The 113,215-nt window shown below is 69.4% G+C and carries 94 protein-coding genes (1 of these 94 cut by a window edge); 55 read left to right on the top strand and 39 right to left on the bottom strand.

What is annotated here, in order from left to right; genetic code table 11:
• Positions 1 to 213 precede the first annotated feature (213 nt).
• Positions 214 to 1,488, bottom strand: a complete 1,275-nt coding sequence (eno, locus tag QHF84_RS33675; RefSeq protein ID WP_281317602.1) for a phosphopyruvate hydratase — start codon at positions 1,486 to 1,488, stop codon at positions 214 to 216.
• A 129-nt stretch (positions 1,489 to 1,617) separates the two neighbouring features.
• Between eno and QHF84_RS33670 the strand changes: the two genes are divergently transcribed.
• Both QHF84_RS33670 and QHF84_RS33665 read left to right on the top strand, forming a co-directional pair.
• Entirely contained in the window at positions 1,618 to 2,253 is a 636-nt protein-coding gene (locus QHF84_RS33670; RefSeq protein WP_281317601.1) for a DotU family type IV/VI secretion system protein, read from the top strand.
• Positions 2,253 to 3,341 carry a type VI secretion system protein gene (locus tag QHF84_RS33665; protein WP_281317600.1) on the top strand — a complete coding sequence of 363 codons (1,089 nt, stop codon included), beginning with the start codon at positions 2,253 to 2,255 and terminating at the stop codon, positions 3,339 to 3,341. The genes QHF84_RS33670 and QHF84_RS33665 overlap by 1 nt, the downstream gene beginning before the upstream one ends.
• Here the strand turns inward: QHF84_RS33665 and QHF84_RS33660 are convergent.
• Entirely contained in the window at positions 3,338 to 4,210 is an 873-nt protein-coding gene (locus tag QHF84_RS33660; protein WP_281317599.1) for a thioredoxin domain-containing protein, read from the bottom strand. The two genes, QHF84_RS33665 and QHF84_RS33660, sit on opposite strands and share 4 nt — an antisense overlap.
• Before the next feature lie 137 nt (positions 4,211 to 4,347).
• Here QHF84_RS33660 and QHF84_RS33655 point away from each other — a divergent pair, with 137 nt between their 5' ends.
• Together QHF84_RS33655 and QHF84_RS33650 are read left to right on the top strand one after the other, a co-directional pair.
• Complete coding sequence (locus tag QHF84_RS33655) at positions 4,348 to 5,823, top strand: hypothetical protein (RefSeq protein WP_281317598.1); 1,476 nt, start codon at positions 4,348 to 4,350, stop codon at positions 5,821 to 5,823.
• A complete protein-coding gene (locus QHF84_RS33650; RefSeq protein ID WP_281317597.1) occupies positions 5,820 to 7,199 on the top strand; it encodes a hypothetical protein in 1,380 nt (459 codons plus the stop codon). The genes QHF84_RS33655 and QHF84_RS33650 overlap by 4 nt, the downstream gene beginning before the upstream one ends.
• Before the next feature lie 22 nt (positions 7,200 to 7,221).
• Here the strand turns inward: QHF84_RS33650 and QHF84_RS33645 are convergent, their stop codons facing one another.
• Together QHF84_RS33645 and QHF84_RS33640 are read right to left on the bottom strand one after the other, a co-directional pair.
• Positions 7,222 to 7,617, bottom strand: a complete 396-nt coding sequence (locus tag QHF84_RS33645) for a RidA family protein (RefSeq protein ID WP_281317596.1) — start codon at positions 7,615 to 7,617, stop codon at positions 7,222 to 7,224.
• A 55-nt stretch (positions 7,618 to 7,672) separates the two neighbouring features.
• A complete protein-coding gene (locus tag QHF84_RS33640; RefSeq protein ID WP_281317595.1) occupies positions 7,673 to 8,623 on the bottom strand; it encodes a hypothetical protein in 951 nt (316 codons plus the stop codon).
• A gap of 182 nt (positions 8,624 to 8,805) precedes the next feature.
• Between QHF84_RS33640 and QHF84_RS33635 the strand changes: the two genes are divergently transcribed.
• From QHF84_RS33635 to QHF84_RS33620, 4 genes are all read left to right on the top strand, one after another.
• Positions 8,806 to 11,514: a M1 family metallopeptidase gene (locus QHF84_RS33635; protein WP_281317594.1), complete on the top strand. Its 2,709-nt coding sequence runs from the start codon at positions 8,806 to 8,808 to the stop codon at positions 11,512 to 11,514.
• 111 nt (positions 11,515 to 11,625) lie between these two features.
• On the top strand, positions 11,626 to 12,447 hold the full coding sequence (locus QHF84_RS33630) for a DUF6748 domain-containing protein (RefSeq protein ID WP_281317593.1): 822 nt from the start codon (positions 11,626 to 11,628) through the stop codon (positions 12,445 to 12,447).
• Between the two features lie 48 nt (positions 12,448 to 12,495).
• Positions 12,496 to 12,711: a hypothetical protein gene (locus QHF84_RS33625; protein WP_281317592.1), complete on the top strand. Its 216-nt coding sequence runs from the start codon at positions 12,496 to 12,498 to the stop codon at positions 12,709 to 12,711.
• A gap of 9 nt (positions 12,712 to 12,720) precedes the next feature.
• On the top strand, positions 12,721 to 12,885 hold the full coding sequence (locus QHF84_RS33620) for a hypothetical protein (RefSeq protein WP_281317591.1): 165 nt from the start codon (positions 12,721 to 12,723) through the stop codon (positions 12,883 to 12,885).
• On the opposite strand, the gene QHF84_RS33615 is transcribed toward QHF84_RS33620, so the two are convergent.
• Positions 12,866 to 16,630, bottom strand: coding sequence for a serine/threonine-protein kinase (locus QHF84_RS33615; RefSeq protein ID WP_281317590.1), 3,765 nt, complete (start codon positions 16,628 to 16,630; stop codon positions 12,866 to 12,868). The two genes, QHF84_RS33620 and QHF84_RS33615, sit on opposite strands and share 20 nt — an antisense overlap.
• A 79-nt stretch (positions 16,631 to 16,709) precedes the next feature.
• On the opposite strand from QHF84_RS33615, the gene QHF84_RS33610 reads away from it, so the two are divergent.
• The 4 genes from QHF84_RS33610 (at position 16,710) to QHF84_RS33595 (ending at position 21,639) form a co-directional block, all read left to right on the top strand.
• Positions 16,710 to 17,285, top strand: a complete 576-nt coding sequence (locus tag QHF84_RS33610) for a GNAT family N-acetyltransferase (protein ID WP_281317589.1) — start codon at positions 16,710 to 16,712, stop codon at positions 17,283 to 17,285.
• A 63-nt stretch (positions 17,286 to 17,348) separates the two neighbouring features.
• Positions 17,349 to 18,944 carry a hypothetical protein gene (locus QHF84_RS33605; RefSeq protein WP_281317588.1) on the top strand — a complete coding sequence of 532 codons (1,596 nt, stop codon included), beginning with the start codon at positions 17,349 to 17,351 and terminating at the stop codon, positions 18,942 to 18,944.
• A 183-nt stretch (positions 18,945 to 19,127) separates the two neighbouring features.
• Complete coding sequence (locus QHF84_RS33600; RefSeq protein ID WP_281317587.1) at positions 19,128 to 20,261, top strand: hypothetical protein; 1,134 nt, start codon at positions 19,128 to 19,130, stop codon at positions 20,259 to 20,261.
• Between the two features lie 94 nt (positions 20,262 to 20,355).
• Entirely contained in the window at positions 20,356 to 21,639 is a 1,284-nt protein-coding gene (locus QHF84_RS33595; protein ID WP_281317586.1) for a hypothetical protein, read from the top strand.
• Between the two features lie 12 nt (positions 21,640 to 21,651).
• Here the strand turns inward: QHF84_RS33595 and QHF84_RS33590 are convergent, their stop codons facing one another.
• Positions 21,652 to 22,068, bottom strand: a complete 417-nt coding sequence (locus QHF84_RS33590) for a hypothetical protein (RefSeq protein ID WP_281317585.1) — start codon at positions 22,066 to 22,068, stop codon at positions 21,652 to 21,654.
• A gap of 149 nt (positions 22,069 to 22,217) precedes the next feature.
• Entirely contained in the window at positions 22,218 to 23,684 is a 1,467-nt protein-coding gene (locus QHF84_RS33585; RefSeq protein WP_281317584.1) for a hypothetical protein, read from the bottom strand.
• A 110-nt stretch (positions 23,685 to 23,794) separates the two neighbouring features.
• Here QHF84_RS33585 and QHF84_RS33580 point away from each other — a divergent pair, with 110 nt between their 5' ends.
• Positions 23,795 to 24,706 (top strand): dienelactone hydrolase family protein, encoded by a 912-nt coding sequence (locus QHF84_RS33580; RefSeq protein ID WP_281317583.1) that lies wholly within the window; start codon positions 23,795 to 23,797, stop codon positions 24,704 to 24,706.
• A 10-nt stretch (positions 24,707 to 24,716) separates the two neighbouring features.
• On the opposite strand, the gene QHF84_RS33575 is transcribed toward QHF84_RS33580, so the two are convergent.
• Positions 24,717 to 26,777, bottom strand: coding sequence for a hypothetical protein (locus tag QHF84_RS33575; RefSeq protein WP_281317582.1), 2,061 nt, complete (start codon positions 26,775 to 26,777; stop codon positions 24,717 to 24,719).
• A gap of 77 nt (positions 26,778 to 26,854) precedes the next feature.
• Here QHF84_RS33575 and QHF84_RS33570 point away from each other — a divergent pair, with 77 nt between their 5' ends.
• Positions 26,855 to 27,436 carry a hypothetical protein gene (locus tag QHF84_RS33570; protein WP_281317581.1) on the top strand — a complete coding sequence of 194 codons (582 nt, stop codon included), beginning with the start codon at positions 26,855 to 26,857 and terminating at the stop codon, positions 27,434 to 27,436.
• Positions 27,437 to 27,456: 20 nt separating this feature from the next.
• On the opposite strand, the gene QHF84_RS33565 is transcribed toward QHF84_RS33570, so the two are convergent.
• Positions 27,457 to 27,831, bottom strand: coding sequence for an FHA domain-containing protein (locus QHF84_RS33565; RefSeq protein ID WP_281317580.1), 375 nt, complete (start codon positions 27,829 to 27,831; stop codon positions 27,457 to 27,459).
• A 102-nt stretch (positions 27,832 to 27,933) separates the two neighbouring features.
• Between QHF84_RS33565 and QHF84_RS33560 the strand changes: the two genes are divergently transcribed.
• Together QHF84_RS33560 and QHF84_RS33555 are read left to right on the top strand one after the other, a co-directional pair.
• A complete protein-coding gene (locus QHF84_RS33560) occupies positions 27,934 to 28,614 on the top strand; it encodes a TetR/AcrR family transcriptional regulator (protein WP_281317579.1) in 681 nt (226 codons plus the stop codon).
• Positions 28,615 to 28,858: 244 nt separating this feature from the next.
• Positions 28,859 to 30,949, top strand: a complete 2,091-nt coding sequence (locus QHF84_RS33555; RefSeq protein WP_281317578.1) for an ATP-binding protein — start codon at positions 28,859 to 28,861, stop codon at positions 30,947 to 30,949.
• A 4-nt stretch (positions 30,950 to 30,953) separates the two neighbouring features.
• Here QHF84_RS33555 and QHF84_RS33550 read toward each other — a convergent pair whose 3' ends face one another.
• Both QHF84_RS33550 and QHF84_RS33545 read right to left on the bottom strand, forming a co-directional pair.
• Positions 30,954 to 31,706 (bottom strand): alpha/beta fold hydrolase, encoded by a 753-nt coding sequence (locus tag QHF84_RS33550; protein WP_281317577.1) that lies wholly within the window; start codon positions 31,704 to 31,706, stop codon positions 30,954 to 30,956.
• Between the two features lie 248 nt (positions 31,707 to 31,954).
• Positions 31,955 to 32,374, bottom strand: coding sequence for a hypothetical protein (locus QHF84_RS33545; RefSeq protein ID WP_281317576.1), 420 nt, complete (start codon positions 32,372 to 32,374; stop codon positions 31,955 to 31,957).
• 157 nt (positions 32,375 to 32,531) lie between these two features.
• Between QHF84_RS33545 and QHF84_RS33540 the strand changes: the two genes are divergently transcribed.
• The 4 genes from QHF84_RS33540 (at position 32,532) to QHF84_RS33525 (ending at position 35,567) form a co-directional block, all read left to right on the top strand.
• The gene (locus tag QHF84_RS33540) at positions 32,532 to 33,167 is read left to right on the top strand and encodes a TetR/AcrR family transcriptional regulator (protein ID WP_281317575.1); all 636 of its coding nucleotides are present in this window, start codon (positions 32,532 to 32,534) and stop codon (positions 33,165 to 33,167) included.
• On the top strand, positions 33,164 to 34,408 hold the full coding sequence (locus QHF84_RS33535; RefSeq protein ID WP_281317574.1) for a cytochrome P450: 1,245 nt from the start codon (positions 33,164 to 33,166) through the stop codon (positions 34,406 to 34,408). The genes QHF84_RS33540 and QHF84_RS33535 overlap by 4 nt, the downstream gene beginning before the upstream one ends.
• A gap of 172 nt (positions 34,409 to 34,580) precedes the next feature.
• Positions 34,581 to 35,141 carry a hypothetical protein gene (locus QHF84_RS33530; RefSeq protein WP_281317573.1) on the top strand — a complete coding sequence of 187 codons (561 nt, stop codon included), beginning with the start codon at positions 34,581 to 34,583 and terminating at the stop codon, positions 35,139 to 35,141.
• A 57-nt stretch (positions 35,142 to 35,198) separates the two neighbouring features.
• Positions 35,199 to 35,567, top strand: a complete 369-nt coding sequence (locus QHF84_RS33525; protein ID WP_281317572.1) for a DUF4180 domain-containing protein — start codon at positions 35,199 to 35,201, stop codon at positions 35,565 to 35,567.
• Between the two features lie 6 nt (positions 35,568 to 35,573).
• On the opposite strand, the gene QHF84_RS33520 is transcribed toward QHF84_RS33525, so the two are convergent.
• The 3 genes from QHF84_RS33520 to QHF84_RS33510 form a co-directional block, all read right to left on the bottom strand.
• Positions 35,574 to 41,135: an Ig-like domain-containing alpha-2-macroglobulin family protein gene (locus QHF84_RS33520; RefSeq protein ID WP_281317571.1), complete on the bottom strand. Its 5,562-nt coding sequence runs from the start codon at positions 41,133 to 41,135 to the stop codon at positions 35,574 to 35,576.
• A 45-nt stretch (positions 41,136 to 41,180) separates the two neighbouring features.
• A complete protein-coding gene (locus tag QHF84_RS33515; protein WP_281317570.1) occupies positions 41,181 to 42,548 on the bottom strand; it encodes a hypothetical protein in 1,368 nt (455 codons plus the stop codon).
• Positions 42,549 to 42,714: 166 nt separating this feature from the next.
• Positions 42,715 to 43,215, bottom strand: coding sequence for a hypothetical protein (locus QHF84_RS33510; RefSeq protein ID WP_281317569.1), 501 nt, complete (start codon positions 43,213 to 43,215; stop codon positions 42,715 to 42,717).
• A 191-nt stretch (positions 43,216 to 43,406) separates the two neighbouring features.
• On the opposite strand from QHF84_RS33510, the gene QHF84_RS33505 reads away from it, so the two are divergent.
• On the top strand, positions 43,407 to 44,789 hold the full coding sequence (locus QHF84_RS33505) for an ATP-binding protein (protein WP_281317568.1): 1,383 nt from the start codon (positions 43,407 to 43,409) through the stop codon (positions 44,787 to 44,789).
• 34 nt (positions 44,790 to 44,823) lie between these two features.
• Here QHF84_RS33505 and QHF84_RS33500 read toward each other — a convergent pair whose 3' ends face one another.
• From QHF84_RS33500 to QHF84_RS33485, 4 genes are all read right to left on the bottom strand, one after another.
• A complete protein-coding gene (locus QHF84_RS33500) occupies positions 44,824 to 46,788 on the bottom strand; it encodes an HYR domain-containing protein (protein ID WP_281317567.1) in 1,965 nt (654 codons plus the stop codon).
• Between the two features lie 480 nt (positions 46,789 to 47,268).
• Positions 47,269 to 49,152 (bottom strand): cytochrome c peroxidase, encoded by a 1,884-nt coding sequence (locus tag QHF84_RS33495; protein WP_281317566.1) that lies wholly within the window; start codon positions 49,150 to 49,152, stop codon positions 47,269 to 47,271.
• On the bottom strand, positions 49,124 to 50,554 hold the full coding sequence (locus QHF84_RS33490) for an alkaline phosphatase family protein (protein ID WP_281317565.1): 1,431 nt from the start codon (positions 50,552 to 50,554) through the stop codon (positions 49,124 to 49,126). The genes QHF84_RS33495 and QHF84_RS33490 overlap by 29 nt, the downstream gene beginning before the upstream one ends.
• Positions 50,555 to 50,600: 46 nt before the next feature.
• Positions 50,601 to 52,952: a transglycosylase SLT domain-containing protein gene (locus QHF84_RS33485; protein WP_281317564.1), complete on the bottom strand. Its 2,352-nt coding sequence runs from the start codon at positions 52,950 to 52,952 to the stop codon at positions 50,601 to 50,603.
• A gap of 98 nt (positions 52,953 to 53,050) precedes the next feature.
• On the opposite strand from QHF84_RS33485, the gene QHF84_RS33480 reads away from it, so the two are divergent.
• A complete protein-coding gene (locus QHF84_RS33480; protein ID WP_348652905.1) occupies positions 53,051 to 53,728 on the top strand; it encodes a Uma2 family endonuclease in 678 nt (225 codons plus the stop codon).
• On the opposite strand, the gene cheB is transcribed toward QHF84_RS33480, so the two are convergent.
• Genes cheB through QHF84_RS33445 form a run of 7 tightly spaced genes read right to left on the bottom strand, consistent with a single transcriptional unit; the run spans position 53,729 to position 61,919 of the window.
• Positions 53,729 to 54,838: a chemotaxis-specific protein-glutamate methyltransferase CheB gene (gene cheB / locus QHF84_RS33475; RefSeq protein ID WP_281317563.1), complete on the bottom strand. Its 1,110-nt coding sequence runs from the start codon at positions 54,836 to 54,838 to the stop codon at positions 53,729 to 53,731.
• A gap of 37 nt (positions 54,839 to 54,875) precedes the next feature.
• Complete coding sequence (locus QHF84_RS33470; RefSeq protein ID WP_281317562.1) at positions 54,876 to 55,775, bottom strand: protein-glutamate O-methyltransferase CheR; 900 nt, start codon at positions 55,773 to 55,775, stop codon at positions 54,876 to 54,878.
• The gene (locus tag QHF84_RS33465; protein WP_281317561.1) at positions 55,775 to 57,979 is read right to left on the bottom strand and encodes a HEAT repeat domain-containing protein; all 2,205 of its coding nucleotides are present in this window, start codon (positions 57,977 to 57,979) and stop codon (positions 55,775 to 55,777) included. The genes QHF84_RS33470 and QHF84_RS33465 overlap by 1 nt, the downstream gene beginning before the upstream one ends.
• Before the next feature lie 10 nt (positions 57,980 to 57,989).
• Positions 57,990 to 58,484 carry a chemotaxis protein CheW gene (locus QHF84_RS33460; RefSeq protein ID WP_281317560.1) on the bottom strand — a complete coding sequence of 165 codons (495 nt, stop codon included), beginning with the start codon at positions 58,482 to 58,484 and terminating at the stop codon, positions 57,990 to 57,992.
• A 30-nt stretch (positions 58,485 to 58,514) separates the two neighbouring features.
• Positions 58,515 to 59,096 (bottom strand): chemotaxis protein CheW, encoded by a 582-nt coding sequence (locus tag QHF84_RS33455; RefSeq protein ID WP_281317559.1) that lies wholly within the window; start codon positions 59,094 to 59,096, stop codon positions 58,515 to 58,517.
• Positions 59,086 to 61,479: a chemotaxis protein CheA gene (locus tag QHF84_RS33450; protein ID WP_281317558.1), complete on the bottom strand. Its 2,394-nt coding sequence runs from the start codon at positions 61,477 to 61,479 to the stop codon at positions 59,086 to 59,088. The genes QHF84_RS33455 and QHF84_RS33450 overlap by 11 nt, the downstream gene beginning before the upstream one ends.
• Positions 61,476 to 61,919 carry a response regulator gene (locus QHF84_RS33445; protein WP_281317557.1) on the bottom strand — a complete coding sequence of 148 codons (444 nt, stop codon included), beginning with the start codon at positions 61,917 to 61,919 and terminating at the stop codon, positions 61,476 to 61,478. Before QHF84_RS33445 ends, QHF84_RS33450 begins: the two co-directional genes overlap by 4 nt.
• Positions 61,920 to 62,172: 253 nt before the next feature.
• On the opposite strand from QHF84_RS33445, the gene QHF84_RS33440 reads away from it, so the two are divergent.
• The 4 genes from QHF84_RS33440 to QHF84_RS33425 all read left to right on the top strand — a co-directional run bounded on the left by QHF84_RS33440 (position 62,173) and on the right by QHF84_RS33425 (position 65,475).
• A complete protein-coding gene (locus QHF84_RS33440; RefSeq protein WP_281317556.1) occupies positions 62,173 to 63,249 on the top strand; it encodes a VWA domain-containing protein in 1,077 nt (358 codons plus the stop codon).
• An 85-nt stretch (positions 63,250 to 63,334) separates the two neighbouring features.
• Entirely contained in the window at positions 63,335 to 63,727 is a 393-nt protein-coding gene (locus QHF84_RS33435) for a response regulator (RefSeq protein ID WP_281317555.1), read from the top strand.
• Positions 63,728 to 63,767: 40 nt separating this feature from the next.
• A complete protein-coding gene (locus QHF84_RS33430) occupies positions 63,768 to 65,063 on the top strand; it encodes a GAF domain-containing sensor histidine kinase (protein WP_281317554.1) in 1,296 nt (431 codons plus the stop codon).
• Positions 65,064 to 65,121: 58 nt separating this feature from the next.
• Positions 65,122 to 65,475 carry an Hpt domain-containing protein gene (locus QHF84_RS33425; protein WP_281317553.1) on the top strand — a complete coding sequence of 118 codons (354 nt, stop codon included), beginning with the start codon at positions 65,122 to 65,124 and terminating at the stop codon, positions 65,473 to 65,475.
• Here QHF84_RS33425 and QHF84_RS33420 read toward each other — a convergent pair.
• Complete coding sequence (locus QHF84_RS33420) at positions 65,465 to 66,880, bottom strand: protein kinase (RefSeq protein ID WP_281317552.1); 1,416 nt, start codon at positions 66,878 to 66,880, stop codon at positions 65,465 to 65,467. The genes QHF84_RS33425 and QHF84_RS33420 overlap by 11 nt on opposite strands.
• A gap of 115 nt (positions 66,881 to 66,995) precedes the next feature.
• The gene (gene rlmN, locus QHF84_RS33415) at positions 66,996 to 68,147 is read right to left on the bottom strand and encodes a 23S rRNA (adenine(2503)-C(2))-methyltransferase RlmN (RefSeq protein ID WP_281317551.1); all 1,152 of its coding nucleotides are present in this window, start codon (positions 68,145 to 68,147) and stop codon (positions 66,996 to 66,998) included.
• Between the two features lie 174 nt (positions 68,148 to 68,321).
• On the opposite strand from rlmN, the gene QHF84_RS33410 reads away from it, so the two are divergent.
• The 11 genes from QHF84_RS33410 (at position 68,322) to QHF84_RS33360 (ending at position 80,033) form a co-directional block, all read left to right on the top strand.
• Positions 68,322 to 69,974 (top strand): hypothetical protein, encoded by a 1,653-nt coding sequence (locus QHF84_RS33410; protein ID WP_281317550.1) that lies wholly within the window; start codon positions 68,322 to 68,324, stop codon positions 69,972 to 69,974.
• Positions 69,975 to 69,976: 2 nt separating this feature from the next.
• A complete protein-coding gene (locus tag QHF84_RS33405; RefSeq protein ID WP_281317549.1) occupies positions 69,977 to 70,813 on the top strand; it encodes a hypothetical protein in 837 nt (278 codons plus the stop codon).
• Between the two features lie 66 nt (positions 70,814 to 70,879).
• Positions 70,880 to 71,728: an SDR family oxidoreductase gene (locus QHF84_RS33400; RefSeq protein ID WP_281317548.1), complete on the top strand. Its 849-nt coding sequence runs from the start codon at positions 70,880 to 70,882 to the stop codon at positions 71,726 to 71,728.
• A gap of 4 nt (positions 71,729 to 71,732) precedes the next feature.
• Positions 71,733 to 72,053, top strand: coding sequence for a hypothetical protein (locus QHF84_RS33395; protein ID WP_281317547.1), 321 nt, complete (start codon positions 71,733 to 71,735; stop codon positions 72,051 to 72,053).
• Positions 72,054 to 72,142: 89 nt separating this feature from the next.
• On the top strand, positions 72,143 to 73,150 hold the full coding sequence (gene mtnA, locus QHF84_RS33390) for an S-methyl-5-thioribose-1-phosphate isomerase (protein ID WP_348652907.1): 1,008 nt from the start codon (positions 72,143 to 72,145) through the stop codon (positions 73,148 to 73,150).
• Positions 73,151 to 73,228: 78 nt separating this feature from the next.
• Positions 73,229 to 74,338: an Rpn family recombination-promoting nuclease/putative transposase gene (locus tag QHF84_RS33385; protein ID WP_281317545.1), complete on the top strand. Its 1,110-nt coding sequence runs from the start codon at positions 73,229 to 73,231 to the stop codon at positions 74,336 to 74,338.
• Between the two features lie 64 nt (positions 74,339 to 74,402).
• Positions 74,403 to 75,491 (top strand): lipoyl synthase, encoded by a 1,089-nt coding sequence (gene lipA, locus QHF84_RS33380; protein WP_281317544.1) that lies wholly within the window; start codon positions 74,403 to 74,405, stop codon positions 75,489 to 75,491.
• 69 nt (positions 75,492 to 75,560) lie between these two features.
• Entirely contained in the window at positions 75,561 to 76,133 is a 573-nt protein-coding gene (locus QHF84_RS33375; RefSeq protein WP_281317543.1) for a hypothetical protein, read from the top strand.
• A 203-nt stretch (positions 76,134 to 76,336) separates the two neighbouring features.
• Entirely contained in the window at positions 76,337 to 77,530 is a 1,194-nt protein-coding gene (locus QHF84_RS33370; protein WP_281317542.1) for a thiamine pyrophosphate-dependent dehydrogenase E1 component subunit alpha, read from the top strand.
• A 51-nt stretch (positions 77,531 to 77,581) separates the two neighbouring features.
• Positions 77,582 to 78,556: an alpha-ketoacid dehydrogenase subunit beta gene (locus tag QHF84_RS33365; RefSeq protein WP_281317541.1), complete on the top strand. Its 975-nt coding sequence runs from the start codon at positions 77,582 to 77,584 to the stop codon at positions 78,554 to 78,556.
• A gap of 1 nt (position 78,557) precedes the next feature.
• Entirely contained in the window at positions 78,558 to 80,033 is a 1,476-nt protein-coding gene (locus QHF84_RS33360) for a dihydrolipoamide acetyltransferase family protein (RefSeq protein WP_281317540.1), read from the top strand.
• A 36-nt stretch (positions 80,034 to 80,069) separates the two neighbouring features.
• Here QHF84_RS33360 and QHF84_RS33355 read toward each other — a convergent pair whose 3' ends face one another.
• Entirely contained in the window at positions 80,070 to 82,163 is a 2,094-nt protein-coding gene (locus QHF84_RS33355; RefSeq protein ID WP_281317604.1) for a M48 family metalloprotease, read from the bottom strand.
• 257 nt (positions 82,164 to 82,420) lie between these two features.
• On the opposite strand from QHF84_RS33355, the gene QHF84_RS33350 reads away from it, so the two are divergent.
• The 5 genes from QHF84_RS33350 (at position 82,421) to QHF84_RS33330 (ending at position 88,869) form a co-directional block, all read left to right on the top strand.
• A complete protein-coding gene (locus tag QHF84_RS33350; RefSeq protein WP_281317539.1) occupies positions 82,421 to 83,551 on the top strand; it encodes a cytochrome-c peroxidase in 1,131 nt (376 codons plus the stop codon).
• A gap of 62 nt (positions 83,552 to 83,613) precedes the next feature.
• A protein-coding gene (prfB, locus tag QHF84_RS33345) for a peptide chain release factor 2 (RefSeq protein ID WP_281317538.1) occupies positions 83,614 to 84,760 on the top strand; the annotation gives its coding sequence in 2 pieces (ribosomal slippage) (positions 83,614 to 83,682 and positions 83,684 to 84,760; 1,146 coding nt in all).
• Positions 84,757 to 86,424, top strand: a complete 1,668-nt coding sequence (gene lysS, locus QHF84_RS33340; protein ID WP_281317537.1) for a lysine--tRNA ligase — start codon at positions 84,757 to 84,759, stop codon at positions 86,422 to 86,424. The genes prfB and lysS overlap by 4 nt, the downstream gene beginning before the upstream one ends.
• 8 nt (positions 86,425 to 86,432) lie before the next feature.
• Positions 86,433 to 88,115, top strand: a complete 1,683-nt coding sequence (locus QHF84_RS33335; RefSeq protein WP_281317536.1) for an ABC transporter permease — start codon at positions 86,433 to 86,435, stop codon at positions 88,113 to 88,115.
• A 4-nt stretch (positions 88,116 to 88,119) separates the two neighbouring features.
• Positions 88,120 to 88,869: an ABC transporter ATP-binding protein gene (locus tag QHF84_RS33330; protein WP_281317535.1), complete on the top strand. Its 750-nt coding sequence runs from the start codon at positions 88,120 to 88,122 to the stop codon at positions 88,867 to 88,869.
• A gap of 28 nt (positions 88,870 to 88,897) precedes the next feature.
• On the opposite strand, the gene QHF84_RS33325 is transcribed toward QHF84_RS33330, so the two are convergent.
• The 6 genes from QHF84_RS33325 to QHF84_RS33300 form a co-directional block, all read right to left on the bottom strand.
• Positions 88,898 to 89,800, bottom strand: coding sequence for a hypothetical protein (locus QHF84_RS33325; protein WP_281317534.1), 903 nt, complete (start codon positions 89,798 to 89,800; stop codon positions 88,898 to 88,900).
• Positions 89,801 to 89,890: 90 nt separating this feature from the next.
• Positions 89,891 to 92,236 carry an MXAN_6577-like cysteine-rich protein gene (locus QHF84_RS33320; RefSeq protein WP_281317533.1) on the bottom strand — a complete coding sequence of 782 codons (2,346 nt, stop codon included), beginning with the start codon at positions 92,234 to 92,236 and terminating at the stop codon, positions 89,891 to 89,893.
• Between the two features lie 429 nt (positions 92,237 to 92,665).
• Positions 92,666 to 94,690 (bottom strand): GMC family oxidoreductase, encoded by a 2,025-nt coding sequence (locus QHF84_RS33315; RefSeq protein ID WP_281317532.1) that lies wholly within the window; start codon positions 94,688 to 94,690, stop codon positions 92,666 to 92,668.
• A gap of 254 nt (positions 94,691 to 94,944) precedes the next feature.
• Positions 94,945 to 95,973 carry an arginine N-succinyltransferase gene (locus QHF84_RS33310; RefSeq protein WP_281317531.1) on the bottom strand — a complete coding sequence of 343 codons (1,029 nt, stop codon included), beginning with the start codon at positions 95,971 to 95,973 and terminating at the stop codon, positions 94,945 to 94,947.
• 159 nt (positions 95,974 to 96,132) lie between these two features.
• On the bottom strand, positions 96,133 to 97,374 hold the full coding sequence (locus QHF84_RS33305) for an SUMF1/EgtB/PvdO family nonheme iron enzyme (RefSeq protein WP_281317530.1): 1,242 nt from the start codon (positions 97,372 to 97,374) through the stop codon (positions 96,133 to 96,135).
• Between the two features lie 65 nt (positions 97,375 to 97,439).
• Positions 97,440 to 98,273 (bottom strand): shikimate dehydrogenase, encoded by an 834-nt coding sequence (locus tag QHF84_RS33300; protein WP_281317529.1) that lies wholly within the window; start codon positions 98,271 to 98,273, stop codon positions 97,440 to 97,442.
• Here QHF84_RS33300 and lepB point away from each other — a divergent pair.
• Positions 98,272 to 99,003 (top strand): signal peptidase I, encoded by a 732-nt coding sequence (gene lepB, locus QHF84_RS33295; RefSeq protein WP_281317528.1) that lies wholly within the window; start codon positions 98,272 to 98,274, stop codon positions 99,001 to 99,003. The two genes, QHF84_RS33300 and lepB, sit on opposite strands and share 2 nt — an antisense overlap.
• 49 nt (positions 99,004 to 99,052) lie before the next feature.
• Here the strand turns inward: lepB and ftsH are convergent, their stop codons facing one another.
• Positions 99,053 to 100,939 (bottom strand): ATP-dependent zinc metalloprotease FtsH, encoded by a 1,887-nt coding sequence (gene ftsH, locus QHF84_RS33290; RefSeq protein WP_281317527.1) that lies wholly within the window; start codon positions 100,937 to 100,939, stop codon positions 99,053 to 99,055.
• A 134-nt stretch (positions 100,940 to 101,073) separates the two neighbouring features.
• Between ftsH and QHF84_RS33285 the strand changes: the two genes are divergently transcribed.
• The 3 genes from QHF84_RS33285 (at position 101,074) to QHF84_RS33275 (ending at position 102,701) form a co-directional block, all read left to right on the top strand.
• On the top strand, positions 101,074 to 101,616 hold the full coding sequence (locus QHF84_RS33285) for a hypothetical protein (protein ID WP_281317526.1): 543 nt from the start codon (positions 101,074 to 101,076) through the stop codon (positions 101,614 to 101,616).
• A 132-nt stretch (positions 101,617 to 101,748) separates the two neighbouring features.
• Positions 101,749 to 102,039, top strand: a complete 291-nt coding sequence (locus QHF84_RS33280; protein WP_281317525.1) for a hypothetical protein — start codon at positions 101,749 to 101,751, stop codon at positions 102,037 to 102,039.
• Between the two features lie 2 nt (positions 102,040 to 102,041).
• Positions 102,042 to 102,701 (top strand): sigma-70 family RNA polymerase sigma factor, encoded by a 660-nt coding sequence (locus QHF84_RS33275; RefSeq protein WP_281317524.1) that lies wholly within the window; start codon positions 102,042 to 102,044, stop codon positions 102,699 to 102,701.
• On the opposite strand, the gene QHF84_RS33270 is transcribed toward QHF84_RS33275, so the two are convergent.
• On the bottom strand, positions 102,702 to 103,112 hold the full coding sequence (locus QHF84_RS33270; RefSeq protein ID WP_281317523.1) for a hypothetical protein: 411 nt from the start codon (positions 103,110 to 103,112) through the stop codon (positions 102,702 to 102,704). It lies immediately after the preceding gene.
• Between the two features lie 116 nt (positions 103,113 to 103,228).
• Here QHF84_RS33270 and QHF84_RS33265 point away from each other — a divergent pair, with 116 nt between their 5' ends.
• The 7 genes from QHF84_RS33265 (at position 103,229) to tgt (ending at position 109,424) form a co-directional block, all read left to right on the top strand.
• A complete protein-coding gene (locus QHF84_RS33265; RefSeq protein ID WP_281317522.1) occupies positions 103,229 to 103,993 on the top strand; it encodes an SDR family NAD(P)-dependent oxidoreductase in 765 nt (254 codons plus the stop codon).
• Between the two features lie 108 nt (positions 103,994 to 104,101).
• On the top strand, positions 104,102 to 104,347 hold the full coding sequence (locus QHF84_RS33260) for a (2Fe-2S)-binding protein (RefSeq protein ID WP_281317521.1): 246 nt from the start codon (positions 104,102 to 104,104) through the stop codon (positions 104,345 to 104,347).
• A gap of 204 nt (positions 104,348 to 104,551) precedes the next feature.
• Positions 104,552 to 105,031 carry a bacterioferritin gene (bfr, locus tag QHF84_RS33255; protein ID WP_281317520.1) on the top strand — a complete coding sequence of 160 codons (480 nt, stop codon included), beginning with the start codon at positions 104,552 to 104,554 and terminating at the stop codon, positions 105,029 to 105,031.
• A gap of 109 nt (positions 105,032 to 105,140) precedes the next feature.
• A complete protein-coding gene (locus QHF84_RS33250) occupies positions 105,141 to 106,499 on the top strand; it encodes a sigma-54 dependent transcriptional regulator (protein WP_281317519.1) in 1,359 nt (452 codons plus the stop codon).
• Positions 106,500 to 106,740: 241 nt separating this feature from the next.
• On the top strand, positions 106,741 to 107,118 hold the full coding sequence (locus QHF84_RS33245; protein ID WP_272424968.1) for a response regulator: 378 nt from the start codon (positions 106,741 to 106,743) through the stop codon (positions 107,116 to 107,118).
• 9 nt (positions 107,119 to 107,127) lie between these two features.
• A complete protein-coding gene (gene queA / locus QHF84_RS33240; RefSeq protein WP_281317518.1) occupies positions 107,128 to 108,270 on the top strand; it encodes a tRNA preQ1(34) S-adenosylmethionine ribosyltransferase-isomerase QueA in 1,143 nt (380 codons plus the stop codon).
• Positions 108,267 to 109,424, top strand: coding sequence for a tRNA guanosine(34) transglycosylase Tgt (tgt, locus tag QHF84_RS33235; protein WP_281317517.1), 1,158 nt, complete (start codon positions 108,267 to 108,269; stop codon positions 109,422 to 109,424). Before queA ends, tgt begins: the two co-directional genes overlap by 4 nt.
• Here tgt and gspC read toward each other — a convergent pair.
• Positions 109,417 to 110,403, bottom strand: coding sequence for a type II secretion system protein GspC (gene gspC, locus QHF84_RS33230; protein ID WP_281317516.1), 987 nt, complete (start codon positions 110,401 to 110,403; stop codon positions 109,417 to 109,419). The two genes, tgt and gspC, sit on opposite strands and share 8 nt — an antisense overlap.
• Before the next feature lie 170 nt (positions 110,404 to 110,573).
• Between gspC and QHF84_RS33225 the strand changes: the two genes are divergently transcribed.
• Positions 110,574 to 112,124, top strand: coding sequence for a response regulator (locus QHF84_RS33225; RefSeq protein WP_281317515.1), 1,551 nt, complete (start codon positions 110,574 to 110,576; stop codon positions 112,122 to 112,124).
• Here QHF84_RS33225 and QHF84_RS33220 read toward each other — a convergent pair.
• Both QHF84_RS33220 and QHF84_RS33215 read right to left on the bottom strand, forming a co-directional pair.
• Positions 112,121 to 112,540, bottom strand: a complete 420-nt coding sequence (locus QHF84_RS33220) for a hypothetical protein (protein WP_281317514.1) — start codon at positions 112,538 to 112,540, stop codon at positions 112,121 to 112,123. The genes QHF84_RS33225 and QHF84_RS33220 overlap by 4 nt on opposite strands.
• Positions 112,541 to 112,549: 9 nt before the next feature.
• A complete protein-coding gene (locus tag QHF84_RS33215) occupies positions 112,550 to 112,969 on the bottom strand; it encodes an STAS/SEC14 domain-containing protein (RefSeq protein ID WP_281317513.1) in 420 nt (139 codons plus the stop codon).
• A gap of 140 nt (positions 112,970 to 113,109) precedes the next feature.
• Between QHF84_RS33215 and QHF84_RS33210 the strand changes: the two genes are divergently transcribed.
• Positions 113,110 to 113,215, top strand: the start of a protein-coding gene (locus QHF84_RS33210; RefSeq protein WP_281317512.1) for an AgmX/PglI C-terminal domain-containing protein. It continues 1,343 nt past the right edge of the window; the window shows 106 of its 1,449 coding nt (coding positions 1-106); the start codon lies at positions 113,110 to 113,112; its stop codon lies off the right edge, out of view.

Below are 113,215 nucleotides of genomic sequence, written 5' to 3'. Positions count from 1 at the left end.
CGGCGGCGGTGGTGGCGGCGGCGGTCGCGGCGGTGGCGGCGGCGGTCGTGGCGGCGACCGGCGCGGCGGTCGCGGCGGCGGCGGCGGCCGGGATCGCGGCGGTCGTGGGGATCGCGGCGATCGCTGGTAAGACGTGAGGGCCCGGCGAGAGCCGGCCCGAAAGAAAGCGCCCCGGAGCCGAGGCTTCGGGGCGCTTCGTTTTTGTGCGCGCCTTCAGCGCTTGAAGGGCTTCCGGCCCGCGAAGATCTGCCCCTCGCCGAGCTCGAAGCCGATGCGCAGGAGCTGGTTGTACTTGGCCACGCGATCCGAGCGGGAGGACGAGCCCGTCTTGATCTGCCCCGCGTTCGTGGCGACCGCGAGATCGGCGATGAACGTGTCCTCCGTCTCGCCGGAGCGGTGCGAGATGATCGACCGATAGCCGCCCTCGCCGGCGGTGCGGATGCAGTCGAGCGTCTCGGTGACCGTGCCGATCTGGTTCAGCTTGATCAGGATGGCGTTCGCGATCCCTTCGGACATGCCGCGCGCGAGGCGCTCGGGGTTCGTGACGAAGAGGTCGTCGCCGACGAGCTGCACCTTCTTGCCGAGCCGCTCCGAGATGAGCTTCCAGCCCTTGTCGTCGTTCTCCGCGCAGCCGTCCTCGATCGAGACGATCGGGTAGCGCTTCGAGAGATCCTCGTAGATCGCGACGAGCTCCTCGGGCGTCTTCGGCCCCTTGTCGAAGGTGTAGACGCCCTTGTCCGCGTCGAAGAACTCGCTCATCGCCGCGTCGAGCGCGAGGCCGATGTCCTCGCCGGGCTTGTAGCCGGCGGCCTCGATCGCGCGCATGACCTCCTGCAGCGCCGACTCGTTCGTGGCGAGCCGCGGCGCGAAGCCTCCCTCGTCACCCACGGCCGTCACGTGGCCGGCCTTCTTCAGGATGCCTTTCAGCGTGTGGAAGACCTCGACGCCCATGCGCAGCGCTTCGTCGAACGACGGCGCGCCGAACGGAACGATCATGAACTCCTGCACTTCGAGGCCGTTGTCGGCGTGTACGCCGCCGTTCAGGATGTTCATGAGCGGCGTCGGCAGGACACGCGCGGCGGCGCCGCCGAGGTATCGCCAGAGCGGCAGATCCACGGAGTCGGCCGCGGCGCGCGCCACGGCCATCGAGACGCCGAGGATCGCGTTCGCGCCGAGCTTGCCCTTGTTCGGCGAGCCGTCGGCGTCGATGAGGACCGTGTCGACGGCGGACTGATCGAGGGCGTCCATGCCCACGACGGCGGGGCCGAGGACGGTCTCCACGTTGCGGACCGCCTTCGAGACACCCTTGCCCAGGTACCGCTTCTTGTCGCCGTCGCGCAGCTCGACGGCCTCGTAGGCGCCGGTGGAGGCTCCGCTCGGGACCGCGGCGCGCCCCACGCCGCTGGTCGTCCTGACCTCGACCTCCACGGTGGGGTTGCCACGGGAATCGAGGATCTCACGGGCCATCACGCTCTGAATCTCGGACATGCGAACGCTCCTTCGGCAGAGGGCTGGCAGCATACCGTGATGCGCGCCGCCGCACAGGGTCCGATCGCGGAAGCACGTGACAGAAGTCTTCCTCCCCGGGGCACGACTCGCGTTATGCTCCGCGGCCGCGTGGAACGTTCGATCGGCGTGTATGGCGAGGAGCTGCTCCTCTGGATCTGCGCGGTGCGCCAGTCCCCGAGGCGCCCGCCCGCGGAACACTTGCTCCAGCAAGCAAACTCCTTGATGAACGAGCTCAAGAGCTCGAAGGCGAGCGACGAGCTGCCCGTCGTCTCCGCCGACGATGGTCAGTTCGCCATCGCCGCGATCATCGACGAGATCGCGATGAGCCTCCCGGACCTGCGTCCGTTGTGGTCGCAATACTCTCTGCAGGCCACACGCTGGTACACGACGAACGCGGGCGTCGAGTTCTACCAGCGCCTCGAGCGCGTGAAGGAAGGTCCGAAGAGCGTGCTCGCCACGTACTACGTGGTGCTCGGCCTCGGCTTCCTCGGCAGGTTCGGTTTGCCCGGGCAGGTGCAGTACGGCGCGACGCAGACGCGGATCGACGTGGCGCGGATCCTCGGCGTGGATCCGGATCGCGACTGGCACGCGGGCGCGCTCCGGCCCGTGCGCGAGGAGACGGTGCGCCCGATCGACCACCAGACGCCCTGGTGGAAATCGCTTTGGATGGGCCGCGGGATCGGGATCTTCTTCGTGGTCGTGGGCCTCGTCCTGATCCTCGTCTCTGCCTTCGGGGGCAAGTGATGGCGAACGAGATCGGCCCGTTCACGCAAGAGATCGACGCGCTGCTCGCCGCGATCGCGCAGAAGCACCCGGGGAAGAAGCCGCCGTACCAGGTGCCGATCTACCTCGTCGTCGGGGATCCCGGGACGGGGCGATCGACGGCGATCCGCTCGCAGTTCCTCACGTGGTCCGGCGGCGACGGCCCCTTGCCGCCCGCGTCGTCGACGCCGTTCTGCACGTACTGGATGGCCGACGAGTGCGCGTTCATCGAGCCCGAGGGCCACGTGATGGGCCCGCGCCGCGATCCGGCGCTGCTGCAGGCGCTCTGCGAGGAGCTCTTGCGCAAGCGCCCGCGCGAGCCGCTCGACGCGTGTATCCTCGTGCTCAACGTCGCGGCCTTCGCCGACCTCGACGAGGCCGGCGTGCAGGCGTACGCGAAGAACTACCGCGACGTGCTCGTCGAGATCGGCCGGCACCTCGGCGGCGACGTGCCCACGTACGTGATCCTCACGCGCTTCGACACGGTCTGGGGCTTCGCCGACGTGTTCCAGTGGACGCCCGAGCGCAAGCGCGAGGATCCGTGGGGCTTCACGCTGCACCAGGAGGTCGCGCCGCAGGACGCGCTTCCGAAGATCCGCGAGGAGATCGACGGGCTCGCCGCGCGCTTCGAGATGTTCTGCTTCGCCAAGCTCTCGGGCGAGGAGCACGTCGACACGCGCATCCGCGCCTATCAGCACCTCGTGGAGGTGCGCGAGCTGCTCGACCGGCTGCGCGTCATGTTCGGCGTGCTCGCGATGCCGAACGCGTACGAGCGTGTGCCGTGGTTCCGCGCGATGGCGATCGGCAGCGCGGTGCCCGGCGTCGGTGATCGGCAACGCGCGGGTGTTGCGCGGTTCCAGAGCATGGGCCTCTACCCGGCCTCGATGCCTCAGGGCATGCGGCCGGGCGGGCTGCCGATCCACGCGCTCGTCAAGACGGTCACGTTGCCCGAGAAGGACCTCGTGCCGCTGCGCGTGCGCTGGCGCGACGACCTCGCGACCTTGATCCTCGCCGGCTCCGCGCTCCTCGTGTGGATCGCCGCGATCATCGTCGCGGGCATGAACCGCTAGCGCCCGCGGGCGAGCTCGATCTCCATCGAGACCCACGCGTCGAGGTCGGGCTCGGGCTTGAAGAGGCCGAGGTCGAACTCGCGCCCGTTGATCAGGATGAAGGGCGTGCCCATGAGGCCCGCGCGATCCGCGTCGGCCTTGTCGCGCTCGATCGTCTTCGCCGCCGCTTCGGATTGCATGTCCGCGCGCAGCTTGCCCATGTCGAGCCCGAGCTCCTCGGCGATCTCGCCGATCGTGGCGTCGCTGAGTTTGTCCTGGTTCTCGAAGAGCTCGTGCTCCATCTCCCAGTAGCGCCCCTGCTTCTGCGCGGCGTACGCGGCGCGGGCCGCGACCTCCGCGTGGGTGTGCCGCGGCAGCGGGTAGAACTTGTGCACGAGGCGCACGTCGTTCTCGTGTGTCGCGGCGATGCGCTCGACGATCGGCACGATCCTCCGGCACGCCGGGCACTCGAAGTCCGACCAGACCATGATCGTGACCGGCGCGTTCGCGGCGCCCCTCGTCGGCGAGTCGGCGACGTCGACCGTGGTCACCTTGCTCCCGAAGCGGATCTCGTAGGCGTGCGCGGCGTCGGCGCGGCCGAGGCCGGCTTTCACGCGCTCCGTGAGGAAACGCGCGGCGGGCTCGCAGGCCTTGCAAGAGCGCTTCTCGTCGAGGCAGGTGGAGAGCGGCACGGCCTGGTCGGGACAGGGCGCGATCTGCTCGTCGAGCAGCCGTTCGACGATCTCGCGCTCACGCGGCACGAGATCCTCCATTTCCTTCGGCCGCCGGATCTCGTGGGCGCCGCCGTTGTCCGCGTGCTGGCTCCCGCCACACGCGCTCGCGAAGAGCGCCGAGACGAGCAGGAGCGGGGAGAGGGGTCGCAGGTTCACGACGGGCATCTTACGTCCACGATGGGGCTTCGGCTCGCCTCACGGTGGCCTTCGCCCCAAACCTCGGCACCGCCACGGGCGGATCGGCTTGGCCCCCCTCGACGCCGGACCGCGGTCGGGGTATTCACCGGCCGAACGTGCACGACGCCGTACCGCCTCCCCCGACCCCCGCCAAGACCAGCGCGCCGGTCTCCGTCCGCGACGCCGGCAAGAAGCGGCTGCGGTGCCCGACGTGCCTGGAGTCCGTGGCTCCCGGCCTCGAGCTCTGCCCGGAGTGCGACGAGCCCCTCGCGGGCAGCAAGAGCCTCAAGGCCGGCGCGACCACGGTCAAGGCGCCGAGCTGGCTGTCGCTGCACTGGCGTCCACTCGTCACGGGCCTCGCGATGGCCGGCGTGCTCGCGACAGGCATCGCCCTGCGCAGCCTCGCCCCGGGCCGCTTCCTCCCGCCGCGCGCCGCCTCGCGCTCGCCGAGCGCCGTCACGCCGACCTGCACCTCGCCCTGCTGGCACGGCGAGGCCTGCCAGGTCGGCCAGTGCGTCTGGCAAAAGCCGAACGATGTCGGACACCTCGGCGACCAACCCCTCGTGACGGGCCCGTTCGCCCTGCCGAAGGACGTCTCCGACGCCATGCCGCTCGACGCGGATCGCTTCGCGCTCGCGCTGCTCACGGGCATCGAGGTGCACGACGCGCGCACGGGCGCGCTGCTCACGCTCGTCAGCGATGCGCCGCAGATCAAAGGCCTCTACCGCGTCGGCGAGCACCTCTACGCGACCTCGCCGCAAAGGCTCTACGTCGTCGACGCGGCCACGATGGGCCTGCAGAAGACGATCGATCTCGGCGCGATGGTCGGGCAGGTGTCGGTCGGTGCGAACGGCCGGCGCGCGCTCGTGTCGCTCCCCTCGGCGCACGCGGTCGCGATCCTGGCGACGGAGTACCACGCCGAGATCGACCGCATCCATTTCGGCGACGATCCCGTCGGGCCGATGGGCGTCGACGACACCGGCACGCGCGCGCTCGGCACGACGGGACAGGTCCCGCTGCCGGGCCTGCGAGATCCCGCGGGCGGTGCCGTGTACGCGTTCGATCCGAGCCGGCTCGCGTCGCAGCAGGATCGCGTGCGCACGTCGATGCTGGGCAACCCCGTCAGCGTGCTCATGACGCCCGATGGCAGCGCGAGTTACGTCGTCCTCCGCGCCGAGGACGCGCTCGTGCCGCTCGAATGGTTGCCGTCGGGCGCGGTGCGCCGTCGCGAGCGGATCCAGACCTGCGACGAGCCCGAGCAGATCGAGCTCGTGCGTCGCGGACGCCGCGCGCTCGTGCGTTGCCACGAGGGACGCGCGCTCGAGGTCTTTGATCTCGCGAAGGGCGAGCTCGCGCGGCACATCCCGTTCAACGGACGCGCGACCGATCTCGTGGTCACGCCCGACGGCGAGCAGGCGCTCGTGACGCTCACCGGTGACGGCGCGGGCTCGCTCGCGCTCGTGGATCTCGAGTCCTACGCGGTGAAGCTCCTTCCGCTCTCGGGCGAGCCGAAGCGCGTGCGGCTGACGCCGGACGGCCGCATGGCGCTCGTCTTCTCGGACTGGGCCAAGGTCGCGTGGGTGGTGCGATGAGCCAGCAGCGCGTCCCGTGCCCTGCCTGCAAAGCGCCGATCGTCTTCGGCGCGCGCAAGTGCCGCGCGTGCAAGGCGTGGCTCGTCCCCGAAGCGCAGCCGCGCGTGCCACGCGTGATCCTCGGCGGCATCGCGCTTGCCGGCACGATCTTCGCCGTCGTCGTGGGCGGCCGCGAATCCCCCGTGGGCGAGGCGCCGCCGCTGACGAACCTCGATCCATCGGGATCCAGCAGCGCCGCGGGCGCGCCGCGCCCTGGATCGATCGGCCCCGAGATCGAGGCCGAGCCCGAGCCCACGCCGGCCGACCCGCAGAAACGCTGGAAGACCCGCGAGATCCGCCTCGGCGACGCGCACCCGCTCGACGTCGTCTTCCACCCGAAGGGCACGAGCGTCTACGTCAGCGCCGACGACGCCACGCTGCGCGAGTACAAGCTGAAGACGGGCGAGCTCGTGCACAAGGCCTCGATGCCCGCGCAGGGCGACGAGATCCGGATGCTGTTCGACCGGTACGTCGCGGTCCTCCGTCACGAGGACGCGGCGCGGATCCCGGTGATGGACACGTCGGCGTGGGATCGGGATCCGGTGCTGCTCGACGTCGGCAAGAGCCCGGGCGAGATCGTCCCGATGCCGGACGGCCGCAGCGTCGTGGCCTCGACCATCGACGGCAAGCGCGTCGCGCGCTTCGACCTGCCGACGGGCGTGCGCCTCGCGGACATCACCTTGCCGCACGCGACGGGCCAGCTCTTCCTCGTCCGCGCCGAGAACCGCCCGTACATCGGGGCGATGGGCGCGCTCTCGCACGGCGGCCGCGCCGCGGGCGCGTGGATCGACCTCTTCGACCCGAGCGAGGAGCCCTTCGGCGCGACCCGCCGCAGCATCTTCATTGGTCGCGAGCCACGCGCCGGCGTGGTTTCCCGGGATGGAGGCTCGCTCTTCTTCCCGGACCGCGTCTCGAACAAGGCCGTCCTCCTCGACATCGCCGCGACCACGCAGGTCAAGTCGACGGCCGTGGGCTTGAGCCCGGAGCAGGGCTTCCTCCTGAACGACGACCGCCTCGGCGTCACGCTCGACAGCAAGGCGCGCACGGTGACGGTCGTCGACCTTGCCACGATGAAGGTCACGAGCACGCTCATGCTCGACGGTGCGCCTTGCGCAGGCGCGGCCTCGCCGGATGGGCGCACGCTCTTCGTCGCGCTCGGCGGAACCGAGCGGCCCCCCAAGGGCAGCGGCGTCGCCGTCATCGCCGGCGAACCGCTCCGCATCGTCGCCACGATTCCGACGGGCCCGGGCGTCTGCGCCGTGGACGTCACGCGCGACAGCTCCCGCGCCGTCGTCGCGTCCTATTACGACAAATCGATCCTCGTGCTCGAGCAATGAGCCCGGGGCGCGCTCGCCGCGCTCAGGCGGCTCCCTCGACGTAAGCGTCGACCTCGATCTCCACGAGCATGTCCGGCGCGATGAGCCGCCGCACCTCGACCATCGTCGCGGCGGGCGCGTGGGCGCCGACCTTCTCCTGGTGCGCGCGCCCGATCTCGGGCCAGCGCTCGATGTTGGTCACGTACATCCGCGTGCGCACGACATCCGCGAGGGACCCGCCCAATTCCCGCAGCGCGGCCTCGATGATCTCGAAGCAGCGGATCGCCTGGGCATATGCGTCTCCCTCGGCGTGTGTCCCTCCGCCTACCGCGACGGGCGCCGTCCCGCCCACGTACACGTGCGGGCCGACGGCCACGGCCCGGCAATACCCCACGCGCGCTTCCCACTCCGCGCCCGAGAACACCCGTCGTTTTTGCATGGCCCGGGTATACCACGGACCGGTGGCTCCTCGGGCGCGCCCGAGAATGGGGCTCTCATTGCGTCGGCGTTCGCGGCGAAAGGAGCGAGCGCCAGCGCTCTCGGCTTTCGGGGTCGAAGATGGCATCGGCCACGACGTCCGGACCATCCACTCGCAGATGCTCGGCGAGCTGCGCCTGCTCGTCTGCGCGGAGCGGGCGCCGGAGCCGCCTTTCGACCTGGCGCGCGAGCACCGCGAGCTGGCCCTGGACAAACCCCTCCTCGATCCCCATCGCTTTCCCTTCCCTGAAGATCCGGTTTTGCATGACGATCTCCCGCGACAAACAGGAGTGTACCACATCCGCGAGCCCCCGCTCCCTCTTGTCCGCATCCGCCAGCGCGACCATCGCCGCCCCGAGCTCCGCGAAGTCGCGTTCGTTCGTCCGGGCACGCAGGGCCTCCATCACCGCCTCCAGATTGCGCGCGTCCGCGTCGACGGCGAGGGGCGTGAAGATCATCCAGAACGCACTCCCGCGGGCCTCGAGCTCGGCCACGGTGCGCTGGTAGACGGGCTCGATCCGGAAATGCACCCCGCAAAACGGGGCCCTCGCCGGGGACGTCCGGTACGCGGCGTGCGCGGGCCACGGTTCTTCCCGACCGGACAGGACGATCACCACGCTCTCGATCGGCAGCGGCTTGCCTCGGCCTCCGCGCGCCTCGTCGGCCGCGGCGAGCGCCGTGAGGTTGTGATATTCGAACACGCGGAACGCGATTTCCTCGTTCATCGTGAGCGTCCACTCCGCGTGGAGCAGCCGCCGCTCGTCGCCGACTCTCACGGAGAGCGCGCGATCGAGCCTCCGCTGACGCCCGGTCACCTGCGTCTCCACCCATCCGAGGGGCTCGACGGTCTCGTCCGCGTCGCAGAGCGCGCGCGCCACCTCGCGAGGGAATTGCCGGGATACGTGGCGGAGCACGAGATCGACATCGTCGTCGAGCCCCGCCTCGCCTTTCCGCTTCCTGGGCTGCATGCCGCATCCCCGTGGCGAACGACGTGCCAGGAAAAAGCCCCGCTTTCGTGCATGAAAATGCCGCCTCCGGGGTGACGCCGCCATGGCGGGGCGTGGCGGCCGCCGCGGAGCGCCGAACCATCGTGATCTCGGGCGCGCCTCGTGCCACCATGCGCGCGCTTTCCTCCCGCCCTCCGAGCCGAATGATGAAATCCCCTCGCTCGCTCCTCGCGCTCCTCGCCACGACCGTCGCTTGCTCCGCCGCGCCGCCGCCCGCGCCGCCCCCGGCTCCCACCGCCGCCGAAAAACCCACGGCCGCCGCGCCCGCGCCCGACCTCCCCGCGCCTCCCACTGGCCTGCGCCTCCCGCGCGCCGTGCATCCGCTTCGTTATGCCGCGACGCTCACGCTCGTCCCCGGCGACGACGTCCTCCGCGGCGAGATCACCATCGACCTCAGCCTCGCCGAGCCCACGCGCGTCATCTGGCTCCACGCCGAGCATCTCACCGTCGAGGAGGCTCGCATCGAGGCCGCGGCCAAGCACCTCCCGCTCCGCGTCGTGCCCACGGAAGGCGACCTCGTCGGATTCGCGCTCGACGCCCCGGCGCCGCCCGGCTCGGCGCGCCTCATCGTGAAATATCGCGGCGCGGTATCTTCGCTCGACGATCACGGCGCTTTCCGCGAGGAGGCCGACGGCGCCTCGTACATCTTCTCCCATTTCGAGGCCACCGCCGCACGCCGCGTCTTTCCTTGCATCGACGACCCCGGCGTGAAAGTCCCCTGGCAAATTTCGTTGCGCGTCCGCGAAGCCGACGTCGCCCTCTCGAATACGCCCGCCCTCGGCGAGACCAAGGAGCCGGGCGGCATGAAGCTCGTCCGCTTCGCGCCCACGCCGCCCGTGCCGAGTTACCTCATCGCCTTCGCGGTCGGGCCTTTCGAGATCGTGGACGCGGGTACGGCCGGGAAAAACAAGGTCCCGGTCCGCATCGCCGTCCCGCGCGGCGCTGCCGGCAAAGCCTCGTTCGCGGCGAAGACCACGCCGCCGCTGCTCGGAATGCTCGAAGAGTATCTCGGGACGGCCTATCCCTACGAAAAGCTCGACGTCGTCACCATTCCTCGCGTCTCCTCGTTCGGCGCCATGGAAAACCCCGGGCTCGTCACGTATGGCGCCCGCGGCTCGCTCGCCGCGCCCGCCGACGAGACGCCGATGTTCCGGCGTGGATTCACCGCGACCATGGCCCACGAGCTCGCCCATCAATGGTTCGGCAACCTCGTCACCATGGACTTCTGGGAGGACATCTGGCTCAACGAGGCCTTCGCCACCTGGATGGGCAGCAAAATCGTCGAGCGCTTCTCCCCCGCCTGGCGCGAGGACACCCGCCGCGTCGCCTCGGCCTCGTATGCCATGGGCGAGGACGGCCTGCTCAGCGCGCGCAAAATCCGGCAGGAGATCCGCACCCAGGACGACATCGCCAATGCCTTCGACAGCATCACCTACCAGAAAGGCGCGGCCGTCCTTCGCATGTTCGAGGCCTACGTCGGCCCGGAGAAGTTCCAGCGCGGCGTCCGCCGTTACCTCGACGAACACGCCCACGGCAATGCGAAAGCGGCCGACTTCCTGAGCGCGCTCTCGGCCGAGACCAGCCCCGAGATTGGCCCCGCGTTCGCCACGTTCCTCGACCAGCCCGGCGTCCCGCTCGTCAAGGCCGAGCTTTCGTGCGAGAAGGGCAAACCCCCGCACGTAAAACTCTCGCAATCGCGCTGGCTCCCGGCCGGATCCGCCGGCGCGGCCGAATCGACCTGGCAGATCCCGGTTTGTCTCCGTTACGGAAGCGGCCCCGACGCGCGCGCCTGCACGCTCCTCACCACGAAGACGGCCGAGCTCCCGCTCGAAAAAGCGAAATCGTGCCCCGCGGCGTTTGTCCTGAAAGACGCCGGCGTCGGTTATTACCGCGTCGATCTCGGCAAGGACGCCCTCGCGCGTCTCCTCGGCAAGCCGGGAACATTCCTCGGCTTGCCCGAGCGCCTCGCGCTCCTCGAGGATGCCTCGGCCCTCGTCGAGAGCGGCGCCCTCGTCCCAGGCGACGTCCTTTCCCTCGTCCCCAACGTCGTCGCCGAGCCGGACCCTCTCCTCGAGCGTGGCGCGGCCACGCTCGTCGCCCGCGTCCGCGACATGCACGTCCCTTCCGACCTACGCCCGCGCTTTGCCGCGTTCATCACGCGCACCTTCGGCAAGCGCGCCCGCGCCCTCGGCGTCCTCCCGAAGCCCGGCGAGGACGAGGCCATCACCTTCCTCCGACCCCTCCTCGTCTCGCTCGTCGCCGATCGCGGCGAGGATCCGGCCTTGCTCGCCGAGCTTCGCGCCCTCGCCGCGCGTTTCCTCGACGACCCGAATGCCGCACCGCTCGACGTCGCCGGCCCCGCGCTCACGCTCGCGGCGCGTCACGGCGGCGACCGCGCGCTCTTCGATCGATTGCGCGAGGCTGCCAAGAAAGAGCGTGACGAGCGCCGCCGCGGCGCCTTCCTCGGGGCGCTCACGAGCTTCCGCGATCGCGCCCTCGTCGACGAATCGCTCGCGCTCGTCCTCGACGGCGGCTTCGATCCGCGGGACGCCGTGTGGCTCCTCGGCCAGGACGAGCGAATGCTCGATCGATCCCTCGGGTACGTCGAAAAGAACTGGAGCGCCCTCGTCTCGCGCATGCCGAGTGAGGCGCTCGGCTACCTCCCCCTCGTGTTTCAGGGCTCGTGCGATGAAACGAACCGCGCCGCCGTCGCGCGCGTCTTCGAGGGCCGCGTCTCCGAGATCGTCGGCGCGCCGCGGGCGCTCGCGCAGTCCCTCGAGTCGATCTCGCTTTGCGTCGCGCAAAGGCAGAAACTCGAACCGAGCCTGCGCGCCTTTCTCCAGAAATACTAGCCCGGCCGCTTTTCTCGCGACCGTACGGCGGCACCCGGCTTGCTGGGGAGCGGATGGCAGGAGGTCTCCGTGTCACCCCACCGCACCCTTGTCGTCGCGTCTCTTGCGATCGTGCCGATTTTTGCAGGATGTCTCGGCTCCGACGTCTTCGAGGCGCCGGAGGCCACCGCGGAGCACGAGGCCGATATCTCCTTCGCGACGTATTACATCGCCCGTCGGGATCTTCGCCGCTGCGCGTATCCCAGTTGCGGTGGCTTCTTCGTCTCCGCCGTCAATCAGGAGAAGACGGTCTGCGCCGACGGCACCAGCGCCGCCGAATGTTACGTCGCCGATATCCAGTTCTCCAGCATCCTCCAGCTCGCCGGCGTCGAGGGCACGATCCGCGAGGCCATCGGCGTGCAGCGGGAATCGACGCGCGCCATTCTGTTCGGCGATCTCTTCCCCGGCCAGAGCGGCCTCGGCTCGCTCTCGCTCCGGTTTGCCTGGGTCGCCCTCGAAACTGCCGATCTCCGGGGCGGGTTCCACCGCGTCTGGCACAACGGCGTCGTCTGCGTCGCCGCGCCCTGTCCGAGCTTCAGTCAGGAGTTCCTGAACGCGGACGGCGCGGTGCGGACGATCCACGAGATCGATCTCAAAGAGGTGCCCGGCAATGGCCGGGACGATTTCGACTCGGGGCGCGCCCTTTTCTCGACGCTCGGCATGATCCTCACCGGCCAGAACGTCGTCATCGAAAACTACGGGCCGGCGGGGGATGCCACCGTCCTCCAGGCGACGCAGGGCTTCCTCCCGATCATCCTGCCGACGATCCGCGGCCGCGGCGGCGTGTCCGTTGACGACGGCCCGGTCATCGGGCGCCAACCGGTGGGCGGCGGCGGCGGTGGCGGCGGCGGCGAGGGCGGCAGCGGCGGCATCCGGAACACGAACGTGCAGTGAGGTTCGAGCATTGCCCCGCGCGGCCGGACGCGTCACGATCTCGCTGTCATGGACATCGAATGGCGGGCGGACGTGGATCCGGGCGCGCGCGGCGCGATCGAGGCGCTCGTCTCTTCGCAACGCACCCTCGAAGACGTGGTCCGCTGGGGGCTTTCGTTCGCGCCGCAGCGGCTCATCGCGGACGTGGTCGTTCAAGACGAATACAACCACGACGTCGTCCTCGAACATCCTTCCGGCGTTTACCTCGTCTACGACACGACCTGACTGGGCGGCTTGACGGCGGTCGCCGTCTGGGATCACAAGCCGACCGCGGCGGAGATGCTCGAAGCGCGCCTCGCGCGTGGCTGGACACCCACGCCCACGGCCACGCGGGACGGGCCCGTCGTCCTCGGGTACGCCGCCTGCGCCGTCTCGCGCATCAGCTCGCCAGGAGCGTGAGCACGGCGCTCTCGCCGAATTGCTCCCGCGCCAGCCGGGCGGCCTCCGCATTCGCCGGCACGTCGTGCAAGAGGCGGGTTTGTCCTTCCGGATCCCGCACGTCCGCGAGCTCGCGCCCGAGCAGCCGCAGCGCCGCGCGGAGCTCCCCCTCGAACGCGTCGACGTCGCCCGCCGCGCGCAGCGCCTCGGCCGCCGCCATCCGCAGATCCACCTCGCCCGCGCCGAGGCCACCGGCCGCCCGCATCTCCGCGAGCGCCGCGCGCGCGAGCGCCTCTGCTTCCGCGACCCGCCCGACCCGCGACAGCGCGCGCATCCGCGTCGCGGTGAGCGACAGCCGCCGCAGGCCCATACGATCGACGAGCTCGAGCCCCCGATCCACCTCGGCGAGCGCCCGCGCCGCGTCCCCCTCCGCGAGCGAGATCCGCGCCGCGATCCCCCACGCGATCCCCGCGTCGAACGGCCCGATCCCCGGCTCCGCCACGAGCGCCTCCGCGAGCGCGCGCGCCTCCGCGAGCGCCTCCTTCGTGGTTTGCTCGGCCAGGAACGTCGCGCGGAGGATCCGCACGCCGGTCTTCGTCAGCGCGTCGTCCAGCGCCGCCGCCTGGGCCTCCGCCTCTGCAAATTGCGCCTCGGCCTCGTGGAGCGCCCCGAGCGCCCCGAGCGCCTCGCCGACGCGCGCCATGCAAAGCGCCCGCATGCGCGCGTCGCCCGCCGCCTCGAAGGCGCGTGTCGCGTCCTCGATGATCTCGAGCAGCGCGAGCGGCTCGTTCGTCGTGGTCCGACCGTACTCGTACGCCGCGAGCCGCGCCCAGCCGTGCGCGCTCGGATCCACCGCGCCCGCCCGCTCCAGCGTCTCGCGCATTCGGTGGAGCGCCTTGTGCGACTCGCCCCGATCGAGCCGCATCGCGAGCAGGCAAAGCAGCCGCCCGAGGCACTCCGCGTAGGCCCCTTGCGCCTCCAGATCCGGCGTCAGCGCGAGCAGCTCGTCGAGGTACGCCGGGAACGCCTCCGCGTACACCCCGAGCCCCGTCAGCGTGCAGACGAGCCCGAGCACCCGGCAATGCCACGTCGAGCCCTTCGGCAAGAGCGGCAGCGCCTCGATCCCCATCAAGCACGCCTCGGCCCAGGCCTTGTTCCAGTACAGGATGCAGCACGCCATCCCGCGCACGAGCCCGAGCTCGGCCCCCTCCGCGCCGAGCTCCTCGGCCTTCGCCGCGTGCGCCCGGGTCCCTGCGAGGTCGTTCCGTTCGAATGCCTCGCGCGCCGCGCGCACGTGCAGCACGCGCGCGCGCGCCGGATCGCCCCCGCGTTGCCAGTGCTCGGCGAGCACATCTGCCTCGTGCTCGCCCGCGGCCTCCAGGAACGCCGCGGCCCGCGCGTGCCCGAGCGCGAGCTCCTCCTCCCCGAGCAGCCCATACGCCGCCTCGCGCACGAGCACGTGCCGGAAGGTGTACTCCACGTCCCCCGCGAGCCTGCTCGTTCGTTGCTTCTCCAAGAACTCCGCGCGCACGAGCGCCCCGAGCGCCTGATCCACGAAGGCCCCGTGCCCCTCCCGATCCATCAGCGCGAGCACGCCTCCGCGCCAGAACCGCGTCCCGAAGATGCTCGCCGCGACGAGCGCCCGCCGCGCGTCCGGGCCGAGCCGACCGAGCCTCGCTTGCAGTATCGCGAGCAGCGTCGCCGGCCGCTCCCCCTCCTCGCCCGCGTCTCGCGCCGCGCGCGCGAGCTCCTCCACGAACAGCGGATTGCCTGCGGCGCGCGTGGCGATCCGCTCCACCACGGCGTCGCTCTCCTCCGGGCCGAGCGCCGCGCGCGCGAGCTCCTCCGCGTCGCGACGAACCAGCGGCGACAGCACCATCCGCTCCGCTCGATCGCCCCAGAGCCGCGGGTAGACGTCCTCCACGTCCGGCCGCGCCAGCGCCAGCACGAAGAGCGGCTGGTCTGAAAGCTCCGCGAGCGCGCGTTCCACGAGACGCACGCTCCGCGCGTCGGCGTGGTGCACGTCCTCGAGCGCCAGCACCACCGGACGCGTGGCGCAGGCACCGCGCAGATACTCCAGGAACGTCCGCTCGATCTGCGCCCGCGCGACCCGCCCGTCCACGAAGCCCGTCATCGCTCGCCGCTCGCTCGTCGTCGAGAGCTCCCGCGGCCCGTGCCCGCGCAGCGCGTCCGCGAGCATCGCGTAGGCCGTCGCCCCGTGCGGCTCGCTCCGACCGACGAGGAACAGCACGTCCTCCTCGCGCGCCTCGAGCCTCGCGCGAAGCTCCTGCAAGAGCCGCGACTTGCCCATGCCCGCTGGCGCCACCACCACGACCGCCCGAGGCTGCGGCTCCTCGCGTGCCGCCTCGAACGCCCGCAAAAGCAGGTCGAGCTCGCGCTTGCGCCCCACGAACGGCATGGTTTTTCCGAGCGGCGACCGCGCCTCGTCCCGCGCCGTCCCGCCGCCCGTGAGCAGGATCCGCCCGCCCTCGCGTGTCGTCTCGAAGCGACCTCCGACGAGCCCCGCCGTGACCACGTCGACGATCACCACCCCGCGCGGCGCGTCCTCCTCGCGCAGCGCCTCCACCGCGCGATCCACGGCCTCCCCGACCGGCTGCTCGCCCGACACGAACCCCGGCCCCGTCGCGATCGCGATCGTCGCCTCCGGCAGGGCCGCCTTCGCCGCGAGCGCCGCGCGCGCGGCCGCCGCCGCTTGATCCGTCGCGTCCCCGCCGAACCGCGCGAACGCCGTCACGAACCACCCCTCCGGCCGCGACCCGTGCGAAAATGCCCCGTTTCGCAGCAGGATCCGCGCGAGCTCCTCGCGCGAGGTCCCCGCGGGCGGCGCCAGCACGAGCACGCTCAAGAGCTCCGGCACGTCCCGCGCGACGGACGGGGAAAACGCGCCCCTCCGCGCGCCGATCTCCAGGAGGGCCGGCAGCTCCTCGAGCAGGCTCGACGCGCTCGCCGGACGTCTGTCCGGATCCTTCTGCAAAAGGCTCTGCACGAGCGCCGCGACCGGCGGCGGCACCCCGGGCCGGAGTGGCAAAAGCTCCGGCGGATCCTCGCTCAGGATCTTCGACATCACGAGCACCGGGTCTGGCGCGACGAACGGCGGGCGACCGGCCAGGCACTCGAACAGGATGCAGCCGAGCGAGAACATGTCCGACGCCGGCCCGATCGGCTGCTCGCTGCCCACCTGCTCCGGCGACATGTATTCGGGTGTCCCGATCGATCGCCCCGTCGCCGTGATGCCCGTCGCCGGGCCCATCGATCGTGCGATCCCGAGGTCCACGATCGTCGCCTGATCGATGTCGCCTCCGCGCAGGAGCACGTTCGACGGTTTGAGATCCCGGTGCACGACGCGGCGCGCGTGCAGCGCGGCGAGCCCCTCGGTGATGCGCCGGAGCAAGAGCAGCGCCTCACGTGTCGACAGCGGCCCGCGCGCCAGCCGTTTTGCGAGGTCCTCGCCTTCCAGCCATTGCATCGCCAGGAAATGCCGACCGTCCTCGCTCTGCCCGTGCGCCACGTACGACACGACACGCGGATGGCGGATCTCGGACAGAATTCGCGCTTCCCGGGCGAAGCGCTCGGTATCGAGCGACGTCGCGTCTGCATGCAGGAGCTTCAGCGCGACCTCTTCTCCCGTCTCCTGATCTGCGGCCCGGTAGACCTCGCCCATGCCGCCGCGCCCGGCGAGCGAGCGGACCACGAACCGCCGCGCGACCAGCGTTCCGGCGGGCAGGGTCTTGCTCTTCGGGGCCATGCGCGCCCATTGGTTTCATACCCGGGCGCGCCCGCTGTCAAGCGCTTCGCCGCAGCGCGTCGGCCTTTGACACTTGCGAGTGCGCCGAAGCTTTGAGAAATTCGAGGGCGTGACGTGCCCCAAGCTCATCACCGAGCGCCTCGAGATGGTCCCCATGACCGTGGAGCTCGTCGAGGCCGTGCTCGATGGGCGCCGCGCCGATACCGAGGTGATCCTCGGCGCGAAGATGCCCACGGCGTGGCCGGGCCGCGCGCTCGTCGAGCGAGCGTTTCTCGCGCGGATCGACGCCGTGCGCGCCGATCCCGATCATCGGCTCTGGGGCGATCGCGTGGCCCTGTCGCTCGAGCCTTCTCCGCGCGTGATCGGCAGCGTTGTTTTTCATGGGGGACCGGATCCCGAGGGCCTCGTCGAGGTCGCGTACGGCATCGAGGAGGAATCGCAGCGGCAGGGCTTCGGCTTCGAGGCCGTGAGCGCGTCCGTGGCGTGGGCGCTCTCCGAGCCGCGCGTGCGCGCCGTCCGGGCCTCGACGTTCACCTGGCACCTCGCGTCTCGCCGCATCCTCGAGAAGCTCGGCTTCCGCGTCGTCGCCACCGAGGACGATCTTCTCGGCGAAATGCTCAAGTACGAGGTCGTCCCGAGCGCGTTCCGCAGGTAGGCTCCTGCCGCCCCTGGTTTTCCGGGAGAACCTTCCTGTAAGCTCCCTCAGGGCACCGCGTTCATGCTGGACGACATGGGACATTGCAATCCGAGGCAGAGGGGGCTTTGGGCTTTCCTCGTCGCGCTGGGCACCGTTTTCGCGAGCGCGCCCCTCGCGCGGGCCCAGGAGGCCGCGGTTGCGCCGCCCGACGAGCCGCCGCCGCCCCCGCCGATCGAGGCTGCCACGGAGCCGCCGCTGCCGCCCGTCGAGGTCGCCACGGACATCCCGCCGCCGCCTCCGCCGCCTCCGCCTCCGCCGCCGTACGTGCCGCCGCCGTACGTGCCGCCGCCTTTGCCGCCCAAGCCGAGCCGCTGGTATTTCCTGCACCCCGGCGTCTTCCCCGAGGCCGACCTCTTCGCGGGCATCGCGCAGCTCGGCCTCGTCACGCCCTCGGCGAAGGAGTTTTACGGCGGCGCGCAGGTGGGCCTCTTCGGCGCCGAGGCAGCGCACTTCACGGGCATCGCGCAGGTCGGTCTTTTGCACACCAACGTCGAGCGCGTCTTCCGCGGCGGCGTCGAGCTCACGCTCGGCAGAAACCTCGTGAAGGAGGTCTACGGCGGCGCGCAGATCGCCCTCTACCGCAACGTCGTCACCGACCTTTTCGTGGGCCTCGTGCAGTACGCCCTCGTCCGCAACGACACGCACCGCTTCCTCGGCCTCGCGCAGATCGGCACGCGCAACGGCACCGACGCGTTCATCGGCGGCGTGCAGCTCGGCGCCTACAACGTCATCGGCGCGGGCCTCGACTGGGACGGCGGCGGCTCGCGCGGCGGCGGGTTCGTCGGCGCGCTCCAGATCGGCGCGTTCAACAAGATCGACCACGGCAATTTCGCCGGCATCGCCCAGATCGGCGGCGTCAATACGGTCGAGGACGGCGATTTTCGCGGCGTCGCCCAGATCGGCCTCGTCAACATTGCCGAGGAGCGCTTCTACGGCGCGCTCCAGGTCGGCCTTCTGAACGGCATCGACGAGGAGTTTTACGGCATCGGCCAGCTCGGCGCCGTCAACATCGCCGGCGACGACTTTCATGGCGTCTTCCAGGCCGGCGCCGCGAACCTCCTTTTGGAGCAGAGCTTCCACGGCTTCGGCCAGTTCGGCCTCGGCGCGTACGTCGACGAGGAGTTCCAGGGCGTCTTCCAGACGAGCGCCCTCTTCAACTACGTCGACGATTCCTTCTCCGGCGTCCTGCAGCTCGGCGGCCTCTTCAACTACGTCGACGACGACTTCCGGGGCGTCTTCCAGATCGGCGGCTTCAATGGCGTGCACGAGGAGTTTTACGGCCTCGCGCAGATCGGCGTCGTCAACATGACCGGCGACGATCAAATCGGCGCGCAGCTCGGCATGGTCAACCTCGTGAAGGACCACATCCACGGCCTCCAGGCCGGGGTTTTCGCGAGCGCCGAGGAGGTCACGGGCATGCAGCTCGGCGTCGCCAATTACTCCGATCGCCTGACCGGCGCCACGATGGGCCTCTACAACCGCTCGAAGCACGTCCGCGGCGTCCAGATCGGCCTCATCAACCAGACCGAGCGCCTCCGCGGCCTCCAGCTTGGCCTCGTCAACCTCTCCAAGCAGGGCGGGCTCCCCTTCTTCCCCGTGATGAACATCGGCCTCTGACCCCGTCCGGGGTGAGGACCAAAGGCCTCACCCGGCGCGGTGTCGAGGCATCGCTCTAGGGGTCCGCACGACCCGCGCGAGCAGCTTCCTCGGTCATTTCGGGCGTCCGTCGCATGGCACGCGGCTTGCTGTCGCGCCACGAATTCGCGGACGAACGTCTGATCTTCCATACTCCGGGGAATCATGTCTCGACGAACGCTCCCTGCGGCCTCGATGCTGGCTGCCCTCCTCACCACGACCGCGGCTTCCCACGCGCAGAATGCTGCCACCAAGCAATACGTGGACGTCGCGATCGCCGAGCCGCCCAAGCAAGGCGGGCTCGAGATCACCATGAAGAATGGCGCCACGTTCTCGCTCGTGGACACCCGCGACGTGGTCGGCGTCACGCCGAATGGCTCCACGCTCACCGTCGGCCTCAAATTCGACGGCGTCGCCACGTACCGCAGGGGCGGCCACGAATGGCGCACCGTGCTCGGCATCAACGAGGCGCTCACGAAGACGCCGGCCCTCGAAGAGCCCGTCAAGAGCGCCGACGCGTTCACCGTCGAGAGCACCTACCTCTATTTCGTGCGCCCCTGGTTCGGCCCCTTCGCGCGTATCACCCTCGGCACCCCGCTCTTCCGCGGCTTCGACGTCCGCCCCGCCGATACCACGTACTCCATCGCCCGCGTCGACGGCACCAGCGATACCGTCGTCTCGCGCCGCATCACGCTCACCGAGCCTTTCCGCCCCCTCACGCTGAAAGAGACCATCGGCCCGTTCGCGCGTCCCGTCTCCGGTGATCGATTCAACCTGGAGACCCGCGTCGGTCTCGGCGGATTGCAGACCTTCGCCGACAACCAGCTCATCCTGAAGGACGACGCCGCCACGACCGATCGGGTCGAGGTGCAGGAGCTCCGCACCGTCCTCCAGCTCGGCGTCGAGGGCTCGCTCGAGATGTGGGGCTCGTTCAACGACAAGAAAATCAGCTACAAGGTCGGCGTCGGCGCGCTGATCCCGGCCTGGAACAACGACGTGCCTGCAGCCGGGGAAACGAAGAAGAGCCCCCTCCAGCTCACGAACCTGGACATCGGCGCGGCCATTTCCTTCAAAGTCGTCGAATGGGCGACGCTCGATTACGAGCTCAAGCTCGTCCGCCAGCCCCAGCTCACCGAGCAATGGCAGATACGTAACGGAATGATGCTCACGCTCGGCCTCGGATACTCCAGAAAACCCCCGGCGCCGCCTGCGCCGCCCGCAAAACCCGCGCCCGCCGCGCCCGCCGCGCCCGCCGCGCCTGCGGCCCCCGCGCCCGCGCCCGCGCAGGTCACGAAATAGTCATCATCGTTCGTGGCGGATGCCCGGCCTGAACGGCCGGGCACGTCGCGTGCAAACCCCCGCCCGTCCGGCTACTTCTGCGAAGGGACGGCGCATGAACGACGGGGGAAATCGATTGAAATCCATCAAATACATCGTGCTCATCGCGGCGCTCCTCGCGCCGGGTTGTGCACCCGACGAGCCCTCCACCGGGTCTGCGGGAAATTCGCTTCTCGACCCGCCCGCGGAGGGCTCGGGCCTCCAATATCGCATGACCTCCACCATTGCCCCGGGGTCCGAATCCTATGGTTGCCGCCTCTTCCAGGTGCCGCCGGAGGGGCTCGTGATCCGCGGGCAGGACGTCGCGTTCGGCCCGGGCGGACATCACGTCCTGCTTTACCGGACCCCTTATCGGGCGATTCCGTCCCACGACGAGCAGGGGATCACCCTCGACGCCCTCACGGAGCACGACTGCTCCCAGGGCGCAACCGCGCGCTGGAAGGTCGACGCCGTGCTCGGCGGATCCGAGAGCTTCGGCAGCGTGGGCCTGCTCCATCGATTGCCCGACGGCGTCGGCGTCGTCCTCGAGCCGAATGCGGTGCTCGTGATGAGCACCCATTACCTCAACACCACGACGGCTCCGCTCGCGGTCGACGCTCGCATCAACGTCTACACCATGCCGCGCGAGGAGCTCCGCATCGAGGCCGGGCTCCTCTACATGGACAACCACGCCCTCCGCGTCCCGCCCTTCGGAAAGGCCTCGGCGCGCATGCGTTGCCCCGTGCCCGAGGACGTGCACGTCGTGAGCTTGCAATCGCACATGCACGCGCGCGGCGTCTCCTTCGAGGCCACGCTCCTCCCGCGCTCGGGGACGCCCACGTCCATCTATTCGACGACCTCCTGGCAAGAGCCGCCCGTACGCGAGCTCGATCCGCCCCTCTTGTTCCCTCGGGGGAGCACCATCGAGGTCCGCTGCGATTACCAGAGCACCGAGGCGCGACCCATCACGTATGGCCTCTCCTCGTCCGACGAGATGTGCCAGCTCATCGGCCCGTATTTTCCGAAAAACGCGCGCTTCGAGCGTTGCGAGGACGAGCGCGGCGCGTCCGCGGCGACGTGGGTGGGCAGCGGGAAGGCCAGCGGGGCGGAGACCGTCGCTTGCCTCGGGGAGGCGATGACGCGCGAGAAGGGGTTCGGCTACGCGTATTACGATTGCGTACACGCCGCCTGCTCCACCATCGCGTCCGAGGTTTCGGCGGTCGTGCATTGCCACGCGGCGAAGCGCGCCACGGACTGCGCGAATCGGTGCCAGGGGGGCGACGCAGGCGATTGCGTGTCCTGCCTCGCGCAGGCCTGCGCCGCGGAGGAGCAGGCCGCGCGGAATGCGACGTCTCCTTGAAGGGGCGTCGGGTCAGCCGTTCGCCGCGACCGGCGCGCCGACCTTCGTGACCTCGGGCTTCATCCGACCCCGTCGATAGGCTCCCACCGCGACCACGATTCCGCCGATCACGTTCATTGCCAGCGCGAGACAGACGTTGTGCAGCGACTCGGCCGTCCCCATCGCGACGACGCGGACGAATTGATCGAGGTCGAACGCGCGCGCCGCCGGGTCGACGACCTCGCTTGCGGCGTAGCTCAGCGTCGTGATGATCCCCGTGAAGAAGCCGAGGAAACCCGCGGTCAGGGTGAGGATTGCGAGCACGGCGGGCAGGAGGAGCCGCCCTTTGCCGGGATTTCGGGCGTAACCGATGGCCGCGCCGAAGAGAATGATGCCGAAGAAGAGCGTCGGGTACATGCCGAAGCCGCCGAGCCTGAATGCCTCTCCCATGGGAAACCTCCGTTTGTCAGGGTCGTTCGTGGGTCGTGTCGCCCCGCCGCGCATCTCACCGGAAGTCGGTCCTCGCCGGCGCGAGATCCAGCGGAGCGGGCAGACGGACCCCGGGCGCGCGAGGAAGTTCCCGAAGCCCGGCAAAATCTCTAGCGCTTCTTCACCCGTCCGACCGCCCCGTCGTAGTGGCCTTCCCTCCGGACGTAATACACGAAGTAGAGCCACTCCTCTCCGTCCGCCGTCCGCGCCAGGCTCGGCTCGCCGATGCTCACGATGTCGCCCGGCCCGTCGGGCGGCGCGTCGAGCCCGATCTCGACGACCGGATCGCCGAACGACGAGGGCAGCGCCGGATCGCCGCCGGAGTACGCGCTCGTCGAGATGTCGCGGAAGCCCCGCGAGAAATAGAGCTTCGACGCGGCCTCGTCCACGAACGGCTGGAACTCGTCGACGTCGGGCTTGCTGATCGCGGCCACGGTCGTCTCGGAGAATGTCGCGCCCGGCAGCGCGCCCGAGGGTTTGGCGACGAAGAGGTCCTTCTGCACCGGCCCCTCGGTGTCGAACCAGACGTAGCCGTGACCGAACGCGGGATTCGAATGGAATTGCTCGAGCGGCACGAGCGGGAGCTGCGTCACGGGGAAGGGGTCGGCGATGAGGAAATTGTTCACGAACGAATATTTTCCGAGGCTCACGGGCGCGCCGAGCGTGATGTCGGCGTGATACAGATCGGGCGCCGTGTCCGGCCCGTGCAGCGGGTCGAACGCGAAGAGCACGGACGCCGCGCCGTCCTTCGGCGCGCCGAGGTACGTGAAGCCGAACGGCGAATACGTGAAGCCGTTCATGTCGATCGCGATCACGAACGGCTCGGCGAACGAGCCGTCCGCTTGCTTGCGGAACCCGTACGCCGCAACGGGCGGCAATGCGAAGAGCGCCTCCGTCACGCCGAGCTGGGGAATCGTGTGGTCGATCTCCGTGGGCGACAGGATCCGCGCCGCGCCGGGCATGTCGGGCCGCTCGGGGCCCGCAAACGGGCCGTACGTCGCATTGCATGCGGGCGACGCCGGGCTCGCGGCTTCGCCCGTGCAGCCGGGCAGATCCTTGCCTGCAATGCAGCAGAGCAGGTCGACCGGCGAATACGAGCTCACGATGAGCCATTCACCGTCCGGGCTCACCTCGGCCGAGTCCTCCGTGCCTGTGGTATTGACCAGCCCGGGCACGCGCTCCGGCTGCCCCCACGCCGCGCCCACGACGGGTAACACCACGGCCGTCGCATCGGCTGAAAGCTCCGCGACCTTCGCCCGCACCAGCACCTCGCCGGCGTCCCCCGCGGCGAGCGTGGGCTCGACCGTGGCCCGATACGCGCCCGCCGCGGGCTCCTCGACCGCCCCGACCGTTCCACCCTCGGCCGTGATTTCCACCACGAGCCCGGAAACGGGCTTTCCCTCACTCGACGTGACGCGCGCCGTGACCTCGATCGGATACGGCGCGGACCCATCCTGCCGCGCGAGCTCGAGGACGATCGCCGCGGGCGCGGACGCCCCGGGTTTCGAGGGATCGCTGTCCGAACCGCAGGCAACAAGGGCGAAGGGGACGAGGAGCGCAAGGGATCGGTATCGCATCGAGCCATTCTAGACGAGCTCGGCTCGCTTTGTCTTCGCCCCGGACGGCGGCCGCGCGCGGGCGAACGAAGGGCGTTCCCAGGGCCGCGCCTCGGTGTAGAGTGCGCGCCATGAGGTTCGTCCGACTCGATGGTTTCCTCCGCTCGGCCCGCGCCCTCGCAGCGGGCCTCTCCGTGTTCGCCCTCGCGGCTTGCGGCGGCGCGCCTTCGCCCGAGGCCGAGAGCCCCGCGCCGGCGAACACCACGCCTGCGACAAGCCAGACCACGTCGCCCGCCGAGGGCATGCTCGGCACGCTCTCCGAGGAGAGCTTCAAGGCGCTGCACCAGCTCAAGGCCGAAAAGGCCCCGGCGCCGCGCGGCGAGCGTGTCACGATCGACGGCACGAGCGCCTACCTCAGCCTCCCCAAAGGAAAAACCGCGCCCTTGCCGGGCCTCGTCGTGATCCACGAATGGTGGGGCCTGAACGAGCACATCCAGCACTGGACCGATCGGCTCGCCGAGGACGGGTATGCCGCGATCGCCGTGGATCTTTATGGCGGCAAGACCGCGCAGAACCCCGACGACGCGATGGCCATGATGAAGGCCGTCGACAACAAGAAGGCGATGGCCACGCTCGTGGCGGCGCACGATTTCCTGGAGAAAGATCCGCGCATCCAGGCGAAACGCACGGGCGTGATCGGCTGGTGCTTCGGCGGCGCCTGGTCCTTGCAATTCGCCATGCACGAGCCCGACCTCGACGCGTCCGTGATCTATTACGGCCACCTCGTCACGGACCCCGCGGAGCTCAAGCCGATCAAGGCCGAGATCCTCGGCATTTTCGGGAACAAGGATCAGGCGATCCCGCCCGAGACCGTGAACGCGTTCGACGCGGCCCTCACCAAGGCCGGCATCACGCACACCATTCATCGTTACGACGCGCCCCACGGCTTCGCGAACCCCTCGGGGAAGGGGTATGACGAGAAGAGCGCGGCGGACGCCTGGGACAAGGTGCGCGTGTTCTTGCGGAGGAAGCTCGTGGAGTGAGGCGCGCGGCTCAGGGCGTGCGGCTGCGATAAAGGCCGTACGCCCCGAGCGCGAATGTCGTTTCCCCGTCCGGGAGCCGCGCGACCATTCGGAGCGGATCGCCGCCGGGCGTCTCCCGCGGCGACCACGATGTCCCGCCATCCTGCGTCATCACGAGTGAACGCACGCCGCCCTGCTTTTCGAGCACGACGCTCGCGCGCGCCTCCGTCGCGGCCGCGACCTGCACGATTGCGGCCGGCGAAACCCCGAGCGCCTGCGTGACCCAGGTCGCGCCCCCGTCCTCGGTGCGAAGCAGGAGCGGCTCGCCCGTGCTCGTCACGCCGCCGGCCCACCCCACGGAAGTGCCCGGCGCGAACGCCAAGGAGACGAGTTTTTCCTCGTCGGGCATTCCGCCGCGACGAACCACGAACGTCTCCCCGGCGTCGTCGCTCGTCAAAATGAGCCCATTCTCGCCGACCGCGACGAGCCGCCCCGAATCGAGCCGCCCGAGGTCGCGGACGTACGTCCCGTCCGGGAGGGAAAGCTCGTCGAACGTGGCGCCGCCGTCCTTCGATCGGTAAAGCGGCCGTGCATTCACGGCGCCACGCGCGGTCGCGACGAACCCGAGCCCGCCCGGCCCAATCCGCGCGGCCGCGAGCGGCTGCCCTTGCGCGGGAAAACCGTCGTGGAGGAAAGTCCGGCCGCCGTCCTCGCTGCGCAGGAAGGTTTGCTGCACGTATTCGCTCGGGAACGCGAGCCAGAGCCGATTTTCGTGCGCCGAGAGGGAAGGCGGGCGGGTCGAATCGTCCGTGAACGCCGGCAGGTCCGTCCCCTCGTCGAAATGGAACGCATCGTCCGTGCGATACAGCCGGAACTTGAACACGGCGGTCGTGTTCTGCATCGCGATCACGTATCCGCGCTCTTTCGTCGGGAAAAAGACGGCCTTGTTTTCATCGAGGCCGCCTGGCCAGTCGGCGGAGATCGCGTTTCGCTCGATCGGCTCCGAGCTCCGCGCGCCGTCGGTCGATCGGCGCAGCCGGTGCGTGAGCAGGAGCCCGTGATTCGCGGTCCCGAAGCTCACGCGGTTCGCGCCGCGCCACGAGCTCTCGAATTCGGCGCCCCACGTGCCACGCGTGAAGGTTTGTCCTTCGTCGCGCGAGGTCCAGACCTCGAACGTGGTCGGCATGTCGACGGTGTCGCAATACGACATCACGTGGAGCGCGCTGGAATCGCCGGCGATCTGGGGCCCGCGCGCGCACTCGGGGGCGAGCGATCCGCGCCGCTGGAACGTGTTCCCCCGCGTGGTCGAGCAATGCAGCAAAAGGCCGCTCGAGGACGGATCCTCGTCGCCCACCAGGCAGGCGAGGAGCTCGCGGGGGGAGACCCAGAGCGAATCCACGGTCCCGGGGTTTCCCCCGGGGATCTGCGTGTCCCCGTAAAATGCATGGAGATCCGGCTCCTGCGTGGCGCGGATTCGTATCGTCGCGCCGCCCTCGGTCGCGGTCACGAGATACCCCGGGCCCGCCGCGACGGCCGTGCGTCCGCCGAAGGGCACCTGCACGAACGCCGCGTCGCCGGGCCTGCCGTGATAAAGGCCCTGCGCGGATCCGCAGACCACGCGACCAAAAAAAAGCACGCACCGCGAGAGCTCCTCGGGCGCCTCGGGCGAAGCCACGAACGTCCTGCCTTCGTCGAGAGAAACCCAGGCGCGCCGCGCCGCCGTCGCCACGATCGCCTGCTCGTCTGCCCACACGAAGGCGAGATCCTCGTTCGTCCCGACATCGACACGCTCGAAGCTCTCAGCGCCGTCGTTCGTGTGCAATACGAGCCCGCCGCGGCCGACGATCCACGCGACGTTGCCGTCCACGTCCACGACGTCGCGCATACGCAGCGCGCTGGCGGGCAAAGGCGCAATCTCCGCCCAGAGAGGCTCTTCGCACGTATCGCCACGCCGCACGAGCCCCGGGGCGCAGAGCGCGCGCCTCGGGCCGATCGACATGCCGTCCTCGTATTCCCGGGCCGCCGGGAGGCAGGACGAGAGCGAGACCGTCGAAAGGACGATCCCGATAAACGCGCATTTTCCTGCAAGCATCGGAGCGTCTCCTCGGCCCGCGGACAGCAAGGTGCATGCCCTTGCCTTGCGCTTCGAGCCCGGCGATGATGCGGGCCATGAAGATCATGCTCAAGCTCGAAAACCTGAAGACCGGCGAGACGTCTTTCCAGGAGTTTCCGGACGAGGAGGCGACGGTGGCGTGGCTCCGCGAGCGCCCGCGCTTCACCGATGTGCTCGGCGTGGTCTTCGAAGGCCTCTCGCGCGAACAGAACGACCGCCTGAAGGCCGCGATGCGCCCGCTCGATGCGGAGGAGCAGGCGGCCGAGAAGGCCCTCACCGAGGCGCGTGAGAAGGCCGCCGAGGCGCAGGCGCTCGCGCGCGAGAAGGAGAACGAGGCGGCACGCGCGGCGCATCGGGAGGCGCAGAAGAACCTCGATCCGAACCGCCCGATGGAGGTTCGTTTCCGCTACGACACGGGCCTTCAGCTCGCCGATCCGGACGATCCGCGCGGCATCTCGGACGAGGTGCGCGCGGCGTGCACGGCGTGGATCGAGGAGCGCAACGAGTGGGTCGCCTCGCGTGGTCAAATCGTGGGCGAGGCCAAGATCACGGTGCTGCCCGGCGCGCTCCCGAAGCCCGGCGCCGACCGCGTGCAGCATGGCTCGTTCGTCCCGGTGACCGGCCCGAAGAAAGCCTGACGCGGGGCGGTTTGTCCGAGTCAATCATTCGCTGACGTCGAGCCGTCCTCGTGGCCCCGCCCGGTGGCCGCGAGGCTCCGCGCTTCGGCGTCCTCGGCGCGCACGAGCTCGAAGTCGATCCGGCCGATCCGGATTCGCGCGCCTGGCAGGATCTCCCGCGCCCTGACGAGCTCTTCGTTCACGAACGTGCCCGAGGTGCTCGCGACGTCCTCGATCGTGACGCGCCCTTCCTCCACGGTGATCCGCGCGTGCCGCCGCGACACGGTATCCGACCGGAGGCGGATATCGGCGCCTTCCGTGCGTCCGAAGACCTGGGCGCCCTCGCGGAGCGGGATGATGCGCCCGATCTCCTCGGGCAGCCCGTCGAGGATGACGAGCGCAAACGACGTGGCCATGCGTCGAGGTTACCACGTGCATCAATGACCATGGTCCCTTCCGCGCTTGACGGCGGATCGACCGTCGCTTACGACCGCGGATCCGTTACGTTGTTGTAAGACATGCGCAGCACGAGCAAGGCCCAGGCGGGCGAGGGATGGCAGAGGGCGCACAGCGCCGAGCAAAAGGAGCAGCGCCGCGAGGCGATCCTCGGGGCCGCCGCGGAGCTCTTCCGGGAGCGCTCGATCGACGACATCTCGATCGGCGAGGTCGCCGAGCGCGCCGGGCTCGCGAAGGGCAGCGTCTATCGATATTTCGCCACGAAGGAAGAAGTCTTCCAGGCGCTCTTCCTCCAGGGGCTCGGCGCATGGTTCGACGAGATCATGCCCCTGCTCCGGGGCCTCCCCCGCGATACCTCGCCGGACGACGTGGCCGCGCTCGTCGTGCGCACGCTCGCGCCGCGCGAGCCGATGTTGCGGCTCCTGGCGAGCAATTCTTGCGACATCGAGCAAAACCTCTCCTTCGAGGCGGCGCGTGACTCCAAGCGGTGGATGCTCGACCATATCGTCATCGCGGGCGCGGCGTTCGAGGCGGCGCTCCCGGGCTTGCCGGAGGGCGGTGGGTTGCGGGCGATCCTGCGGCTCGGCGCGCTCGTCTCGGGCCTCTGGCCGATGGGGCACCCGGTCGGGGCCATGAAAAAGGTGCTCGCCGCGCCGAAGATGGCTCCGCTGCGCGTCGATTTTTATGGCGAGCTCGAATCCTCGTTCGCTGCGCTCCTCGCCGGCATGTGCCGCGCGTCGTGAGCCTCGGACGACGGGGACACATCGGACAGCGGCCCTCGTAGCCGCACGAGCGTGACGCGAGGCCCGTCGCCGTCCTTCCTGGAGGACTGTATTCATCGGGCGACGCCGGATTCGACAATCAGGGTTCGGCCGGCTCGAAGGGAAATCCGTCTTCTGACAACATCTATCGTTGCCTTCACCCAGGAATTCACGCGGTCGCGGCAAACGCTGGAATTCGGGGGCCGACTCCGCCCTCGCGCCCTTCGTGTTTGCTCTGCACGCGTGCCGGAGATCGAAGGAGGTCGCCGCCGCGGTCGCCGCGGAGGGCGCGCGGGCGCTCGACGCTACGTCCGGCCTGCTGGCCGTCCTCGTGGCCGACGAGCTTTCCGTCCCCGGCACGAACGATCCGGCGCCGCGTGGGCTCGCCGTCGCGCTCTCCACGCCGGGGCCGACGCGGGTGCGCATTGCGGGGTGTGACGGGTGGGCCGTCCGGCTCGCCGTCGGAGACAGAGTGCTCGGCGTCGTCGCTTTCCAGGGTTTGCGCCGGGAAGCCACCACGAAAACACGTTTGTCCCGGCTGGCCATGCATTGCGCCCCGGCGCTCGCGCGGGTCCTCGCGGAGGAGGCAGAGCTCTCGGCGCTGCGGCTCAGCCGGGAGCTGCTCCGCGCGGTCACGGAGGGGACGCACGATTGTGTCTTCGTGAAAGATCTGAACCTCCGGTACGTGATGATCAACTCGGCGGGGGCGCGGGTCTTCGGCCTCGTGCCCGAGGACGTCGTGGGCAAGGACGACAAGGCGCTCTTTTCGCAGGACGACGCCGTGGAGATCGCCCGGCGCGACCGGGAGACCATCGATACGCGGCGCACGACGATCTACGAATGCTCGTCGACCACCTGCCATGGCTCGACGCGGTACTGGCAATCGACGAAGGGGCCCTGGTACGACGAGGAGGGCCGGGTCATCGGCATCGTGGGTATCTCGCGGGACATCACCGCGCGGCGAAGGTCCGAGGAAGCGCAGCGGCTCCTCGCCGAGGTGAGCGGCATTCTCGGCTCGTCGCTGGAGTACGAGAGCACGTTCGCGGCCATGGCGAGGCTGCTCGTGCCGTCGTTCGTCGAGGGGTGCACGATTCACGTGGAGGAGGCCGGCGCGCGATATTGCCTCGCGGCGCTCGGGCGCGGGGCCGCGTTCGCGGAGGACCTGCTCGACCTCGTCTCGCCCGGGCGCGCGCTCGGCTTCGGCGATCTCGACCTGCCCACGCGCCGCGAGCTCGAAGGCCGCGGCGTTCATTCGCTCCTCGTCGTGCCCCTCGTGATTCAGGGGCATGCGCTCGGCCACCTGACGCTGCTCGGCGGCGCGCCCGGGCGATTCGTGGCGGAATCGGAGCGCGCCCTCGCCGAGGAGCTCGCGCGGCGGGCGGGCATGGCGCTCGACCGCGCCAGGCTTTATCGGGCGGTGCAGGAGGCGAGCCGGCTGAAGGACGAATTCTTGGCCGTCATCTCGCACGAGCTCCGCACGCCGCTCACGGCGATCCTCGGCTGGACCGGCATTCTGCGGCGCGACTCGGTGCCGGAGGCGAGCCGCGGCAAGGCCCTCGAGACCATCGAGCGCAATGCGCAGACGCAGGCGCGCCTCATCGAGGACCTGATGGACACGACGAGCATGATCGCGGGCACGCTCCAGCTCGACTTCATGAACCTCGACCTCTTGCAGCCGCTCACGCAGGCCGTCCGGGCGATGCGAAACGTCGCGGAGGCGAAGGGGATTCGCCTCGAAACCGCCCTCGAGACGAGCGGCCCGCTCCCCGTCCTCGGCGACGATCTCAGGCTTCGTCAGGTCATCGAGAACCTGCTCGGCAATGCGCTCAAATTCACGCCGCCGGGCGGGTCGGTGGAAATTGGCTGCCGCCGCGGCGACAAGGTGATCTTCTGGGTGAAGGACGACGGCGTGGGGATTTCGCCCACCACCTTGCCGCACGTCTTCGAACGGTTCCGGCAAGGCGACAGCTCGTCGACCCGCAGCCATGGCGGGCTCGGCCTCGGGCTCTCGATCGTGCGTTATCTCGTGGAGGCGCATGGCGGCGCCGTGGTCGCGGAGAGCCCGGGGAAGGGGCTCGGCGCGACGTTCACGGTCGAGCTGCCCTTGCGCGTCGAAAAGGCCCCGGAGGTCACCGTCGTGGAGGCGTCGCCCGCGCCGCGGCTCGACGACGTGCAATTGCTGGTCATGGACGGCACGCCAAATTCACGCGAGCTCGCCACGGGCATCTTCAAGAGCATCCATCCCGACGTGACCGGGGTTCACAAGGTCTTGATCCCGAAGCACTCTCGCTCCCGGCAGGACACGGGTCGTTCCTGAGCGGTTAGTGCGTGCTCAAAAAGCTCCTCGCCACGCGGACGAATTGCTCTCGCTCCTCGAAGGCCGCGCCGTGACCGGCGCCCGGTACGACCCAGAGGCGTGCGTCGGGGATCGCTCGGTACATTTCGAGGGCAAGCTCGACTGGATAAAGATGATCACGGTCGCCGTAGACGATCAGCGTCCGCGCCGTGATCGTCGCGAGGTACGGCGGCGTAAAGTTCATGTCGTCGTGACGATCGGCGAACGCGCGGCCCTGCTCCCAGAGCGCCACGATTTGCTCGTCGCCGCGCGCGTGCCGCTCGCGCATCTCGCGCCATTCTTCCTCGGACCTGCTTTCCACGGTGAGCTGCCGCATGGCGGCGCGCGCCTGCTCCGGAAAGTACGGCGTCGCCGCGGCGATCACCATCGCCTCGACGCGGCGCGGCTGCTGCGTCGCCATGTGCAAAAGCACGCAGGCGCCCCCGCTGAGGCCAATCGCGCGGAATCGATCGATGCCGAGCTCGTCGAGAAGCGCGTACATGTCGCGGGCGACCTCCCGGAACACGAACGTGCCGCGGGGGTTTCCCGAAAGGCCGTGGCCCGGTAGATCGGGGACGATGGCGCGGAACCCCTCGTGGAGGGTTTCGCCGAGATGACGAAAATCGCGGCCGCAGCCGAGGAAGCCGTGCAGGAGGACGAGCGGCTCGCCCTCGCCGTGGATGTCCACGTGCATCTCGATGCTGCCGCCAAGGTGCGTTTTGCGGATGAGTGCGCTCATGTTCGAAGACCTCTCCTTCCGGCGAGGTTGCATAGGGCATGCCGAAAACGCTTGCTAGCTATCGATTTTTCGTATAAAAGCGTCGTCGGTCGGACGGGAGATCGCGATCGGCATCGCCCGATATGTAATCGGAATCACGGTCGTCATGGGCGAGTCGATTTCGCTCCCGGATCCAGGCCGTGACGAAGGGCAAACTCGAAAACGGCGTGGTGACGTTCGAGGTGCACGAGGTCGTCTGACCGGCGCCGTCACTCGCTCTTTTCGTCCCCCTTCAGGTAAGCCTGAAAGGCCGCGACGTCGTAAAGACCGAGGTCCGCGATGGCCTCGCCGTATTTGCGGATGAGGTCGTCGAACGAGGCGTTTTCGTCGTCCTCGAGGTCGTCCCGGATCTGCATGCCGACCCAATCGACCCATTCGATCTGGATGGGCGCGAATTCGCGGAAGTAGGCCGTCTTCTCCTCGGCACCGCGACCTTCGGCCCATTGCCACCACGCCATCAGGTAACTCTCGCCGGCGCCCATCCGCCAGTGAATGGAGTATCGCGGGATCTCCGGATACCGGAGCCACGGCGGCAGCGGCGTGGTGCGCCCCTGTTCGCGGAGCTCCCGCGCCAGCGATTCCCCGAGGACCGCCTCCCAACCCACCGGCTCGTCGTCTTGCTCCGCCACCGAAGTCCTCCGCGCGGCACTCCAGAGCGCCGCCGCGCCGGCAGTGTCCGTGACGCGCCGCGTGGGCGTCAAGTCGCTTGACAGCCCCGCGTTCCAGGCTCATCCTGCCCGATGAACCGCCGTTCATCGAACTGAACAACGCTTCATCCGAGGGCCCATGGTGACGGACAAGCGGGATCCCATCCACGCGCAGCTCGTCGATGCGCGGCGCAACCAGATCCTCGACGCGGCGACGGAGGTGTTCGCGGAGAAAGGTTTTCACCACGCGACCATCAAGGACATCGCGCGGCACGCGGGGATCGCGGACGGCACCATCTACATCTATTTCAAGAACAAGCCGGACCTGCTGCTCGGGATCCTCAATCGGGTGAACGAGAGCGAGCGGCGGGGGAGCGACCTGGCGAAGAGCCTGGAAGGGGAGATCGACGTCCGGCAATTCATGAAGGTCTACGTGCGCCACCGCCTCTCGGTGATGGACGACAACCTGCGCGGGTTCCAGGCCGTTCTTCCGGACATCCTCGCGAACACGGAGCTGCGCGAGCGTTTCTTGCGCGAGGTGATCGAGCCGAGTTTCCAGGTGGCCGAGCCGATTTTCGAGCAGTGGGTCGCGGCGGGGGCGGTCCGGCCGATGAACGCGGCGCTGGCGTTGCGCTTGGTATCGAGCACGTTCTTCGGGATGCTGGTCCTGCGCATGATGGGGGATGCCACGCTCGAAAATGCATGGGCGGATCTGCCTGAGGTCGTGACGAATTTCCTCTTCGACGGTCTCGAAAAAAAGGAGCCAAGCCGATGAACACCATCTCCGTCTCGCACCCCGTCCCGCGCCCCGGCGGCCGGCTCGTGGACATCACGCAGCCCGCGTTCAAGGCCCACCCTTTCCCGTTTTATGCGGAGCTGCGCAAAACGGCGCCGGTGTACCGGGCCCGGATGGGTCGGCTGGAAGGCGTTCTGATCACGCGTTACGACGACGTGCTCGCGGGGCTCAAGGACCCGCGGCTGGCGAAGGACATCGATAGCGTGCAAAACGCGGCCGAGCTGTCGAAGCGGCCGTGGATGCCCGCCTTCCTGCGAGCCTTGCAGAATAACATGCTCGACCAGGACGACCCGAACCACGCCCGGCTGCGAGCGCTCGTGCACCGCGCGTTCACCCCCGCGCGTATCGAGCGCGTGCGGACGCGCGTCGAGGCGATCGCCGGCGAGCTCCTCCACGCGGCGAAGGCCCGCGGCGAGTTCGAGCTCGTCCGCGATTTCGCGTTGCCCTTGCCGCTGACCGTGATCGGGGAGCTTCTCGGCGTGTCCGCGCGGGATCGCGTGCTCTTCCAGCGATTGTCGCGCAATGCCCTCGTCCCGCCCACCACGCTCAACGTGCTGCGCATGATCCCGGCCATGTGGGCGCTGGTTCGTTTCGTGCGGCATCTGCTCGAAGAGCGCCGCCGGCATCCGCAGGACGACCTCTTGACCGCGCTGGCCCAGGCCGAGGAGGCCGGCGATCGCCTGAGCGAGGACGAGCAGGTCGCGATGGTCCTCTTGCTGCTGCTCGCCGGCCACGAGACCACGGTGAACCTGATCTCGTCCGGCACGCTCGTATTGCTCACGCACCCCGAACAACGCGAATGGCTGCGCGCCCGGCCCGAGGGGATCAAGACCGCGGTGGAGGAGCTTTTGCGTTTCACGAACCCGGTGGAGACCGCGACCGAGCGTTATGCCAAGGAGGAATTCACGCTGCACGGCACGCGCATCCGGCGCGGGGAGCTGGTGCTTTGCGTGATCGCGTCGGCGAACCGCGACGAATCGCACTTCACGCGGCCGGAGGAGCTCGATCTCGCGCGCGAGCCGAACCGGCACCTGGCCTTCGGGCACGGCATTCATTTTTGCCTGGGTGCGCCGCTGGCCCGCATGGAGGGCCAGATCGCGATCAACATGCTCCTCGCGCAGCTTCCCCACCTGCGCCTCGCGGTGCCGGCCGAAAAGCTGCGCTGGCGGGCGACGCCGGTGGTGCGGGGGCTCGAGGCGCTGCCGCTCGTGGTTCGATGAGCGCGTCCGGTTGGTAAAACCCTGCCTGTCTGGAAAGGCACGCAGGCCGTTCTGTCCGAGCAAGCGGCCGCGCACGGGTTTCTCAGCGTGCCTGCGTGGTCCCTCCTTTGCAATCGCGGGGTCGGCTGCCGTCGTGGGCAGCCGGAGAAAGTCCAGGATGGAGGGAATGCCCATGCGTTCATTCACGGTCGCGCGTGCCGCGGTGCTGCCTCTCTTCGGCCTCCTCGTGGCCGCTTGCTCGGTCGGAGACGATGAGGATCTCGCGCTGGGGCGAGAGAACGCATCGGGCGTCGAGAAGGGCGGAGATGCCCAGATTCCCGCGCCCGATAAGGGGAAGGGAATCTCGCTGGAGGGCGACGTCGAGTTCATACCGGTCGAGAACGGCGCCGGCCACGCATCGATCGAGGGCAAGGAGATCGAGCAGCCGCTGCCGGAGGATCTCGGCAAGGGCGAGGTGACGAAGGAGCACCCTTCGATTGGCAAGCTCCCCCCGAAGGGTGATTTCGGTTCGATGGGGGATCTCCCCTCGAAGGGCAATCTCCCCTCGAAGGGCATTCACATGGTGAACAGCGCTTGCCCGAAGGCCCGGGTGGGCGAGATCGTCGGGGCTTGCGTGCAGGCGCTCACGTACGCGAAGAACCCGGAGACGGGCGAGTGCTGCGTCTATGCCACGCCGTGCGACGTGCCGAAGAGCTGGGACGCGTCGTTCTCGGCGGAGGCCGTTTGCCGGTAACGCCGCCGCGACGTCGCGATTGACGAGCACAGCTCTCCTCGGCTTAGATGCACGGCCATGGAGCCGAAAATCGTGGACGAGGGAGGGGTGACGGTCGTGGAAGGCCAGCCGGATCAGGCGTTCCTGACGAGCGCGCGGGACGTCGATCGCGTGATCGAGGCCTGCTTCGGGAGCTCGGCAGGATGCGTCCTCCTTTACGGGGCGAACCTGCCGGCGGCCTTCTTCGACCTGAGCTCGCGCGTGGCCGGCGACATCCTGCAAAAATTGAGAAACTACCGCATTCGGCTCGCCGTGGTATGCCCGCCGGGGAGCGTCGACCCGAGCAGCCGGTTCGGCGAGATGGTCGCCGAGGAGAACCGCGGGGAGCACTTCGGGCTGTTCGAGACCCGCGAAGCGGCCGTGGAATGGATCCACGCGTTCACCTGAGGACGCTCATTTGGCTCCCACCCGCACGTACGTCCCACCCGTACGCCCGTAGGTCTCGGGCGTATACATCTCCTCGATGTGCGTCGGCGGCGCCACGAATCGTCCCACGTGCGCCGCGCGGGCGAGATAGCGGAACCTCGTGATGCCGGCGGGCAACGTGTCGATGAAATAAACGACGCGGTCGTCGCGCATTTCGCGCCGCTGGGCCGGCGTCGCCTCCATGTTCGCGAGCCAGGGGCCGCCGACGTCGTGGGCGAAGCGCATCGGCTCGAGGCCGCCGGGGACCGGGTCCTCGAGGACGACGAAGCGACGCGGCGCGCGCGTGACGACCTCGACCTCGCAAAGCACGACCTGCCCGGGATCGAAGCGCGGCTCGGCGCCTTCGCCGGCCGGGAGGACCGGGCCGCCGAGGTCCGCGACGGGGCGGAAGGATTTCGTCAGGTAAAACCCGGCGTCGAGCGGCTCGCGCGGCATGTCCTCGCGGGCGTACCGGAGGATGGCCTCGTAATGCACGTGGCCTCCGCCGACGGCCTCGAACGTGAGCGGCGCGCCGCGACCACGAAGAAGATCGGACATGGGCACGAATGTGGTGCGGCGGAGCTTGCCCGATTCGCCGCCGAGGGGCGCGTCCGCGAGCAACGTATCGCCGAGGAAAACCCGCGCCTCCACGGGATCCAGAGGCGCCGGGTTTTTCTTGCGGTAGGCGTCGAGCGCGAGCAGCGCCCAGGCGGCCTCGTGGGTCGTGTGGTAATGGCCGCCGGAGCGCGCGTCGATGAGGCCACGCGCGAGGCGGGCCGCGAGCGGATGCGTGGGGTTCGTCGCGACGATCGCGCGCAGGGCCGCGGCGTCGGTGCGCACGCCGGAGTCGAATTCGTGCCACGGGGTTCGGGCTTCGGACGCGCTCGCCACGTGCGCCCCGGGGCCGTCGATTCGAATGCTCGTTTCGAGGTCGCGGAGGAGCTCGCGGCTTTCGTCCGTGTCCGCGAGGCCCGCTGTGGCGAAGGCGTGGAGCAACAGGGCGCGCGCGAAGCGAGGCATACGGGCGCGTTCGTCGAAGAGCGCGCGCATGCGGCTTTCGTCGGGGCGCTGGGCCATGGCGAGCACATCGAGCGCAAAGGCTGCGTGTTCGAGCGCAGAAGGGTTCGCCGCGGGGAAGGGGGCCGCGAGGCTCGACGCGAGGGAATGGGCGGCGCGATCGAGGGCGCCCGCGGGCACGGAGAACCCGCGGCGGCGCGCTTCGTCGAGGCCCCAGAGCGCATAGGCCGTGAGGTACGGATCCCGCTCGGACGAGCCGGGCCAGAGGCCGAAGCTCCCGTCTTTGTGCTGGTGCGTGAGCAGCCGGTCCACCGATTCCCGGAGCGCGGCGTTGACGTCGCCTGCTTTTTGCGGGCCGGTTTGTCTGGGCACGAGCGACACGCCGAGGGAATCGGCGAGGTCGCGCAGCGCGAGGAGCGGGACCATGCGGCTCACGGTCTGCTCCGTGCATCCGTACGGGTATTCGACGAGCTGCTCGATGCCCCCGGCGAGCCCGGAGAGCGGGGTCGAGGCGAGTGAGATCGAAAGGCCCCCCGCGTCTTTTCGCACGCCCGCGAGATCCCCGAGGCGCTCGGCGATGGCCGAGGTCGTCTCGCCCGAGAGGGCCGCGGTTTCGAACGTCGTGGGCACGGCAATCTGGGTTTTGAGGTCGACGCCGTCGGTCTCGCCTTGCAAGCTCGCCTCGAACGAGAGGCTCGCCTTTCCGGCGCGCTCGGCGCGGAAGGGGAAACGCACGAGGGCCGGGTGCCCGGGGTCGACCGTGGCCTCGCGGCGCATCGGGCCCGCGGGCGTGAGTCCCTTGGCGCTCGCGGTCACGATGGTATTGCCGCCGGGGATGTCGAGCGCGGACAGGGCCACGGACGCTTCGAATTGATCCCCCGCGCGTAATGCCAATGGGATGCTCGGGCGCGCCATGAGGGGTTTCGAGGTGGTCACGGTGGAATCGTTCGAGCCCGTACGATCGTCCTCCGTCACGGCGACGGCCATGAATCGATACGCCGTGAGGCCGTCGGGCAGCTTGATGCGGCGCTTCACGCGGCCGGACGCGTCCGTGACGAGGTCCGGAAAAAAAGCCACGGTTTGTCGGAAATCGCCGCGGCGGTCGCCGATGCTGGTTGCGCCCATGCGGACCAGGGGCGGCTTCGAGCGGTGGCCCCCCGAGAAGGTGCGAAGGAGATCGTCGCGCGCGTCCTCCGTCCGGATGCTCGAATAACGAGGGTCATAAATCGCCTCGAAGGGCTCGGGCGTGATGTAATACGTGAGCATCAGCGAGCCCTCGTCCGCGGCCCACAACGTGATTTCGGCCCGGACCGGTTTGCCCGCGGCGTCCTTCGCAACGACCTCGACGTCGAGCGTCTCGCCGGGCGCTGCGTGGAGCTTGCTCGGGCGCACGTCGACGTCGAGCTTGCGGTCCTTGGGGCTGACGCTGATCGCAGCTTCCCGCGACTCCGAGCGCGTGCCCATGAGCGTCGTGACCTCGATCTCCGCGTTCGGCATCATGGAGAACGTGATCGGGACGTCGACGATCGTCTGCGTGCCCGCGGGCGCGAGGGGCACGACGCGGCGGAAGAGCAGGCCCTCGCGCTCGACCGTGACGAGCGCCTGGCTCGGCGTCGAATGCGGCGAGTCGAGGACGAGGCGAGCGGTTTGTCCGACCCGATACTCTTTTTGTTCGACGCGCAGGACGAGCTCCGGCGCGGGAGGCGGAGGAGGCGGCGGAGGCGGAGGCGGCGGAGGCGGCGGAGGTATCGTCGTCGTGACCGCGGTGTTGACGTGGAGAGAATACGAGGCCGCGGCGCGGCGACCTTTTTCATCCTTCGTCGTGGCGCGGACGATGAGCTCGACCTCGTGGTCGGTCCCCACGATTTGCGCGGGAATCGTGAAGTCACAGCCGACGGGCGCCGCGCCGCTCGTGACGTCGCAGGTGCCGAGCGTGCGGTCCTCGACGGCGTTGTCCTCGCGGCGGGCGCGGCGCGCAAATTCGAGGTGCACCGGGTGCGAGCGCCGCTCGCCGTCCCGCGTCACCACGAGCACGCGCGGCGTGACCTTGTCACCGGGATCGACCCAGTATCGGTCGTCCTCGGAGAGCGCGACGAGCACGCTGGCTGGGTAGACGAGGGCGCTTTCCTCCGTATACCGCGTCTCCCGATTGAGATCCATGATCTCGACCCGACAGGTGACCCTCTCGACCGCCGTTTGGCCGGGCAATACGACGGGGACACCGAGCGAGAAGGCGCCGTCCCCGTCGAGCTTGCCCGTGCCCTGGGCGATCTGCGCCGAGGGCACCTGCACGTCGTGCTCGGAGAGCACGTAATCGTCGAGGCCTGGAACGTAGGGCTCGCCGGAGCCGCGCGTCACGACGATCGAGGCGCGGCCGCCGGCCATCGGGGCGCCGTAGAGCATCTCGCCGCGCGCGGTGCAAGTCATGCGGTCGCCCGGCTCGTAGACGTGTTTGTCGAGGCGCGCGTCGGCTTTGCTCTCCACGGGGCGATAATGGTTCACCGAGAAGCCCCAGCGAATGTGCTCGCCGTCGAGCTCGGCCTCGGCGCGATAACGTCCGAGCGGGGCGTCTTCCGCGATGGGCACGACGGTGGAGAAGGTGCCGAAGCGCGAGAGCACGTGGTGCGTGGTGCTGATCGGGCGGCGCTCGGGGTCGAGGATGCGCAAGGTGACCTCGCGGCCGCGCGGCGTCTCGAGGCCCGCGGTGACGGGCACGCGGAGGATTCCTTTGAGCTCCACCTGTTCGCCGGGCCGATAGATTCCACGGGCGGAGAAGAGGCGGCCGACGGGCTCGGGCGCAGGCGGCGCAGAGAGAGATTGGTACATCCAATCGTCGCCGCTCCGCGCCACGACGGCGAGCTTGGCCTCGCCCTCGCCCGGCTTTCGCGGGGGAATGCGCAAGGGGATGGCCGCGAGGCCCTTGTCGTCGGCCTCGGCCGCGCCGAGGAGCGAGGGGCGGCCGCCGGGCGGAACGTGGTGGACCTCGACCCGCGCGCCTTTCACGGGGGCCGCATTCGAGAGGCGCGTGAGCCAGACGAGCGCCTCGTCCGGGGCGACCTTGGTCAGGGGGCCGAGGTCGGTCAATTGCATTTCCTTTTCGACCGTCTTCAGCGACTGCTTCGTCGCGTCGCGATAACCGGCCCGGACGAGCACAGGGCCACTCGTGACGCCCGGAGGCAAGTGATCCTGGACGACGAGGCGGGACCAATACTCCTCGTTGCGTTTGCCCGTGGGCGCGGCGAAGCTCGACGAAGGCGAGGCGAGGGGGATCGAGGCGCCCACGAGCCGCGCGAGGACCTGGTCTTTGTCGAGCGGAATCAACGAGACCGTCGCGTCGACGGTGTTCGTCACGCCAATCGGCAGGATGCGCCGCTCGGGCACCCAATAGGTGCCCCTCGCGCCGATGATGAGCTCGGCAGGCAGGTCGCCGAAACGAAACTCGCGTTTGATGTCCGCGGGGAGGCGCTGGCCGTGGATGTCCTGGAAGGCGCGGCCGGCGCCGTGGGCGCGGATCTCCACGCGATAGGTTTTTCCGGGCTCGAAGTCCCCGTTGACGTACACCTCGCGGCTCGATTCGCCGTCGTCATAGGAGCCGGACACATCGAGCGAGTTCGGGGGAGGATCGACGACGATGGCGCGCTCGAGGACCTCCCCCGAGATGGGCGTCGCGAACTTGAGCGTGATCGTGGTCTCGGTCGGGTCGCAGCGATCTTTTTCGAGGGGGTGCGGATGGCACTCCGCCGAGGCGAGGCCCGCGGGGCCGAGCGTGCGAAATCGGATTTCTTCGGCCTTGCCGGCCGAGAGCTCGCCCTCGGCGCCGCGGAGCGAGGCGTCGATGCGCACGAGGACGTCCTTGTCGCGCGGGAGCGGGGCGCGCGGAGCGAGCACGGCGTGATCGTCCGTGACCTCGACGATCGAATAAGGGAGGGGGCCGCGGCCCGCGTCGATCGAGACGGCGCGTGAGATTTCGGCGGCCTTCACGGGTTGCGTGAAGAAGAGCGTGATCGTCGCATCCGGGCGAATGTCGGTCGCGCCGCGTGCAGGCTCGCTGCCGGAGAGGGAGGGTCGCGGTGTCGAAAAGGAAAGGACGAACGGGGCTTCGAGGGCGCTGCCGTCGAGCGCGCGAGTTCCGGCGGGGACTTCGACGCGGAATGTCGTCGCGGGAGGGAATGGTTTTGTCGGGACGAACTGGAGCGCGCTCGATCCGATCCAGGAGAAGGCGCCGGAGAGCGCTGGGGTGATTTGGAGCGGGGGCTCGGGCGAGCGGGGATCCGCGCTGATCGCGCGCATCGGTTTGTTGAAGACGAGCGTGATTTCGGGGCTCGGGTCGGTCTCGCCGTTCGGGCCGGCGAAAACGACGCGGAGCGGGCCGGCCTCCGGCGCGCGAGGGGCGAGCGCCGCGCGGGGGGCGAGCTCGCCCCGGACGGGCGCCGCAGGAGGTTTCGGGGGACGCGCGCCGGGAAAACAGGCCGCGGCAGCAGCGGCGAGGGCGGCGAGCACGGCGGCGGCGGGCGAAGGGCGACGCAAACGCATGAGGAGGCCGGGATCGACAAGCGAGGTGGACCGAGGTTCCCCTGTCTATTCGTCTTTGGCAGGGCGGTAAAGCTCCACGCCCGACGCACCGAACGTGGTGCGCAAAGGCTCGCGTTCGCCGTGCGGCCACGCCGCGGGGGTATGGCGCAAGAGCGGATGGGGGCGGAGGGATTGGAAGAGGATGTGGCAAGGATCGTCCGCCGCGCCGCCGAGCTCGGCCTTTTCCTGCAAGAAACGGCCGGGGCGCTCCCGCGGCGACTCGTCGCCGAGGGTTTCCGCGAGGGCGGCGGCCATGTCGAGCAGGGCTTCGCGAATACGCGCGTCCGCGCTCGATCGCGCCGCCGCGCGCATGGCTTTCACGGCCGGGCGCGCTTCCTTTCCGAGGACTTCCTTGCCGGCCGCGGAGAGGGCTGTCGCGAGCGAGAGGCGAAGCTCGGGCGAGCGCGTGGAAAGGAGGCGCGCGACGAGGCGCGGCGCAATTTCGGGAGGCCATTCGTCGGCCTCGCGCGCGAGGGCATCGATGATACGAATCGGCGGTTCGTCGGGGGTGGCGAGCGCGAGCGCGATGCGCGTGACGGCGGCGGTGAGCGCGGCGCCGCGGGCGCCCTCTTCGAGCAGGACGACGGCCGCGGCGAGCGAGCCGGACGAGGTGCCGGCGGCAATCGTCGCGAGGCGCGGGACGTGCTCGGGGAAATGGGCGAGGACGGTGTAGATGCGCGCCCGCTCGTCGAGGGTTTCCGCATGGACCGATTCGAGGCGCGGCAAGGCCTCGGGCGCGGCCGAGCGCTCGATGGTGTCGAGCAGATACGAGGCGACGAGGGGGCAGGCGCGGACGTCGTCCCGATCGAGCAAGCGCACGAGCTCCTCGCTTTCGGTCGGATCGAGGCCGTGCACGTCGAAGGCGAGGGTGGCCGCGAAGAGTTTGTCGGGGTACGTGTCGCGCAGGTGTGGCACGACGAACCGATACCGGCCGGGCGGGAGGATTCGTTCGCCGCCCATGAGGGGGAGCTCGGAGACGATGGTCGCCGCGGAGGGCGCGAGCTCGGGCTGCGCGGAGACGGTGAGGCAATACCCCTGGGGGGGCGGAAAGGCGCGAAAAACGTCGTCGAGGCCGAGCCGCTCGATGGTGCCGAAGAGGCCGGGCCAATGACGCGCGCCGCGGATGGGATCGGGGTTCTTGTTGACGAGCCGGAACGCGGAAAATGGGGTATCGCCCTGGTGCGGTTCGAGGAGGACGAGGGAGGTCTCGCCGCCGGGATTCGTGGGTTCGATCGCGGTGAGATCCGGCGGGGAGATCGCGGGGCCCCGCGCGTCGGCCTCACCGCCGCGCGGGAGGGCCGTCGCGCCGCACCCGAGGACAAAAAGCAGGGCGAGCGCGACGAGAGCGCTCGCGTGGCGGGCGGAACGGGGCATCGCTGCGTCGTTGGACGCGCGGGCGGCGATGGGCTTGGGGTTCGATCGATTCCAGCGCGCCAGGCTCGCTCACGGCCGTCGCGCTTCCACCGTCCGGAGCACCTGGGCGGCTCGAACGAGGGGCATTCGCTCGGCACGCCGAGCTACCGCCCCCATTCTCTCACGCTCATTCGTCGTCCTCGTCCTCCGGCACGACCTTTCCTTCGTACAGGGCAAACGCGACCTCGAAGCCGTCGTCCTCGAAGGACGCGACCACGTCGTCGAACGAGGCATTCTCGTGATACCCGAACCCGATCTGGTCCGTGGGGCCGAGCAAGGCCTGGAGCGCCTCGCTTTCGGCCGCGGCGAACGAGCGCAGGACGCCGAGCAAGGTCTCCGCCGTGGCGCGCGGCGCGGGCTTCTCGGGGTGCCTGACGAAGAGCTCCATGAGGTCCGCGTCGTCCTCGATCAGGAACCAGATGGGCCGTTCGGCGTACTTCTTGACGAGCGCGGCGTCGGCGAACCCGCGCAGATCGCTGAATCGACCGAGGATGACCGTGGGCGGGAGCTCGTCGTCCTCGCCCTCCTCGCCTTCCTCGCCCTCGTCGAGCTCTTCTTCGTCGGGCGGCAGAGGCTCCGCTGGTTCGGGCGCTCGTCCGCGCTCCTTCGGGTCCCTTCGTTTGTCCATCGTGCTCTCCGGGGTCCTCGCTCCACGTCGACCGTCGAGTGTCGCGTGGGTCTCCCGATGGACGTGGCCATCGACACCCACGCGCGCCGTCGTTTTTACCCCACCCGGGCCGTGTACGCGACTAAGATGGCGCTTTGCCTCGCGTCGGCCCCTCGCTTTTCACGGAGGGGGATGGCCCGCGGGAGCCGCCCATGCGTTTCTCGCCCCTCGCCGATCCCCGCCTCGAAATCCTGCATTTGCTCGACCAGCCCGTCTGGATCACGGACCCGGACGTGGTGCGTATCGTGTGGGCGAACCGCGCGGCCGTGGCCCTCTGGCGCGCCGAGGATCTGCACGAGCTGGTCAACCGGGACCTCGCGCCGTCGCCGACGATTCGCGCGACGGTCCAGCAGCTCCGCGACCGCGTGGCGTCGGGCGAGCGCATCACGTCCGAGCGGACGATCTATCCGAAGGGCGACGCGATCCGCGTGCACATGAGCTTCAAGCCATTCCCGCTGCCCGACGGCCGCGGGGGCCTGCTCGTCGAGGGGACGCCCATTCGTGACGCGGTCGACCCCGAGGTGGTGCGCGCCGCGGAGGCGGTGCGATATGCGCCGCTCGTGGTGACGACACACGCGCTCGACGGCTCGCTCCTGCAAGCGAATACGCTGGCGCGCGAGACGTTCGGCAATGCATTTTCGTTCGAGGGGATCTTCGCCGAGCCCGCGGAGGGGGCGCGCGCGCTCGCAGAGGTCGCGGGGGGCGAGCCGTTTTTCGAGGACGCGGAGGTCGTGACGACAGAGGGGCCGCGGTGGTTCTCGGTCGCCGCGCGGCCGATCCCGGATCCGGTGACGGGCAAACCCGGCATTCTGGTGAGCGCGCACGACATGACGGCGCGTATCGAGGCGGAGCGCGCGAAGGACGAGCTCGTGAGCGTGGTGAGCCACGAATTGCGTACGCCATTGACGGCGATCCAGGGCGCGATCGGGCTCGTCGTGGGCGGCGTGGCGGGCAAGGATCCGGAGCTGCAGGCGGAGCTCTTGCAGATGGCGTCGGACAACGTGCAGCGTCTCGGGCGGCTCGTGGACGATCTGCTCGACGTGCGAAAGCTCGCGGCGGGGGGCATTTCGCTCGAGCTCGCGCATACGGACCTCGCGGACGTCGTGCGGAGCGCCGCCCTGCTCCACGCGCCGGCGGCGCGGTTGAAGGAGATCGTGGTGGAGACGGACGTGGCCGAGAGGATGCCGGTGTTCGTCGATCCGCAACGGATCCAGCAGGTGATCCTGAATTTCCTGTCGAATGCGATCAAGCACTCGCCGACGGGGGAGGTCGTGCAGGTGCGCGCGCGGCCGATCGCGGAGGGGTTCCGCGTGGAGGTGGCGGATCGGGGGCCCGGGGTGCCGGAGGCGTTCCGCGACAAGATTTTTCGGCGTTTTTCGCAGGCGGACGCGTCGAGCACGCGCAGCGTCGGCGGGACGGGGCTCGGGCTCTACATCGCGAAGACGATCGTCGTGATGCACGGCGGCCGCCTCGGATACGAAAATGGGAAGGCGGGCGGCGCGGTGTTCTTTTTCGAGTTGCCCGCGAGAGGTTGACCCCGGATCGGCGCTGGGATGGGGCGATCGGACCTCAAGGGCGACAGACCTGGTACGCGTCGCCGCTGTCCACGGCGGGCTGCCCGTCCATGCTGCGCGGTATGCCGACCGGGCAGACGCCGTACGAGACGTTGCCCGACGCATCGGTCACCTGGAAGTGGATTTCGTACACCCGACCATCACTCGGGCCCTTTCGCTCCACGCGCAAGGAGACGGTGTCTTCATCGACGATGACGATGTCCGGTATCGTGTTGCCGTTCCCCGGCGCATTCGGAGCCTCGTCCGAGGTGACACACGTGATCGTGGCCGATACGGCGGACGGGGCGAGCACGCCTCCGCACGTGTCGGTCACCGTGATTCCGCAATCGCTCAGGTTCACGGTGGTGAACTTGTGGTTCAGCGGCAAGAACAGCGAAAGCCCGCTCGTGGTGACGAGCGGCGGCGTGCTGTCGACCACCTGGATCGTCGAGGTGCAGCTCGAGGCGTTGCCCGAGGTATCCGTGGCCGTGTAGGTGACGACGGTCGTGCCGAGCGGATACGAGCCCGCAGACGGACCGTTGATCGTAATGTCGGAGCAGACATCGCTCGCTTGTGCGGCCCCGGGGACCACGTTGGCGGCGCCATTGCCCGTGCATTCGGTGACGAGCGCGTCGGGGCACGTGAGGATCGGCGTCGTCGTGTCGACCACCGTCGCCGCCGTGGTACACGTCGTCGTATTGCCTGCCAGATCGGTCGCCGTGTACGAGAGCGCATGGACGCCGAGCGGTAAGCTCGCGGGCGCAGGCGCGGCTACGCTGGCGCCGCAGTTGTCCGCAGCGATCGCGGCGGGCGGTGAGACGAGCGCCTGCTGGTTGCCCGTGCACTCGACAGCGAAGGAAGCCGGACAGGAGAGGCTGGGAGGCTCGCAATCGTTCACGGTCACGGTCGCCTGGCAGGTATCGATTTCCTGGCCGTCGGAGACTTCCACGAGCACGCTGGTCGTACCCACGGCATAAGGACCGGCAGGGGATTGCGTGGCGGTGAGCGGATCGCCGTCCGGATCGGATGAATTCGCGCCGAGGCCAGAGACCTCAGCCGAGCATTGCCCTGCGTCGTTGCAGGCCGTGACGTTTTCGCAGACCGCGAGGGGCGGCGCGTTCTCTCGAGCGCACGCGGCGCTGCAGCCGTCGCCGTCGATCTTGTTGCCGTCGTCGCACGCCTCGAAGGGATCCACGTCGCCGTCCCCGCAGACCCAGCAGTCCTGGTCCGCGCCGTCGATGTCCCCGTCGCCGTCGTTATCCTCGTCGTCATTGCATACCTCGGCGGTCAGGAGCGTGCCGGGTCCGCCGAGGATGACGGGTTTGCCCTGGAGGATGCCACCACTGTCGTGCGTGGCGAGGACGCCGAGGCCGGAGTACCCCTCCGGCCCGATGAAGACGTTGTGAAAGCAGCAGTGGCTGAGGTTCGCTTTCGTGACGCCCGGGGCGAGCAGGACGAGCTCCGGCGTGGGGGCCGCGTAGGTGAACGAGACATCCGCCGTGGTGAGCGGCATCGGCAAAAAGCCCCAGCCACCAGGCGCGCCGGCCTGCGTCAGGGCGACGAGGGACCCGCCCTTGGCGTTCACGAAGGTCGCGATGTCGGGCTTTCGCGTGTTGAGCGCGGCGATCTGGAGGTTGTTGATACCGCCGCTGGTATTCACGGAGGCGGAAGGGATGTAGAGCGCGGCATAATTCGAAAAATCGACCGTCTTGATCTGCGTCGGGTCGTTCACGATCGTGATGACGGCGCCCGGTCCGCCGAAGCCCGGGTTGTTCCAGCTGTTCAGAGCGGACTGCGCGAAGTTTCCGTTCACGCCGATGGCCAGGATGCCCGTACCGGCCGATTTCGACTGCACGACGGCCTGCTTCAGAAACGCGACGTAAATGCCCCCGCACGCCTTGCCCTGGCAATGCCCGACGTCGTCCGCGTCGTCCCCCGAGACGACGACGAATCCGCCGACGCTCAGCTTTTGCGCTGCCACGCCGAGCTCGTCCTCTTCCAGCGGCGATTCTGCGAGGCAACCGGAGAGGAGGCCAAGCAGCGCGGACGAAAGCAGCGTGCCCTGAAATGACCAAAGACCGCGTCTTCGCCATCCTGAGATATCATTGAATTGCGTCGTCATATGGATGGATCCCCCCATGCCCCACCACGACCCACCGATTCAACGCACCGCAGCCGTTCCGCTCCACGAACGGCGCGAGCCCGACCGATGACGCGACTCGGCGGCTGATGGGCCGCGCTGCGGTCGTACGTCGAAAGGAGTCCCGATTGAGTACCATGGGGCTCGTCGCCAGCAATCACAAATTTTCATGTTTTCAGGAAACCCCGGTCATCGTGGTGACCACGCCCTGGTACAATGGATTGCCTCGCGGGGCGGCCCTTCGTCATCCCGTCAGGGACGGCGCAGGGCTTCGCCGCAGCTCATCTTCGGCCGGGGCGGTGAGCTCGATGCAGGCGGAGCTCAGCGCGTGGAAACCAGCTTTTCGGGCGGTGTCTTGTCGAGGAGCGCCTCGCGCAGGAAGACGAGGAGGGCGCGTTTGTCGTCGAGGGACAAACCGAGCGGGCGCACGTCGGGGTCCTGGTTCGGGATGGGGAGGCCGAGGCCTTTGCCGCCGCCCTTGTCGTAGAAATCGACGACCTCTTCGAGCGTGCGGAAAGCGCCGTGGTGGAAATAAGGCGCGGTGCGCGCGACGTCGCGGGTCGTCGGGGTTTTGATGGCGCCCTCGTCGGCCGCGCGCGAGGTGACGGCGCCGCGGCCCCGATCGGTATCGAGGGTGGTGCCGCCGGGTTTGTCGGGGACGCCGAGGATGGCGAAGACAGGGACGGCGAAATCGAGCGGGCGGGAGCCGCCGAAGAAGGGCGGGATGTGGCAACGAGCGCAGCGGCCCTTGCCGGCGAAGACGTCGAGGCCGCGGCGATGGAGGGGCGAGAGCGCGGTTTCGTCGCCGCGGGCGAACGCGTCGATCGGGGCGTCGCCGGGGACGAAGGCCTCGGATTCGAAGGCGGCGAGGGCATGGCCGACGTTGTCGGGATTCACGCCCGGCGTGGGGAGCGCCTGGAAGAGGGCGCGGAGGTCTCCGGCGGATTCGATGGCAGTGACGAGCTCGCCCGGTTCGAGGCCCATTTCGGCGCGCGCGTGAATGACGCCGAGGGCCTGGCGCTCGGGCGTGAGCGTGCGGCCGTCCCAGAGCTGCGCGGCGTGCAGCGGAGCGTAGAGCAGGGTCGGGGTATGGCGCAGGGTGACGGCCGGATCGAGCGAGGGCGGGCGGGGGAGGCCGTCCGCAAAACCCTTTTCGGGGACGTGGCAGGTGGCGCAGGAACGAGCGTTGTTCTTGGACAAACGTTTGTCGAAGAAGAGCTTGCGGCCGAGCGCGGCCCAAGGGGCTTCGTCGCCGCTCGTTTTGCGCGGGCGGCTGCGCGGGGCGGGGAGGGTGAGGGCGGAGACGGGCTCGTCGGCGTCGGTCTTCGCGATCGGGAAGCGGGCGCGATAAGGCAATCGGACCGTCGCGCCGGCGGCGGCGGCGAGGCGGCGGAGGGCGACGCCGAGGCGGCCCGTGGCGAGGACGAAGCTCGCGCGGTCGTTCAGGTCGTCCGCGGTTTTCGCGGCATCGAGGCGGGCGCGGAGGGGCCGGGCGGCTTCCTTGGCGGATTCGAGGGCGGCCGAGGTTTGGGCGGCGGCGGGGGTCGCGAGGGCCGCGGCCGCGGATTCGATGAAATCGAGGGTGCCGCGGAGATCGGCGAGGACGGCGGCGGAGCCTTCGGGGACGCCCTGCATCGATTCGAGCGCGAGGGCGCCGAGGTCGTACGCGGCGAGCGAGAGGGCATGCGCGACGGCGCCGGGCGCAGGCGGAATGCGGCGCGCTTCGCTCTCGAAGAGGCGCAAGGCGCGTTCGAGGGTGAGCATTTCGGCGCGCGCGGCCGCGGCGTCCCCACGGGCGAGGGCGGCGTCGAGGCGGAGGAGCGCGCCGCCGCCTTCGTCCATGGAGCGCGGAGGGCCGAAGACGACCTCGCCGCCGAGGCTCTCCGGCCTGCGCCAGAGCGGCGCGCCCGCGGCGAGGGCGCGGCGAAGGTCGAGGTAATGGGAATCGGTGTCGCCGCGGCCCTGGGGCATGGCGGCCACGAGTGCTTCGAGGGCGTCGAGGCCGCGGCGGGCAGGCCCTTCGACGATACGCGCGAGCGGGGAAATCGGAGGTTCGGGGAGAACGGCCCCCGCGTCCTCGGGCGCGCTCGCGTCCACAGGGGCGGGGGCGGGGGCCTCCGGCTCGTCCGGGCAGCCCGCGAGGAGGAGGGCCGCGAGGACGAGCGCGGAGAGGCGTTCAGGGCTCGTAGAGCGCCTTGCAGGCATCGATCTTGGCCTGGTCGACCGTGGGCATCGCGAACGTCGGGGGCTCGGCATGCGGGGGGTTTTCGAAGTCGAACATTTCCCACGGCGCCTCGGCGTTCGCATCCCGATTCGTGAGCGCCGGCATCTGGAAGCGGGCCTCGATGAACCGGACGATCGAGGTGTGGTCGTAGGTCCGGTGACCGACGAAATGCTTCTTCGCGTAGGGCGAGACGACGAGGAGCGGGACCCGGACGCCGAGCTGATCGAATTTCGCGTCGGTATCGCCTTCCTTCAGCGCGGGCGCGATGTCGTCGGGCGGGCAAGCGGCCGGGGGCACGACGTGGTCGTAGAGGCCGCCGTGCTCGTCGTACGTGAGGAAGAGGGCGGAGCGGTCCCAGGCCGAGCTCTTCGTGAGGGCCTCGATGACGCTGGCGGTGAATTGCTCGCCGAGCATGGCGATCGCGGGCGGATGCTCGTCGTTCTGGGCGTAACCCTCGCGCGCGATGCCCGGATCGACGAAGGCGACCTGCGGCAAGTCGCCATTCTCGAGGTCGGTGAAGTAACTCTCGATCGGGACGAAATGCCCGTGGTCGTCCTTGCTGTACTGGAGGTACTTGTCGACGAAGATCGCAGCGCCGGGGGTGGTCGAGACGTAGACGCGCCAGTTGATCTGCCGCATTTCGAGATAATCGAAGATCGTCTCGTCCGGCGCGACGAATTCGTTGTGGACGGCGCCGAAGGAGCTCGCCGCGTAGAGGTACATGCGATTCGGCCACGTGGGGCCGGGGACGGAAGAATGGTAGTGGTCCGCGATGGCGAACTCGTTCGCGAGCCAGTAATAAAACGGCAGATCGTCCTGGGTGTAGTAGCCGAGGCCGCGGCGGCCGCTCAGCATCTCCTCCGGGGCGCCGGGGCTCGGGAGCTCGTGCCAGCCGTCGTTGGTCTTGAAAAACCCGTCCATCTTGCCGCCGTTGATCTGCTCGTGCGTGCCGGTCCATTCGTGGTTCGTGTCCACGAAGCAGAACTGGCTGTCACGGAACGGAGCGACGGCGGTGCCGGTCTGGTCGAGGTTCGTGAAGCCCTCGGGGGCGACCTCGACGTCGTTCTGGCCGTACTCGGGCAGCTTCTGGAAGTAATGGTCGAACGAGCGATTCTCCATCATGACGACCACGATGTGGTCGATGGGAATCTCGGCGCCGTAAGGACGCGACGCCCCTTGTGTCTCCGCGGGGAGCATGCCCGCCGTGTATCCGCACGAGGTCCGCTTCGTGGCGGCCTCGTCGTCGCTCGGCGGGACGACGTCGCGGTTCCATTCCGCAGGGCCGGGGAGCGGGGGCGTGGTCTGCGCCTGCTCGTCGGGCGTGCAGCCGACGAGGGCGAGGGTCGGGAGCAAAGCAAGGAGCAGAGGGCGAGCGCTACGCATCGGCTCCCATCATGGCGCGCGAGGCCGGCGGCTGGCTACGAGAAAATCAGGGCGCAGGCGGGGGGAGCGCCGCAGGGGGCTCCTTGGGCGTCACGGTCTTGTCAGCCGCAGGCTTGTTGGCCGCCGGCTTGTCGGATGCAGGCTTGTTGGCCGCCGGCTTGTCGGATGCAGGCTTGGTGGCCGCAGGCTTGTTGGCCGCAGGCTTTTCGGCCGCCGGGGTCTCGTTGCGGAACGTCGCGGGCTTGGTCGGCCCCTCATCGGCCGCGGGCTTGCCGTCCGCCTTGGGCTCGTCGGGGTCGTCGGCCTCCGCGGGTTTGTCCTCGACGGGACGCGCGACGGCGACGGCCTCGGCCTTGTCGTCCGGGGTCTCCTTGGCAGGCGCCGGCGCGGCCTTGGGCGGGGCCGGCTGCGCGACATACACGACGACCTTGTCGCCCGGCGCGAGGGGGCTCGTGCGCGAGCGGTGGTTGATGCGTTCGAGCATGCCGAGGCTGAGATTGTATCGCTTCGACAAACTGCGCCAGGTGTCGCCATCGGCGGCGGCGATCTCCATGCGTTTGCGGCCCTTCAGGTTCTCGAAATGGGTGAAGAACTCGGTGGAGCCGACGGGCAGGACGCGGGCCTCGGCGTCCTCGAGGACGAGCGCATTCGTGAGGGCGCGCTCGCGCGGGACGAAGACCTGCAAGGTCATTCCGTCGTGGAGGGCAGCCGAGGGGTCGACCGTGTTCCAGCGGGCGAGCTCGGCGGCGGAGACGGAGAGCGCGGAGGCGACCTCGCGGACGGTGTCGCCGGCGACGACGCGATAAAAGATGCGGCGGCGATCGGGGTAGGTGAAGGTCTCCGCAGGGACGACGATGACGGGCTTTTCGCCGCGCGCGCCGGAGAAGACGCTGGCGACGGTGGGTTTGTCGGGGCCGCCCTCGGGGACGAGGAGGACGGTGCCGGGGCGGACCTGCTCGCCGGAGCGGAGGCCATTCAAGGAGAGCAAGTTGCTCTTCGTGGTGCCGCGGAGGGCGGCGATGTCCTCGATCGATTCGCCCCAGCGGACGAGGTGACGTTCGAGTTTGTCCTCGCGTTCGAGGAGCTTGGCGACGGTCTTGGCGGCGCGGGCGCCAGTGCCGGGCGGGACGCGGACGACGAACGAGGCGCCCTCTTTGGCGTCGGGGCCGAGGGGCGGGGTGCGGCCGACGGGGAGCTGCGGATTGAGGGCCTCGACGGCGTCGAGCTCGACGCCGGCCGCCGTGGCGACGGTGCGGAGCGCGACGCCGGGGCCGACCGCGACTTTGTCGAAGGTGACCGCAGGCTCGAGCTCGATGCCGTCGCAGCCGAAGACGGCGCAATTCTTGGCGACGATCGCCATGGAGACGATCTTCGGGACGTAAAGCGCCGTTTCGAGCGGGAGGCCCGCTTCGAGGCGGCTGAGCTCCCAGAAATCATTGGTGTTGTATTTGCGAATGGAGGCGAGGAGGCCGCCATACCCCATGTTGTAGGCGGCAAACGCGAGCTCCCAGCTCCCGAAGCGGCGGTGGAGGTCGGAGAGGTAACGCGCGGCGGCGAGGGTGGAGCGCTCGGGGTCGAGGCGCTCGTCGATCCAGCGGTCGACGGTGAGGCCGTAAATGCGGGCGCCCTCGGGCATGAACTGCCAGAGGCCGGCGGCGCCGACGGGCGAATGAATGGTGGGATCGAAGCCGCTCTCGACGAGGGCGAGCCAGACGACGTCCTCGGGCAAACCCTGCTCACGAAGGACGCGGCGAATGGCCGCCCCATACCGGCCGCTCTTCTTGACCCACGAGGCGACCATGGAGCGGCCCCGAGGGTTGTTCTTGTAAAACTCGAGGTAACGCAGGACGCGCGCATCCCAGCGGACGGGGATGTCGGGGAGGTCGAGCTTTTTGATGAAGGAGAGGTCGGCCGGCGCCGGGGGCTGGAGCGGAGCCGGCAGCGGTGCCGAAGGGGGAACGCCGGTGGCGAGGAGGACGGGGCCGCCACGATCGAGGGTGGGCAGGTCGTCCGAGGGCCAAGGGGAGCCAGCATTCGGCGCCGTGGAGAAGAGGGCGAGGTCGAGCTCACGGAGGGCGCGGAGCTCGGCAGACTCGTCGACGCTGCGATGCTGGGTCGGGGGCAAGCCCGCGATGGCGCGGCGGGCACTCTCGTCGGGCTCGCCGGGCTCACCAGGCTTGCGCGCGAGGGGCTTTTTGCCGGCAGGCTTCTTGGCGGCGGGCTTCTGCGTGGGCTTGGCAGGCGCCTGGGTTTTGGGCTTGGCGGCGGGCTTCGAAGGCGCGGGCTTCACGCCGGCAGGCGCGGGCTTGGGCTGGGCGAGGCCCGGCAGAGAAACGAGCGCGCCGGCGAGGAGCCAGCCGGCCGTGACGAACACGCGTGCGGCCTTTCGAAAGCGCATGACCCGAAGGCGGGTGTCTCACGGTGGGGACGCGGGGTCAACTTTCGCGCGGGGGCGGGGGGTTGCTTCGGATGCGCGCCAGGGGCAGTCTCCCGATCATGGGTTTTGCCGCTGAGAAGCGGGAGCGCGCGACGCTCGCTGAGCTCGAAGCCGTTCCGAACAACAAGGTCGGCGAGATCATCAACGGCACGCTGTACGCATTTCCGCGCCCTGCGCCGCAGCACTCGCGCGCGTCCTCCGTGCTCGGTGGTGACTTGATGGGCCCCTTCCAGCGTGGTCGCGGTGGTCCGGGCGGATGGCAGATCTTCGACGAACCAGAGCTCTTGCTCGGTCCCGAAGGCGAGGAGGACATCCTCGTCCCTGACATCGCCGGCTGGCGGATCGAGCGCTTGCCGCGACTCCCGAGGACCGCGCGTTTCATGCTCGCGCCCGATTGGGTCTGCGAGGTCCTGAGCCCGAGCACGGTGACGGTCGATCGGGCGGAGAAGATGCCGGCCTACGCGCGTCACGGCGTGCGATACGCGTGGCTCGTGGATCCGATCGCGCGCACGCTCGAAGTGTTCATGCTGGAGAGAGGCCGCTGGGTGCTGCTCGGCGTGTACGGCGGGAGCGCGGTCGTGCGCGCGGAGCCCTTCGACGCGATCGAGCTGGAGCTCGCGGCGCTGTGGGGAGAGGTCGAAGAGGAAGCGCCGGCCCCCCCGGAAGAGCCCGCGAAAACGCCGCGGAAGGCGTCGGCCAAAAAGAGCGCCAAAAAGGCGCGCTCGCAGCGTTCCTGATCAGGAGAGCTGCGCCACCCAGTCCACGATCTGCGGCAGCCCCATCACCTCGTTCACGACGCCGGCTTTCACCGCGGCGCGCGGCATGCCGTAGACGACCGCGGTCTCCTCGCTCTCGGCGATGATCGTTCCGCCGCCGGCACGGATCGCGCGGGCGCCGGCGACGCCGTCGTCGCCCATGCCCGTGAGGATGACGCCGTAGGCCCGCGAGCCGACCGGCGCGAGGCTGCGCAGGAGGCGGTCGGCGCTCGGGATGTAGCGGTCGTGTTGTGATGGAGGGCCGACGCGGAGGCGGATCTCGTTCCAGCCCATGCCGCTCGGGCCCTGCGAGACGACCGCCTCCATGCACATCTTGCCCGGGCAGATGAAGGCGCGGCGCGCCGTGACGAGGTCGCCGTCGACGGCCTCGGACACGCGGATCGCGCTCTTTCGGTCGAGGCGCTCGGCGAAGGTGCGGGTGAACTTCTCCGGCATGTGCTGCGCGATGAGGATCGCCCCGGGGAACTTCTCGGGGACGCGGCTCAGGATCTCGAGCAGCGCCGTCGGGCCGCCCGTCGAGGAGCCGATGCCGACGATGAAGCGCGCCGCGATGTTGGCGACCGAGCGCGCGCTCGGCTGCTCGGGCGTCGCCGTGGAGAGGACCGGCGGCGTGGCCGTGGAGCGCGGGAGCGGCGGGATCGCGCTGTTGCGCTGGCTCACGGCCCCGAGCGGGCGCAGGTAGCGGACGAGGAGGACCTTCTGGAGGATCTCGCGGCGCAGAGAGGCGTCGGGCGCGAGCTTCTGGGTCGGCTTGGCGACGAAGTCGACGGCGCCGAGCTCGAGGGCCTTGAAGACGTTCTCCTTCTGGCTGTAGCTCGACACCACGATCACGGGCGTCGGCTGCCGGACCATCAGGATGCGGAGGAAGGTGAAACCATCCATCCGCGGCATTTCGAGGTCGAGCGTGATGACGTCAGGCTTGAGGCTCAACGCGAGGCGCAGCGCCTCCTCGCCGTCGCCCGCCTTGCCGACGACCTCGACCTCGTCGCTGCCGGTGAGGATGTCCGCGATGTTCCTTCGGTTGTACGCGGAGTCGTCGACGACGAGTACCCGCAGCGGACCGGTCTTCACCACCGTTTCACCTCTGCTGCATCCCTTGCCGAAGTGCTCATGGCTTCCCCGATCCGTGCGTTCCGCCCTCCAAACCCGGCGCGAACCGCGAGGCCGTGATGGGCTTCCGATAGACGAGGTCGTCGCGCAAATGGACGAGCTCGAACGCGGTCGAGACGTTGAGGAGCGACTCCGAGTGGCCGAGGAGCAAGAACCCGCCCGGCAAGAGTCGATCATAAAACATGTCGATCACGCGGCGCCGTGAGGCGTCGTCGAAATAGATGAGAACGTTGCGACAGAAAATGATGTCGACCCGGCCCACGACCGACGCCCGGACCGGATCGAGCAGGTTCAAATGGCCGAAATGGCACCACGCCCGGAGATCGTCCTGCACGTGCATGCCGTCGGGCTTCTCGACGAAATACTTTCGTTTGAGCTCCACCGGGATCGCCCGGAACGAGGAGGAACCGTACACGCCGCGGCGCGCGTGCGCCACGCAGCGGCGCGAGATGTCGCTGCCGAAGATGCGGACGTCGCGGCGGCCGGACAACCCAGCCTCCTTGGCCGTGATGGCGATGGAGTAGACCTCCTCGCCCGTGGAGCAGCCCGCGCTCCAGATGGAGAGGCTCTCGCGCGAGAGCGGCGGGCGGCGGAGCATCGGGAAGAGCTCGGTGCGCAGCGCCGTGAGCTGGTAGTCCTCACGGTAGAAATAGGTCTCGTTGATCGTGACGAGGTCGAGCGCTTCGTCGAGCTCCGCCCGGCCCCGGTCCGGCGAGCGGAGGAGCTGGTAGTACTCGCCGAACGAGTGCAAGCCATGCACGCTGAGGCGCTCGCGCAGGCGTCGCTCGATGACGGGGCGCTGCTCGGGGCTCAGCGCGATGCCGCAATGCTGGTTGATGAGATCCCGCAAGAGGCGGAACTCGTCCGGCGCGAGGCGGATCTCATCCGGGAAGCGCATCACGACCCGAAGAAGCCCCTTTCCCCTCGCCACCGGATCGACGAGAGCGCGCCCTCGAGGGTGTCGCGGACGTCCCGATCGAGCTCGTGCGACGCGCGCTGCGCCAAACGCTCCCGCAAGCTCGCATTGTCGCTCGCCGCGATCGTCTCGGCCGCGAGGAGCCGGACGTCGGGCGAGGGATGGTCGAGGCAACGGAGGAGGACTTCACCCTCGGGGCCGCTCGTCTCGACCTTGAGCATCGCCGCCTTGACGACGGCCGCGTCCGGATGATCGAGCGCCGCGACGAGCGCGTCTTGCCTGCCGGCCGTGCCCCAGCGCAGCCGCCCGATGGCCTCAACCGCGGCGATCGCCACGGCAGCCTCGGCCTCGCGGGCGAGCGGCGCGAGGGCCTCGATGAGCGATGCCGCGGCGCGGCCCGCGGCCTCCGGCGGGATCGTGGAGAGGGCCTCGCCGAGCGCGCGGATCGCGGTGGCCACGAGCTCGGCATCCATGGAGCGGCCCGCGATGTCGAGGATGGTGCGGAGGCTCGGGGTCTCGTGCTGGTCGGGCGAGAGCTCGCGTCGTCGCGCGGCGGCGCCGAGGTAGCCGAGCGCGCGGGCCGCGGCGAGCTGGACCTCGCGTTCTTCGTCGGCGAGCGCGAGCGAGAGGACGTCGAGCGCGGAGTCGCCGCCGATCTCGGCGACGGCGCCGATCGCGGCGCGGCGCGTGCGTACGTCCTCGGCCGCGGCGGCGCGCGCGAGGAAGCCGAGGTCGCCGGGCGACGGGGGCGGGCTCGAAGCCCTGCGCGTGGCAGCGAGGGCGCCGAGGATGATCGCGGCGGCGAAGGCGCTTTCACCGGGGTCGCTCACGAGGGTGTCGCAGAGGGCGCGCGCGGCTTTTTCGTGGCGGGTCGCGAGCGAGGCGAGCGCGCCCTCGGCGGCGTGGGCGACGGAGCGGATCGGCGAGGCGACGAGGTGCGCAGCGAGGTTCAGGTCGTCCTCGGTGCCGAGCTTCGACAGGGCGAAGAGGGCGCTCGTGGCGACGCGGCGCTCGTCCTCGAGCGCGACCTTGCGCAGGGCCGCGAGGAGCGGGTACGGGCGAGCCGGCGCGCCCGGCGAGAGCGCGATGGCGGCGGCGACTTCGAGGAGGGCCGCCCGCACGTCTCCCGGCAGCCGGCTGTTGCTCGACGCGAACTCCACGACGAGCCCAGGCAGCGCCGCAGGTCCGAGCAACATCAGCGCGCGCTCGGCCTGCTCGGTGAACGTCTCCTCGGCGAGCGCGCGGACCGCCGCCTCGACCACGCCGGGCGCGCGCGCGACCGCAGCGAGGAGGAGCGCCATCGCGCGGTGGTGCGGCGGGTCGGTTCCTTCGGCCGTGGCGACACGGACGAGGCGCTCGCCAAGCTCGGGGCCCTCGGCCGCGAGGGCGTCGGTGACGGCCGGAAGGAGGGGTCCCTCGGCGAGGCGCGCGAGCGCGGCGATGGCCTGCATGAAGGTGCCGCCGCGCGCCTTGCGGAGCATGCGGGCGAGCGCCGGGGCCGCCGCGGGGCTCTCGGAGGCGGCGGCCGCCGAGAGGGCCGCCGAGCGCAAGGAAGGATGCTCGAGCAGCGGCGCGAGGCGCTCCCAGGGGATCACGGCGCCGAGGGCGTTGAGGCCTTCGAGCGCGGCGAGCCTGGCGAAGGGATCGGCGCTGTCGAGGCAGCGGAAGAGCAGGCGCTGGACCTCGACGGGCGCGATCGGACCGAGCTGCGCGATGGCCTCGACCGCGCCCTGGCGGACGTTCTCGTCGGGATCACGCAGCGAGCGCTCGAGGATGACGAGGGCATGCGGATCCCGCGTGTAGCCGAGGGCCTGGACGGCGAGCTTGCGGCCGTCGGCGTCGAGGCGCGCGAGCGCGGCTTCGAGGGGCGCGGTCGCGGCGCTGCCGCAGTTCGCGAGGACCTCGATCGCGGCGTTGCGCAGGCCGACGTTCTCGCAAGGCTCGAAGGCCTTCACCATGGCCGCGATGAGGCTCGGCGCCGGGATGAAGGCGCGCGCGGCGTACGTGGCCTCCTTGCGCACGCGCCAGTCGGTGTCGCCGAGCGCGCGGACGAGGAGCGGGAGCGCGTCGTAGAGCGGCAGCTCCGCGGCGAGGGAGGTGGCCTGGCGGCGCTCCTCGGCGTCCGAGGCGTCGAGGGCGGCTTCGATCAGCAGAGGCGAGACGGAGCGGCTCGAAGGGGGGTTCACGGCGCTCTCCTCAAAGGTCGTCCATCGGCGGCAGGACATCGGCGATGTCGTCGACGATCTCCGTGAACCGCTTCGTATCGAGCACGAAGACGAGCAGCCCGTTGTGGTTCGTCACGCCCGAGATGCCGCGCAGATCGCGGCCGCCGCCGACGGGAGGCGTCGGGCGGATCTCGTCGGCGCCGGTGCCGAAGACCTCGGAGACGGCGTCGACGATGAGGCCGACCATGCGCACGCCGGCGTCGACGAGGATCCACTTCGTCGAGCGGGTCGGCGCCGTCGGCGGCAAACCGAAGCGCACGCGCAGATCGAGGACGGGCACGACGTCGCCGCGGTGATCGGCCACGCCGGAGACCTCGGGCGGCGTGTGCGGGAGCGGCGTGACCGGCAAGGGGTTCACGATCTCGCGCACCTGGCCGATCCCGATCGCATAGTGCACGTCGCCCACGACGAAGCCGACGAGGCTCTTCTGGGGATCGGCGCGGTGTCTCTGGCCATAGTCGGGCATCTGGGTTCGTCTCTCCCGAACGGCGATCCGTCAGGACGAAAGCACCACCTTCAAATCGAGCAGGATGATCACGGACGCGTTCTGCCGAACGACGCCCACGCTCTTCAAGGCGACCCCCTTCCCCTCCTGCGGCGTCGCCTGCGCCTGCGCCGGCCGCGCGATGCCGGCGATGTAGCTCGCGACCTCGCCGCCGAGCGCCGTCGCCGTGTGCTCGATCTCGCTGTCGGCGAGGCGATAGACCTGCAAGACCTCGTCGACGTAGAGGCCGAGCAGCTCCACGCCCATCGGATCGACGAGCAGGATGCGCGCCTTGCTCGTGACGGGCCCCTCGGAGAGGCGGAGGCGGCGGCGCAGATCGATCACCGTGACGAGCTGCCCGCGCACGCTGATGATGCCCATGATCGACGAGGGCGCGCGCGGCACGGGCGTGAGCGGGTGCAGCTTCAGGATCTCGCGGATGATCGAGACCGGCGCGGCGTAGACGTCGCCCGCGAGGCGGAACGCGAGGTACTCGGTGATGGGGCCACGATCGCGCTGCGCCTTCTTGCGCTTGCCGCCCGCGGCGACGGGGGCCACCGCGGAGGTGGCGCGGCGGGCCAGGTTAGAAGCCATGGGTCCCTCCGTGCATGCGGGCACGATCCGCGTGCGCGAACATCTCCTCGACGAGCGCAGGCGCATCGAGCACGAGCGCGATGCGCTGGTCGGCGAGCTGCGTGGCGCCCGCGAAGCCCGCGACGTTCTTGAGGCTCGGGCCGAGCCCCTTGATGACGACGTCCTGCTCACCCACGAGCGAGTCGACGACGAGTCCCAGGCGGCGCGTGCCGACCGCGGTGACGACGATGAACCGCCGCTTCTGCCGCGGCGCGAGCGCGGTGCGCGCGGAGGGCGAGGAGCTGCCCGCGGGGCGGTACGGGAAGGCCGCGGCCGCGTAGTCCTGGCGGATGCTCTCGCTCCGCAGCGAGCTGCGCGGCGGGACCCCGGCGGCGTGGCTCATCGGCGGCATATCCATGCCCCCGCCGAAGGGGCCGGTGCCGCTCGAATCCGGCGTGTCCGCGAGGCCGAAGAGGCGCGCGAGGTAGCAGAGTTGGAGCGTGCTGCCGCGCAAGGTGACGGCCTCTCGGCCGTCGATCACGCGCACGGCCTCGGCGTCGAGCCACACGGCCTCCTGCACGTTCGCGAGCGGGATGGCGAACTGCTGGTCGCTCACCTTCACGATGAGCGCGCTGATGATCGCCAGCGTGATCGGCAAGGTGACCGTGAACTTCGTGCCGATGCCCGGCTCGCTCTGGACGTCGATCACGCCGCCGAGCTTCGAGATGTTCGTCTTGACGACGTCCATGCCGACGCCGCGGCCGCTGATCTCGCTGACGGCGCTCTTCGTCGAGAGGCCGGGGACGAAGATGAGGTTCAGGACCTCGCGGCGGCTCATCGTGCGCGCCTCGTCCGCCTGCACGACGCCCATCCGGATCGCCTTTTCGAGCAGGCGCTCCGTGTCGATGCCCTTGCCGTCGTCCTCGATCTCGATGACGACGTGGTTGCCCTTCTGGAACGCGTTCAGCGCGATCGTGCCGACGGCGGGCTTGTTCACCGCCTCGCGCATCTCGCGCTCCTCGATGCCGTGATCGATCGCGTTCCGCATCATGTGCATGAGCGGATCGCTGAGCTCCTCGACGATGAGCTTGTCGACCTCGGTCTCGGCGCCCGTGATGACGAGGTTCACCTGCTTGCCAGCCTCGCGGCTGATCTGCCGGGCCACGCGCGCGAGCTTGTCGAAGACCTGCCCGAGCGGGACCATGCGGACCTCGAGGATCCCGCGGCGGAGGCTGATGACGTTGCGCTCGAAGTCGCGCTGGAGCCGGTGCAGGTTGATCCGGAGCTCGCGGTTCGTGTGCGCGTCGCGCATCTTTTCGAGCAAGCGCTCGAGCTCCGTGCGCACGATCGACAGCTCGCCGACGATGTTCATCAGGACGTCGAGCTTCTGGATGTCGACGCGCACCGTCTGCGCGACGCTCTTGATCGTGCCGAGCTCCTGCGCCTTCGGCGGGATGCTCGCGCCCGCGTCGAGGCGCGGCGCCGGGAAAGGGTGCGGCGCCGTCATGTCGAGCGGCGCGGTCCCGAGCGGCGGCATCGCGCTCGGCGCGCCGCTCGGCGCGACCGGCGGCGGCGAAGGCGTGGGCGTGGGGATGTGATGCGCGGGCGCGGGCGCGGAGACGGCCGGCGCGGGCGCGGGCATGGGCGCGGGCGCGGGCCCTCCGCCCTGCCGCGGCAGCTCCTCGACCTCCACGCCGAGGTGGTTCAGCGCGCTCCGCAGCGTGGCTGCCGAGGCGCGCGAGCCCATCAGGATCTCCAGCGTGATCGAGTCGATGTCGGTGTCGTCGCTGGCGGGCAGGTACGTGATGATGTCGCCGTGCGGCTTCGCGGTCGCCTTGAGCTCGTCGAGCCCTTGATCGATCGTCGCGAGCTGGAAGCGCACGCGCAGCCGGTAGAGCGTGTTGCCCTGCGCGATGTTCGTCTTGAGCTTGTGCTCCTCGAACTCGGTGAGCACCGCGAGCAGGTTCGGGTCGATGATGTGCCCGCCGCCGCCCGTCGCGCCGCCCGCGCCCGCCCCGCGATCGAGCTGCGCGAGGAGCTTCTCGAGCTCCGGCATCGGCTGGTCGCGGCCCTCTTTTTCGGCCTGGAGCAGCTTGCCGTAGAGCTGCACCGAGGCGAAGAGCAGGTCGAGCACGGGGGCCGTGACGTCGACCTTGCCGAGGCGCAGGTCGTCGAGCAGCTCCTCGAGCTTGTGCGAGAGGCTCGACATCCGCGTCGCGCCGAAGAGGCCCGCGAGGCCCTTCAGCGTGTGCACGGCGCGGAAGACGTCGTTGATCAGATCCGGGTCGACGTGGCCGGACTTCTGCGCCTCGTCGAGCGCGAGCAGATCTCGCCCGAGCCCTTCGACGATCTCCTGCGCCTCGGAGAAGAACTCCTCGCGCGCGCGTTCGCTTTCGCTCGTCAACGCGACCCCTCGCTGCTCTCGGCCGGAAGGGAGCTCCGCGCTTGCAGGATCGTCGTGATGGCGCGCTGCAGCGCCTCCACCGTGAAGGGCTTCGCGAGGAACGCGTCGGCGCCGAGCGCGAGGCCGCGCGCCCGGTCCTTCTCGGAGGACTGCGTCGAGATGATGATCGTGGCCACCTTCCGGTGCCGCTCGCTGTCGCGCATGAACCGCAGGAGCTCGAGCCCGTTGATGTCCGGCATGTTGATGTCGGTGATCACGAGGTCGTAGTGCCCGCGCGGCAGCAGGCGGAGCGCGTCGAACCCGCTGGCAGCCTCGACGACCTCCACCTCGCCGTGCGTGTCGTCCGGGCTCGCTGCGAAGAGCCCCGGCGCATCCTCGAGCGCCGCGCGGATGAACGCCCGGAACGCAGAGGAGTCCTCGACGACCAGGATACGAGCCATGCCGTGAGGTTAGCGGAAACGCCGCGCGATCAGGAGGTTTTTGGGTGAGCTCCGAAGGCCCTGGGGGGCCGCCCCGTGACCTCTGCCGGGCCGACGCTGATTTCTTGCCCGGAAATGTGCCCTCGCGGGGGGAACGCCGGGGCGACGGCAGGCCGATCTCGTGCCTCGGTGGCTCGGGGTGGGGCCGTGGTCACGGCCGAGCCCACGCGCCGCGAATTGACACGCCCGCGGAGGTGCTGCCCTAATGCGTTCCGTGAACGACAGAAACAAGGCCGCGCTTCGCGCGGGTACCTCTTCCCACGCCTGGGTGACGCTCTTCTCGCTGCTCGCGTTCCTCCTCGCAGGCTGCGGGGGCGGCTTGAACGTCCGGCTCATCAACTCGGCGCAGAAGAAGCCCAACAACGTCTGGGTCTTCTTCACGGTCGACGCGGGCAAGGACAAGCCCGTCGGAGGCCTGGCCGCCGAGGACTTCAAGATCTACGAGGACGGCGAGCTCGTCTCGGCCTTCGAGAGCAAGCAGACGATCCAGAACCCGGAGGTCGCGGCGGTCATGTACACGATGCTGCTCGTGGACATGAGCGGCAGCGTGACCGAGTCCGGGCAGGCGGACGCGCTCGTCGACGCTGCCAAGGCCTTCGCCGAGCGCGTCGGCAAGACGCAGAAGGTCGGCGTGTACGCCTTCGACGGCTCGGAGAAGATCCACTCCGTCGTGCCCTTCACCGAGGCGCAAGGCTCGGTCGAGGGTGGCCTCGAGGGGCTCCGCAAGTACAAGCCGAAGGATCCGTCGACGAACCTGCACGGCGCCGTCGTCGAGGGCCTCGCGACGCTCAAGAAGGAGCTCGACAAAGACAGGCGCCCGCTCAAGTTCGGCTCGCTCGTCGTCTTCTCGGACGGCACGGATCGCGCCGCGCGCGTGACCCGCGACCAGATGAAGGACGAGATGGGCAAGGACGAGTATGAGAACTACCAGATCTACGCGATCGGCGTCGGCGCCGAGATCGGCAAGGCGAAGCTCGACGAGATCGGGCGCGACGGGACCGAGCTCGCGACGGATCAGGCGAAGGTCAAGGAGGCCTTCGACAAGATGGCCGCGCGCATCGAGGCGCACATGAAGCGCTTCTACCTGCTCTCGTACTGCACGCCGGCCCGCAAGGGTGAGCACGAGGTCACGATCGAGGCGATCAGCAAGAAGGATCCCGAGGGCTCCGGCGAGGTCGAGTACAAGTTCAACGCCGACGGCTTCGGGCCTCCGCCCGACTGCGATCCGAAGGCGCCTCCGGCCTTCGACCTGAAGGAACCGGCGGCGAAGCCCGCCGAGGCCGCCAAGTAGTACGCCGCCGAAACATCGAATTCTGCAAGGCCCGCGCGCATCGGCGTATGCTCGCGGGCCTCGTTCATTTCGAGGGGAGCCGCGCATGGGCGTTTCGAAGGTGCTGCTGGTCGACGACGAGCCGCACATCCGGCGAATTGGGGAGCTGAGCCTGAAGGGCGTCGGCAAGTGGAAGGTGGTGCTCGCGTCCTCCGGGCACGAAGCGCTCGAGATCGCGGCGCGTGAAACACCCGACGTGATCCTGCTCGACGTGATGATGCCCGGCATGGACGGCCAGGAGACGCTGCTCGAGCTCCGTGCGCGCGAGGCCACGGCCGCGATTCCGATCATCTTCATGACCGCGAAGGTGCAGAAGCACGAGGTCGATCGCTACCGCGAGCTCGGCGCCGCGGGCGTCATCCCGAAGCCCTTCGATCCGATGGCCCTCCCTGGGCAGATCCGCGACATCCTGGCCACGTACGCAGGCCCACGGCCTTGATCGTGGCCCACCGCGTGCAAGGGACAGGGGAGGAACGGACATGAAAGCAGCCTCCGCCCCAAGCGACGAGATCGAGCGCCTCGCGGCCCTGAGCGAAGCGGCGATCCTCGACACGCCCCCCGAGCCGGCCTTCGACGAGCTCACGCGCCTCGCGGCCTCGATTTGCCGCACGCCCATCGCGCTGGTCTCGCTCGTCGATCGTGAGCGTCAGTGGTTCAAGTCGAAGGTGGGGCTCGGCGCGAGCGAGACGCCGCGCGAGGTGGCGTTCTGCGCGCACGCGATCCTCGGAGACGAGCTCTTCCTCGTCCCCGACGCGTACGACGACGAGCGGTTCGCGGACAACCCGCTCGTGACCGGCCCGCCGAACGTGCGGTTTTACGCGGGCGCGCCGCTCGCGACCGCGGACGGCCACAACGTCGGAACGCTCTGCGTCATCGACCACGGCCCGCGCCAGCTCGACGAGGAGCAACGAAGCGCGCTGTCGTCGCTCGCGCGTCAGGTGGCCGCGCAGATCGATCTGCGCCGCGCGAACGGGCGGCTCGCGAAGCTGAACGGCGAGCTCGTGGCGCGGGCGCGCGAGGCGCAGGCGGTGATCGAACAACGCAAGGCGATCGAGCGCATCAAGGACGAGTTCATCTCGACGGTCTCGCACGAGCTTCGGACGCCACTCACCTCGATCCGCGGCGCGCTCGGCCTGCTCGAAGGCGGGGTGCTCGGCGCCCTGCCGGACGAGGCGATGGAGGTCGTGCACATCGCCCGCACGAACACCGACAGGCTCATGCGGCTCATCAACGACATCCTCGACCTGGAGAAGATCGAAGCGGGCAAGCTCGAGCTGTCTCCAAAACACATCGATGTGCGGCGGCTCGTCTCCAGCCTGGTGGAGAGCCTTTCGCCCGTGGCCGCCGAGGCGAAGGTCGAGCTCTGGGCGGAGGTGCGGGGAGAGCTCGACCTCGTGGCGGATGAGGACCGGATCGCTCAGGTGCTCACGAACCTGATGTCGAATGCCCTCAAGTTCTCGCCGCCCGAGGCGCGGGTCGAGCTCTTCGCGGAGGCGACGGCGACCGGCCGCGTGCGCTTCGGCGTGCGCGACCGCGGGCCCGGGATCGCGGAGGCGGACGTCGCGCGGCTCTTCAACCGGTTCGAGCAGCTCGGCGGGAGCGGCTCGCGCAAGATGGGCGGCACGGGGCTCGGGCTCGCGATCTCGAAGGCGATCGTCGAGCAACACGGCGGCACGATCGGCGTCACGTCGAGGCTCGGGCAAGGCAGCACGTTCTGGTTCGAGGTGCCGCATCGGGACGCGCGAGCGAGCGTCGCGGCGCCGAGCGAAATGTAGAATCGGGTCGAAATCTCGGCGCCCGCCTCGCCGGCTCCGCCTATGATCGACGCACCCGATGGCGCATACGAAGGACGACGAGATCCGAGCGGCGCTCCTGGAATTACGCAGGGAATATCTGGCGGAGTTGCCGGGGCTCCTCGCGCAGCTCGCCGAGGTCGTGTCCGCGGCGAAGCAGGGGACCGCGAAGGACGCGATCCGCGCGGCGGTGTCGAGGGCGCACGCGTTGCGCGGGACCGCGGGATCGTATCGGTTTCAGGACATCAGCGACGCCGCCGGCCTCATCGAGGACGGGCTGCTCGGCATCCAGGGCGGCTGGCTCCCCGCGGAGCAAGCGTGGCCCGAGATCGAGCGCGCACTCGCGAGCGCCCGCGCGGCCTGTGATCGCGCGATCGCCGGGCTCACGGCGTAGACGCCGCGCCCCAGCCGGCCCGCTCGACGATGCCGTCGATCGTGTCGACGAGGCGGCGCAGATCGATCGGCTTCGCCACGAACTCGCGCACGCCGAGGACGGCGAACTTCCAGCGCTCCTGCGGGCCGACGCGGCCGCTCAAGACGACGACACGCGCGTGATCGCCGCGCGGCAAGGCGCGCAGGTGCGAGAGCGTGTCCACGCCGTCGAGGTCGGGCATGTCGAGGTCGAGCAACACGAGATCGGGCGGCTCGTCGCGCGCGGCTTCGAGCGCGTCCTGGCCCGAGCGCGCGACGCGGATGCGCACCGCTCGGCCCTTCAAGGCGAGCTCGGCGGCCTTGGCGGCGAACTTGGCGAACGCGGGATCGTCGTCGACCGCGAGGACGCGGATCGGCCGTAGGATGCTCTCGCCGGGCATCCTGGTGCTCGGCGGCGGCGGCTGGATCGACGGCGTCGCGGCGGCCCTGGGGGAGCCTGCGCGGACGAGGTCACGCGCGAACGTCACGCAGCTCGGATACCGATCGACGGGGTTTTTCGCGAGCACGCGCGAGAGCACCGGATCGAAGGGCGCGAGCTCGGGGCGCACCGACGAGGCGAGGGGGATGGGCGCGCTCTGATGGGCCCCGAGCAGCCGCACGATGTTGCGCTCGAGGTAGGGCGTGCGCCCCGTCAGAAGCTCGAACGCCACGCATCCGAGCGCGTAGATGTCGCTCCACGGGCCCACCGTGATCCCGTTCGCGCCGAGCCCGGCTTGCTCGGGCGCCATGTAGATCGGCGTGCCCTCGATCGTCTCGGGATCCGGATCCGACGACTGCTGCGCGAGCCCGAAATCGATGAGCACGGGCCTGCCGGTGTCCTCCTCGATGACGATGTTGCCGGGCTTCACGTCGCGATGGACGATTCCGCGCGCGTGCGCGGCGTCGAGCCCGTCGGCGATGCGGCTCAGGATGGTGATCGCGCGGTGCTGCGGCAGGACGCTCTTGCGCTGCCGGTAGTCGTCGAGGATCGCCTCGAGCGAGCGGCCCTCGACGTACTCCATCGCGAAGAAGTACGAGCGGCCGTGGCGGCCGAACGCATACACCTGCACGACGTGTTGATCCCGGAGCGTCGCGAGCGCCTTCGCTTCCTGCTGGAGCCTCTGCTCCGCGAGCGCGTCGTCCCACGTCGGCACGATGAGCTTCAGCGCCACTGCGCGGTCGAGCCACATGTCACGCGCGCGGTAGACGATCCCCATGCCGCCGCGGCCGAGCTCCCGTTCGACGCGGTACGCGCCGGCCACCACCATGCCCGGCTCGGGCGTGATCGAGGGACGCGAGGGCGCGTCGATCACGTTGCCGAACTCGTCGAGCGACGACGTATCCACGTAGGCTTCGCCGGATCTGTCAGGCGACGAAGGTGTGCTCATGAAGCGCTGCCCGCCCCGGCGCGAAAATGTGCCGGCCCATTTCTCTTGTAGGCCGCCTGCTCGGGCGTCGCGAGTGAAAAAACTCGTGCGCACATGCGCCTGTGATGCGGATTTCTCAGGCGCCTTCGGTCACGCCGCTTCGTTCGCGCTCGGCGCGCCGCGCGCCCGCGAGCTGGCCACAAGCGCCGCCGACGTCGCGGCCGCGCGGCCTGCGGACGAGCGTCGTCACGCCGTGCGACGAGAGCCGCGCGACGAAGGCGTCGAGCCGCTCGGGCGCGGGTGGCCGGAGCGCCGGATCGGGGCCCGGATTGCACGGGATCACGTTCACGCGGCAGCGAATCCCGCGGACGTAGGCGGCGAGCAGATCGGCGTCCTCGGGCGCGTCGTTCCAGCGGTCGAAGAGCACGTACTCGAAGAGCACACGGCGCCCGTGCGGGAGCGCGGCGAGGATGGCGTCGCGCAGCGCCGCGAGCGGGAAGCGCGCGTTGATCGGCATGATCGCGCGGCGGCGCTCGTCGTCCGGCGCGTTGAGGCTCACGGCGAGCTCGGCGCGCGTGCCGGCGAAGAACGCGGGCAGTTTGTCGGCGACGCCGACCGTGCTCACGGTGACGCGCGAGGGCGCGAAGGCGAAGGCGCGATCGTCCGTGAGCAAGCGGAGCGCGCGCAGCACCTCGGGCAGGTTGTCGAAGGGCTCGCCCATGCCCATGAACACGAGGTTCGAGAGCGGCGGCGCGCCGCTGGCCTCGTTCCAGAGCGCGCGGGCGAGCCGAACTTGATCGATGATCTCGCCCGCGGCGAGCTGACGTTCGAGCCCGAGACGGCCGGTCTCGCAGAACGCGCAGGCCCGCGCGCAGCCGACCTGGCTCGAGATGCAGAGCGTCGTACGGCCGGGGCCGGGGATGAGGACCGACTCGACGAGGGCGCCGTCCCGGGCGCGAAAGAGCAGCCGGATCGTGCCGTCCTCGGCCGGCGCGCGCTCGTGCAACGCGAGCGCGGGCGCGGGATCGAGCGCGGCGAGCGCCTCGTGGGCCCAGGCGCCGATGCCGAGGCCGGCGAAGACCTCGGGGCCCCAGGGCACCACCGAAAGGTCGCGGAAGAACGCGTGCCGGACGATCCGGGCCGCGGCCGAGCGCGCGGCCGAGGGCGCTCCGCCGTTGGCGACCAGGCGCTCGGCGAGCGAGCCTGCGTCGTATGACGCGAGGAGCGCGTCGCCGCGGGCGGCGCGCGAGACCAGCGGGATCCCCCCGCGCTTGTCGAGAACGTCCACGGCCCTTCTGTTACTACGGCGACGGCCGGCGCGGCAGTCACGCTGGACCTCACCGGAACGACCAGGCTGCCCGAGCCTTCGTCCTCACCTTTTCCACAGCCCTGTGGACAACCTGTGGTGCGGCGGGGTCCGAGTTCTTCCGGCTCCACGTGCCGTTAAGGTAGAGTTCGCCCGATGCGTCCTTTGGGTCTCGTACACCGTGCCCTGCTTGTGCTTGCGTTCGGCTCTCCGCTGCTCTGCGCGTTGCCTGCGCGCGCGGCGGCGCCGAAGGACGCGCAGGCCGAGAAGGCCATCACGCAGGCGATGGATGTCGACTACCTGGAGACGAAGTTCGACCAGGCTGAAAAGCGGCTCCGGACGGCGATCGATGCGTGCGGCGCGGACAAGTGCACGCCGAGCGTGAAGGCGCGGGCCCTCGTGGCGCTCGGCGTGGTGCTCGCGGGCGGCAAGAAGCAGCTCGAGGACGCGCGCGAGGTGTTCGTCGAGGCGCTGACGCTCGACAAGACGGTGAAGCCCGACGAGGACATGAGCTCGGGCGAGGTGAAGTACGCGTACGAGAACGCGCGCAAGCAGCTCAAGCTCGACGGCGCGCCCGGGCCTTCCGCGGGGGGAACACCCGCGCCTTCGGGCCAGGGCCTGACGCACACGACGCCGCCCGAGCAACGCGTCGACACGCCGCTGCCGCTTTACATGCGGCTCGCGCCGGAGCTGCTCCAGGACGCGAAGAAGGTCGCGGTCACGTACCTGGCCCCCGGCGCGAGCGACTGGAAGACGCTCGTGATGAAGAAGGTCGGCGAGTTCGGCTTCGGCATCAACGTGCCGTGCACCGACGTCACGAAGGAAGGCAACCTCGACTATTACATCACGATCACCGACGCGGACGGCGCGATCGTGACGGGCGCGGGCTCGCGCTCGCAGCCCCTCCGCACCGCGATCAAGGCGCGCATCGAGGGCGAGCCGCCGAGCTGGCCCGGCTTCGCGCCGCCCGAGCTCTGCGTGAAGGTCGAGTCGGGGCCGAAGCAGTGCCTCGACGACAACCAGTGCAACGCGGGCTATTCGTGCGTCGCCGGCGAGTGCACGCAGAAGACCACGGGCGGCGAGGAGCCGAAGGACACGGGGCCGCGGAAGAACTGGGTCTCGCTCACGATCTCGCCGGACATCTCGATCTTCTCGGGCAAGGACGTCTGCGCGGTCGACGTGCAGGAGCGGGATCACTTCGTGTGCGTGCGCAGCGACGGGAGCCGTTATCTCGGCGCGCCCACGCCCGGCGTCGCGAACGACGTGTCCGCGGGCCTCGCGCTCTCCACGATCCGCGTCGTCGCCGGCTACGACCGGCTCTTCCTGGACAACATCCTGGCGGGCGTGCGTATCGGCTTCGCGTTCCGCACGTCGAGCGCCGAGGACGCGAGCTTCCTGCCGGTGCACGCGGAGCTGCGCGGCAGCTACTTCATCGGCAAGAACCCGTTCGGGAGCCTCGGCGCGCGCCCGTTCGTCTTCGCCGCCGCCGGGCTTGCGCAGATCGACACGCCCGTCAATGTCGAGGTCCTCGAGGACGGCGTCGCCTGCGGCGCGGCGAACCCGAGCGACCAGAACAGCCCGTGCACGAGGCCTGGCAACCCGACCTACGAGGGCACGATCGTCGAGCCCCGGGTCCAGAGCTTGAAGGCGTACAAGCAAGCGGGGCAGGGGTTCCTTGCGCTCGGCGGCGGACTCCAGTACGCGCCGCTCGAGAGGGTCGCGATCAGCGTCGGCCTGCGCGCGAACGTGACGCTCCCCGTGGTCACGTTCGTGCTGACGCCCGAGGTCGGCGCCACCATCGGATTCTGAGAATGCCCGAAGTACAACCCAGCAAGCTCGACGCGGCCCTCGATCAGGTCCTCGCGGGCGGGCCTCTGCGAGGCCTGCTCGACGTGCTCGACCGGCACTCGAACCTGCCCGGCACGCGTCCGAACCTCGAATTCGCCCGCACGGTGGGCATCGCGATCGCATCCCGTCGCGGCAAGGCAGACGCGCTCGTCCGCGCGCTGCTCGCCGCGCCCGGCGAGTATCCGGTGATCGTCGCGGCGCACGCGCTCGCCCAGCGAGCCATCGTCGGGCTCGACGCGCGCGGCGCCATGAGCACGCTGCACGACCTCGCGGACGAGCCGCGGCACCTCGTCCGCATGGGCATCGTCTCCGCGCTGCGGGAGGTCTTGCTCGTGAAAGGCGAGGAGACGCTGCGCGAGCTCGCGACCTGGACCGACGGCTACTTCCACGCCCACGTGGTGCTCGCAGCGCTCGCGGATCGCGAGGTCCTCGATCGGCTGCGCGGGCCGGAGGAGGTGATCGCGCGGCTCGACGAGGCGTTCACGCTCGCCGACGTCTCTCCACGAGCGGCGGAGCGATCGCAGGGCCTGCGCACCTTGCGCGAGGCGATGCCGGCCGAGGTCGTGGTGCTTTCGGCGCGCTTCCCCGAGGTCGTCGCGTGGCTCGAAGCGAAAACGACCTCGAAGCGCCCGGAGACGCGTGAGGTCGTATCGCAGGCCATCACGGCGCTGCGTCGGGGAGGGCTGAAAAACGCGGAGGCGACGCGGATCGCGGGGCTCTTGGAGGCGAGCAAGAAGCCTCCCCGCGACGCGGCGCGGATCGTCTCGGGCACGCGAAAGCGGAGCAAAGGGCGGCGTTGACGGCACGCACCCCCCGGGCGACGAAATCCGTCGCGGAGGGTGCCGGCGTGCAGTATGGAACCCGCCATGCGGCTCGAGAACAGGGTTGTCTTCATCACGGGCGCCTCGCGTGGCATTGGCCGGGCGGTCGCGCTCGCTTGTGCGAAAGAGGGAGCCGACGTCGTCATCGCGGCGAAGTCGGACGTCGAGACGAACCCCCGGCTTCCGGGGACGATCCACAGCGTGGCCAAGGAGGTCGAGGCGCTCGGCCGCCGGGCCCTGCCGATCAAGCTCGACGTGCGCGACGCGGAGGCGTGCGAGGCGGCCGTCGCCGAGGCCGCGGCGCATTTCGGGCGGCTCGACGTGCTCGTGAACAACGCGGGCGCGCTCTGGTGGGCGGACGTCGTCGGGACGCCGGTGAAGAAGTTCGACCTCGTGATGGGCATCAACGTCCGCGCCTCGTTCGTGCTCGCGCGGGCGGCCCTGCCGCACATGATCGAGCGCAAGTGGGGGCACATCGTGATGATGTCGCCGCCGGTGGACGTGAACGGCGTCGCGCACCATGGGGCCTACGCGGTCTCGAAGTTCGGCATGACGATGATCGCGCTCGGGATCGCGGAGGAGGCGAAGGCGCACAACGTGACGGCGAACGCGCTCTGGCCGGCGACGGCGATCGAGAGCTACGCGACCATCAACTTCGGCCTCGGCGGCCCGGAGTTCTGGCGCAAAGCCGACATCCTCGCGGACGCGACGCTCGCGTTGATCACGAAGGAGCCCTCGGCGCGGCCGGGCAAGGCCTGGATCGACGAGGAGCTCTTGCGCAGCGAGGGCGTCACGGATTTCTCCAAGTACCAGTGCGCGCCTGGCCATGAGCCGCCGCATTTCCCGTTCTCGGCGCTCCCGACGACGACCGAGACCGTCGACAAGAAGAAGTGAGGCCATGTCTTCGAGCGACGATGACGACGACCGAACGATCGGATCGAGCTCCGCCTTCTCGGTGGATCCGACCCGGGAGATCGCGAGCGTGTTCGACGATCTCGAGGATCTCCTGAAGAACGGCGACGTGATCGAGGCCCTGTCGCGGAAGGGCGTGAACGCGAGCATCGCGCTCACGGCGATCGAGGGGCTTCGGGCCTACCTCGAGGGAAAGAAGGCCGATGCGGCCGAGGATTTCGCGATGGTGGCGGACGAGATCCGGGGACGCCTCGAGCTCGCCCGCGCGGCGGAGGGGCCCAAGAACGGGCACGGAGGGCATTCGTGACCACGGTAGCGCCTCCGCCCTGGTACCCAGCCCCGGCGCTCTCGGGCGCGGGTTATTCGGCGGCCGAGCTCGCCGAGAGCTGCGACCGCGTGTTCCTCCTCGACCAGCGGGATCTGCCGGCGCGCGAGGTCTACGTGACCCTGCGCTCGGTCGAGGAGGTCGCGGAGGCGATCCGCGCGATGGTCGTGCGAGGCGCGCCGGCGATCGGGATCGCAGCGGCCTACGGCATGGTGCTCGCCGCGCGCGCGCTGCGCCCGGCGGCCGCCGAGCGGTACGTCGCCGCCCTTCGCGGCGCCGCGAGCATGCTGGTGGCGGCGCGGCCGACGGCGGTGAACCTCTCATGGGCGGTCACGCGCATGCTGACGTCGGCGGAGGCGCACGCGAACGACCCGCCGGACGCGCGCGTGGCGGAGCTCGCGGCGCTCGCGCGGCGGATTCACGTGGAGGACCTCGAAGCGTGCCGGCGGATGGGTCGGGTCGGCGCGGCGCGGATCCCGGACGGCGCGACGATCCTGACCCATTGCAACGCGGGCGCGCTGGCGACGGGCGGTTATGGCACGGCGCTCGGCGTGATTCGCGCGGCGGCGGAGGCGGGCAAGCGCGTGCGGGTGCTGGCGGACGAGACGAGGCCGTACCTGCAGGGCGCGCGGCTGACGGCGTGGGAGCTCGCGCAGGACGGCATCCCGGTCGAGGTGATCACGGACTCGATGGCGGGTTATTTCCTGCGGCGGCGCGAGGTCACGGCGATCGTGGTGGGCGCGGACCGCATCGCGCGGAACGGGGACATCGCGAACAAGATCGGCACGTACGGGCTCGCCGTCCTGGCGAAGTTTCATGGCGTGCCGTTTTACGTGGCCGCGCCGTGGAGCACGGTCGACCTGGCGACGCTGGACGGGGACCACATCCCGCTCGAGGAGCGCAGCCGGGACGAGGTGGTCCGGGTGGGAGGCGCGGTGCTGGTGCCGGAGGGCGTGCCGGCACGGCATCCGGCGTTCGACGTGACGCCGGCCGAGCTGATCACGGCGATCTTCACGGAGCGGGGCGAGTTTGCCGCGGGGGAGATTGCGCGGGCGGGGGAAGCGGTGAGCGCGGCGTAAGCCTTTTCGTCCGGGTTTGCCCGGGTTCCATCTCGTAAAACTTGTTCTCCCCGGGGCTCCCTGGACAAACGTCCGGCCATGACCGAGCCGCGCCGTCGGGATCGTCTTCCGCAGCCGCACGACGCGTTCTTCAAGTGGGCGTTTTCCCAGCGCGAGCACGCCGTCGGCTTGCTCCGGGCTGCGCTGCCGAAGGCGCTCTCGGCTGCGATCGACTGGGGCACCCTGCGCCTCGAACAGGGCAGCTTCGTCGACCGCGCGCTCCGGCATCGCCACGGCGACCTCGTGTTTTCGGCGCGCATCCGCGAGAAAACCGTCTACTTTCACGCCCTCGTCGAGCAGCAGCGCGACGTCGAGCCGCTCATGGTCTTTCGCATGGTCGTCTACATGTTTCGCCTCTGGGAACAGCTCGTCCGCGACGAACCCTCGTTGAAGGAGCTCCCGCCGATCATCCCCATCGTCGTGCATCACAGCGAGGCGGGCTGGATGGCGGCGACGGCGTTCCAGGATCTCGTGCCGATGGACGCGTCGGTTCGTCCTGTCCTCCTGCCGTTCGTCCCCCAGTTCGAGCTCCGGCTGATCGACCTCGGCGGTGGGCGCGCGGGGGATCTCGTGGAGCGTGCGCTCACGGCGCTCGGTCAGGTCGTGCTGTGGTGTCTGTCCGTGGCGGGTGACGACGCTCGGTTCGAGCGGGAGATCGAGCGGATCGGGCAGGCGCTCGACGAGGTGCTGCTGGCCAAGGACGGCCTTGCTGCGCTCGGAGTGCTGCTGCGGTATCTTGCAGCTACGCACCAGCGCATCGGTGCGGAGCGGGTCGGCGAGATCCTGGAGAGTGCGACAGGGCCGGAGGTGCGAGACGTGATCATCACCTGGCTGGACAAGGTCGAGGCGCGGGGGCGTATGGAGGGGCGCGTCGAGGGCCGCACGGAAGGGCAGGCGCGGCTCTTGCGGAAGCTCCTCACGGTGCGGTTCGGCGCCCTGCCGGCCTCCGCCCGCGCGAGGATCGCCGAGGCGGACGAGGCCACGCTCAGCCGCTGGGGCGTCCGCCTGCTCACGGCCGAGACCCTGGATGAGGTGTTCGGCGAGGTTCGCCGTGCGGCGCCGTCCTCGCGCCCCTCGTCTTCGCGCCCCTCGTCCTCCTCCCCGCGTGTGGCGAAGACCCGCGCCCGCGTTCGGCGCAGCCCTGCATGACTGCACGCTCGCCCTCCGCGCGAGTCCCTTGCCCCCGCCTCTCCTCGGCTCCAGAACGGAATCCATGACCGCCGCTTCCCGCTTCGCCCCCAAGCCCCCCTGGCTCAAAGTCCGCGCGCCTGGCGGCGACACGTACCATCACCTCAAGCAGACCTTCCGCGAGCTCGATCTCCACACCGTTTGCGAGGAGGCGCGTTGCCCCAACGTGGGCGAGTGCTGGCGCGAGGGCACGGCGACGGTGATGCTCCTCGGCGACGTTTGCACCCGCGGCTGCCGCTTCTGCGCCGTCACCACCGGCAACCCGCGCGGAGCTGTCGACACCCGCGAGCCCGAGCACGTCGCGCGCGCGATCGCCCGGCTCGATCTCCAGTACGTCGTCATGACCATGGTCAACCGCGACGACCTCCTCGACGGCGGCGCCGAGCACGTCGGACGCACCGTCCAGCGCTTGAAGTCGCTTCGCCCCGACATCCTCGTCGAGACCCTCGTCGGAGATTTTTGCGGTCATCTCTCGGCCGTCGACACCGTCGTCGACGCCCGGCCCGACGTCTTCGCGCACAACGTCGAGACCATCCGCCGCCTCACGCGTACCGTGCGTGACGTCCGATCGAGCTACGACCAGTCCCTCGCCGTGCTCGAGCGGGCCAAGGCGCGCGCGCGGGCGCAGGGGATCGAGGGGCAACTCACGAAGAGCTCCATCATGGTCGGCGTCGGCGAGACGGACGACGAGGTCGTCGAGACCATGCGTGATCTCCGCGGCGTCGGTGTCGACGTCGTCACCATCGGCCAGTACCTCCGGCCCACGCCCAAGCACCACGAGGTCCTGCGCTTCGTCCCGCCGGAGACCTTCGCGCGGTACGAGGAAGAAGCCCTCGCGATGGGCTTCCTCTACGCCGCGTCCGGCCCGCTCGTTCGGTCGAGCTACCGCGCCGCCGAGGTGTTCCTGCGCAGCCTCTTGCGGGGCAAGGGCGGTGAGGGCGGCGACGTGCAGGCCGAGCTCGATGCGCGGCTCGATGTCGCGCGTCGGGAGGCTGCGCGGGTCGCCTTGGAGCTCGGCTCTCCTTCGAGCGTCGAGGTTCCGCTGGGAGCGTCGATCAGCGCCAGGAGTGAGGCAGCGGGCCTCGTCCCGGCCGCGTCGCTCGTACGTCGGTGACGTCCGAGCGCGGGGCTTGGCGTTTCGCCCGGAGTGTGTGAAAAGGGGCGTCGAGGGAAGGACCCTGGCATGAGCTCCCCTGACGAGAAGTTCATCGAGCGCGTCACGCAGTGCATCGCACGGCCTGGGCCGAACGCCCCGCGCGGCGTGCAGCACTCGATCCTGGCGCAGGCGGCGCGCCTCGCGCAGAGCGCCCCCATCGGGGACGAGGCCACGGCCCCTTCCGGATTCGATCCTGCGGCGGCTGCGCTCTTCGAGGGCACCGTCGAGAGCGCGTACCTCGTGGCCACCTCCGATGGCCCGCTCTCGTCGACCGAGGACGCCGTGCTGCGCGCGATCATCGGCATCGGCTGCGATGGCAAGGTCTCGGCCGAGCAGATCGAGGCCCTCTTCGGCGAGCTCGCCTCCGCGCAGCAGCGCGAGAGCGAAGACGAGCGCGTCGCGCACATCGCGCAGATGATCACGCATCGCGATCATCAGCGTGAGGTCCTGCGCATCGCCGCGATCATGGCGCGCGCGTCGGGCGGCATTCGACCTGGTGAGCGTGCGCTCCTCGATCGGATCGCGCAGCGCTTCACGCTCGGCGCGGCGGCGGTCGACGCTGCGATCGCGGAAGCCTGCGACGCGCTCGGCACCGTCTGAAGCGTGACGTTCGGACGCGCACGCATGCTCTCGTGCGTGTCCGTCATGCTGCACGTGCAGCACGAATTCGCGCAATGATTGCCGGCCGTTCTGGGGCTTTTTCGCAGATGCAGCAATCACGACGCGGCGTGTTGTAAAATGCCGAGATCGTCGCTTGTCCACTGGCCATTCTGTCGCCCTTTGACTACGGTCCGGGCGCCATCATGAGCACTGCCACCCAACCCGCATCGAGCCTCGCCTCCACTGCCTCGGGGGGCAGCATGGAAGGCTCCGCCCACCCGGTCGCGCGGCATCCGCTCGACGCGCATGCGCCTGACGTCGTGCGTGTTCTCCGCGACGACGGCACTCTCGATCCGACGAACGATCCTGGTCTTCGCAGCGACGAGGTGCTCACCCTCTACCGCGCGATGGTGCGCGCGCGCTTGCTCGACGAGCGCCTCGTCCTCCTGCAGCGGCAGGGGCGCATCGGCTTCCACATCGGCTGCAAGGGCGAGGAGGCGAGCATCCTCGGCAGCGCCTTCGCCATGCGGCAGAACGACTGGATCTTCCCGTGCTACCGCGAGTTTGCCGCGGCGCTCTGGCGTGGGATGCCGCTCCAGCGGTACGTCGACAACATGTTCGGCAACGCGAACGATCCCGTGAAGGGTCGCCAGATGCCGGACCACTACACGTGGAAGAGCGGCAAGTTCGGCTCGGTGAGCTCGCCGATCGGCACCCAGATCACGCAGGCCGTCGGGTTCGCCTGGGCCGCGAAGATCCGCAAGGAGGACGCGGCGGTCCTCGTGTACTTCGGCGACGGCGCGACGAGCTCGAACGAGTTCCACAACGGCATGAACTTCGCGGGCGTCTTCAAGACCCCGACGGTCTTCTTCTGCCGCAACAACGGCTGGGCCATCAGCGTGCCGACCGAGCGGCAGACCGCGAGCGACACCTTCGCGCAGAAGGGCATCGCCTACGGCGTCCCCGGCGTTCGTTGCGACGGCAACGACCTCTTCGCCGTCGTCAAGGTGACGCGCGACGCGGTCGCCCGCGCTGTGCGGGGCGAGGGGCCGACGATCATCGAGGCGCTCACGTACCGCCTCGAAGGCCACTCGACGAGCGACGATCCGAAGGCGTACCGGCCCGAGGCCGGCCTGGATTCCTGGCGCCGCCTCGACCCGATCCCGCGCCTGCGTCGGCACATCGAGCGCACGATTGGCTGGACCGACGCGCAGGACAAGGAGCTCGAGACCGAGCTCGACGCCGAGCTCAAGGCTGCGATCGCGGTCGCCGAGAAGACCCAGGCGCCCCCGCTCGAGTCGCTCTTCGAAGACGTCTACGGCGAGCTGCCCTGGCACCTGCAAGAGCAGCGGGACGAGCTTCTGCGCGGCCCGCGCGCCAAGGGGCACGGCCACTGATCCTCGGGGAAACCCGCCCTCCTTTCGAGAAGGTCACGGAGAGATAGCACGATGCCTCAGATGAACATGGTCCAGGCCATCAACGACGCCCTCCGCCACGAGATGCGGCGCGACAGCCGCGTCGTCGTGCTCGGCGAGGACGTCGGCAAGGTCGGCGGCGTCTTCCGCGTCACGCAGGGCCTCTTCGACGAGTTCGGCGACGACCGCGTGATCGACACCCCGCTGTCCGAGGGTGGCATCATCGGCACGGCGATCGGCATGGCCCTCTACGGCCTGGTCCCGGTCCCCGAGATCCAGTTCTCCGACTTCATCTTCCCCGCGTACGATCAGATCGTCTCCGAGCTGGCGAAGTACCGCTATCGCTCGGGCGGCGAGTATCCGGCGAAGCTCGTCATCCGCACGCCCACGGGCGGCGGCATTCGCGGCGGTCATTACCACTCGCAGTCGCCCGAGGCGCAGTTCATCCACGTCGCGGGCCTCAAGGTGGTTTGTCCCTCGAACCCGGCGGACGCGAAGGGCTTGCTCCTCGCCTCGATCCGCGACCCGGATCCGGTCCTCTTCTTCGAGCCGAAGCGCATCTACCGCGCGGCGAAGGGCGAGGTCCCCGAGGGCGATCACACGGTCCCGCTCGGCAAGGCCAGCGTCGTGCGCAAGGGGCAGCACGTGACGATCGTCGTCTGGGGCGCGATGCTCTACGAGGCGCTCGACGCGGCGAACCAGGCGGCGGCGCAGGGCATCGACTGCGAGATCATCGACCTGCGCACGCTCTGGCCGCTCGACATCGACACGATCATCACGTCGGTGAAGAAGACGGGCCGCGTGGTCGTGGTGCACGAGGCGCCGAAGAGCTGCGGGCTCGGCGGCGAGATCGTCGCGCTCATCAACGAGAAGGCCTTCCTCCACCTCGAGGCGCCGCCGAAGCGCGTGACCGGCTTCGACACGCCGTTCCCGTACACGCTCGAGATGGAGTACCTGCCGCTCTCCCACCGCATCCTGCCGGCGATCATCGAGACCGCGAGGTACTGAGATGGCAAGCTTCGAGTTCAAGCTGCCCGACATCGGCGAAGGCGTCACCGAAGGCGAGATCGTCAAGTGGCTCGTCGCGCCGGGCGACGTCGTCAAGGAAGACCAGCCGATGGTCGAGGTGATGACGGACAAGGCGACCGTCACGATCACCGCGCCGAAAGCCGGCAAGATCCTGGAGACGCGCGCCAAGGAGGGCCAGATCGTCGCCGTGCACTCGGTGCTCGTCGTGTTCGATCTCGACGGCGACAAACCCGCGGCTACGACTGCGAGCACGCTCGCGCCCGCCGCGGCGGCCGAGCCGACGGCCGCGAGCACGCCGAAGGCCGCGAAGAGTGATGGCCCGGCCGCGACCGCGGTCGGTGACATCAAGGAGGACCTGCCCGGCATGAACCTCATGCCGCTCGGATCCTCGCATACGACGAACGGTATCACGGCCGCGCCCGTGGCCGCGTACTACAACGACAAACCCCTCGCCACGCCGGCCACGCGCAAGCTCGCGCGGGATCTCGGCGTGGATCTGCGTCGGGTCACGCCCACGGGCCCGAGCGGTCGGGTCACGAAGGACGATGTTCGCGGCGCGAGCGCGGCGTCCACGCCGGTGCCTCTCGCGATGCACACGGCCGTGACCGCGCACGTGCCCGAGTCGCTCCCGACGGCGCCCGCGCCCAAGGCTGCGCCGGTCGTCGAGGCGCAGCCCGCGGCGGCGCCTGCGCCCGTCACGGCGAAGGCCCCCGCGCCCGTGCGGGTCCCGCCGCCTCCGGCCGGCGAGGAGTCGCTGGAAGAGCGGACGCCGCTGCGTGGCGTGCGCAAGCGGATCTTCGACCAGATGGCCCGCTCGAAGCACACCGCGGCGCACTTCACGTTCGTCGAGGAGTGCGACGTCACGGCGCTGAAGGAGCTCCGCGCGCGCCTCAAGCCCGCGGCGGACAAGGCCGGCGTAAAACTCACGTTCTTGCCGTTCTTCGTGAAGGCCGTCGTCGCGGCGCTGAAGAAGCACCCCTCGCTGAACAGCGCCTTCGACGAGACCACGCAGGAGATCGTGCAGCGCCGCTACTACGACATCGGCATCGCGTCCGCCACCGAGGCGGGCCTCATGGTGCCGGTCGTGCGTCGCGCCGATCGGAAGAGCATCCTCGACATCGCCAAGGACATCCAGCGCCTCGGCGACGACACGAAGGCCGGCAAGGTCCGGGCCGAGGATCTCGGCGGCTCCACGTTCACGATCACCTCGCTCGGAGCGCAGGGCGGCCTCTTCGCGACGCCGATCCTGAACTTCCCCGAGGTCGCGATCCTCGGCATCCACCAGATGAAGCAGAAGCCGGTGGTGCGCGACGGTCAGATCGTGATCGGCGACGTGATGCTGCTGAGTTTGTCCTTCGACCACCGCATCATCGACGGCCACATCGGCGCGGCGTTCGCCTACGAGATCATCGGGTACCTCGAGAACCCGGATCGGCTCTTCCTCGAAATGGCGTGAGTTTTACGCTCGGGGGCTGCGCTCGGACGAGCCGAGTTACGCCCCCGAACCCGCGCCGGCCCCCGCCGCCTCCGGGGCCTGCTCCTCCGCCTCGTCCGTCTCCTCTTCCGCCTCGTCCTTCTTCTTCGCCTTCGGTTTGCCCGCGGGGATGATCACGCCGTGGTTCATCGCCACGGCCTCGCGGATCTTCTGCGTCATCTGCTTCTCGAGCTTCGCGCGGCTCTCGAACAGCGCCCAGACCTCCAGCGTGTCGTCGGGCGAGACCTCGATCGCGCGCTTCGGCAGCGCGTTCACCCAGGCGAAACGATCCGCGGGCTTCGGGTGGCTGTCGTAGGGCGAGGGCTCGGCGTGGATCGCCTCGTCGATCGCCTTCTCGATCTCGGCCTCTTCCGGGGTTTTTCCGCGGACGCGGTAGCGGTAGAGGTTCGCGAGCGCGCGCTTCTCCTGGATCACCTCCGAGAGCGCGACCTGCGTGTGCACGTCGAAGCGGATCGATCGATCGATCACGTGCTTGAGGCCCTCGGTGAACGCCTCCGCGCCGTACGCGAACGCCGCCCATCGATCCGCGAGCACCTCCTGCAACCGCGAAGCGCCCTGCGAGATTCGCAGGAAGATCTTGTGGAACCCGTTCACGAACAGCCACGCCGGGTTGTACCAGGCCGCGGCGCCGCCCTGCGCGAGCGAGAGCGCCATCGTGAACACGCTCCGCCGCACGGCCAGCGCGAAGCCGCCGCCGGCCGTGTCCTCGTTGTGGAAATGCCCGTATTCGTGCGCCAGGACGGCCTTGAACGCGCCGATCGAAAAGCCGTCGAGCACGCCCGCGCCGAGCACGAGGCATCGCTCCGTGCGCCCCGTGAGCTGCCGCAAGAGCCCGCCGCGCTCGAAGACGCCGACCTCCGTCGTCGGCGTCATGTACACGTTGTCCACGGGCCGTGTGCCGATGCGTCCGGCGACTTCTTCGAGCACGGCGCGGAGCTTCGGGTGCTCGGCGAGATCGAGTTTGTCGCCGGGTTCGCTCTCCTTCGGCCGGAAGAAGATGCTCTTCAGCATCGCCCAGAGCGACACGAGCGTGAAGATCGCGACGATCGCCACGAGCTTCACGGGGATCCGCCCGATCGCGACGAAGCCGTAAATGATGCCGCCGCCCGCGACGAGCACGAGCGACATCACGATCGGAAGGCTGATGTAGTAGTAGGCGCAGCAAGCCCAGAGCACGACGCCGTAGATGCGCCGCAGCCATTTGTCCGCGCCCGTCGCGTTTTCGTCCGCCGACTTCGGCACGGCCGTCGCCGCGCGCAGCGTCAGCTTGCTGAGCAGACCCCCGAGCCCGAGCAGCGCCGCGAGCCCCACGAGCCACCCGAGGAAGCCGTAGAGCAGCGTCGTGCCGTATCGCTCGTAAAACGGCATCGCCTCCTCGTACTGGCCCTTGAGCGACGTGTACGTCTGGTCGTCGATGCCGAGTGATTTCGCGCGTTCGAGCTTCTCGACGGCCTCGCCGAGTTTGCCCTCGGATGCGTCGACCATCGATGCATAGAGGTACGTCGGGGCGAACGTCGGGGCGATGCGCTCGAGCGCGCGCGAGCAGCTCCGGAGCTGATCGAAGCGGCTGTACTGGAGCGCCGATTCACAGAGCAGGAGCTGGGCGAACTTGTCGTCGGGTTTGCGCGCCGCGGCCGAGCTCGCGAGCTCGAACGCTTCCCGTTGCTCCGACGTGTTCGGCGACGCGCCTTGCGGCCGCATCAGGAGCGCCTGCGCCAGGGCGGCCTTGTTCTCGGCCACGTCCTCGGTCGCGAGCGCCTTGCGGCAGAGCGCGACGGCCTCGTCCCGCGCGCCCTGGTGGAGCTTCACCGTGCAGAGCCTTCGCGTCGCGGCCGAGAACTTCGGCACCTGCGCGCGCACCTTCTCGTAGAGCTCCGCCGCGCCCGCGAGATCATTCCGCTCGCGCGCCGCGTTTGCCTCGGCAAACAGCTTCGCCGCCTCGGGATCGAGCTTCTGGATCTGCTCGGCGAGGTCCCGCTCGAAGGCCGCCTCGTCAGCGGCCTTCCCTTCGGCGGAGGTGAGCAAACCCGCGAGCGCGACGGCCAACGCCCCGAAAAGCCGCGACGAACGTTTCCCCCACGTAGCCTGCATCCCTCCCACGGTGCCTCCTCCCCGTTCTTCCGCATCCTACCCGACCGGGCCGTGGCCATGCGATCCGGATGGCTCCGCTGCGGCGGGCGAGCCCGACCGGCGCTCGGGCTCCTGCTTCCGTTGGGGCACCTTTCGTTCGATCCGTCGTCTCCGCAGCCGATCGTTGACGCCGCCGGGGGTTGTCACCTAAGAGGAAGCGCCGAGGAGCCCCCTCGTACGCAATCTGGGCTCCCGCGTTGCGAGGAGACACGTCACCGATGCGCTTCCGCCAGTTCCTGCCACTGCTCTTGATCTCTGCCGCGGCGTTCGCAGGCGCTGCCGGCTGCGGCGAGCGTGAAGCCACGCCGCTCCCGTTTCAGCAGAAGAAGAAGGGGGCGAACGCCTCCGCAGAGGCCGCGAAGCTCGCGGAGCTCGACCTCGCGGACATGAAGAACAACTTCGGCACGCTGCCCGCCAAGTACGAGGCGAAGAGCGGCGAGACCGACACGAACCCGATCACGCCCGAGAAGGTCTCTCTCGGCCGCCAGCTCTTCTACGACACGCGGCTCTCGAAGAACCAGGACCTCTCGTGCAACTCGTGCCACATGCTCGACAAGTTCGGCGTCGACGGCACGAAGGTCTCGAAGGGCCACAAAGGCCAGCTCGGCGGCCGCAACGCGCCGACGGTGTACAACGCCGGCGGGTACGTCGCGCAGTTCTGGGACGGTCGCGCGGGCACGCTCGAAGATCAGGCCAAGGGTCCGATCCTGAACCCGGTCGAGATGGCCATGAAGGACGAGGCCAGCGTCGTCGCGGTGCTCGAGTCGATCCCGGGCTACGAGGACGCCTTCAAGAAGGCCTTCCCCGACGACAAGGAGCCGATCTCGTACGACAACATGGCGAAGGCGATCGGCGCGTTCGAGCGGCAGCTCGTGACGCCCTCGCGCTTCGACAAGTACATGGCCGGCGACAAGGGCGCGCTTTCGGATCAGGAGCGCGCGGGCCTCACGAAGTTCGTGCAGAACGGCTGCACCTCGTGCCACAGCGGCAGCGCGCTCGGCGGATCGAGCTTCCAGAAGCTCGGCCTGATCAAGGCGTACCCGAACCAGAAGGATCTCGGCCGCTACGAGGTCACGAAGAAGGACGAGGACAAGATGGTCTTCCGGGTCCCGACGCTGCGGAACGTGGCGGAGACGGGCCCGTGGTTCCACGACGGCGCCTACGATCGGCTGGAGACGGCGGTGCAGGCGATGGCCTACCACCAGCTCGGCAAGGAGCTGTCCGACGCGGACGTCGCGGACATCGTGGCCTTCTTGAAATCGCTGACGGGCGAGATCCCGCAGGAGTACATCAAGAAGCCCGAGCTGCCCGCGAACGGCGAGAAGACGCCCGGCCCCGATCCCACGTGATCGTGGCGCAGCAAGCGCCAAACCCCTAGCGTGGGCGGCGGAAATCGAATAAACCGCCGCCCATGCTGTCCGAGACCCGCGAGAAAATCGAAGACCTTAAAAGGCGCTATGCGGCGCTAAGGGGGCATCTTTGACGTCCCCAAGCTGTCCCGCATGCTCGCCGAGCTGACGCAAAAGTCGCTCGAGCCTGGTTTCTGGAACGATCAAACGAAGGCGCAGGCCACGCTGCGCAAGCGCGCCGATGTCGAGCAGAAGCTCGAGGTCGCGCAGACGCTCGGCCGCGCCATCGACGACACCGCCGAGTACCTCGAGCTCGCGGCCGCGGAGAACGACGACGCCGCGATCGCCGACTGCGAGAAGCAGGTCGGTGAGCTCGACGCGCGCCTGCGCAAGGTCGAGCTCGAACGGATGCTGAGCGGGCCCGCCGATCAGTCGAACGCGATCGTCAGCATTCACCCGGGCGCCGGCGGCACGGACGCCAAGGACTGGGCCGCGATGCTGCTCCGCATGTACCTGCGCTTCTGCGAGAGGCGCGGCTACAAGACGGAGATCATCGACTACCAGGACGGCGACGAGGCTGGCATCGACGCCGTCTCGTTCACCGTCTCGGGGCCGGGCGCCTACGGCTATCTGCGCTCGGAGACCGGCGTGCATCGGCTCGTGCGTATGAGCCCGTTCAACGCGGATCACACCCGACAAACGGCGTTCGCCGCGGTCGAGATCACGCCGGATGTCGGCGACGACATCCAGATCGAGGTCAACGAGAAGGACATCGAGATCACGACGATGCGCGCCGGCGGCAAGGGCGGGCAGAACGTGAACAAGGTCGAGACGGCGGTGCGTTTGCGCTACCTGCCCGATCCGACGATCAACATCGTCTGCCGCGCCGAGCGCAGCCAGCATCAGAACCGGGCGATGGCGCTCAAGATGCTGAAGGCGAAGCTCTACGAGCGCGAGCTCGCGCGGCGCGACGCCGAGAACGCCGCGTATCAGGCCTCGAAGACCGCGATCAACTTCGGCAGCCAGATCCGCAACTACGTGCTCGCCCCCTACCGCCTCGTGAAGGACGTGCGGACCGCGACGGAGTCGGGCAACGTGGACGCGGTGCTCGACGGGGATCTCGACGCGTTCATCGAGGCGTACCTCATGGCCGCGGCGGGCGGCACGCTGAAGAAGGGCGGCCAAGTGGTCGCAGAGGACGACGCGTGAGCGAGGACAAGCAGGACAAGTCCGTAAAGGGGGCCTCTTCGGCCGCGGCGACGCAACACGCCGAGGAGACCCTCATCGCCGTTCGCAAAGAGAAGGCCGCGAAGATCCGCGAGCGCGGGGAAAACCCGTTCGCCAACGACGTCACGTCGGGCGAGCCGCTCGTGGATCTCGCGTCGGCCCGCGCGCGGTTCGACGGCGCGAAAAACGCCGCGGGTCGGTACGACGCGGAGAAGGTCGCGCCCGAGCCGTTGCGGATCGCGGGCCGGGTCCTCTTCCTGCGGCAGATGGGCGGCGTCTCGTTCGTGCGCCTGCGCGATCGCACGGGCGAGCTTCAGCTCTACTGCGACGAGGCCGTGCTCGGCGAGGCCTACGCGCGCCTGCACGAGGAGATCGACCTCGGCGACATCATCGAGGCGAGCGGAACGGCGATGGCCACGCAGAAGGGCGAGCTCAGCGTCAAGGCGACGAGCTTCCGCCTGCTCACGAAGGCCTATCGCCCGCTGCCCACGAAGACGAGCTTCAAGGACGTCGAGGCGCGTTACCGCATGCGCTACGTCGACCTCGTGGCGAACCGCGAGGTCGCCACGGTCTTCCGGGCGCGTACGTTCCTCATCTCGGCGCTGCGCCGTTTCTTCGACGGCAAAGGGTTCCTCGAGGTCGAGACGCCCACGATGCACACGATCATCGGCGGCGCGGCGGCCCGGCCCTTCAAGACGCACCACAACGCGCTCGACATGGAGCTCTTCATGCGCATCGCGCCGGAGCTCTACCTCAAGCGGCTCGTCGTGGGCGGCTTCGAGCGCGTCTACGAGATCGCGCGCTGTTACCGGAACGAGGGGCTCTCCACGCGGCACAACCCCGAGTTCACGATGCTCGAGTACTACCAGGCCTACGCCACGTACGAGACGCTCATGGACCAGACCGAGGCCATGCTGCGCGCTGTCGACGAGGCGCTCGCCGCGGCCCTGCCCGAGGAGCACGCAGCTTGGGCGAAGGCGCGCACCTGGTCCTTCGAGCGGTTCGTCCGGGTCCCGATGGCGAAGGCCATCGAGAACGCCCTCGCCCGCTCCGGTTTGCCCCCCGAGGTCGCCACGCGCGTGGCCGACGACGACGCGCCGATCAAGGTCTGGGCGAAGGCCGCCAAGGAGAAGAAGCGCGAGATCGACTGGGCGAACTTCCGTTCGGGCATGAAGAAGTGCGACAGCGACGGCGAGCGTGTCTTCTGCGCCTACGAATACCTCGCCGAGCCCTTCCTCACGGCGGATTACCGCACGGACGACGGCTCGAAGAGCCTGCCCGTGTTCATCATCGACTACCCGTTCGAGGTCTCGCCGCTCGCGCGGAAGAAGGACGGGAATGGAACGCTCGTCGACAGGTACGAGCTTTTCGTCGACGGCCGCGAGCTCTGCAACGCCTTCAGCGAGCTGAACGATCCCGAGGATCAGGACGCGCGCTTCCGGGCGCAGGTCGAGAAGAAGGCCAAAGGCGCCGAGGAGACGATGGACTACGACGCCGATTACGTGCGCGCGCTCGAGTACGGCATGCCGCCGACCGCGGGCTTCGGCATGGGCGTCGATAGGCTCACGATGCTGCTCACGGGCGCCGCGTCGATCCGCGACGTCATCCTCTTCCCCCTCCTCCGACCCGAGGCCAGCGGTAGTTGATCGACCAGGTGCCCTTCCTCGTCCTGCGCATCCTCTCCGTCCTCGCGTCGGTGTGGCTCGCCGTGCTCGGCATCCGGCGCCTGCAAGCAGGCTCGGCGCGGGGCATCGGCTGGCTCTTCGGATCGCTCTTCGGGTTTGCCTTCACCGTACTCTCGTACTTCGCGGCGAAGACCCCACGCGAGCGGTTCGCGCCGTTCCGGCTGCGCGACGAGATCGTCGGGTTCTCCGCGCTCGGCACGGGCGTGGTTTTCCTCCTCGCGGTGCTCGCCGCGCTCCTGCCGGTGATCCTCGACGTCCTCGAGCGCCGGGGCTTCAGCTCGTACGTGGGCGCGCGGCACGTGCGCGCCACGAAGAGCGGGTTTCTCACGGTGATCAGCGTGCTCAGCATGGCCGGCGTCGCCGTGAGCTCGTGCGCGCTCTGCTCCGTGACGAGCATCATGGGCGGCTTCGGCGCCGACCTGAAGCGCAAGATCCTGGGCAACAACGCGCACATCGTCGTCGACGTCACGCGGCCCGGCGGCTTCGGCGACTGGGAGGACAAGCTCGACGGCATCCGGCTCGCGGTCGCGCCGAAGGGCGGGGCAGCGACGCCGGTCGTGGCGGGCGACGCGATGGGCTCGTCGGCGTCGAACACCGCGGGCGCGCTCGTGCGTGGCATCGACACGAACACGATCGCGCAGGTGATCGACCTCAAGCAGAACATCGAGGTCGGCAACTTCGACTGGCTCGACGATCCGGAGAAGCTCGCGGATCTGCCGCCGGATACGATCATCGGCCGGGGCCCCGGCGGCGAGCCGTACTTCAAGGGGCCGGACCTGCGCGCCTCGGTGGACCTCGATCCGGCGGTGAAGGCGGCGCTGCGGAAGGACGTGAAGGTCCTGCCGGGCGTGATCATCGGCAAGGAGCTCGCGAAGAGCCTGCACGTGCTCGTGGGCGACGAGATCACCTTGCTCTCGCCGATGGGCGAGCTCGGTCCGATGGGCGTGATGCCGAGGACCCGCCGGTTCCGCGTCGCGGCGATCTTTTACAGCGGGATGTACGAGTACGACGCGACGCACGCGTACATCAAGCTCGACGTGGCCCAGAGCTTCTTCAGCATGGGCGACAACATCAGCCAGATCGACGTGCGCGTGCCGGATCCCGAGCGGGTCGCGGAGGTGACGCCGCTCGTGCAAGCCGCGGCCGCCAAGTTCGACATGGGGGAGGGCAAGGAGCCGCTCCGCGTGCGCGACTGGGTGGAGATGAACAAGAACCTCTTCAGCGCCCTCAAGCTGGAGAAGATCGCGACGTTCATCATCCTCTCCATTGCGATCGCCGTCGCGAGCTTCTGCATCGTCTGCACGCTGCTCCTCATGGTGACCGAGAAGGGCAAGGAGATCGCCATTCTGAAGGCGCTCGGCGCTTCCGACGGCGCGATCATGCGCATCTTCATGCTCGAAGGCGTCATCATCGGCGGCATTGGCACCGTGTTCGGCGTGGGCACCGCGTTCGCCGCTTGCTCGGGCCTCGCGCGCTTCGGCGTCCGGCTGGATCCCGAGGTGTATTACATCGACCGATTGCCGGTGAACGTGAACGGGAGCGACTACGCGATGGTCGCGGTCGCCGCGCTCATCATCTGCACGATCGCCACCCTTTATCCGGCCCGCGCGGCGTCGAGGCTATCGCCCGTCGACGGGCTCCGTTACGAGTGAGCCCATGAGCGAGCCGCTCATCGTCATCGAGAATCTGCAAAAATCGTTCGTCCACATGGGGCGCCGCCTCGACGTGCTCCGCGGGATCGATCTCGTCATCGATCAAGGCGAGGTCGTGGCGATCGTCGGCCCCTCGGGCGCGGGCAAGAGCACGCTCTTGCATTGCATCGGCACGCTCGATCTGCCGACGAGCGGGAAGATCAAGCTCGCGGGCGAGCACCTCGTGGGCCTGCCGAGCGCGCGCCTCGCGGCGATCCGGAACCGCACGATTGGCTTCGTGTTCCAGTTCCACCACCTCTTGCCCGAGTTCAATGCGCTGGAGAACGTGATGATGCCCGGGCTGATCCAGGGCAAATCACGCAAGGAAATGGAGGCGCCCGCGACGGCGCTGCTCACGGAGGTGGGACTTGCGCACCGCGTGACGCATCGGCCCGGCGAGCTCTCGGGCGGCGAGCAGCAACGCGTGGCGCTGGCCCGCGCGCTCGTGCTCTCGCCGAAGCTTTTGCTCGCCGACGAGCCGACGGGCAACCTCGATTCGAGCACCTCGAAGGCGATGCACGATCTCTTCTTCGAGATCAACCGCAAGCACGGCACGACGATCGTGGTCGTCACGCACAATCCGAGCTTCGCCGAGTCGATGCCGCGGATGGTGACGGTGACCGACGGCAGGATCGAGAGCGACGTGCGTCGCGGTCAATCCCCGTTCGAGAGCGAAAAAGCGGGCGCGGCGCCGGAGGCGACGGCCGAAGCGTAAAGTTGGTCTCGCTGCACCATTGTTCGCTTCAGCGGAGGACGAGCTTCTCCGCGAGCTTCGCGCTCGATTGCGCGGCGCGGACGGGGTTCGAGAACGGGAACGTGATGGAGACGCCGTCGGTCGTGACCGTGCGGGCGCCGTCGTCCCGCACGATTTCGAGGATCGTTCCGTCGTCGAGCGGGGCCGTGGCGGCCTGGATCGTGGCGAGGTCTTTCGCCGCCGGCACGTGCTGCGGCGTCCGGACGCCGCCGGGCAAACCCATCACGTAGACCAGGGCGGCGGCAGCTTTTTTCGTGTCCTTTCCGCGGAACCAGGCGCCGACGTCGCGCGTGCCGAGGTGCGAGCAGCCGGCGTAAAGCGCGGCGCCGTCGGCGTTCGTCTCGCGGGCGATTCGTTCGCCGAGGCCGATGAATCGATTGCGGCCTTCGAGCTCGAAGAAGGCCCGCGCATACCCCTCCGAAAAGGCGATTTCGAGCTCGCCCTGCGGCTCGTTTCGCACGACGGACACGGACCCGTCTTTCACCTTCGCGAGCACCACGTCCACGTCCTCGCCGAGCGTGCTCTTCTGGCTCGCGGCCTCGATCACCGGATGCGTGACCATCTTCCCGTCTTTGGGCCCGAGCCAGAGACGCACCGTGAATCCTTCGAGCGGCATCGCGCCCCAGGCGCCGCCGGTCCACAGCATCGTGCGCGCGGCCTCGCAGGCGCGGGCGAGCCGTTCGGTTCGCTGCGCGGGCGTCTCGGTCGCCGGATCCACCGACGCGGCGGGCGCGGGCGCGGGCCGCCTTCGCAGCGCCGTCACCGTGATCAGGATCATCATGCCGAGGCCGAGGCCGATTGCGAGGGGAGCGAATCGCTGCGCGGACGGGAGCTCGACGCCGGACGGCTTTTTCGGGCCCGGGCCGCGCTTTTTGGGAGGGGTCTTCGGCATGGGCGGAGCTTACTCCACCCTGGTAGGTCGGGAAACCGCTCCCGCCCGGATCCGGAGTTTTCCCCCGCATCCGGACGGGCGCGCCTATCGTCACGGGCAGGTCATGCCGCCGTTGCAGTCATTCGGGCATTCCTGGCAAACGCCGCAGATGATGATCGCGTTGTAGTCCGCGATGCCGAACACGTGCGCCTGCTCGCAGTCCAGCCTGCACTGCAGATCGTTCGGTGCGCACATGTCGAGGCACTGCGAGAGCGCCGTGCACTCCGGGTTGCCGAGGCAGATCTGAAGGTCGTCCTCGCAGATGCCGCCCATCGCCATCGAGCAATCGAAGCAGCTCTGGCAATTGTTCTTGTTGTCGCAGGACGCGGGGCACTGGAATGCCACCGGGTCGACACCGCAGACCGTCCCGCACTCCTGGCAGTAGAGACAATCGAGCAAGTCGTTGTACGGGTTGATCCCGTTCGCGTGCTGCTGGCCGCACATGTTCGCGCACATCTGGTCGCCCGCGGGGCACATGGCGATGCAGTTGTAGAGGTCGACGCAGTCCTGGTCGTTCGCGCAGGTCGCGAGCTCGTCCGAGCAGAGACCGTCGAGCGCGCATTGCTCGCAGGTGCCGCAATCACCGAGCGTGCCGCACCCGCCGGCCGGCTGGCAGACGCCCGCATAACAAGCGACGCTCGGCAAGCAGGCGTTGTCGCACACGCCGCAGTTCGCCTCGTCCGTCTGCGTGTCGACGCATTCGTTGCCGCACTTCGTCGTGCCGGCCGCGCACGTCGCGCCGCATTGGCTGTTCGAGCAGACCTGGCCGGCGGCGCAAGCGTTGCCGCATTGGCCGCAGTTGCTCGGGTCGAGCTTCGTGTCGACGCAGACGTTGCCGCACTTCGTCGTGCCGGGGCCGCATTGCGCGGCGCACTGGCCGTTCGTGCAGACCTGGCCGGCGGCGCAGACGTTGCCGCAGGCGCCGCAGTTGCCCGGGTCGTTTTTCGTGTCGACGCAGGTATTCGCGCACTTCTTCGTGCCGCCGACGCAGTTCAGGTTGCATTGACCGGCCGCGCAGACCTCGCCGGCCGCGCAGACCTTGCCGCACATGCCGCAGTTCGCGCCGTCCGTCTCCGTATCGACGCACTCATTGCCGCACTTCGTCGTGCCGCCGACGCAGCTGAGCTGGCAGATGCCGTTCGAGCAGACCTGGCCCGCGGCGCAGGCCTTGCCGCACATGCCGCAGTTCGCCGTGTCCGTCTTGATGTCGACGCAGAGGGGGCCGCACTTCGTCGTTTGACCGACGCAGTTGAGGCTGCACTTGCCGGCCGTGCAGACCTCGCCGAAGGCACACGCCGCGCCGCACGCGCCGCAGTTCAGCGGGTCGAGCGAGAGGTCGATGCACTTGCCATTGCAGTTCGCCGTGCCGCCGACGCAGGCGAGCTGGCACATGCCATTCGAGCAGACCTGGCCGTTCGGGCACGACGTGCCGCACATGCCGCAGTTCAGCGGGTCGACCTTGGTGTCGACGCACTTGCCATTGCAGTTCGTCGTGCCGCCGACGCAGGCGAGGGCGCATTGCCCGTTCGCGCAGACCTGGCCGGCCGCGCAGGCCGTACCACACATGCCGCAGTTCGTCGGGTCGATGGTGGTGTCGACGCACTTGCCATTGCAGTTCGTCGTGCCGCCCACGCATTGCGTGGCGCATTGCCCGTTCGAGCAAGCCTGACCGGCCGGACACGCCGTGCCGCACATGCCGCAGTTCATCGCGTCGATCGTGAGGTCGACGCATTTGCCATTGCAGTTCGTCGTGCCGCCGACGCAGGCGAGGGCGCATTGCCCGTTCGCGCAGACCTCGCCGGCCGCGCAGGCCGTGCCGCACATGCCGCAGTTCATCGGGTCGATGGTGGTGTCGACGCACTTGCCATCGCAGTTCGTCGTGCCGCCCACGCATTGCGTGCCGCACTGGCCGGCCGAGCAAACCTCACCGGCCGCGCAGGCCGTGCCGCAGGTGCCGCAGTTCGTCGGGTCGATCGTGGTATCGACGCACTTGCCGTCGCAGTTCGTCGTGCCGCCGGCGCACGCCAGGCCGCATTGCCCCGCGGAGCAGACCTCGCCCTCCGCGCAGGCCGTGCCGCAGGTGCCGCAGTTCGCCGTGTCGATGGTGGTGTCGACGCACTTGCCATTGCAGTTCGTCGTGCCGCCGGCGCACGCCAGGCCGCATTGCCCGGCGGTGCAAGTCTCGCCGGCCGCGCACGCGTTGCCGCACGCGCCGCAGTTGTTCGGATCGATGTCGGTGAGCGTACAGGAGCCGTCGCAGTCGGTTTGTCCGGCCGGACACGTGTCGCCGCCGCCGGTGCCGCCGGTGCCGCCGTTGCCGCCGGTCGCTCCGGAGCCGCCATTGCCGTCGGTCGTGTTCGATCCGCCGCCGTCGCTACACCCCGTCCAAGAAGCCACGGCGAGGCTCATGAAAGCCGCCGTGAGCGCCCATCGCCACCCCCCGCGGGGGGACTGCGCTTTGTTGCTCATTTGCTGTTGAAACCTTCCTGTAAGCAGGAACATCAGCGATTCGAGCGCTCCACTTCCGTCCCCCACCGTACGCTCTTGCGCGATCGTCGGCGCTCGGGCCGCACGACGGATTTCTTTCGAAGCGGCGACGCCGCAGCTTCGGGAAGGAAGTGATCCGCTGGAATCACCCCGGGGACCGTCCCTCGGGCGACCGACCTTACCACCGCTCGGACGGACGTGGAAGCACTCGGACGATAATCGGTCGGACATGGAATGTCCGATGATCAGGGAAATGCGTCTGCTAAAACGGCGATTCGTCCAGCAAAGCGAATCGTCCTCGCCGGCGGTGTCTGTTAAAGCGGCATTTCGTCCAGCCGTCTAGCCGAGCCGCTGATCGAGGATTTCGGCGGCGCGCAGGGCCATGGCCATGATGGTCATCTGGGGGTTCACGCCGAGCGACGACGGGACGGCGCTGCCGTCGCATACGTAAAGCCCTGCGACGTCGTGGGCTTCGTGGTCGGGGCCGAGGCAGGAGCGGGCGGGATTGGTTCCGATACGGCACGTTCCGAGGGGATGGTAAGCGGTCACCTCGATGTCGCTCGGCTGCATGCGGCTCGATCGGAGCCGGGCGAGGGCCTCCTTCGTGTTCACCTCGTCGTGGCCCGCGACGAAAGGCAAGACGCGGCGCGCGCCGGCGGCCTGAAAGACCTCGCAGAGGATCTCGACGCCGCGCTGGAGGAGCCGCGTATCCCGCTCGTTCATGCGATAAAAGAGCAGCGGGCGGCCGCCGGGGCCCGTGCGCACTTCGCCGCGGCTATGGTCCTGGATCATGAAGCCGAACGTCGCGAGGTATGGGTATTTTTCCATCACCTCGACATACCTCGGCCCCGACCAGGGCACGCCGATCGCGGCGACGTCGAACGGGAGGGAGCCGCCCTCGAAGAGCAGGCCTTCTTCGGCGAAATGGTCGATCGAATACCCTTGCGGGATCCCGTTCCATTGATCGACGCGGTCGTCGAAGAGCGCCATCACCTTCGAGGCGGGGTGGATCGAGAGGTTTTTCCCGAGCATCCCCGAGGATAAGCACGCGCTGCTGCGGCGCAGGAGGAGCGGCGTCATCAGCGTGCCGCCGGCGACGACCACGGCATCCGCGCGGACGCGGAGGCGCGGGGCGCGGCCTTTCGTTCGTTCGGCGCCGAGCGTCGCGGTGACGCCACGGGCGCGTCCGGCCACGATGTCCACGAAATCGACGCGCGCGGCCGTCACGAGCTCGGCGCCGCGGGCGAGCGCGGCAGGCACGTAGCTCACGTCGGTCGAGCGTTTCGCGCCGGTGGGGCAGCCGAAGCAACAAATGCCCTGGCCGTCGCAATCGGGCGCGTTGCGGGTGAGCGCGTGGTGGCGCAGGCCGAGGTGCTCGGCGCCACGCGCGATGATGCCGGCGATCTTGCCGAGGTGGAGCGGATTCGCGGGGGCGACGCCGAGCATGGCCTCGACGCGCTCGTAATAGGGGCCGAGGCCCTCGGGCGAGAAGTCGCGGGGCAGCCCGTGGTGATCACGCCAGTAGGCGAACGTGCGGGCCGGGGCGCGATAGCAGGTGCCGGAGTTGATGACCGTGCTGCCGCCGACGGCGCGGCCGGCCCAGACGGGGATGTTCACGTTGCCGAGGGCGACGGTCATTCCCTTGTCGCGATAGAGATTGCCAAACGCTCGGGAGGGCCTGCCGTTGAAGCTCGATCGCCTGTGGTAATGGCCCTCCTCGAGCAGGAGCACGGCCCGCCCGCGCGAGGCGAGCTCGTAGGCCGCGGCCGCGCCGCCTGCGCCCGTGCCGACCACGACGACCTCGCATTCGAGGTCGAGATCCTCCTCGACGTCACGCCCGTCGGTCACGCGGGCCATCCAGCGGGGTTGTTCGTCGCGCACCGTCTCGAGCTCGTAGCGGCAGCCGACGTGGCGGAACATCTCGGGCCGGTCGAAATGCATGGCTTTGAGCGGCGTGAGCAGGACACGAGCGACCTCGCGGATCGGCAGCACGCGCGATTGCTCGAAGCGCCGGAGCGTCGAGAGGCGCGCTTCCGAGGAGAGCTCCGAGAATGGCCTTCGCTTCGTGGGAAGCGTGGAGAGCTCGACGGCCCAGAGCGCGGCCTGAAAGACGCGGCTCGCCTCGCGGGGGATGTCGGACAGGTAACGGTGCGTGGCCTCGGCGGTTTGTCGGCCCGCGCCTTCGAGGAAGCGCCCTGGGGGGAGGGCGACCTCGGCGACCGCCGTCAGGATGTCGAGCTCACGCGTGGAGAGCCACCTGCCTCGGTCGGCGCGTGTGGGGGTCGGTGCCTTGTGGCTCAGACCACGTGTGAGGCCTTCGAGATCGCTGTGGACGGACAGCGGAGGGTCCGGGTGAGCAACCATGCGTGGCTCCCTTGTGTACTAAAAATTCTGTAGCGAAAGAACGCACAGAATACAAGGGGGCGAGCGCGACGGCTCGGTGCGCAGCCAGAGGGTTGTCCGGAGCGTCGGGGGGGTTTGGGGGCGCAGCTCGCTCGCCGAGCGTAGCCCCCAAGCGTCGGGGGGGTTTGGGGGCGCAGCTCGCTCGCCGAGCGTAGCCCCCAAGCGTCGGGGGGTTTGGGGGCGCAGCTCGGCTCGCCGAGCGTGGCCCCCAGGCGTCACTCGATGGGGAGGACGATGAGCGGGCTCGAGTGGTGGAGGTTGAGCGTCTCCCAGGCCTCGTCGTCGATGGCGACGCCGCGCGGGCCCTCGCGCAGGTGGCCGAGGACCGCCCGGAAGAACGGGGGCTCGGGCATCTCGACGGCCAGGATGCCTTTGCGATCGCCGGCGATCGGGGCGTAGGGGCGATCGGCGCGGGTGCGCTTCGTGTCGGCGATGAGCGTGATCTCGTCCATCCGCGCCGTGTAGTGCGGGCCGCCGTCGAAGGGGTCGACGCGGTGGGCGTAGCGGAAGCCGATGCGGCGCAGGAGTTTTTCCACGCCGCGTGTCTGGAGGCCGGTCTTGCCGATGACCTTCTGCGCCTCCACGGGCAAGAGCGACGCGTGGATGGGCCCTTCGGGGAAGAGGCCCTTGATGAACTCCTTGTTCTTCTTCGAGAGCCGGTCGGCCTCGGCGTACGTCATGTCCGTGAAGCGCCGGCCGAGGGCCTCCCAGAGGTGGCTCGTGCCGTCGGGCTCGAGCGGGGGCATGAGCTCGGCGAGGACCTCCTGCTGGAAGAGGTCGCGGTGGGCCGCGAGGTAGAGGAACCGGACGTACGAGATGAACGTGCCGAGCCGGTCGGTGCGGCGGTACTCGGGCATGATCACGAGGCCGCCGATCTCGGTCGGGCCGTCGTACGAGTAACCGATGCGCAGGAGCGTGTGGTGGAAGTGCCGGTCGATCGTGGCCGAGTACCGCTCCTCGTCGAGCACGTCGAAGTAGATGTAGGGCGCGCCGCGCCGGCCGAGCTGCGCGATGATCATCGAGGTGCCGATGATGTGCTGCTTCACGCGGTCGATGAGGACGAAGACGTACTGCCGCAGGCGTGGATCCTTGATCTCGCCGGTGAAGCTCTTGTGGGAGAGGCTCACGATCTCGTGAATCGCGTCCCGATCGTGCGGCAGATTGACCGAGTTGAGGTGTCGCGCGACGCGGAGCATTTGCTCCTCATCACCGAGGGTGGCGGCGCGAATCTCGAAGGGCAGCATGGGAAAACAGAGGCTCGGGTGGCGCGGTGGCTCGGCTCGTCCGAGCGCAGCGGGGTCCCCCAGAGGCGGGACAGCCTAGATGGGCGAGCGGCCTTAGGCCACCAGCGACGCTCGCGAGCGCCCCGCGGCCCCGCGAAAGCCGCACCACCGATGTATGCGTTAGCCCGAACAGCAGGCGCTCGTCCAGTTCTCGCCCATGTCCCGCTTCGTGCAGCCGTCACCGGCGATGACCGGGTTCCGGCTGTAAAACGTGCCCCCCTCGTAACGATAAGCCGCTGGGCGGCCGGCGTAATGTGCCTTGCAATCGTCGTCGAATCGAGGCGTGCGGGTGCGGCGGACGGGCGCGGGCGCGGCGGCAGGGGGTTCGGCGGTCGGGGAGGCCGTGGCGGCCGGGGAAGCGGCGACCTCGGCGCCGACCGGCAGGGCGACGCCGCCGAGCGAGCAAGCTTTTCCGTTCCACGAGAGGCCGGGCTCGCACGTGGGATCGCCCTTCACGCGGACGCAGGCTTCGCCGCGGGGCTCGGTGTCGGGCGGGCAGGCGAGGGGGGTTTGCGACTTCGCGCAACGCACGCCGAGCGAGGCGCTCCACTTGTTCGGTTCGTACCGATTGCGCAGGGCCGTGCGGAGCCACTTGGGGAAGCGGCGGCTCCAGCTCCCGCCGCGGTAGACGCGGTGGGTGCCGGTGGTGCGCTCGTCCGGGTAGGGGCCGTAGACGGTGGAGGTCCATTCCCACACATTGCCCGACATGTCGTACAGGCCGAAGGCGCCGGCGGGGAAGGAGGCGACGGGGCAGGTGCCGGGGTGGTCGTAGCAGGCATGTTTCTCGTCGGGCGGGTCGTCGCCCCAGGAGAACTTGCGGTGCTCGCTGCCGCCGCGCGCGGCGTACTCCCACTCGCGCTCGGTGGGCAGGCGCTTCTTGGCGAAGGCGCAGTAGGCCTCGGCCTGGTGGAAGTCGATGCAACTGATGGGGTGGTTCGCCTTGTCGGGGGTGTCGCCGGGGCAGAAGGACTCGCCGGTGTGCGCGGCGGTGCAAGCGCCGGCGGCGACGCAGGCGCGGTAGGCGGCGACGGTGACCTCGGTGCGGTCGAGGTAGAAGCCGGCGAGGACGACCTCGTGCATCGGCTTCTCCTCGGGCAGCCCCTCGAGCGCGCGCGAGCCCATGAGGTAGATGGCCGGCGGCAGGGCGATCATGCCCTCGGGCGGAGGCTCGGGGAGGGGAGCGGAAGCCGAAGCGGAAGCGGCGGCGGAAGCGGGAGCGGAAGCCGAAGCAGAAGCGGCCGCAGAAGCGGGCGCGGCTGCGGCGACGTTCGTCGAGGCGGGCGCGGGTGCGGGGGATGTCTCGGCGCTGCATCCGAGGGCCACGACGGCGAGCTGCGCGAGGAGCAGGGCCCGACGATCCACGGCGCGGAGCATGCCGGCAGACCACGACGGTCTGCAAACAAAAGGCTCTTCGGATCCGGCCCGGCTCACCCGAGCATCGCGATTTGCTCCCGGAGCGCGGCATCCATCGCGTCGAGCGGCGCTCGCTCGCCCGTGTAGAGCTCGAACTGCCGCGCGGCCTGGTGCAAGAGCATGCGCCCGCCATGGATCACGCGCGCGCCTCGCCGGCTCGCCGCGCGGACGAGCGCCGTCTCGATCGGCTTGTACACGATGTCCATCACGAGCAGCCCGGCAGGGATCGCCTCCTCCGGCACCGGACTCTCCGCCGTGATCTCCCCCATGCCCACGGACGTCGCGTTCACGACGATGTCGTAGCTCCCCGCGTTTCGCGCCTCCTCGATGCCGGCCGCGCGTCCTCCGACCTCGGCCGCGAGCGCCTCGGCCTTGTCGACGCTCCGGTTCGTCACGGTCACCTTCGCCCCTGCATCCGCGAGCCCGTGCGCCACCGCGCGCCCGGCCCCGCCGGCCCCGAGCACCAGCGCGCGCGCGCCTTTCACGGGCGCGACCTCTTCGAGCGCGCGCACCGCGCCCACGCAGTCGGTGTTGTGCCCGAGGAGCCGCCCATCCTCCTGCACGACCGTGTTCACCGCGCCGATCTTCGCCGCGAGGGGATCGATCGCGTCGAGCAGCGGGAGGATCTCTTGCTTGTACGGCATCGACACGCCGAGCCCGCGGATCCCGAGCGCGCGCATGCCCGTGATCGCGCCCCCGAGATCCGTCACGCGAAACGGCACGTACGTGAACGGCAAGCCGAGCGCGCGGTAGCCCGCGAGGTGCATCGCGGAGCCGAGGGAAACCGGATAAAGCGAAATCGATCCGCAGAGCGTGAGCTTTGCCGCGGATGCGTGGGCGTTCGTCATGCGCGCAGGCTGGATCGGCCTTGGCCGTGATGCTACCGACCACCACGCGATGGCCTCGTTCGAGCCTTCCCTCACGCTCTCCGAAGAGGCTACGCCGCCCGTCGCGTCGCGACGCAGGCGCCTCCTCGTGGGCCTCTTCAAACGGACCCTCAAGTTCCTCGCGCTCGTCTTCGTCCTGACGGCGGCGCGCGCCTCGCTCGCCGACCAGTACCACGTGCCCACGGGCTCGATGTGGCCCACGATCGAGCCCGGCGATCGGATCTTCGTGGCCAAAGCCGCCTACGGCCTTCGCATCCCGTTCACCGACGCCTGGCTCTTCCACCACAAGAGCCCGCGCCCCGGGGACGTCGTGGTCTTCGCCGATCCGCGCGGCGGCGCGATCCCGCTGGTCAAGCGCGTGGTCGCCACGGAGGGACAATCCGTCGCGATGAAGCGGGGGATCCTCTACATCGACGGTCGGCCGCAGCGCATCGAGCGGCTGCCGGACGGGCGGTTCTTGGAGCACCTCGGCGGGCTCGCGCACGAGTCGGGAGGTCGCGACTTCGAGGACTTCGGTCCTCTGGTGGTGCCTCCGAATCACCTCTTCGTGATGGGCGACAACCGGCCCGCGTCGCTCGACAGCCGGGTGATGGGCACGGTGCCGAGCGCGCTCGTGCGAGGGCAGGTGCTCGGGGTGCTGTTCCGGGGAGAAGGGCTCGATTTCGAGCGGCTCTTCCGGTGGATCCAGTGAGCGGCGGGGCGCGGGCACCGGTCGCCCGCGCCTTGCGTGATCGACGCTTCTACCGACAAGCCGCCCGCGGCCGCGCCTCGCTCGTCGGCACGTCCTCGATCGCCACGTCGACGTTCTCCGCGTCCGCGACCTTCGGTTTGTCCACGGACGGCGCGTGCAAGAGCGCCCGCACCTCTTCGCCCGAGAGCGTCTCCACCTCCAGAAGCCGCCGCGCGATCCGTTCGAGCGCATCGAAGTGCTCGTTGATGAGCGCCTTCGTCCGCGCCTCTGCATCTGCGAGCAGCCGCCCCACCTCGGCGTCCACGGTCCGCGCCGTCTCCTCGCTGTAGTCGTAGCCGCCGCGCTCGAACGTCACGCTTCGCCGCGGATCGAACGACGCGAGGCCGAGCGACGCGCCGCCCATCCCGAGCTCGCGCACCATGCGCCGCGCGATGTCCGTCGCGTTCACGAGATCGTCCTGCGCGCCCGTCGACGCGTCGCCGAACGTCCGCTGCTCTGCCACGCGCCCGCCGAGCAGCACCACGAGCCGATCGAGGATCTCCTGCCGGCTCATCAAATACCGATCCTCGCGCGGCTTCTGCAGCGTGTAGCCGAGCGCGCCGATCCCGCGCGGGACGATCGACACCTTCCGCACCGGATCCTGCGTCGGCAAGAGCTCCGCCGCGATCGCGTGCCCTGCCTCGTGGTACGCCACGACCACCCGCTCGTGCGCGCCGAGCCTGCGGCTCTTCCTTTCGAGCCCCGCGATCACGCGCTCGATCGCCTCATCGAGATCCTGCTTGCTCACCGCGGTCGCGTGCCTGCGCGCCGCGAGCAGCGCCGCCTCGTTCAGCAGGTTCGCGAGATCCGCGCCCACGAGCCCCGTCGTCTGCGCGGCCATGTCGTCGAGGTTCACGTCGGCCCCGAGCAGCACCCTGCGCGCGTGCACCTCCAGGATCTCGCGACGCTCGCGAAGATCCGGCCGATCGACGTACACGCGCCGATCGAAGCGCCCGGCGCGCGTGAGCGCCGGGTCGAGGATCTCGGGGCGGTTCGTCGCGGCGATCACCACGAGCCCCGTCGCGCCGTCGAAGCCGTCCATCTCCGTGAGGAGCTGGTTCAGCGTCTGCTCGCGCTCGTCGTTGCCGCCGATCGGCCCGGCCGCGCCGCGCGCCTTGCCGACCGCGTCGAGCTCGTCGACGAACAGGATCGCGGCCGGCTTCTCGCGCGCCTGGGCGAAGAGATCACGCACGCGCGCCGCGCCCACGCCGACGAACATCTCCACGAACTCCGAGCCGCAGATGCTGAAGAACGGCACGTTCGCCTCGCCCGCCACGGCCCGCGCGAGCAGCGTCTTGCCCGTCCCGGGGGGGCCCACGAGCAAGCACCCCTTCGGGATGCGCCCGCCGAGCCTGCGATATCGCTCCGGGGCCTTCAGGAACTCGACGATCTCGGTGAGCTCCGCTTTGGCCTCGTGGCTGCCGGCCACGTCGCGGAACGTGATCGGCGCTCCCTTGTCCACGTAGAGCCGCGCCTTGTGTTTGCCGAAGTTCAGCGCGGGGTTCGTGATGTTCGGCGTCGGCGCCTTGCGCGACATCGAGCCCACGAGCAGGAGCACGCCCACGAGCGGGAGCGCCCAGAGCAGCATCATGGAGAGCGACGGCCCGCCGTCGGAGACCCGGGTGTACGGGACGTCCTTCGCGTCGAGCGTCGCGAGCAGGGCGGTCTCGGCTCCCTCGATGCGCCCGGTCCGGAACGTTTGTGACGTCCCGACGGGCGCGCTCGGCGCCGTGCGCCCGATGTACGTGTCTCCCTTGATCTGCACCTCGGTGAGCACGCCTTGCTCGGCCATGTCCCGGAACCGAGCGTAAGGAATTCGCTCTTCGCTCCCCTCGAGCGAGCCGAGCAGGAGCACCGCGCCCACGACGAGCAGGATGTAAACCCAGAACGATCGCATTGGTTTCCGCCCCGTGCGACCTGCCTGCACGCGCTCTGCCAACGTCGATCGACGTCGGAGCGACCTCGGTCCGTGCACCGACGTACCGGCGAGGATGGACAGTGCAAAAGGAGCGGGCGTACGCTTCTCCGTCCATGAACGGCCGTTCCCTGCTCTCCACGCTCGCGGAGCCCGCGCTCGCCACGACGTTCGCGACGATGATCTCGCTCGGGGCCTTCGGCTGCGGCGGATCCACCCCGCCGCCCGAGGACGCCACGAGCCGGAACGACTCTGCCCCGGACGACGGGGCGAGCGAGCCGCACGAGACGACGACAGAGCCCGCGGCGCCCGAGCCAAAGCCGCTCTCGCACGGCGCGAAGAAGATCACCGACGAGGGCGCCGCCGACGACTACACGCTCACCGAGAAGGACTGCGTCGAGCTCGGCAAGCAGTACGTCGCCGTGCAGCGCGCAGACCAGATCGCCGGGCTCGACAAGAGGCTCACGGACAAACAGCGCGAGCAGGCCGTGAAGAACATCGACGCGGTCGTCCAGAAGATGGGCGAGCCGTGGGCGAACGGCTGCATCGAGAGCCTCGTCGGCAAGGTGGCCGAGCGCAAGCGCCTCGAATGCGCGATGGCCGCGAAGACGGTGAAGGCGTTCGACGAGTGTCTCAACGGGGAGAACCCGCCGAAGTGATCCGAGGGCGCGTCGTTCGCCCGCGCCCCCCGGAAAAACCCCGCGGAAAAACCTGGTTCGTCCGAGTGAACCTCGGGACGGCACTTTCCCCTTGTTTCGTCGCTCCTCCGGGTGCTAGGTTTTTCCTTACCGATGCACCCCCTCCTCGCCGACCCCTGGGTCGCGGCGCGCATCGACGCCGCCGTCGCCCCGTACCGCGGCCTCCTCCCCAGCGAAGACCTCGATTTCCTGCGGGATGAGCTCGCCGAGCGTCTCGCGACCGACGAGCAGGCCGCGCGTGTCCTCCGCCGGGCTGCGCCGAGGTACGTCGAGGAGAGCGGCGAGGCGTTCATCGGTGCGGCCCTCGAAGGCGACGAACCGCCCGAGGTCCGGCGGGCCAGCGGCATTCGTGCGCGGCGAACCGGGTCCGGGGCCGACGAGTGAACTTGCGCGTCGCTTCGTTCGGCGAAGACCCCGCGATCGAGCGCTACTACAACGAGGGCCGGCCCATCCAGGAGCATGTCCTGCGCTGGATGGTGCGCAGGCTCGGGCACATGGTCCCGCTCGAGGACATGCGCGCCCTTGCGGACGAGGGCCTGCTCGAAGCCGCGCGCACCTTCGATCCGAGCCGCGCCTCGCTCCCCACGTACGTCGCGCGCAAGGTTCGCTGGGCCATCCTCGACGGCATCAAGCGCGAGCGCCGTTCACGCCGGGCGCTCTCCCGCGCCTCGGCCCTCCTCTGCGCCGAGCGCCTCTCCATCGAGCTCGCCGCGGCCCCGGACGACGCGGGGTTTTCCGAGGACGACCACGTCTCCGCGCTCGATCGCCTCCTCGAAGCGCACGCCGCGGCCCTCGCGCTCGGCCTCGTTTCGGCTGCGGGCACGCCCGAGGAGAACACCTCGCGCGCCGAGATGGCCCACGCCCTTCGCCGCGCCGTCGGCGCTCTCCCCGAACGCGAGCGCAAGCTCGTCGAGCGGCACTACTTCCAGGGCGAGGACTTCGACGAGATCGCCGCGGACCTCGGCATCAGCAAGAGCTGGGCGAGCCGCTTGCACGCGCAGGCGATCCAGTCGCTCGCGACCGCGATCGCCGCGCGGACGCGCTAGTTAGTGCCGCGCCTTCAGGTACGGCGCCTTCTCTTCCTCCGTGACCGGCTCGACGAACAGCACGCGGTGGTCGCGTTTGCCGAAGCTCACGAGGCGCACGAAGATGTGGTCGATCGCGACCGTGACCTCGCTCCGCTTGTGCTTCCAGAGGTTCGCCGCGTCCTGGAACGTCGGCACCTTCGGGTTGTAGGCGATCATGTGGTACTCGGGCCCTGCGGGCTCCGGGTAGTCGTCGACGTGGACGATCTTGTAGAGCCGGATGCCTCCGCTCGACTCGGAGGCCGCGACGACGGCGCCCTCCACCAGATCCTTTCCGGCGGGATCCGACGCGGCGGGGACGGGCACGTCGCGTTTGCATGCGGCCACGGAGCCGAGGGCCATACACAGAACGAAGAGCGCGCGGCGAAGCATGGCTCGGGAAATAACACCCGGCGCATCCGGCGCAAGCGTGGCCTTCCCGATCTCCATCCGCCCGTGTATCACCCCGCATCCGAGGGCCCTTCGCCCCTCGCTTTCTGGAGGAGACCATGCGACTCGAAGACACCAAGTTCATCGTCACCGGCGCTGCCTCGGGCCTCGGCCGTCATTACGCGTATCGCCTCGCGGAGGCCGGCGGACAGGTGGTCGCGGGCGACGTGAACGAAGCCGCGCTCGCCTCGCTCGCCGAGGAAGCCAAGGATCTCCGCGGCAAGATCCACCCGAAGCGCCTCGACGTCGGCAATGAGGCCGAGGTCTCCGCGTTCGTCGACTTCGCGCACGAGGCCATGGGCGGCCTGAACGGCCTCGTCAACAACGCCGGCATCCTGCGCGACGGCCTGCTCGTGAAGAAGGACCGCACGACCGGCGCGATCACGAAGCTCTCGGCCCAGCAGTGGCAGGCCGTCATCGACGTCAACCTCACGGGCGCGACCTACATGGTCCGCGACGTCGTCGCCAAGATGGCCACGAGCGGCGAGAAGGGCGTCATCGTCAACATCAGCTCGATCGCGCGTCACGGAAACCGTGGACAGTCGAACTACAGCGCCGCGAAGGCCGCGCTCGCCACCAACACCAAGACCTGGGCCCTCGAGTTCGCGCCGTTCGGCATCCGCGTCGGCTGCGTCGCGCCCGGCATGGTCGAGACGCCCATGACCCAGGGCATGAACCAGAAGGCCAAAGACGCCCTCGTCGCCGCGATCCCCGTCGGCCGCATCGGCGTGCCCGAGGACCTCTGGCTCGCCGTCCGTTTCGTCATCGAGTGCGAGTATTTCAACGGCCGCACCATCGACGTCGACGGCGGCCTCGCCATGTGACCCCTCCGCCTCGAACAGACGGCCGATCCTTGCGACTGGGGTTGACCTCGTTGATGTTGAAAGCTATTCTCAACATCAACAGGACGCCGGACGGTCGGATCAGCACCTATGTACGTCTGCATCTGTGAGGCGGTATCGGAGAAGGACATTCTGGACCTCGTGGGCGCAGGTGCCTCGACGGCCCACGAGGTCATGGAAAAGACGCGGGCTGGCACGCGATGCGGCTCGTGTCGGGCGACCGTGAAGTCCCTCGTCGAGGGGGATGGACCGGTCTCCACGGAAAGTGCCGATTCCGCCCCGAGTTGCGGGGTTCGTCGGTTGCGTTTGATTCGATCCGCCTCGTCGGCGGCTTGATGGTTCGGCTCGGCTCGTTCGGTTCTCGATAACGGTTTTCGACATCTCCAGCGTTACGTGCGCGCGGCTGCGTTTGTCGCGTGATGGTGCGCTGTTTTGTATCGAGAGCGCTCACGCACCTGCCCATTTTTCCGATAGCGTGCTAGGCGGACATCGCGGCGACCGTATCGCCGGAGCCGTAACCCTTGCCGCTAGAGGTCTTCCATGAAGGGCGACAGAGACGTCATCCACGCGCTGAACGAGGTGCTCGCCGCCGAGCTCGTGGCGATCAACCAGTATTTCATGCACGCCAAGATGTGCGAGAACTGGGGATATCTGGCGCTCGCCGAGCGCAGCCGCGACGAGTCGATCGACGAGATGCGGCACGCCGAGGCGATCATGAAGCGGATCCTCTTCCTCGAAGGGCTGCCGAACCTGCAGCGCCTCGACAAGCTGAACGTGGGCCAGACCGTGCCCGAGCAGTTCAAGAGCGACCTCGATCTCGAGTACGCGGCCGTCGCGCGACTGAACAGCTCGATCGCTCTCTGTCGTGAGAAGGGTGACCACCAGAGCGAATCCTTGCTGCGGGGCATCCTCGCTGGCGAGGAAGAGCACATCGACTGGCTCGAAACCCAGCTCGATTTGCTTCAGAAGCTCGGCGAACCGCTCTACCTTTCGCAGCAGCTCTCGCACCACAAGAGCTGACGAGCGGGCCAATCGTGGCGATGATAGGGTCGCGCGGCATCAGTCATCCGGCTGTCCGCGCGACACGCTCTCACGTGTAAAGGCCCCCAGACGGAGGCCGGGGGAATCCATGGCGAAGATTCTCGTCGTCGATGATCAGCGCAACATGCGCACGACGCTCGCGATGATGCTGCGAAGCGCGGGCTACGAAGTCGACGAGGCGAGCGACGGAAAAGAAGGCGCGGATCGCGGCTCGAAGGGCGCTTACGACCTCGTGCTCACCGATCTGCGCATGGGCGGCAACGACGGCATCGGCGTCCTGCGCGCGGTCAAGGAGACGCACGCGATGACCGAGGTCATCGTGATGACCGCGTACGGCACGATCGAGAGCGCCGTCGAGGCCATGCGCCTCGGCGCCTTCGACTACATCCAGAAGCCCTTCACGGAGCAGGAGCTGCTCGTGAAGGTCGAGCGCGCGATCGCGAACCGCAGGCTCACGGGCCAGGTCTCGCTCTTCGCGACCGAGTTCCGCGAGCGTTACAAGTTCGAGAACATCATCGGCCGCTCGCACGCGATCCGCGAGGTGCTCGCGCGCATCGTGCGCGTCGCGCCCACGGACGCGACGGTGCTCATCACGGGCGAGAGCGGCACGGGCAAGGAGCTCGTGGCCAAGGCGATCCACGCGAACTCGAAGCGCGCCGATCGTCCGTTCGTCCCCGTGAACTGCGCGGCCATCAGCGAGACGCTCCTCGAGAGCGAGCTCTTCGGCCACGCGCGAGGCTCCTTCACGGGCGCGGTCTCGGCGCGCAAGGGCCTCTTCGAGGAGGCCGACGGCGGCACGTTTTTCTTCGACGAGATCGCCGAGACGCCGCTGACCTTCCAGGCGAAGCTGCTCCGCGCGATCCAGGAGAACGAGATCCGCCGCGTCGGCGAGAACAAACCGATCCGCGTCGACGTGCGCATCATCGCCGCGACGAACCAGGACCTCCTGAACTCCGTCGCCGAGCGTCGCTTCCGGCAGGACCTCTACTACCGCCTCAACGTGGCGCGTTTCATCCTGCCGCCCTTGCGCGAGCGTCGCGAGGACATCCCGGTCCTCTTCGAGTTCTTCCTCGACAAGTACAACCGCAAGATGAGCACGAAGGCGCGGGTCGGCGAAGGCGTGCTCGAGGCGGTCTCGAACTACGAGTTCCCGGGCAACATCCGCGAGCTCGAGAACCTCGTCGAGCAGGCCGTCGCGCTCTCGGGCGGCGGCATCATCACGATCGACGACCTCGGCCTCGCGCCCGGCCCCTCGCAGAAGTCGGCCCCGACGAGCGGCGGCCGCGCCCTCGCCGACGTTGTCGACTCGGCCGAGCGTCAAGCCATCGAGGTGGCGCTGCGCGAGTGTGACGGCAGCCGCGAGCGCGCCGCCGAGGTGCTCGGCATCAGCGCCACCACGCTCTGGCGCAAGATGACGCGGCTGGCGATCACCTACCCCCCGGTCTGAACCCGTCCCAACCGTCCGATTCCGTCACGGGGACGTTGCAGATTTGCAATGTGACGTCCGCCCATCGTTTCCTCCCTGCAATGTTCACGGCGAAAATCATCTGCCCCGGATGATGCGTTGCGGCGTCGAACACCGCAGGTTTTTCGCGGGATCCGCCGATGGAACGCGCGTTGCTTTGAAAAACGGCAAAGACGAACCCGAGCGCTTTCGTGTCGGCGTCGTCTCCGAAGGGGTCCTTCCCATGCCGCGCGTGTTGATCGTCGACGACGAGGAGAATCAACGCAAGACGCTCTCCATCGGCCTTCGGCTGGAGGGCTTCGAGGTCCTCGGCGCGGCCTCCGGGGAAGAGGCGCTGCGCCTGCTCGCCGAGAAGCCCGTCGACGTCGCGATGGTCGACCTGATGCTTCCAGGCATGAGTGGTCTGGACCTCGTGCGTCAGATCCGCCGCATGTTCCCGAACGTGCGCGTCTACCTCGCGAGCGCCTACCACCTCTCCTCGCGGCAGATGGAGCGCGCCGACTGCGGCGCGGCCGGCTTCATCCCCAAGCCCTACGCCCTCTCCGAGCTCAGCCGCCTCTTGCAGAGCAAGACGCCGGCTCCGGCGCAAGTCGCGTGCTAACAGGCGCGCGTGCGCCGCGATCTCCTCACGTACGAACTCCCGCCCGAGCTCATCGCCGCACATCCGTCCCCGGATCGTGAAAGCGCGCGCCTGCTCGTCGTCGACGACGAGCCCGGCCGCCTCGAACACGAAAGCATCCGCGACCTGCCCGACCGCCTGCCCGAAGGCGCGCTCGTCGTCGTCAACGACACCCGCGTCCTGCCCGCGCGCCTCCTCGGCCGCAAGGCCACGAGCGGCGGCAAGGTCGAGATCTTCCTCGTCCGCAAAGTCGCCGAGACGCACCTCGATCGAAGCGGCGAACGCCTCCCCGCCGAGCGATGGCGCGCCCTCGGTCGCTCCTCCAAACCGCTCCGCGAAGGCACCGAGATCACGATCGACGGCCCTGTCTCGCTCGTCGCGCGTATCGAAGGTCGCGACGGGGGGTTTGGGGGCGAAGCTCCGCTTGCCGGAGCGAAGCCCCCAAGCGCAGAAAGAGGCCTCTTCGACGTCGTCCTCTTCTCGCCCGAGGGCCGCTCCGTCCCCGATGCGGTCGACGCCGCCGGCCACGTCCCGCTCCCGCCGTACATCCGTCGCGACGACGACGCCGCGGACCGCGCGCGTTACCAGACCGTCTACGCCCGCGAGCCCGGCGCCGTCGCCGCGCCGACCGCGGGCCTGCACCTGACCGAGCCTCTGATCGAGCGGTTTTACGCGCGCGGGATGGAGCTTGCGCGTGTGACGCTCCACGTCGGTCTTGGCACGTTTCAGCCGGTGACAGTGTCCGATCTCGATGATCACCCGATGCACGCCGAGGCCTACCGCGTGCCGCCCGAGACGGCCGAGGCCGTGGCGCGCGCGCGCCGGGAAGGACGGGAGATCGTGGCGATCGGGACGACCAGCGTGCGCGCCCTGGAGAGCGCCGCGGACCCCGAGCGCGAGGGGTACGTCGTCGCGCGGGAGGGCGAGACGCGCCTGTTGATCCAGCCGGGCTATCGCTTCCGCGTGGTCGATCGGCTGCTGACGAATTTTCACCTGCCGGAGTCGACGCTCCTCGCGCTCGTCTCGGCCTTCGCGGGCCTGCCGCGGATCCTCGAGAGTTACCGCGTCGCGATCGAGGAGAAGTACCGGTTTTACTCGTACGGCGACGCGATGCTTCTGAGGAGATCACGATGAGCGGGCCGACCACGCCCGGATATGCCTTCCGCACCCTCGCCACGAGCGGCACGGCGCGCACGGGCATCTTGACCACGCCGCACGGCGACGTCCCCACGCCGACGTTCATGCCCGTCGGCACGCAGGGCAGCGTGAAGACGATGAGCCCGGACGAGGTCGCGGCCACGGGCGCGCGCATCGTCCTCGGCAACACCTACCACCTCTGGCTCCGTCCCGGCCCCGACATCGTCGCCGAGCTCGGGGGCTTGCACCGCTTCACGAAGTGGCCCCACGCGATGCTCACGGACTCGGGCGGCTTCCAGGCCTTCTCGCTCGCCGAGCGCAGGCAGACGAGCGAGGACGGGTTCGTCTTCCGCTCGCACCTCGACGGATCGAAGAAGGTCCTCACGCCCGAGGTGGCGATGCAGGTGCAGGGGAAGATCGGCGCCGACATCGCCATGCAGCTCGACATCTGCCCGCCCGGCGACGCCTCGCGCGCCGAGTTCGAGGCCGCGTGCGCGCGCACGACGCGCTGGGCGAAGCGTTGCCTCGCGGCCAAGCGGCCGGATCAAGCCGTCTTCGGCATCGTGCAGGGCGGCACGGATCCGGCCCTTCGGCGCGCGCATGCCGAGGAGCTCGCGGCGATGCCCTTCGACGGCCTCGCGCTCGGCGGGTTCTCCGTCGGCGAGCCGATCGCCCGCATGCACGAGGTCCTCCTCGAGGTCGCGCACACGCTCGATCCCGAGCGGCCGCGTTACCTCATGGGCGTCGGCACTCCCTACGATCTCGTTCGCGCCATCGGCGCGGGCGTCGACATGTTCGACTGCGTGCTCCCGACCCGCAACGCGCGCAACGGCCAGGCCCTCACGCGCACGGGCAAGATCGTCATCAAGCAGGCGCGCTACCGGACCGATCCTTCGCCGCTCGATCCCTCCTGCGCCTGCCCGACCTGCGCCGCGGGTTACTCGCGCGCCTACCTCCGGCACCTCTTCCTCGCGGGCGAGATCCTCGTCCTCCGCCTCATCACCGCGCACAACCTGCACCTCTACGGCACGCTCGTGCGCGAGGCGCGCGAGGCCATCCTCGCGGGCCGGTACGACGCGTTCGCGAAGGAGTGGCTCGCGGGCCTGGAAGCGGGCGCGGCCGACGAGGCGCGCGCGCCCGCTGCTACTTGATGTTGAGCTCCAGCGTCGTCGGCTGACCGTTGCGGATCACGTTCACGCGGATCTGATTCGCCGACGTGAGCCGCGCGTAGGCCTCGAGCGCGCTCTGTGGGTTCGTCATCTCGAACCCGTTGATGCTCTGGAGCTGGTCGCCGTGCCGGAGCCCGATCGCGTCGAGCGCCGTGCCTTTGCGCACGCCCATGATCTTCATGCCGACCGTCTGATCGCCCTGCCGTGCCGGCACCACGCGCACCTTCTGCAGGTACTCCGACTGGTTCGTCAGGATCTCGTCCACCACCGTGCGGTCGATGTCGTACTGGTTCGGCCCCGTCTGCCGGATCCGCTCGGCGATGTGCGGCGGGAGCTGCCCTTTGGGCCTCTTGCCCGGCGTCGCGGGCGGCGCCGCTTGTGGCCCGTTCCCGTTCATCGGCGGCGTCATCCGCGGCGGCTCGTTCATCGGCGGCTGCATCCCCTGCATCGCCTTGCGCCGCTCGATGTCGTGCACCTCGATCTGGCAGAACCGCCCCTCGCGCATCAGCCAGATCCGATCCGGCCCGATGTGCGCCACCTGGAAGCCGCCGAGCTGATCGCCTTGACGGTGCAGATGCACGCCCTCCGGCCCTGCGATCGCTGCGAACGACCACGCGGGATCGTCCTCCGACCACACGATCAGCGTCACCATCCCGACCTCGCACGGCGGATCGGCGAGCGGATCCGTCGGCGGCGGGGGCATCGCCGGGTCCGGCACGAGCGGGCCCGTCAACGAATCGAACGGGTTGCGCTCGAGGATCACGTTTCCGCTCGGCCGGCCAGACTCTTCCTCGTGGTGCGGCGGGATCTTCGGTTTTGGCCGCTTCGTCACCGGCGCGTCGTCGATCATCGCCGCGCCTGCGAGGTAGCTGAGCCCCCGAGCCTGGAAATAGGCCGATGCCAGGAGGAGCAGGCCCACGACGACCGGAAAGTACCGTTTGAGCCACGCGTCGAGTCGCACCCCTCGCACCCGAGCGAGCGCCGTACCAGCGCTTGCCGGGCGTCATCGCCTGGAAACGCGGAAATCGTGGGGCTCGGCGCGGCACCCTCCTGCTCGGCCCCGGCGCGCCCGTGCGCATCTTGCCCGGAATTTCCCCCTCGGATACCGTGGAGACCGAGGCGCGGGACGGCGTGGAAATTCCTAACAAAAAGCCGATCGGCAAGATCTTGGTCCAGCAACGCGCGCTCTCCGAAGAGCAGCTCGAACGGGCGCTCGAAGCGGGCAAGGGCGGGGCCCTCCCCCTCGCGTCGCGTTTGACCGAGGCCGGCACGATCAGCGAGCTCGCCGCCTTGAAGGCGCTGAGCGAGCAGAACGGCGTACCGGGCGTCGACCTCAAGCAGATCTGCTTGAAGCTCACCGACCTCGCGATCGTGCCGCGCGAGGTCGCGCGCCAGCACAAGCTGCTCCCGGTGCTCGTGCGGGACGACAAGGTCCACCTCGCGATGGCGGCCCCGACGAACCGCAAGGTCATCGACGAGATCGAGTTCACCACCGGCAAACGCGTCTTCCCGTACGTCGCGCTCGAAGCTCAGCTCCTCAAGGTCATTCCGGTCGCGTACGAAATGAAAGAGCGGGGCGAGTCGCACTACGTCGGGCCGAACTGCCCGCCGGAAGTCCGTCGCAAGGCCGGCGTCCCGCTGCCCACGCGTACGCAGGGCGGCGCGGCCGAGCCGCCTCCGTTCGAGGGCAGCGTCGTCGGGCCCGTGCCCGCCGCGCCGGAGGGCTCGCAGGCCGCGACCCCGCCGCCGAAGCGCGTCACCACGAAGAGCCAGATCGGCGCGATCGTCGACGACGCCATGCAGCGCGCGGCTGCCGACGCCGACGTCTCCGACGCCGACTTCGGCAAGGCTCCGCGTGACCTCTCGGTCATCGCCGGCCCGGGCGCGCTGCGTCCGCCGCGAAAGCCGGGCATGCGCACCGTGCTCGTCGTCGACGACGAGGTCGAGATCCGCAACATCCTCCGCCTCGTCCTCGAACAACGCGGCTACCGTGTCCTCGAAGCCGACCGCGGCGAGGCTGCGCTGCGTATCCTCAAGGAGGACGTGCCCGACGCGATCGTCCTCGACGCGATGCTCCCGGGCGAGCTGCACGGCTTCGACATCGCGCGTCAGCTCAAGGGTTCGGAGCGGTACGGGCACATCCCGATCGTGATCGTCTCGGCGGTGTACCGGGGCTGGCGCTTCGCCGAGGACCTCAAGGCGAGTTACAAGGTCGACGCGTACGTCGAAAAACCGTTCCGGGTGACGGACGTCGTCGAGGCGCTCGAACGCGCGATCGAGGCGGGGCAAGGCAAGGCGGCGCCCGCGGATCCGGAGCGCATCTCGGCGGAGGCGGAGAAGAAGCTCTCGGCGGGGATCGCGGCCTACCAGGCCGGCAACTTCGACGAGGCGATCGAGTTCCTCCGCGAGGGGACGAAGATCGATCCGCTCGCGTATCGCCTCCACTTCCACCTCGGCCTCTTGCTCGGCAAGCGTGGCCAGATCTACGACGCGATCAGCGAGCTCGAGACGGCGCTGCGCATCAACGACCGCCACTTCCCGGCCTTGAAGAACCTCGCGGTCCTCTACCAGAAGGCTGGCTTCCGCAACAAAGCCGTCGAGGTCTGGGAGCGCGCGCTGCGGGTCGCGCCGGACGAACCGACGCGCCAGTCCATCAAGGAGATCCTCGTCGGCCTGCTCTAGCCTTTGCGGCGCAGCTCGTCGATCCAGGCGCGGGCGGAGGTTTCGTCGGGGAACGACTCGATCGGGATGCGGCCGACCTCGAGCTTGAGCAGCCGTACGGCGCGCAGGATCATGTCGACGACCGCGCGGTGGTAGAGGTTCGCGCCGAACATCGCCGAGCCGCGCAGGGAGCTCATCGGGAAGTTCTTGAAGTTCTCCACCACCATCGAGGGCGCGTACCGCGTGAGCTTCGAGAGGTCCGCCAGGTAGTACACGCCGCGCCCGATCTGCTTCGAGGTCTTGTCGATGTACGCCATCCCCGCGCGCAGATCGTCGACAGTGACGGCGCCGATGGGCTGGCAGATGACGATGTCCGGGGGCTCGAACCGGATGGGATGACGACCCAGGTACTCCCAGCCGTCGCTCGGCGTGTCCATCGTTGATGTCTATCCTTTGCGCCGCAGCTCGTCGATCCAGGCGCGCGCGGAGGCTTCATCGGGGAACGTCCCGATCGGGAGCTGCATCATCGGCAGCCCGAGCAGCCGCGCGGCTCGCAGGACGGCGCTGTTCTGCGCTTGCTGCTTGAAGTTCGCGCCGAAGATCGCCGAGCCGCGCAGGTGCTGCGTCGATCGCGAGCTGAAGATCTCGAGCGACGAGGCGATCGAGTACCCCGTGATCCCCGAAGAATCCCCCAGATAGAAGATGCCGCGCCCGAGCTGCTTGGCGATCGTCGCGTTGAAGTCGAGCACGCCGCGCACTTCGGCGGCCGAGATGTATCCGGTGGGCCGGCAAAAGACGATGTCCGGGGGCTCGAACCGTATCGGGTGCGGTCCCACGTAGCTCCATCCCTCGCTCGACGTCTCCATCGGAGATCCTTGCCACCTGCAAGGATGGATGGCCCGTCGTGAAGCTTCGACGCGGGCAGCGCACCCAAGGCCCTGCGCCCGGAAGTTTCGTCCTGCGACCGAGTCGAGTAAACTCCGAGCTTCCGCGCGCGGCGTGCTCGATGAACCTCTCCTGCCAGAAGTGCAAAGCCCCCTTGGACCCCGGCGCGACAGGCCGCGTGACGTGCGCGTCGTGCGGGCACGTGAGCTTCGTCCCGCCGCGCTCAC

This window comes from Polyangium sp. y55x31 (assembly GCF_029946505.1).
In the GTDB taxonomy this organism is placed as follows: domain Bacteria; phylum Myxococcota_A; class Polyangia; order Polyangiales; family Polyangiaceae; genus Polyangium.
The sequence above is the reverse complement of the archived record's forward strand: the minus strand, read 5'-3'. Positions and strand labels throughout refer to the sequence as shown.

Excerpts from the sequence above, each read along its gene's own strand:
- eno (WP_281317602.1), bottom strand. The coding sequence starts at position 1,488 with ATGTCCGAGATTCAGAGCGTGATGGCCCGTGAGATCCTCGATTCCCGT.
- QHF84_RS33665 (WP_281317600.1), top strand. The coding sequence starts at position 2,253 with ATGGCGAACGAGATCGGCCCGTTCACGCAAGAGATCGACGCGCTGCTC.
- QHF84_RS33650 (WP_281317597.1), top strand. The coding sequence starts at position 5,820 with ATGAGCCAGCAGCGCGTCCCGTGCCCTGCCTGCAAAGCGCCGATCGTC.
- QHF84_RS33645 (WP_281317596.1), bottom strand. The coding sequence starts at position 7,617 with ATGCAAAAACGACGGGTGTTCTCGGGCGCGGAGTGGGAAGCGCGCGTG.
- QHF84_RS33640 (WP_281317595.1), bottom strand. The coding sequence starts at position 8,623 with ATGCAGCCCAGGAAGCGGAAAGGCGAGGCGGGGCTCGACGACGATGTC.
- QHF84_RS33635 (WP_281317594.1), top strand. The coding sequence starts at position 8,806 with ATGATGAAATCCCCTCGCTCGCTCCTCGCGCTCCTCGCCACGACCGTC.
- QHF84_RS33625 (WP_281317592.1), top strand. The coding sequence starts at position 12,496 with ATGGACATCGAATGGCGGGCGGACGTGGATCCGGGCGCGCGCGGCGCG.
- QHF84_RS33615 (WP_281317590.1), bottom strand. The coding sequence starts at position 16,630 with ATGGCCCCGAAGAGCAAGACCCTGCCCGCCGGAACGCTGGTCGCGCGG.
- QHF84_RS33605 (WP_281317588.1), top strand. The coding sequence starts at position 17,349 with ATGCTGGACGACATGGGACATTGCAATCCGAGGCAGAGGGGGCTTTGG.
- QHF84_RS33600 (WP_281317587.1), top strand. The coding sequence starts at position 19,128 with ATGTCTCGACGAACGCTCCCTGCGGCCTCGATGCTGGCTGCCCTCCTC.
- QHF84_RS33595 (WP_281317586.1), top strand. The coding sequence starts at position 20,356 with ATGAACGACGGGGGAAATCGATTGAAATCCATCAAATACATCGTGCTC.
- QHF84_RS33590 (WP_281317585.1), bottom strand. The coding sequence starts at position 22,068 with ATGGGAGAGGCATTCAGGCTCGGCGGCTTCGGCATGTACCCGACGCTC.
- QHF84_RS33585 (WP_281317584.1), bottom strand. The coding sequence starts at position 23,684 with ATGCGATACCGATCCCTTGCGCTCCTCGTCCCCTTCGCCCTTGTTGCC.
- QHF84_RS33580 (WP_281317583.1), top strand. The coding sequence starts at position 23,795 with ATGAGGTTCGTCCGACTCGATGGTTTCCTCCGCTCGGCCCGCGCCCTC.
- QHF84_RS33575 (WP_281317582.1), bottom strand. The coding sequence starts at position 26,777 with ATGCTTGCAGGAAAATGCGCGTTTATCGGGATCGTCCTTTCGACGGTC.
- QHF84_RS33570 (WP_281317581.1), top strand. The coding sequence starts at position 26,855 with ATGAAGATCATGCTCAAGCTCGAAAACCTGAAGACCGGCGAGACGTCT.
- QHF84_RS33565 (WP_281317580.1), bottom strand. The coding sequence starts at position 27,831 with ATGGCCACGTCGTTTGCGCTCGTCATCCTCGACGGGCTGCCCGAGGAG.
- QHF84_RS33560 (WP_281317579.1), top strand. The coding sequence starts at position 27,934 with ATGCGCAGCACGAGCAAGGCCCAGGCGGGCGAGGGATGGCAGAGGGCG.
- QHF84_RS33550 (WP_281317577.1), bottom strand. The coding sequence starts at position 31,706 with ATGAGCGCACTCATCCGCAAAACGCACCTTGGCGGCAGCATCGAGATG.
- QHF84_RS33540 (WP_281317575.1), top strand. The coding sequence starts at position 32,532 with ATGGTGACGGACAAGCGGGATCCCATCCACGCGCAGCTCGTCGATGCG.
- QHF84_RS33535 (WP_281317574.1), top strand. The coding sequence starts at position 33,164 with ATGAACACCATCTCCGTCTCGCACCCCGTCCCGCGCCCCGGCGGCCGG.
- QHF84_RS33530 (WP_281317573.1), top strand. The coding sequence starts at position 34,581 with ATGCGTTCATTCACGGTCGCGCGTGCCGCGGTGCTGCCTCTCTTCGGC.
- QHF84_RS33525 (WP_281317572.1), top strand. The coding sequence starts at position 35,199 with ATGGAGCCGAAAATCGTGGACGAGGGAGGGGTGACGGTCGTGGAAGGC.
- QHF84_RS33520 (WP_281317571.1), bottom strand. The coding sequence starts at position 41,135 with ATGCGTTTGCGTCGCCCTTCGCCCGCCGCCGCCGTGCTCGCCGCCCTC.
- QHF84_RS33515 (WP_281317570.1), bottom strand. The coding sequence starts at position 42,548 with ATGCCCCGTTCCGCCCGCCACGCGAGCGCTCTCGTCGCGCTCGCCCTG.
- QHF84_RS33510 (WP_281317569.1), bottom strand. The coding sequence starts at position 43,215 with ATGGACAAACGAAGGGACCCGAAGGAGCGCGGACGAGCGCCCGAACCA.
- QHF84_RS33505 (WP_281317568.1), top strand. The coding sequence starts at position 43,407 with ATGCGTTTCTCGCCCCTCGCCGATCCCCGCCTCGAAATCCTGCATTTG.
- QHF84_RS33495 (WP_281317566.1), bottom strand. The coding sequence starts at position 49,152 with ATGCCTGCAAGGCGCTCTACGAGCCCTGAACGCCTCTCCGCGCTCGTC.
- QHF84_RS33490 (WP_281317565.1), bottom strand. The coding sequence starts at position 50,554 with ATGCGTAGCGCTCGCCCTCTGCTCCTTGCTTTGCTCCCGACCCTCGCC.
- QHF84_RS33485 (WP_281317564.1), bottom strand. The coding sequence starts at position 52,952 with ATGCGCTTTCGAAAGGCCGCACGCGTGTTCGTCACGGCCGGCTGGCTC.
- QHF84_RS33480 (WP_348652905.1), top strand. The coding sequence starts at position 53,051 with ATGGGTTTTGCCGCTGAGAAGCGGGAGCGCGCGACGCTCGCTGAGCTC.
- QHF84_RS33470 (WP_281317562.1), bottom strand. The coding sequence starts at position 55,775 with ATGCGCTTCCCGGATGAGATCCGCCTCGCGCCGGACGAGTTCCGCCTC.
- QHF84_RS33460 (WP_281317560.1), bottom strand. The coding sequence starts at position 58,484 with ATGCCCGACTATGGCCAGAGACACCGCGCCGATCCCCAGAAGAGCCTC.
- QHF84_RS33455 (WP_281317559.1), bottom strand. The coding sequence starts at position 59,096 with ATGGCTTCTAACCTGGCCCGCCGCGCCACCTCCGCGGTGGCCCCCGTC.
- QHF84_RS33445 (WP_281317557.1), bottom strand. The coding sequence starts at position 61,919 with ATGGCTCGTATCCTGGTCGTCGAGGACTCCTCTGCGTTCCGGGCGTTC.
- QHF84_RS33435 (WP_281317555.1), top strand. The coding sequence starts at position 63,335 with ATGGGCGTTTCGAAGGTGCTGCTGGTCGACGACGAGCCGCACATCCGG.
- QHF84_RS33430 (WP_281317554.1), top strand. The coding sequence starts at position 63,768 with ATGAAAGCAGCCTCCGCCCCAAGCGACGAGATCGAGCGCCTCGCGGCC.
- QHF84_RS33425 (WP_281317553.1), top strand. The coding sequence starts at position 65,122 with ATGGCGCATACGAAGGACGACGAGATCCGAGCGGCGCTCCTGGAATTA.
- QHF84_RS33420 (WP_281317552.1), bottom strand. The coding sequence starts at position 66,880 with ATGAGCACACCTTCGTCGCCTGACAGATCCGGCGAAGCCTACGTGGAT.
- QHF84_RS33410 (WP_281317550.1), top strand. The coding sequence starts at position 68,322 with ATGCGTCCTTTGGGTCTCGTACACCGTGCCCTGCTTGTGCTTGCGTTC.
- QHF84_RS33405 (WP_281317549.1), top strand. The coding sequence starts at position 69,977 with ATGCCCGAAGTACAACCCAGCAAGCTCGACGCGGCCCTCGATCAGGTC.
- QHF84_RS33400 (WP_281317548.1), top strand. The coding sequence starts at position 70,880 with ATGCGGCTCGAGAACAGGGTTGTCTTCATCACGGGCGCCTCGCGTGGC.
- QHF84_RS33395 (WP_281317547.1), top strand. The coding sequence starts at position 71,733 with ATGTCTTCGAGCGACGATGACGACGACCGAACGATCGGATCGAGCTCC.
- QHF84_RS33385 (WP_281317545.1), top strand. The coding sequence starts at position 73,229 with ATGACCGAGCCGCGCCGTCGGGATCGTCTTCCGCAGCCGCACGACGCG.
- lipA (WP_281317544.1), top strand. The coding sequence starts at position 74,403 with ATGACCGCCGCTTCCCGCTTCGCCCCCAAGCCCCCCTGGCTCAAAGTC.
- QHF84_RS33375 (WP_281317543.1), top strand. The coding sequence starts at position 75,561 with ATGAGCTCCCCTGACGAGAAGTTCATCGAGCGCGTCACGCAGTGCATC.
- QHF84_RS33370 (WP_281317542.1), top strand. The coding sequence starts at position 76,337 with ATGAGCACTGCCACCCAACCCGCATCGAGCCTCGCCTCCACTGCCTCG.
- QHF84_RS33365 (WP_281317541.1), top strand. The coding sequence starts at position 77,582 with ATGCCTCAGATGAACATGGTCCAGGCCATCAACGACGCCCTCCGCCAC.
- QHF84_RS33360 (WP_281317540.1), top strand. The coding sequence starts at position 78,558 with ATGGCAAGCTTCGAGTTCAAGCTGCCCGACATCGGCGAAGGCGTCACC.
- QHF84_RS33355 (WP_281317604.1), bottom strand. The coding sequence starts at position 82,163 with ATGCAGGCTACGTGGGGGAAACGTTCGTCGCGGCTTTTCGGGGCGTTG.
- QHF84_RS33350 (WP_281317539.1), top strand. The coding sequence starts at position 82,421 with ATGCGCTTCCGCCAGTTCCTGCCACTGCTCTTGATCTCTGCCGCGGCG.
- QHF84_RS33330 (WP_281317535.1), top strand. The coding sequence starts at position 88,120 with ATGAGCGAGCCGCTCATCGTCATCGAGAATCTGCAAAAATCGTTCGTC.
- QHF84_RS33325 (WP_281317534.1), bottom strand. The coding sequence starts at position 89,800 with ATGCCGAAGACCCCTCCCAAAAAGCGCGGCCCGGGCCCGAAAAAGCCG.
- QHF84_RS33315 (WP_281317532.1), bottom strand. The coding sequence starts at position 94,690 with ATGGTTGCTCACCCGGACCCTCCGCTGTCCGTCCACAGCGATCTCGAA.
- QHF84_RS33310 (WP_281317531.1), bottom strand. The coding sequence starts at position 95,973 with ATGCTGCCCTTCGAGATTCGCGCCGCCACCCTCGGTGATGAGGAGCAA.
- lepB (WP_281317528.1), top strand. The coding sequence starts at position 98,272 with ATGCGCGCAGGCTGGATCGGCCTTGGCCGTGATGCTACCGACCACCAC.
- QHF84_RS33300 (WP_281317529.1), bottom strand. The coding sequence starts at position 98,273 with ATGACGAACGCCCACGCATCCGCGGCAAAGCTCACGCTCTGCGGATCG.
- ftsH (WP_281317527.1), bottom strand. The coding sequence starts at position 100,939 with ATGCGATCGTTCTGGGTTTACATCCTGCTCGTCGTGGGCGCGGTGCTC.
- QHF84_RS33285 (WP_281317526.1), top strand. The coding sequence starts at position 101,074 with ATGAACGGCCGTTCCCTGCTCTCCACGCTCGCGGAGCCCGCGCTCGCC.
- QHF84_RS33280 (WP_281317525.1), top strand. The coding sequence starts at position 101,749 with ATGCACCCCCTCCTCGCCGACCCCTGGGTCGCGGCGCGCATCGACGCC.
- QHF84_RS33270 (WP_281317523.1), bottom strand. The coding sequence starts at position 103,112 with ATGCTTCGCCGCGCGCTCTTCGTTCTGTGTATGGCCCTCGGCTCCGTG.
- QHF84_RS33265 (WP_281317522.1), top strand. The coding sequence starts at position 103,229 with ATGCGACTCGAAGACACCAAGTTCATCGTCACCGGCGCTGCCTCGGGC.
- QHF84_RS33260 (WP_281317521.1), top strand. The coding sequence starts at position 104,102 with ATGTACGTCTGCATCTGTGAGGCGGTATCGGAGAAGGACATTCTGGAC.
- bfr (WP_281317520.1), top strand. The coding sequence starts at position 104,552 with ATGAAGGGCGACAGAGACGTCATCCACGCGCTGAACGAGGTGCTCGCC.
- QHF84_RS33250 (WP_281317519.1), top strand. The coding sequence starts at position 105,141 with ATGGCGAAGATTCTCGTCGTCGATGATCAGCGCAACATGCGCACGACG.
- QHF84_RS33245 (WP_272424968.1), top strand. The coding sequence starts at position 106,741 with ATGCCGCGCGTGTTGATCGTCGACGACGAGGAGAATCAACGCAAGACG.
- tgt (WP_281317517.1), top strand. The coding sequence starts at position 108,267 with ATGAGCGGGCCGACCACGCCCGGATATGCCTTCCGCACCCTCGCCACG.
- QHF84_RS33220 (WP_281317514.1), bottom strand. The coding sequence starts at position 112,540 with ATGGACACGCCGAGCGACGGCTGGGAGTACCTGGGTCGTCATCCCATC.
- QHF84_RS33215 (WP_281317513.1), bottom strand. The coding sequence starts at position 112,969 with ATGGAGACGTCGAGCGAGGGATGGAGCTACGTGGGACCGCACCCGATA.